Source organism: Paenibacillus sp. GM2FR (assembly GCF_002803325.1).
In the GTDB taxonomy this organism is placed as follows: Bacteria; Bacillota; Bacilli; order Paenibacillales; family Paenibacillaceae; genus Paenibacillus_AQ; species Paenibacillus_AQ lautus.
Window position 1 is genome coordinate 403,701 of the sequence record NZ_MKZM01000009.1, and the last position, 115,343, is coordinate 519,043.

A 115,343-nucleotide genomic window follows, 5' to 3' on the forward strand; every position below is an offset into this window, starting at 1 on the left:
GCCTGACGGAGAATGGATATGACCTTATCATCTGTACGAATAAATCCAGCACCAATTTTATGCGCAGCAAATTTGCAAGCGGTACCATAAGTTTGGATCGGAATATGACGGACGAATATTTAGTCTCGGTAGCCACGCCGCAGTTCCCCGTCGTTCTCATGGACCGGATTATTGATAACGAGTACGCCAACACCAAAAGCGTGATCGTGGACAACTACCCCGTGATGTGTGAAATGGTCCAGGCCTTGGTGGATAAACAGTTTACGAATTTTGGATACATTGGCGGCTTGGAGTTTACCCTGGATCACAAGGAGCGATTCGCCGGATTTATGGATACGCTTGCGAAGAATGGCATCGTGTTTGACCGCCGCAATTACTTTCATGGCGACTACAGCGAGGAAAGCGGATATCAGGCGGCCAAAATACTGATCCTGAGCAACGTTTTGCCTGAAGTGCTGGTCTGTGCAAATGACAATATGGCTCTGGGCGCGATCAAAGCTTTGGAAGAGAACGGAATACGGGTGCCGGAGGATATCTCGATCACCGGATTCGATAATTCGGATGCGGCGGCGATGGCCGGTTTGACCACGATTGCGATCCCGCGTTATGAAAGCGGTTATTTGGCGGCGAAGGAGCTGCTTGAGATGATCAAGGGCACAACGGGCAGGGAGCCCTTTAAGCTGAATGCCACCATTCAGTGGAGAAAAACGGTGAGATAAACTTTACGATTGTGACTAGTAAAATATCAAGAATTTTACTAGTTTTTTTACTTAGTATTTTTATGAAAACGCGTACAATTTTTATTGACATTCTAGGTAAACCGCCCTATGATGGGTTTGTAAACGTTTTACTTTATAGAGTCCTTAAGGGGGAGGCGTGTCACTTGAAAAAAGTAAAAAAGGTATTAAGCATACTAACAGCAACGGCTTTGGTTGCGACACTTGCAGCCTGTGGTGGTACATCTGACAATGATTCTGGAGCAGCATCCGGGGGAGATAAGCTGAAGAAAATTACACTCTTCCAATCGAAAGTTGAAATTACAGAACCTCTTGAAGCTTTGGTTAAAACCTATAAAGAAGAAACCGGCAATGAGGTTGAGGTATGGGGTGCCGCAGGTGATGCTTATTCGCAGCAGCTGGTAGCGAAGCTCAGCAGCAACCAGGGACCGACCATATTCAGCGTGGCTCCAGGGCCCGAGTCCGAGAAGCTGAAATCCTATTTCTCCGATTTGAGCGGTGAAGAGTATGTTAAGAACATTGCGCCTGACATGGAATTGAAGGTCGATGATAAAACCGTCGGCGTTCCATACGGCGTAGAAGGTTTTGGCCTCGTATACAACAAGGATCTGGTAGATCCGGCTAACATGAAAGACCTAGATTCTTTCACCAAGACACTGGAGCAGCTGAAAGCTGACGGCAAGAACGGCTTGAGTTTGTCCCAGGAGGCTTACTTCTTGATCGGACACATCATCAACACGCCGTTTGCGCTTCAATCCGATCCGTTGGCCTTCATCGACCAGCTGAACAAGGGCGAAGTGAAGATGGCCGACACGAAGGAGTTCCAAGAGTGGGCGAAATTCATGGACGTCATCAAGGCCAACACCAAGAATCCGCTGGAAGTGAAATATGATAGCCAGATGGGCGACTTCGCTACGGAAAAAACAGCTATGGTGCATCAAGGCAACTGGAGTTACTCCATGCTTGCGGACTTCGGTGACTTCGGCTCCAAAGTCGGCATGATGCCGTTCCCGCTCGCCGGCAACGACAAAATCGCCGTAGGCGTGGCAAGCTACTGGGTCGTAAACAATCAGGCCGATGCTGAGGAAGTCAAAGCCGCAAACGCTTTCCTGAACTGGCTCTTTACCAGCGACAGCGGCAAGAAAGCCATCGTAGACGATTTCAAATTCATTCCGGCTTTAACGAATATTGAAGCAGGCGATCTGGATCCGTTGTCTCAAGCCGTGCACGAAGCAACAACGAAGGGTGAGACGATCACTTGGGCGTTGAACTACTTCCCATCAGGAATCATCACCAATGACCTGGCTCCGGCTACGCAGGAGTACTTCATGAATCCGGGCATGACAGGCGAGCAGTTCCTGCAGAAGCTGGATGAAGTGTGGGCGAAAGCATCGAAATAATCGAGGCCGAGCGACCGTCATCTGATATAACAATTCCATGAAAACGAAAGCCTAGCCTCAGACGTTCTGATGATGAGCGTTAGGCTTTTGTTTTTTCTAACACGAATTCAAGGTTTGATGCCGCCTTGCGGGAATCATCCGGAACGGAAAGAAGGTATGGATTATGAGCAAAAGAAAGGATAAAGCCTGGTTTGCCCTGTTTACGGTGCCGCTTCTGTTTATTTTCACGACCGTGGTTCTCATCCCGTTCATTATCGGGATTGTGTACTCCTTCGTCAATTGGGACGGCATTCCGGCAAATCCCAAAGTATTCGTAGGATTCGACAATTACGTTCAGCTGTTCCAGGACGACCGATTCCTGTCATCGGCTTGGCATACGGTTCAATTCACGCTGCTCGCACTGGTATGCGTCAATATTCTGGGTCTTGGCTTTGCGCTGCTGGTGACGACAAAGCTCCGCTCGAGAAATGCGGCCCGGACGATGTTTTTCATGCCGAACCTGATCGGCGGCCTGATTCTGGGTTACATCTGGCAGTTTATTTTTACGGATGCCTTCAGCTTCCTGGGCGAAAAGACCGGATTTGACAGCGTGTTCTTTAACTGGCTGCTGCATCCGCAGTTTGCGCTGTACGCCATCGTCGCCGTATTCACCTGGCAGCTGGCGGGTTATACGATGATCATTTACATCGCGGGCATCCAGGGGATTCCGGATGAGCTGATGGAAGCGGCCAAGGTCGATGGCGCCAACCTGTGGCAGCGTCTGAAGAGCATCGTATTCCCGCTGTTAATGCCTTCGTTCACGATCTGCCTGTTCCTGACGCTTTCTGGTGCGTTCAAAATCTACGACGTGAACCTGTCGTTGACCAAGGGCGGTCCGAGCAATGCAACGGAGATGTTTGCGATGAATATTTTCAATGAGATTTTTGCTTACGGTAATTATGGATTAGGTCAGGCGAAAGCGATCATCTTCTTCCTGATTGTGGCCGGACTCACGCTGACGCAAGTCATCATCACGAAGAGAAGAGAGGTGCAGATGTAATGAAGAAATCAGGGAAATGGCTGCTCGATATCCTGCTGTTCCTCGCTGCGCTGGTCTTCTTGTCTCCGGTCTTCATCATGCTGATCAACTCGTTTAAGGATCGTGCCGAGCTGTATGAGAATGCGCTTGCGCTGCCTTCTTCCTTCAGCTTTGAATACTATAAATCCGCGATGGAGAAAATGAATTTCTTCACCGCTCTGGGCAACTCGCTGTATGTCACCGTCATCTCGGTGATTATCGTCATCGTGCTCGCATCCATGACGGCATGGATGTTGGTGCGGACGGATAATAAGCTGAGCAAAGTTATTTTCTTTACCTTCGTGGCGACCATGCTGATTCCGTTCCAAACGCTGATGATGCCGCTGATGCAGGTGATGGACTGGATTCGCACCAATCTGCACATTCCGATGCTCAACACCCATGAGGGTTTGATCTATATGAACGTCGGCTTTACGTCCAGTATGGCGGTCTTCCTGTACCACGGGTTCATCAAATCCGTACCGGTTGCGCTGGAGGAGGCAGCTACGCTGGACGGCTGCTCCAAGCTGGGCGTGTTCTGGCGAATCGTGTTCCCGCTGCTGAAGAACATCAGCGTGACCATCGCGATCCTGAACGTCATCGCGCTGTGGAACGACTACCTGCTTCCATCGCTGACGCTGTCGGATAAAGGGCTGCGAACGATTCCGCTCTCGACCTTCTATTTCTTCGGGGAGTTCACGATTGTGTGGAACCAGGCGATGGCCGGTTTGACGCTGACGATCATTCCGGTTGTCATTTTCTATATTTTCGCGCAGAAATACATCATCAAAGGGATTGCGGCAGGTGCGGTAAAATGAGGCGGATCATTACGAGGGCCGACGATTATGCTTCCAGCCGTTCCGCTAATGCTGCGATTACCCGGGCGGTTGAGGCCGGATTCATTAAAAACGTGTCTATCATGGCGCCCGGTCCTTATCTTGCCGAGGCCGCGCAGCTGTTGGCGCATCGCAAGGACATCTGCTTCGGCTTCCATATGACGCTGAATGCGGAATGGGATAACGTACGCTGGGGACCTGTTGCCGCGAAGGAACAGGTTCCTTCGCTTGTCGATCGGGCGGGATATTTCTATCAGGACCCGATCCTGTTCCAGGATCATCCGCCATCGCTGCAGGAGATCCTTCTAGAGTGCGAAGCGCAGCTTGATAAACTGACCGCAGCAGGCTTCAACATTTCTTATGTCGATTCTCATATGCTGCCGGAGCGCTTCATACCCGGGCTGCAAGAAGAGCTGGACCGCTGGATGGAAGCGAAGGGACTTATCAACCATCGCTATTATTACAACTTCTTCCCGGGCGGCGTTCCGGACGGGATCGAGTCGTTTGAAAGGGTTCTTGGCGGCTTGACGGAAGACCAGTACTTCTTTCTGTCCCATCCGGCACGGTATTCGGAGGAAATGGTGCAGTGCGGCAATGCTCAAGTGGATGGGGAAGCGCTGGCGCGAGGACGCGATCAGGAGGCTTCCTTTCTTGCGCGGGAAGACTTGAATGACATTAGTGAGCGACTGGGTTTTCGTGCTATACGATATGATGAAGCGTTACCATTGCCTGGTGTATAATGGAAGGGTCATGATGAATTTATCTTGTTATACAGGGAGAGGCGGAAAAGGATGAACATGAATACGGTTCAATTATTGCCAAGAAGTACCCCCGAAAACCAAGGAATCTCATCTCAGTCCATTGAACGTTTTATCGGATCGATTCAGGAGAAACAGCTTGAACTCCACAGCTTCATGCTGGTACGGCATGGACATGTCGTAGCGGAAGCCTGGTGGAAGCCGTATCAGGCGGACAAACCGCATATGCTGTTCTCGTTAAGCAAGAGCTTTACTTCTACCGCGATCGGACTGCTGACCCAAGAGGGACAGATTGCGCTGGAGGATCGGGTGATCGGCTTCTTTCCGGAATACGCTCCTGAAGATCCCTCGCCGAATCTGTCCGCGATGACGATTCGTGATTTGCTGATCATGGGAACGGGACACGCCCAGGAGCCTGCCATGCCGTCCGATATTTGGGCGGCCGATTTTCTTAAACAAGCGGTTGAGCATGAACCCGGCACACACTTTGTATATAACAGCGCAGCGACTTACATGCTCTCGGCAATTCTGCAGAAGGTCACCGGCATCACGCTGTTGGATTATTTGCAGCCCCGTCTGTTTGAGCCGCTCGGCATTCATGGAGCCACCTGGGAAAGCTGTCCTCAGGGGATCAACACCGGCGGATGGGGACTTAAGCTGAAGACCGAGGACATTGCCAAGTTCGGTCAGCTTTATCTTCAGAAGGGGGTGTGGGAAGGCCAGCGCCTGATTCCGGAAGCGTGGATTGAAGAGGCAACCTCCAAGCAGATATCCAACGGACCTGCGGATTCCTCTTCGGATTGGACCGAAGGGTACGGCTATCAATTTTGGATGTGCCGCCACGGGGCCTACCGCGGTGATGGCGCATTTGGGCAATATTGCGTCGTGCTGCCAGATCAGGATGCGGTGATTGCGATTACCTCCGGACTAGGAGACATGCAGGCCGTGCTGAATGAAGTGTGGGAGCATCTGCAGCCGGCGATGGGATCTGATGCCCTGCCGGCCGATACCGGAGCGGAGGCTTCTCTTACTGGAACGCTGCAAGCGCTAAAGCTGGATCCGCCAAGCGAAGAGGCGGCATCCCCGGTCGAGAAGGACGTCTCCGGGATCGTATATGACCTCGAAGAGAATGAGGAGAAGCTGCAATCGTTCTCCATTCGTTTTGAAGAGGATGGCGCGGTGATGGAGCTTGCGGGGGAACGTGGCGTCAACTCGATTGCCTTGGGCAGGGGCGAATGGAAGTCGGGAACCACCTCACTGATCATGATGGCGGATAACGAGTATGCTGCCTCCATGACCTGGAAGGACGATCGGACGCTGGAGCTGACCATCCGACTGACAGAGACGCCATTCTACTTAACCACGGAATGCACCTTCGGTGACGAGGAAGGCATTCATCTTGCGTACTGGATGAATCAATCGTTCCAGGGCAAGGTGGTCCGGGAGATTAAGGGCAAGGTTACGGCGTGAAGCCAATAAACCAAGATACATTAAAAACCTCTCCATCGTCATGGAGAGGTTTGTTTGCATGCCGTAATTAGAATCGCTCCGACACCGCCTTTGCCTGCGTAAACAGGAGCAGGTAATCGCGCCCGCCGGCTTTGGAATCGGTCCCGGACATATTGAAGCCGCCGAACGGGTGGGTGCCCACCAAGGCGCCGGTGCATTTCCGGTTCAAATACAGGTTGCCGACGTGGAAATCGCGGCGCGCCTGCTCCAGGTGCTCGCGGTTGTTCGAGATCACCGCGCCAGTCAGCCCGTAGTCAGTATTGTTGGCGAATTGGATCGCTTCGTCGAAGGAGGCGGCCTTCGTGAAGGCCACCACCGGGCCGAAGATCTCCTCTTGGGAAATACGGGCGGTGCTGGCCACGTCCGCGAAGATTGTCGGCTGTATGAAATACCCCTCCGGATCGCCAGGCAAACCGCCGAGTACCAGCGTGCCTTCACCTTTCCCGATTTCGATATAGTCCAGAATTTTACGATAGGCCTTATCGTCGATGACGGGCCCTACCTGAATCTCGGCGTGAGTCGGACAACCGATCACCAGCTTCTTGGAGCGTTCGATGACCTTCTGCAGTACGGCATCATAGACGTCCTTATGCACGATGGCTCTGGAGCAGGCGGAGCATTTCTGGCCGGAGAAGCCGAATGCCGAAGCGGTGATCGCATCCGCCGCGAGATCCAGATCCGCCTCACTGTCTACGATAATGGCGTCTTTTCCGCCCATTTCGGCGATGACGCGCTTGATCCATCGCTGCCCCGGCTGCGTTTTGGCCGCGCGTTCCTGAATCCGCAGTCCGACGTCGCGGGATCCCGTAAAGCTGATGAACCTGGTCAGCGGATGATCCACCAGATAATCGCCCACTTCCTGGCCCGGTCCCGGCAGGAAGTTGACGACGCCCGGAGGCAGGCTGACTTCTTCCAGCAGCTCCACGAATTTGGCGGCGATGACCGGCGTGGTGCTCGCTGGCTTCAGCACAACGGTGTTACCCGAGACGATGGCTGCTGTGGTCATGCCTGCCATAATCGCGAGCGGAAAATTCCACGGCGGAATGACGATGCCGACGCCAAGCGGGATGTAATAGAGATGATTCTCTTCCTCCTCGTGAACCGTCAACGGCTGGGGCGCGCTTAGACGCTGCATTTCGCGTGCATAGAATTCCATGAAATCGATCGCTTCGGCCGTATCCGCGTCCGCCTCGGCACGCGTTTTGCCGGCTTCCAGCGTCATCAGCGCGGAGAACTCGAGCTTGCGCCGCCGCATGATCGCAGCTGCCTTATACAGATATCGTGCCCGTTCGCTCGGCTCGGTGTGCTTCCACGTCTCAAAGGTACGCGCTGCCGTCTGAATAGCTTGTTCGGCAAGCTCGGTATCGGCTTGGGATACAATGCCGATGACCTGACGTTTCCGAGACGGATTGACCGATTGTGCGGTACGCTCCGTATAGATTTTGGTACCGCCGATAACCAAGGGATACGATTGGCCAAGCTCGGCTTCGACTCCGGATAACGCCGCATCGTATAACTTGTTGTTCCACTCGTTGTTGAAATCCATAAATGGTTCGTTCCGAAAAGGTACGCGCATGGGAGGCCCCTCCTTAACATGATATGAATCGAAGCTTAAGGTCTATGGTCCAGCTGCTGAATGCATCATGGTGGGGTGTTTAGGATCTTCTGGTGAGAAGCTCTATGTTAGATATGTATGTCTTCCTGCATGCCGTCATGATTTTTGCATATGAGTTAAGATAGAGTGCATTTTGGTTTACCTTTTGCAAAGGGGGCGCACGCATGGACGGAACCGAGCTTTACCGTAAAGTGATCCTGACGGTGTCCGGTAATAAATTCGTGAAGTGGTTGTCGATCAAGTACGGTCGGAAATTGGCGGGCAGATTCATAGCCGGCGATACCTTGGATGAGGCGCTGGATGAAATTGAGAGGCTGAACGAGAAGGGCATTCTCGTCACGCTCGATCATTTGGGGGAGGGTATCACGACGCTGGATGAAGCGGCCGGGTACCGGGAGGAGTATTTGAAGCTTGTGGAAGGGATTGCCAAGCGGGGAGTGAAATCGAACGTATCGCTGAAACCGACACAGATGGGGATGGCACTGGACCCCGAGATGGCTTACGAGAACATCAAGCTGGTGGCGAAAAAGGCGAAAGAGCACCGGAACTTCGTTCGTCTGGATATGGAGGATTCCCCGTACACCCAGGCCACGATTGACATGACACTGCGGCTCCATCAAGAGGGGCTGACCAATGTGGGGACTGTGATGCAGGCCTACTTGTTCCGTACGGAGGAGGACGTCAAGAATTTAATGCATGCCGGTGTTAATCTGCGGTTGGTGAAGGGGGCGTACAAAGAGCCTGGAACCATTGCCTTTCAGCAGAAGCGGGAGGTTATTGACAACTATAAGAAATTGATCAAAATGCATTTTGATCAGGGCGCCTACGTCGCGATTGCTTCGCACGATGACCACATCATCGACTGGGTGAAGGTGTTTGCCGAGCAGAGCCGCATAGACAAACAGGAATTTGAGTTTCAGATGCTGTACGGGCTGCGGATGAACGATCAGGCTGCGCTTGCGCAGGACGGCTACCGCATCCGGTGTTATATGCCTTACGGAACGATGTGGTACCCGTATTTCACCCGGCGGCTGGCAGAGAAGCCGGCTAACCTGATGATGGTGCTCAAAAATATGTTCAAGTGAGCGGGGGAAAACAACCAATTGCAATGGAAGCGAGGACGGTAGCTCTTTCTAGCTGTCGTCCTAGAAATAATACGCCTCCGAGCAGTTCATTAGGTAGGAACGCTCCAGCGGAAGGCTACCTAACCGCTTACGGGTGATGTGCTGTTGCAGATTGGCCTCCAGATCGGCGAGGGCCGATACGGCGAGTTGCATCCGTACAGATCCCCATTGCTGCTGCTTCTGGGCATAGCGAACGGCCTCCGTCACGGGCATGCCTCTCAGCCTTGTAAAGACGGATGCCCAGCGGACCAGATCCGCGAACTCTCCCGTGCTTGGCAGTGCATATTCGGCATACCCGGCCGCGTTTTCGCAGCTGATTTTAAACAAACCGCAGTTGCAGCCTTGATCGCTCGAGGGGATAAAGCGTTCAGCCGAGCTCTGGTCGAAACGGAACATCTCCATGTTGCGGATGGGCTCTTCACATATTACAGGCGATGCGGTTTCGATGACGGGTGCCAGTGCGGCCTCGATGAGTTTCGTCATGATCTACGCTCCTTTATAGGAATGTTATATGCACGGCAAAAAGGCCTGGTGAGCAGAGATACCCCGCTCTCCAGGCCTATTTATCGTTAGAGGCCCTACTCCAGTGGCCGCTTCCGCTTAAGGCTCGGGTGGTGTTCTCTCTCAAAACGCGCCTACGAGGTTAGCTGACGGATTCGGGCTTGAGAGCACCCTACCGCAGCGCCTGACCATCAGGCCTGCGGATTCACCCCGTTCACCAACAGAAGCCCCATTGGCGATTTTGGTTCCCCCGTCTCCCGATCTGTCGGGAGCTCAGCGTAAATGAATGTTTCGAATAGATGGATGAATCATACGCCGGAGGAATCTAAAAGTAAATGGCCATATGGGACGGATACATTCCGAAAATCGATAAAAACCGCAAAAGAAAACGTGTACATTGGGTCGTGTCATCTATTATCATGGCAAAATCTCGGTATCTCGATAGATTACGATAAATATAAGAAAACAAGAGAAATACATAGTATAGAGCAGTATTCTGGAGATAATGGACCGGAATTGGTCCGTTCCTGTTCGACATAACGCCACATGTGTTTTTGCTCACATTTACTTCCTGCAGGGCCAGACGTATGATACGAACTATGAATTGACGGACATCAGAGACAGGCAAATGGGCAGCCGATCCATGAAGGCCTACAGACAGTGTGAGAGCTCAGTTGGGCTCTTTTATGGATCGAATCTCGGGAGAAGGCACCATAGGCCTTCACTGAAATTGCAGGATGATGCGACTCTCACCGCTCGAACCTGATGCTGTGTTGTTTTGCTGGACCTGGATGTTTAGTCAATGGCTAATAGAATAACATGCTACTCGTTTTCAATTTTCGCTGAGTCCTTGAATGGAAAAGGAACGGGGGAACCAGTCGGGAGATGAATCTATCTCTCAGGGGTGAATCCCATGGACAAGATAACGGTCTATGGGTAGGGCGACTCTCACGCCCGAATCCGTCAGCTAACCTCGTAAGCGTATCGAGAGAGGCAACGATTGTCGTGGACTTGGGCCATGGTGTATTTCACCGTGTCCTATTAAGGAGCCTGCGGGAAGAGTTCTTCTCTTTCCACGGGCTTCTTTGTTGTTGCCTTCTCTTTCTGACCTTAGGAGGAGAAAAGAAGATGGAGAAACCGCAGGAATTCATCCTGGTATCCGCGCCGAACAAGGCCGGGGAGGAATTCGTCCGCCAGTTGATTCAAAAACATGTTTCGTTTGCGGCCATAGCCAACAACCGGGCTGAGCAGGAGAGGTTGCTGGATCTGGGCTGCAAACACATTATTCTGATTGATACAAGAGACGAGCAAACCTGGATCATTCCCGAGTTTTCCGTCAGCAAGGTGTTTCTGTTCGAAAGCAGCTTGAATTTGTGCTGTCGCTATTTACGGATTTGCCGGACTTGGACCGCAGAGTCGATTTATGTGATCACCCATTCCAGCAATCCGCGATTGATATACAAAGGGTTGGGTGCTGATGTGGTGCTTCATACGAACCATCGTCACGTGGCCTTTCTCATAGCGTCTATTGGCAGTTAAGCGTTTGGCTGATTTCACAACGAGTTTCGGGAGGTTGTATTCATGCAGGATTTAGTTATGTTGCTTATTTTGGGAGGAACCTACGGACTGCTCATGCTGTTTATGTCCTGGTGCGGGCGTGTGGTTTCGGAACCGGAGGCTGATCAGCCGTGATGATCATGTTGATATTCACGATTTTTATTTTTCTCTATTTGATTTATGCGCTGATTCACCCTGAAAAATTCTAGGGAAACGGCTGAAGGAGGAAGGCATTCGTCATGGGCATTTTACAAATTGCCATCGTTATACTCGTTCTGGTGCTGCTGGTCAAGCCGCTGGGAACTTATCTATACCAGGTGTTTCGCAATGAAAGCAATGGAACGGACAGATGGTTCTTCTGGGTGGAGAAACCGATTTTTGCTCTGATCGGCTTGAAAGAACGCAAAGGGATGACATGGAAAGGGTATGCCGTCAGCTTTGTGTTAACGAATATCGTGCTGGTTGCGGCGGGGTACTTGATTCTGCGGCTGCAAAAGGTGCTGCCGCTGAATCCGAACGGTATCGGTCATATGGAACCGACCTTGTCGTTCAACACGATCATCAGCTTTATGACCAATACGAATCTTCAGCATTACAGCGGGGAGTCGGGATTGTCTTATATGGCCCAGATGGCCGTCATTACGATGATGATGTTTACATCCGCCGCGACCGGGCTGTGCGTGGCGATTGCTTTTATCCGGGCGGTAACCAGCAAGGGCACGACCGTCGGCAACTTCTTTGAGGACTTCGTTAAGGCCCATACCCGGGTATTCATCCCGGCCGCGTTCATCATTGCGATGGTGCTGGTGGCGCTGCAGGTACCGCAGACGTTGAAGCCTACGCTCAGCGTCACGACGCTGGAAGGAAGCGAGCAGCAAATTGCGGTAGGACCGGTGGCTGCACTCGAATCGATCAAGCATCTGGGCACCAATGGGGGCGGGTTTATGGGAGCCAACTCGGCGCATCCATTCGAGAACCCGTCCCCGCTGACCAATGTGATCGAAATTCTGTGCATGTGGAGTCTTGGGGCGGCGCTCCCGTATACGTTCGGTTTGTTCGCCAAGAGCCGCAAACAGGGCTGGATTATTTTTTCGGTAATGATGACCTTATTTATCGGATTCCTGTCGCTGAACTATGCCGCCGAAACCAACGGCAATCCGGCGTTGAACCGCCTGGGCATCGACGTTTCGCAGGGCAGCATGGAGGGCAAAGAGGTCCGGTTCGGGATCGCCCAATCCTCCCTGTTTACGACGGTGACAACCGCGGCCACGACCGGGTCGGTTAACAACATGCATGATACGCTCACGCCGCTCGGCGGGATTACGCCGCTGTCCCTGATGATGCTGAATTCCGTTTTTGGCGGAAAAGGTGTCGGCCTGATGAACATGCTCATGTACGCGATCCTGGCGGTGTTCCTGGCTGGTCTTATGGTTGGCCGAACCCCCGAGTTTCTCGGCAGAAAAATCGAGGCCCGGGAGATGAAGCTGATTGCGATTGTCATTCTGGTACATCCATTGATCATCCTGGCTCCGACCGCACTTGCACTCATGACGGACGCGGGGCAGGCGGGCATTGCCCATGCGGGCTTTCACGGTATCTCACAGGTGCTTTACGAATACACGTCATCCGCGGCCAATAACGGTTCCGGATTTGAGGGTCTGTCGGATAACACGCCGTTCTGGAACGTTACAACCGGACTGGTCATGCTATTCGGGCGTTACATTTCGATGATTGCCCTGTTGGCAGTGGGCGGCTCGCTGATGCGGAAGCAATGGGTTCCCGAGACGCTCGGGACGTTCCGGACCGATAATAAGCTGTTTGCCGGCATTCTCATCGCGGTGGTTCTGATTATCGGTGCATTGACCTTCCTGCCAGTACTTGTGCTCGGTCCGATTGCTGAGCATCTGACGATCCGTTAATAGAAAAGGTGGCCTATTTCCATGAATAATACGAGAAAAAAAGCGATGTCCAAAGAGATGGTCCGTCAGGCGCTGAGGGACAGCTTCACGAAGCTGAATCCCGTCCTGATGATGAGAAATCCGGTCATGTTTGTCGTGGAAGCCGGGACTCTGGTTGTTCTGTTGATGACGATATTTCCGTCCTATTTCGGTACCGAGGGCAGTATCGGATTTAACCTGACCGTATTCGTCATCCTGTTATTTACGCTGCTGTTCGCTAACTTCGCAGAGGCGCTTGCCGAAGGACGCGGCAAGGCGCAGGCCGATTCCCTTAAGCAGTCGAAGCAGGAAATGACGGCCCATAAAGTGATGGAGAACGGAGGGGTACAATCCGTGCCGTCCACGGATCTTCGCAAAGGAGATATCGTGATCGTCACACAGGGCGAGATGATTCCCGGGGACGGGGAAGTCATTGCGGGCCTTGCGTCCGTTGACGAATCGGCGATTACGGGCGAGTCCGCCCCCGTCATTAAAGAAGCCGGCGGCGATTTCAGCTCGGTCACCGGGGGGACGCGGGTTGTCAGCGATACGATCCGCGTCCGGATTACGAGCGATCCCGGGGAATCGTTTATCGACCGGATGATCTCGCTTGTTGAAGGAGCCTCCCGCCAGAAGACGCCGAATGAAATTGCGCTGAACACGCTGTTGATTGTCTTAACGCTGATCTTCCTGATCGTTGTTGTTACGCTCGCTCCGATCGCGAAGTATCTTGGCATCGAGCTGTCCGTTCCGGTGCTGATCTCGCTGCTGGTATGTCTCATCCCGACCACGATCGGGGGCTTGCTGTCGGCGATCGGGATTGCCGGCATGGACCGGGTGACGCAGTTCAATGTGCTGGCGATGTCGGGCAAGGCGGTGGAGGCCGCCGGTGACATCAATACGATGATCCTGGATAAGACGGGTACCATTACGTTCGGGAACCGGATGGCCAGCCAGTTGATTCCTGTCGGCGGCGCAACGCAAGCATCGCTTTCACAATGGGCAGGCGTGAGCTCGCTGCTGGATGAAACGCCGGAAGGACGTTCCGTGCTGGAGCTGCTGAAGAAGGAAGGCCTCGAAATAGATGAAAGCATGACGGACGGGGCGGAATTCATCGAATTTAAGGCGGAAACCCGGATGAGCGGCATGGACCTAAAGGATGGCCGGAAGGTCCGCAAGGGTGCGGTGGATGCCGTTAAGGCGTGGGTGCAGTCGCAAGGAGGCCCCCTCCCTTCGGATTTGACGCCAAACAGTGACGCCATTGCGACAGAGGGCGGAACCCCGCTCGCTGTCGCCGTGGATAACCGCATCTATGGTCTGATCTACCTGAAGGATACCGTCAAACCGGGCATGAAGGAACGGTTTGACCAGCTGCGCCGGATGGGCATCAAGACGATTATGTGCACGGGCGACAATCCGCTCACCGCGGCGACAATTGCCCGTGAAGCGGGCGTTGATGATTTCATCGCGGAGAGCAAGCCCGAGGATAAGATTGCCGTCATCCGCCGAGAACAAGCCGAAGGCAAGCTGGTAGCGATGACCGGTGACGGTACGAACGACGCCCCTGCGCTGGCGCAGGCCGATGTGGGGCTGGCGATGAACAGCGGTACCACCGCAGCCAAGGAAGCGGCCAATATGGTGGATCTGGATTCGGATCCATCGAAGATAATCGAGGTGGTTGCCATCGGCAAGCAGCTGTTGATGACGCGGGGAGCGCTGACCACGTTCAGCGTCGCCAACGATGTCGCCAAATATTTTGCCATCATTCCGGCGATGTTCGCGGCCGCCATTCCAAGCATGAATGTTCTGAACGTCATGGGACTGGGTTCTCCCATGTCGGCGATTCTTTCGGCGCTGATCTATAATGCCATCATCATTCCGCTGCTGATTCCGCTTGCGATGAAGGGCGTGGCTTATAAGCCGATGAGCTCGTCGAAGCTGCTGCAGCGCAATGTGCTGGTCTACGGATTAGGCGGCGTGATTGTGCCGTTCATCGGGATTAAGCTGATCGATATGATCGTCCATCTTTGGATTTAGATATGATAATCATACCGGGGAGATAGATATAACTTGAAGTTGTTTTACGCGGAAAATATGAAGGAAAGGATCGAGGAACCAATGAATAATCCATTGCAAAAAACATCACCGGCGCCTCATGCCAAGGTGGGTGCTGCCCGTATTCCCTTAGGCATTGCCCTAAGAATGAGTCTTGTATTTATCGTGTTATGCGGAGTTCTCTATCCGCTGGTTACGACGGGGGCGGCGCAGCTGCTCATGCCGAAGCAAGCCGGCGGCAGCTTGATCACGGATGGGGACGGAAACGTGGTTGGCTCGGAATTGATCGGTCAGAATTTTACAGAACCTCAATATTTTCACGGCAGGGTGTCCAGCGTTGAATACAACGGAGCCGGCTCCGGCAGCAATAACTATGCACCTTCCAACCCGGACCTGATGGAACGAACGAAGGCCTCAATTGAAGCGTGGAAGGAGAACAACCCGGACGTTCCGGTGAGCGAGTTGCCGATGGATCTGGTAACCGATTCCGGCTCCGGATTGGATCCTCACATCTCCCCGCAGGCCGCGGATATTCAGGTTCCGCGGATCAGCAAGCTGACCGGAATTGCGGAGGCAGAGCTTGATCAGCTGGTAAAGGATCATACGAAGGGACGGGATTTGGGCGTGTTCGGTGAACCGCGCGTGAATGTGTTGAAGCTGAATCTGGCTCTCCAAGAGCTTCTTAACTGATCATGGATCCCTTTCGGAGGAAATCGCCGGAGGAAATCTTGCAGTCGATTTCAAAGCTACATCAGGGACGGCTCAAGGTATATATCGGGGCTGTGAGCGGATCAGGAAAAACCTATCATATGCTTCGCGAAGGACAGACCCTCAGGCTGCAAGGTATCGATATCGTCATATCCGCCGTATCCACGATGCAGCGTCCCGAAACGGTGGAGCAGGTCCGGCATTTGGAGCGGGTGCCCAGCATTCATTGGGTGGAGGACGGCGTAGAGAAGAAGGATCTTGATCTGGACCTGCTGGTGCAGCGCAACCCGGAGGTGGTGCTTGTCGATGGGCTTGCCCATCGAAACCGGAAGGGAGCGAGGCATGCCACGCGGCTGGATGACATCCGATTCCTGTTAAGCCGGGGAATCAGCGTCATCACGACGGTCAATGTGTATGAGCTGGAGGACGTGCAGGGCATTGCCGCCAAGTTGACGGGCATTAAAGCCAGCCATACGGTACCGGCCGATACGCTGGAGAGCGTCGATGAGGTGGTGCTCATTGACGTAACACCTGAAACGATGCTGGACCGGGCACAAGACGGCCTGCTTGGAGCGGGCAGCATATGGAAGCAGGGCAATCTGGCCGTGCTCCGGGAGTTGACGCTCCGCCTCGTTGCCGAAGGCGTGAGCCACTCGCTGGAGCGGTACCGCAAGGAACAGGGACTCGCCGGCCCATCGGGAGCCCATGAGCGTATACTGGTATCTACCCAATATCATTGGAACGGGTCCATCTATATGCGGCGCGGGCAGCAGATCGCAAAGCGACTAAACGGCGAGCTGTTGGCCGTCACATTTGTAAATCCGAGGTTAGAGCTTACCAAAGAACAGGCCGCCTTCAAGCGATCTTTACTAAAGCTGTCGCAGCGGATCGGCGCCAAGCTCGTAGAGCTGCCTCTTCATTCGCGGAGGAAGCTGGCTGACGTGCTGGTTCAATATGCGCTGGAGCATCATGTTACCCGCATAGTTCTTGGCCATTCGAAGCAGACGCGCTGGCAGGAGCTGTGGCAGGGTTCGATCATTCAGGATCTGCTGAAGAAAACGCGCGGGATGGATATTTTTATAGTTGCGGATCGGGCGGAACATGACGGGGAGCGGATCATCCCTGCACGGCTCCATCCACAGCGGCTCCCTTCGGGATCATTTCATCGCTTGAATGAACAGGAGCTGGATCAGAAGATTGAGCGGGTTAAGCGGGGACGGTTCAAGGTTTATATCGGCGCCGCCCCGGGCGTAGGGAAGACCTATGCGATGCTGCGGGAAGGCAACGATCTGCTGAAGAAGGGCCTTATGGTTCTCATCGGTCTGCTGGAGACGCATGGCCGGAAGGATACACGGGCACAGGTAGCTGATCTGGAGGTTCTTCCGCGAAAAGTGATGGACTACCAGGGAACGCGACTTGAGGAGATGGATACCGATGAGATCATTCGTCGCAGACCGGACGTGGTCCTCGTGGATGAGCTGGCGCATACGAACGTGCCTGGAAGCAAGTACAAGAAACGGTATGAAGATGTGCTTGACATTCTGTCGGCCGGCATTTCCGTCATTACGACCGTGAACGTGCAGCATCTGGAAAGCTTGAATGATGCTGTCGAGCAGATTACAGGCGTCCGCGTCCGCGAGACGATACCGGATCATATTCTGCAATCGGCCGATGAGGTCCAGCTCGTCGACGTGACGCCGGAGTCTCTGCAGCAGCGGATGAAGGACGGGAACATTTATGCGAAGGAGAAGGTGCATCAGGCACTCAGCCATTTTTTCAAGACGGGAAACCTGATTGCCCTAAGAGAGCTTGCCTTAAGGGAAATTGCCGATGATGTGGACGAGAGACTGGAATCCTGGCAGCGCAGCGGCTCGCTTCGGGGGCCGTGGCGGCGCGAGGAGGTTATCTATGTCATGGTTGGCAGGGGCCCGCAAGCGGAGCGGCTCATTCGACGCGGCTTCCGGATCGCTCATCGGCTGAAGGCGAACTGGTATGTGGCGTTTCCTCTGGAGCGTCATCACAGTCTGTCCCATGACGACGAGCAGCGCCTGACGGCGATTCAGACATTAACGGAGCGACTTGGGGGAACCTTCACGATGCTGCCGGTAAAAAGGGGGCCAGCATGCGCCTTTTCTTCTCAATGGGTCGCAGCAGCAGATGAGGCCAAGGCCACCCAGTTGATTATCAGCCAGCCGCAGATGGCCGGATGGAAGCTGTGCGCCCGGCTGAAATGGATCAGGAGCCTGTTAAGAAACGCAAGGCATATGGACGTGCTCGTGGTTGCGGATTACGATCCGCATGTTTGACGGCTGAACTGCCGGGAGCTGAATGCTTTGAAAGGACCGGTGAGTCAGGAAACGATGGAAATGCTGAAAGTCCAGGAAGTGCAGAAAACGCGGATAACGCCACATCCCCGAAAACAAGAAGACCGAGAACGCAGCACACTCGGAAGCGCACGAACGCAAGCAATACGCGCAGGTTAGGCAATACAAGCTCAAGCGACACGGATAACACCAAAAAGCCCGCGGACCTGTAATTACAGATCCGCGGGCTTTTTCCATGCTGCCTACACTGGCAAATGGCCGATTCGCAGGCTTGTCCTATTCCCCCGACAGCGTGCGGTCGCCGGTCAAATATTTCTCGGTCAAGATGGAGAGCAGGCGAATGCCAACTTCATTCTCTCCGCCTTCGGGAATGATCAGGTCGGCGTATTTCTTGGAGGGCTCGATGAACGCCTCATGCATCGGCTTGACGGTTGTCAGGTACTGATTATGGATCGACTGGATGGTCCGGCCGCGGTCCTCAATATCGCGTACGACCCGGCGAAGCAAGCGTACATCAGGATCGGTATCCACAAACACTTTAATGTGAAGAAGCTTGCGCAAATTCTCATCGGACAGCACATGAAGGCCTTCGATGATAACAATGTTGTTCGGCTTCAGCTCGATGGTCTGATCCGTGAAACGGGCATGAGCGGTAAAATCATACACCGGTGCGAATGCGGGTTGTCCGCTTTTTAAAGTGCCGAGATGTTCGACGAGCAGCTCGTTGTCAAAAGCGAACGGATGATCATAGTTAATCGCTTCGCGTTCCTCGAAACTGAGTTCCTTATGATCCTTGTAATAGTTATCCTGAGAAATAAACGTGACTTTATCTGAACCAAGTCGGTCAATGACAGAGCGGGCAACCGTCGTTTTGCCCGATCCGGTGCCGCCGGCGATACCAATTATGAGCATGGCGAATCCATAACCCTCCCTAGAGTTTGCAATTTTATTATTGTAGCACAGCATGCGCTTATTTTCACTATGGGGACATAGAGCAAAAGATGGGATTTCCGTATGTTCTTTATTCTTACCACGGAATAGCGAACCGAATCTGTATGTCTTATCATAGAGGATAGACTACCAATTGAATTTTTCGGAGGGATGATTATGCATTATACGGCAATTTACCCATGCAAGCCCGCCCTATACATCCAGCAGGGAGAGCGGCATCAGGGGAACGTCGATTGGGATCGTTATGAAGCGGTGGCTCTAAGTGATACCGTGACCGGGCTTGCTGCGAAGGAAGCGACCGAGGTTCGCGCCTGCTGGAGCTCCGAATACTTCTATGTACGGTTTGTTTGCCAGGATTCTCATATCGTATCGGAGTATCAGCATCGGGATGATCCGCTGTATGAACAGGATGTCGTGGAACTGTTTATAGACGAAACAGGAACGGGAACGGAATATATCGAGCTTGAGGTTAGTCCGAACAATGTTATATTCGACGCCCTGATCCGTAATGATGGCGGGAAGTCGATCACAAACAGCGATATTCATTGGGATCTTACCGGTCTTCAAACCTCGGTAGAACATGACGGTAAGGGAAATTTGATATATGAAATTCGCATTCCGGCTGCGAACTTCAAGAACGCTCCGCAAGCAGGACGAAGCTGGGACGTGAATTTTTACCGCATTGATGAGGACACCGAAGGAAACCGGGAGTATCAGGCATGGAGCCCGACCGGTGAGGTGAATTACCACATCCCTTCGCGTTTTGGGAAGCTGGAGTTTGTCGATGTCATTTAACATATCATTGTAAATCAGAATGCCGCATCCGTGGATTTTCATATCTGCTGTGCGGCATTCTTGTGCTATTCCTCCGGCAGGAGAGCGGGCTACCCCTATCCCACAATGCCTATCCCTGGTATCGAATGAGCCGATTCCGGGCATGAAATAGCTGCGCTTCAGCGGCCGTAAATACCCGGGGTGTTTTCATAAAAGAACCAAAACGAACATCTCAAGAGGGATTTTGTCCCTTTTTTTGCATGCCGCAGGACATGTTGTTTTCATTGCAGCGTTCTATATACTTTTTAGTAAAGGGAAGCACTCGGCTTTGAGTGAACATGCAATCAACGGAGGTTATTTTATGAATGCTGTCATCGATGGACTGATGCTCGAGCTGGAGCAGCAGTTGGAGGAGAAGGTCGCCGAAGATCTTCGGGATCTGCTGGATGAATATAAACAATTGGAGGGGGCGGCTCCTGAGCAATTGCAGCTTTTTGAAGCGGAGTTCGGGATCAGGTTACCGCAGGACTTTCGTTCGTTTTACAATAAGAAGAACGGCAGCGGGTACGGGTTTCACGTGCTCTATCCCGGGAACGAGGGGGATGGGGAATACACGCCGTTTTACCTGATGAGTCTGGATGAGATGAGGGAGGTCAAATCCTATTTCTGCGAGCGGGACGAACGGCTGGATGCGTATTACAGTTCGGAGGAAATTCAGCAGCTTGATCCGGAAATTAAACCTTACCTGTTTCACAAGGCGTGGTATCCGTTTGCCACAATGGCAGGCGGGTCGTTGTATCTGATGCTGGATTTCGATCCGGCGGAGCCGGGAACGTCCGGTCAGATCATCATGTACGTGCATGATCCTGATTTTGTGTATTATATCGCGCCTTCCTTCACGGAGCTCCTTCGGGCGTCCAATCGCAATCTGCGCACCGAGATTGAAGAGGTAGACTACTGATGGAACACCAGGAAAAAGCGCTCTTGATGCTGACAATGCGCCATGCGTAATGATCTGAGGAAGAACTAGCGGGGGAGGTGACAGCATGAAAGGCAGGAGGGTCCTCTGGGGAGTGATCATACTGGTGGCAGCCACGCTGTTGATACCCGGTTATTTTATTGCGCGCACGTATGGGCTTTTTCAGAATGAGGTGGTCCTGACCAAATACCAGCTGGCCGTTGATGTGGATGGTGAACCAGTGGATGCTTGGCCGCTGCTGGCCGGTTTCGCCGCAACCGATAAGCAAGGGGAACTTCGTCCGTTGTATTACAGGCTGGAAGGGTCGGACCTTAACATGCTGTATCAATTGGCATATGGGCAATTCAAGGTGGAAGCTTCCGAGGACAATCCGTTCCTGGCAGGGAGGGTCCAGTATGACCATCTGGAGAGCGACTATTTTGAGACGCGAAAAGAGTATGTGAACGCAAAGGAATACCGGCAGGACATGATCTTTTATAACGATCGTAAGGAGCCTATATTTACATATAATCCGGAAGCCAAAGCGGATGGGGATATGGTGAAGGAGATTATCACCGCAGGCATGACGCGTTCCAACGGCCGAGGAGGGTCGGGAGTCGTAGAGGACAAGTATCTGAATGTCACCCGATTGTTCGAGGAGAAGCTGGGCATCAGCTTGCGGGTTCAGGTGGATGCGGAACGCAGGCTGGCCACGATCCATTTGGAGCGGCTTAAATAGAATATAGGTATCTAAAAAGCGAGGTGCTTTACTTATGCAGCATGCGAAAATGGCCCAAGAGGTGGATCTTACGATCTCGCATCACCAGATTCAAGTCCGCTCACGGGACTTTGATGAGGAGTTGTGCCAATGGGGAGAAACCAATATCAAGCAGGGCGTTGTCATTCATCCGGGATATCTGACCTTTGATCCCATCCCTGATGATGCTTTCGGCGCTTGGGTGAAGCTGGCCTTGAAAGAAGCATTCATCGAAGATCCGAACGCGCAGCGGCGGATGGTCGTGCCGTTTGACGTTCTGGATCCCGGGAAGCTGGAGCTGTTGTCCGTCATGTCGGACGCCGTTATTGAGCTTCCACTGCAAGCAGGGCGATATGCACTGTATTTTGAGATTTGCGAGGATGAAGAAGTGTATTATCGCTTCACGTTTGTACATGAGGGTGAGAGGGTTCAAGCCCGGTATCTGATGGATGATGAATGGGGCGGCAAGGCAGGAGAAGCGTTGTCGGAGGGGTATTGTTGACGGAATGCTGCACTATAACGAGGGTACTGAAGGCCTCATAAGGTAATCATCCCATCATTGATAGAAGAAGAGGCCGTCTCCGTGTTGGAGAGGGCCTCTTTTTTACCGCCTGCTGCGCTGTCCCTGCTTTGGGAGATGATGTGCAGGAGGCGCAGACTTTGAAGTGAGTGGATCCAGCTATTTTCCAGCTGTCAGCGTAATCTCGCCATGCTTGCCTTGATCTGCTTTCAGGTTCAGAACGTCCGTCAGGAAAGCAAGCGGGACATAGACGTGGCCTTTTTTCATGACAGGAGCCGAGCCCAGCGAACGTGGGGCCATTTTACCCAAAGTATAAGCATCCTTGTTCAGCGTCACCGCACTCCAGACGGCTCCCTTGGAGATTTCTGTGGTTTTGCTCTTGCCGCTCCACTTGACATTGAATTGCAGCTGGCGCAGCACGGATACCTGAACCATGAGCTTGCCGTTGTTATCTTTGTAATAAGCGCCTGGTTTCAATACGGCTGCAGCAGGCTTTTTGTCTGATGCTTTACCCGGCAGCTTTACGGCAAATTCCGGTATGCCTGTGGATCCAGGGGCAATGCTGTATTTTTGGAATACGATATAGGCTTTTCCGTCTGCGACATAGAAGGATTGCTCCGCATCTATGCCTTGAAATCCGTCTTCATTCGCGAAGTAATGGTCTTGATCCGCCGCAATCGCCGTTTTGACCGCCTTATCCACGATGGATTTGTAATCCTTACCGAACAGGTCTTCGAGCGTCACGCGCTGTGCTTCGGCTTCGTTCGTGAAGTTGTACGTATCCACTCGGGGATCGCCATTGTTCATCCCGATGCCTTCGGTGATGACTTTGAGGGAAATCAAGCTGTCGTCCTTGCCATCCGATGTAAGCTCATAGGTGATCGTTAGCTGATAAGGGCGCATGGTATAGCCGTTCTTTTGAGCATTTGCCGCAGCCTCGGTGGCTTCCTGCTCCCATTTGGCGATATCCTTGGAGGCATGGGATTCGATGATATCGTTTAGCTGATCTTGATATTTGGTGTCGGTCAGACCTTGGAATACAGGGATTTTAATGTTTGTTTCGAGCCATTTTTCCTTGGATTGCAGTGTTTTGGATGTTACCCGTTGCGGGGCAACGGTTGGAGCGGTCACCTGGCTCGTACTCGCAGCAGCTTTGGTTTCGGCATGGACATGAGCGGATGGCAGACCCGAAGCCGATATCATCAGGATGCCCGCTAATCCGGCAGCCGCCAGGGTTTTGGTTATTGGGGTTGTGTGCTTCATTGTTTTTTTCATGATATATTACCTCCAGGTTTATGATTTGTTATCTACAATTTGTTATCTACAACGGAGAAGGCAGAAGCGTTCTGGAGAAGCGAAGCGGTCCCTATGTCCCCGGTTTCCACTGATCATAAAAGATTCTAAAGAAAATCTGGGGAAACGGGATCGGAAGGACGATCTGCATTCGTTGAGATATACGGCTGATCTATCGAATGTATTCGCTGCTGACGAGCTGGTCTGCGATCACTTCCGTTGGGATCGTAAATTCCACGACGCCCATATAGCCGGGTGCAACATCGTATTCATTAAAGCTGATGACCAGTTTGCCGTCTTGGTTGATGTAGAAGTTTTGGTCCTTGGCGATCGTTTGGAACAGATCCTCCGGTACATCGGACTCCACGCCGGGCTGCTCCACCCAGTAGATGTTGTCCGGATTATTCTGCATCTGCTGGCGCATCTGCTCTTTGATATTGTCACTGATGACCTGGATATAACGATCATCCTTGAACAGACTTGGCAGTGTGATCACCATCTGGTTCTTCTTGTCGATCGTATCGTATGTTCTGGATTCGGCAGAGCTTCCAGCAGATTCGACAATATAGCGCGAAAGTGTCAGCAGCTGTTCATTGTCGGTGATCACTTCATAACCGCTATCGAGACTCAGATGCGCGCCGCCTTCTTTATTTAGCAGGGCGACTTCGTCTTTGAAGTTCTCATACAGTTTCTTGTTTTCTTCCAGGTATTTGTTGTTCAGGGTTTGCTCAAGCTCCGTATTTCCTAGGTTGGCAATGCCGGGTGTCTCGATATGCACTTCCGTGTTATCGTCTGTCTCGGCATATTCACGGATGGTGATCACTTTGATGATATGGCCCAGAACCGGCACATCGGACATGGCCTGGGCGAAGGCAGGGCTTGTATTCACTCCGGCGAACAGTAGGAAGCATGCAGCCGCGCTACTAGCGAGCCAGGGCAGCGCTCTATTTTTTTTTCGTCTGGTTGCTATGGTCTTGTTGACAATGGAGCTTAGTTCGTCAGGAATAGGAATGCTCTCGTACTGCTCTTTCATCCTATTCAGCTTGTCATGCATTATCGTTGTGCCTCCTCTTGATCTTCCTCGCTTAGGTTCACCCGCAGTCTCTGTAGTCCTTGGTATAATCTCGTTTTCACCGTGCTGACATTTTCGTGGAGCACTTCGGCAATTTCGTCAATCTTCATATCTTCAAAAAACCGGAGTATGATGATGACTCGATACTTGTCGGGTAATTCCTCCAAAGATTGAGCCAGATCCAGATTCGGATAGTGATCATGGCTGCCGGGTAATATAACCTCCAGGTTCTCGTCGTCCATGACGTGGACTTTTTTCTGTTTTCTAATGAAATCCAGGGAGGTTGTTACAATAATTCGGAAAAACCAGCTTTTTAATGAACCCGTCTGCTTCAGCTTTTCCATGGATAAAAATGCTTTGTGGATCGCGTCCTGAACGATATCGAGGGCATCCTCTTTATTTCTAACGTAGCTGTATGCCAGCCGGTAGGCGCTGTTCTGATTTTCGGATATACATTGGATAAGAAGCTTCTCAAGCTTCCGGCCGCCACTCATGTAAATATGACACTCCTTTGGGCCCGCGCGGGTAACCATCAATTGCAATTGACTTACGGAAGCAAGACGTGCGAGTCTTTCAAAAAGTTTGATTCTGCGAAAAAAAATTTAAAATTGTTTTTGTCTCATTATTCAGCCCTTCCTTCCAGAATCGCAACAAGAAAAAGACCCCAGTTTTCACTGGGGTCCGGGGCTCAAGGTTACTCATGCTCATATTTCTGGATAACAATCGCCGAATTATGTCCGCCGAAGCCGAAGGAATTCGACATACCAATCCGGAGCTCGGCGTTTCTCGCCTGGTTGGGTACATAATCCAAATCGCATGCCGGATCGGCATTCTCCAGATTGATCGTCGGTGGAATGATGCCTTCCTGCAGGGATTTTACGAGCGCAATGGCCTCCACGCCGCCGGATGCGCCCAGCATATGTCCGGTCATCGACTTGTTAGCTGTTACCGGAATGCGATACGCCTCTTCGCCAAACACCTGCTTAATGGCCGCTGTCTCCGAACGGTCACCGATGACCGTGCTTGTGGCATGGGCGCTGATCACATCCACGTCGGCCGGGGAGAGGTTCGCCTCGGTCAGGGCCAGCTTCATTGCCCGTGCCGCGCCGTTGCCGTCTTCCGGCGTGGCGACCATATGATAGGCATCCGAGCTGGCGCCGTATCCGATGACCTCGCCCAGAATTTCGGCGCCTCTGCCCAAGGCATGGGAAAGGGACTCCAGAACGAGGATGCCGGCACCTTCCGCCATGACGAATCCATCCCGGTCCGTATCAAACGGCCGGCTGGCCCGGCCCGGTTCATCGTTGCGGGAGGAAAGGGCGGTTGCATTTGCGAAGCTGGCCAGCGAGATATCGGTCAACGCCGCTTCGGAGCCTCCCGCAATAATCACATCGGAGCGGCCCGCCTGGATGTTAAAGAAAGCCTCGCCGATCGCGGTATTGCCGATCGAACATGCGGTAACCGGCGCAAGCGTAGCGCCCAGGGCCTTGTATTTAATGCTGATGAGCGCTGCCGCCATATTGGGAATCATCATGGGAACCAGGGTAGGGCTCACCCGCTCGGGTCCTCGGGAAGACAGCGTGTCGCTCTGATTCATTAAGGTTTGAATACCACCGATGCCAGATCCAACGTATACCCCCATCCGCTCATGATCAATCTGATCAAGATTGAGTCCCGACTGACTTATGGCTTGATCGGCCGCAGCCAAGGCAAACTGGCAGAAGCGGTCCAACCGCCGGGCTTCCTTAACGCCAAACAGCGCGTTTGCGTCAAACTCCTTCACGGCACCTGCTATTTTTACTTTCTGTTTGGATGTATCTAAAGTTTCTATATGTGTAATTCCGGACTCTCCCCGTACCAGCCGGGACCAGAACGTCTCAACATCGTGGCCCAGCGGCGATATGACGCCCATACCGGTGATAACGACTCTTTCCATGGATCAACAGCCTCCTTTAAGACTTTATAACTTGTCAATCTTAAGGTTATAATGTCACGTGTAGTATCCTATTACAAGATACCGTTTATCCTAGTATAAATACTGCTATCCTTAATAACGGAAGGAGGCCCATAAGATGAATTCTCAGGTTAAATTGCAAGCTTTATCGGCTTTCCTGAAAGGACAGCGTGCCAAAATCTCGCCCGAGTCCGTCGGATTGCCGCCCGGGACTAGACGGAGAACGCCGGGCTTGCGCAGGGAAGAGGTCGCCCAGCTGGCGGGTGTCAGCACCACTTGGTACACCTGGCTCGAGCAGGGACGCGACATCCAGGTGTCGTCGTCCGTGCTGGACTGCGTCGCCAATGCGCTTCAGTTGAACGCGGATGAGCGCAGATATCTGTATTCTCTGGCGCTGGAGAGCGGGGCGGAGCCTTATACGGTCAAACAAGAAGCGGTGCAGATCAGCCCGTCCCTGCAAAAAATCATCACCGAGCTGAAATATTGCCCCGTCATGATATCAGATCGGATGTGCAACATCGTGGGGTGGAACCGTGCGGCTGCGTACGTGTTCCTGGATTTTGACCGCATTCCGCCCGAGGAGCGGAACATGATCCGGCTGCTCTTCACCCGCAGAGAGTTTCAACGGCTGGCGGTGAATTGGGAGCAGTTCGCCAGCGGCTTCTTGTCGATGTTCCGGTCCTATTACGGTCAATACGTCGAGGATGAGTGGTATGACCGTTTTCTGGAGGAGATGAAGAACGGGCACCCGGATTTCAACCGGATGTGGGAGCAGAGCCAGGTCAGTTATGCCCCGGAGGTACATCTGGAATTCCGGCATGCCAAGGCCGGGAAAATGGTTTATGAGCTCACGTCGCTGAAAGTGTACGGAAATGATGACCTGCGGTGCAGCATCTATACGCCCGCTCCCGATACGACCACGGAAGCGAAGCTGCGGCAGCTGATGGAGGAGAAGTAAGCGGAGGGAGTGGGGGGCTGGCCGGAAATACCGATCCGGCGTCGGCACTTACTGTTCTTGAAGTAGTCAACTACTCGCTGTTCCTATCGGACTCCAGTTCCGTTATATGATGAGATCACGCCATAATTTAAACCGCAGCGGACACAAGATCCGTTATTGGGCGCATATCCGGCATTTTTATGCTGTATTGGCACAAATAACGGATCCTATGTCCGTTCAGTCGCTAAAAATGATGAATTTGTCTTAAATAGCGTATTCTGAGTCCGTTAATACAAAGAATCACTCTCCTCCTACCTAATTACCAGCAGGTTGCCAAACGTTCTGGTGTCGGCCATCTTGTGCGGATGAATCGGAGTTCTCCTTGTAAGTGAAGCACTTCAAGACTGCCGGATTACCTGCGTTATCGAGAGTACCTTAAGTTGCCGGATTACCTGGGTAAGCGAGAGTACCTTAAGTTGCCGCGAGACTACCTTAAGTTGACCGAATTACCTGCGTTATCGAGATTACCTCAAGTTGAGTGGATTACCTTCGTAAGCGAGAGGACCTCAAGTTGCGTTGATTACCTGCAATCGAGAGTACCTTAAGTTGCCCGGATTACCTGTGTAATCGAGAGTACCTCAAGTTGCACCGGATTACCCAAGACAAAGTACTTCAACTGGTTTGGATTTAGAAACCTTAGCCATATAAGCTTCATGCGCGTAGACAAAACGAAATTACTCTAAGTATTAAACTCCTCCAAATAACAAAAGCCCCGTGTCCGCACACGGGGCTTTCTGCTATTCAACGATATCGTCGTTGTAGAGCGACACCTTGCGGCCCTCCCAGAAGTTTCACAGGATTCCGCTGTGCTCCATCTCTTCGGGGGCGAATGTCCACGATCGACTATTCGTTTACTCCTGATAATGACAATTAAGCCCAATCGCGCCGCAGCGTGAACAGATCCTTCAGCTCATCGGTAGACAGCTCGGTAATCCAGCCTTCGCTGCTTGCGATAACCTGATCGCTTAGCTGCTGCTTGCTCTCCAGCATCTCATCGATCCGCTCCTCGAGCGTCCCCATGGAGATGAACTTGTACACCTGGACATCCTTGGTTTGTCCCATCCGATAAGCGCGGTCGGTAGCCTGATTCTCCACTGCGGGGTTCCACCAGCGGTCGAAGTGGAACACGTGATTCGCGGCGGTCAAATTCAGGCCGACGCCGCCGGCCTTGATCGAGAGGATCATGACGTTCGGCTGCTCTTCGGGCGGCAGCTTCTGGGATTGGAACTGCTCGATCATGCGGTCGCGCGTCCGCTTGGGCGTGCTGCCGTTCAAGTATAGCACCGGCTCCCCAAGTTCTTGATGCAGCACCTGCCGCATCATCTCGCCCATGCCGATATACTGGGTGAAGATCAGGCAGCGTTCGCCTTCGTCCCGCAGTTCCTTCACCATGGACAGCAGCCGTTCCAGCTTGGCCGAACGGCTGACGACGGCTTCGGTGTCAAGCAAGCCGCCGCCTCCCGGCAATTCCGGGAGCGGCTCCTTTGTGAGCAGCGCCGGATGATCGCAGAGCTGCTTGAACTGCGTAAGAGCTGCCAGAATGGCGCCTTTGCGCTCGATGCCCTCAAGCTTTTGCATGCGTTCCAGCAGGCTGTTCACGGTCTGGTCGTAAAGCGCACCCTGCTCGGCTGTGAGATGGATATAGGTCTTCATCTCGTTTTTGTCCGGCAGATCGAGCTGGATCGCGGGATCCTTCTTCTTACGCCGGAGCATGAAGGGTTTGATCAGCCTTTGCAGATCGGCCGTACGCTGCTCGTTTTTATCTTTTTCGATGGCCTGAATGAACCGGAGATTGAACGCGCGCAGGCTGCCGAGATATCCGGGATTGATGAAGTCATAGATGGACCACAGCTCGGACAGCCGGTTCTCAATCGGTGTGCCGGTTAAGGCAACGCGATGCCTTGCCGGAAAACTTCGCACGGCGGCGGATTGCTTGGTGTCGGCATTCTTGATATTCTGGGCCTCGTCGATGCCGATCGTTTCCCACTTCATGTCTCTTAACATTTCCTGATCGAGCGTGGCGGTAGCATAAGATGTCAGGATAATATCGGCTTGGTAAGCCTCTTTATAGAAATCCTCGCTGCTGCTTCGTTTGCCGCCGTAGTGGAGCATGACCTGGAGCGACGGGGCAAACCGTTCAAGCTCCTTCTGCCAATTGCCCAGCACCGAGGTGGGACAGATCAGCAGAGAAGGGAGGCGTCGCTCTTCCCGCTGCATCGTTGTCTCCTTCACGTGCAGCAGGTAGGCGATAAACTGCACGGTTTTGCCAAGACCCATGTCATCGGCGAGGCATGCCCCAAGCCCGTAACGCCGCAAAAAGGCAAGCCAGGCAAAGCCGTCATGCTGATAAGTCCGCAGTTCCGCCTTCAACCCGGCGGGGACAGGGAGGCTCGGCCACTCGCTTTGCCGGCCGAGCTGGCCGATGAGCTTCACGAGGTGCTCGTTCAGCTCCACCTCAAGCTTGATCCGTTCCGGGTCCCGCGCTTCCTCCGCATCCTGCTGAGTCTGCTCGGACTCATCGTTGTTCCCAAGCAGGTGAAGGTGCAGAATATCTTGAAACGATAGACCTTCCTCACGGTCTACGCCCGCCATCATCTGGCGGATTTGGGCGACCAGGGCGGGGTCCAGCGGAATCCATTGGCCCCGGAACCGCACAAGCCGTTCGTTCCGGGCAACAAGCTCCGCGAATTCGGCCTCGGAAAGGGTAGCTTCGCCGATGGCGATACGCCAATCGAAATTCACCAGCGCGTCCAGACCGAATAGGGAACCGCCGCTGCTTCGCTCGGCGTTCTCGCCTTCGCCCGAGCGCACTTTCGCCCGCAGCTTGGGCTTCTTCTTGCTGGCGGCTTCCCACCAAGCGGGCAGCAGGACCAGCCAGCCTGACTGGAGCAGCCGCTGGCTGTCCGCGGTCAGGAACTGCCATGCCGCCTCGTCGGACAGAGGCGTACCGAGCACGTCTTCAGCGGGAGCGTGAAGCATACGTGAGGGCAGTGCTGCTTGCAAACCTTGGAGCCAGCCGGAGGATCGCTCCTTGATATGAGCCGTCCAAGTCTCCGGCCATGATCCGTATGCCTGCCCGTCTTCGGCCAGACGAACGGCTGCAAGCGATGCGGCGTCTTGCTTGTCCTGCAATACGAGCTGAAGACGCCACTCGGTTTCTTCTTCGTCCGGTTCCAGCAATTGCAGGAGGGGCCGGAACGGAGCGGTATCCGGTCGCCATCCGATAGCGATCAGCCAGGACTTGTCGTCCATGCCTTCGGCTGCCGTTCGGTTCGGCGAGAAGAGAAGGGGGTATTCCCTGCGCAGGTCAGCCGCGGCCTCTTCGCTGCCGTAACATTGATCTTCAACGGCGGCAGAGAACGCCGCCCGTAAGCCCTCATTCCATATCTCGTCTGCATCCAGCAGGGAGAGACGGGACAACTCTTCCGCTGTGAACGCCTCCGCATCCCAGATCCATTGCAGCCTTCCCGATTTGAAGGCGCTCAGGCTCGGCGCGTATTGCTTGTCCTGAATGCAAGCTGCCAGCGAAGGTGCAATTTCAATGAAGGGAAGGCAATCCTCGTCCCATATCCACTCAATATGTTCGAGCAGGCGTGCATCCGCAAAGAACGGTATGACCTGCTCGGAAGGCAGGATGACCACTTCCATATCCTGAACGGATTGCACGGTAAGCTCTGTTCCGTAGAAGGAAGCTTCGTGCCAGGCGAATAAGCGGTGCTTCAGGTATTGTCCGGACACGTAACCCCGCATGACGGTAGATCCGTATAGGACGGCATCTCCGTATTCGCTTAGTGCCATGTGAACCGTGATGGTTTCGGTGTGTCTGCTCATGATATCAGCTTTCCTCTCCGCAGCTCTTCCTGGAATGCGCGAAGCCGGCTGTTTCGTACGGACAACGAGATCATGAACAGATCCCAGCGCTCCTGCTGCTTGAGCTTTTTATATAGCTTGGCCAAGCGTTTGAGCAGCTTGACGGCTGCTTTATAGCCGGCTCGGTTCTTATGAAGGATGTACCGCTCGACGGCCTGATGGTAAAAAGGCAGCAGCAGCTCGGGCGCATTCTTCTCAATCGGAGCGAGCTCGCTGACCCGGAGTTCCAGCGGCTCCCTGCCTGTGCTTATTTGGTAGTCGATCCATTCCCGCCATCTGCCGTGTGTGATCAAGGCATTCTGATAGATGTCCTTCGAATAAGGAAGCATGTCGGCAAGACTGCTCCACATCCGTTCAGCCTCCTCGGGCAGGTGCGCTATGACGGCATCCCAGTAGAATTGATAGCTGCTGAGATGCTCGCTGCGGTGACTGCCAAGCAGCGGGCCGATCTCCGGGAGCCAGCGGGCTAAGCGTTCCCATTGTTGCCCCGAATGCAGCATGTCGAAGAAGCCCAGGACGGAAGCCGGGGACAGACTGCTCACCTTGTCTGCTTCTCTGATCAGGCTCCAAGACGTTTCGTCTTGTCCGAGGTAGAAGGACATTAAGCCCTGTGCCATATACCACGAGGCACGCGAGAGGGTGCTGCTGAATTCGGCTTCGGCTGCCTGCAGCTGCTCTAACTCTGCCTCGATTAAGCGGGTGCTTTTTTTCGCAAACGGATAGATCCAGTACATCCAGAGCTGCATATAGACCTGCGCGTAAAATTTACGGTTCCGCGGCTCGCCCAGCATGCTCCGTCGGACAAACGAGATCGTCTCGGTAAGTCGCTGCTTGAATGCCTCTCCATCTTCGCTGTCTTCCAGCCCTTCATGGAAGATGCGCTCGATTCTGGCCAGGATATGATCGGCTGCTACCTGCGTATGATAGCCAATGTAGGAGCCGGAGGAATTCCAGGCACTGGCGGGCTGCTTGACCAGCTTCTCGAGAATAAAGAGATGGGCATGAAGCTCGTATAATGACTCCATATCCGGTGGCATGGGCGGTTTGATGTGATGGAGGGAGGCCAGTGCATTTTTGGCGTAGAACGAATTCTGCGTATTCGCTCCCAGCGAAGCCGTGCAAACTTCGAACAGCTCATGCCATGCGGAGATGGGCAGCTCGGGCAAATGGTCCGCCTTGACTCTCCACTTCGATGCTCCGGCAGATGGCCGTTCCTGCGCTGGACTGAAGTCGGAATCGCTTCGGTCATAGGAAGAGGTGGGAGCATACGTAGTGGAATGCGCATTAACCAGGGCATGAATGGAACGACCCTGAAGCTGGGCATAGTCAAGCAGAACAGCCACCATATGCTTGCAGCCTTCATTAACGGGGCAGCTGCACTCGCTGTCACTCAGGGAGTGAAGATGAAGCTTGACACGGTAGGTTTCCGTTCCATCTACGGCAGCCTCGATCATCCCGGGAGGATCTATCAGCTCGCTTGCGTGAACACGGCCTTGCTTGTAATACTGAAATCCCCGTTTAATGGTCAAATCGCTGAAAAAACTTGCGGTTTGTTGAATTAGTGTCTGCCATTGTATATCATCTAACGTTTGATTTGGGTTCATCATCGGACGGTCTCCTAAGAGAAATAATTCTAAGTATCCATTTAATCTATCACATTCCCATAGATGAAGAAACAAGTCGGGGCAGCTTCACGCTGGAAAAGCCCGGCAACAAGCTGCACGGGCTTTCTTTTAGGGCGGAGCAATAGGTTGGCATCCTAAACCTAATATTGAATCGTAAACCGGCCGATCTGATCGCATTCCTCGGCGAACCAGACCTCGCCCCCGGAATCCACGGTAATACCGTGAGGTTCAGCGGAGGGGGTTGGGATCGGGTACTCGGTCATGTCCCCGGTACAGGTAATTCGTCCGATTCGATTGGCTCCCCATTCGGTAAACCAGAGATCTCCGGAAGTACCCGCCGTGATAGCGTGGGGCCTTGCGTTTTCAAACGGGATCTTATATTCGGTGAAGTTCCCGGACGTTGTGATTCGTCCGATTTGATTGCCGTTGATTTGAACAAACCATAGGGCGCCATCGGCACCTGCCGTGATGCCGACCGGGCCGGATTGCTCCGTTGGAATCCGGTACTCGGTAATCTCCCCGTCCACCGTAATCCGTCCGATGGAGTTGTTCTGGTTTTCCGTGAACCACAACGCGCCGTCCGGACCCGCTGTAATATAGGAAGGGTACGAGCCTTCGCGTGGTAAGGCATATTCCGTGATAACGCCTGCCGGCGTTATATTTCCGATTCGGTTGCCGTTTAGCTCGGTGAACCATATGGCTCCATCCGGACCCTCCGTCAGGCCGTAAGGAGACGAGTTGGCTTCAGGCAGTTCAAATTCCGTAAATGTTCCTTCCATTGTCATTCTTCCGATTTTATTCGCTGTGTACTCCGTAAACCAGAGGTCACCGGTACGGGCAGATAGAATGGACATAACCCCGGCATCCGGAGTCGGCACTTCGAACGTGCGCATATCCCCATTCTTGGTGAGCCGTCCGATCCGGTTTCCTTTATGTTCCGTGAACCATATGGCCCCATCTTGTCCTGTCGTAATACCATAAGGTCCCGACTCCCGATTCACTGTCTTGTACTCCTGTGTTATGATCTGCATGCAAATATGCCTCCTTGTATAGAAAGTTGTTAGGAATGCTTTAAGACGGATTCTTCATGGGTCTGAGCATATCCAAGTCTCCGCGTATAGTGGAAGCTGCTCTTGCGAGATAAGGATGACAGGTCTTTTGAAGTTGATGCTTTCTTACTCTTTAAAAAAAGCCCCCCACTCCGAGATTTCGGAATAGGAGGCTGAATACGGACAAAAGAAGATACCGGCTTCATTTGTAAAGAAGCTTCAAGCATCTACCCGTCACATATAAAAAAAGCCGCAACAATCCTATCCCGAAAAACCTCGTAACGAAGTGTTTTTCCAATGTTTGGGACAGGATTAGTGGATCATTGGCTTTTGGTTCACCCTTTCATTTCTGGTTGCCTAGACTTTACCACAGGAGATTCAGTGGTTTCAACCCTGAATTAACTGAAGTTTACCTTCACAACCGCCGGTTTCTTTTCTCATCGATGTAGAGCTCGACAGCTGTTATGGCGCGAATCAAAAGTTTAATGATCAGATACAATGCATACAAACCAAGCAGCATAAAAAGTCCATTTATGATTAAGATCAACATGGGCCATAAATGAAACATGGAACTGGAACTACCTATACTCATATGGCTCGCCTCCCTTCTACATTTTCCTTGCAGGGTTCTCCCGGAACCGGAATGATAACCTCGAACTATTTATTCCATATTATAACAATCATATCTGATTCTAACATAACAGAAGGAGCGTGGTCATGATTTTTGACATTGAATGGGGTGAATAATTGGAGGCCTGGCAGGAAGGAGACGACAGAGGAAGTATGGATATCATTTATTGATATGAACGAACCAATCCCGGTCACGATGCGTTTTAGTTATATAAGCATTACCGAATATCACAAACCAAGGAGATTTAGAGAACATGATCACCCGGAAATGGACAAAAATGGTCGCAAGCAGCGCTATAGCGGCCGCGATGCTGTTAAGTACGGTGGTACAGGCTCAGGCTGCGCACAAGAAGGACTTGCAATTAAACGTCAATCATTATGTTGTCACGACGGACGTCAAACCTGTCATCGTGAATGATACAGTACTGGTCCCCTTGAACACGGTGAGGGAATATTTGAAGCCTATGCAGCTCCGTTGGAATAACAAGAGCAAGACGGTAACCGTCAATACGGGCACCGATCAAGTCACCCTGAAAATGGGGAGTAAGGAAGCCAAGGGAAAAGGGAAGATCTACATCCTGTCTGTTCCCGCTCAGCTGAAGGATGGGCGCGTCATGATTCCCGCTCGATTGTTAGCGGAGCTGTATGGTGCAAAGGTAAGCTTGGATACGAAGGACGGTATGGTTTACATCTATACGCCGGATGTGGACGTTTCAACGGCAGAGGAGAACCGGGATGTGAAGCTGTATCCGGTAAGCGCAACGAAATATGGCAGATATGAAGGAATGGTGATCGAGGTTGAAGGAAGGAAGCGGGTCTTTGAAGACTGGAACGGCGGAGACGGTACGCGGAAACCCGTCATTCAATATCAGGATGTTACAGGCGATGGCAAGCCTGACGTTGTGGTGTTCTATGTGGACGGGACCGGAACGGGGCTTTACATGGGGGAAATGCATGTAGTCGACGTCGAGACGCTGAGGGAAATTCCTATCGAATCATTGGAGCAGGCGGTACTGAGCCATGTGCAATCCAACATCGAGAAGTATGCGGATCACTTTGTTATCAAGCTTTTGATCGACGGGAAGGAGTATGTCGAAAGGATCGAGGATGATTCCAAGGATAAAAGCTACTTATATGATAAGGTTGGCTTCGGGGCCGTTGTCAGACACAAACTAGAGGAAGGTCGGCTTGTTACGCAAGCTGCGGGAAGCATCAGTCCGGCCGGCTTCGCCGGGGATCTGCAAATAACATACCGATTTGATGAAGAGTTGAATCAGTTTGTGGTGGATAGCATGGAGTATAGTAGTCTGGAAGAATAGGGGAAGTAACGGTTTAGTGATGTAAAACTTTAGATCTACATATAAACGCATATCTGATAAGATGTTATGATCATGGACTAGAAGCATAAAGCTTGATAGAAAGATGTGCTTCGTTAATCAAAAGGGTGCTGCTGCGCCCTTTTTGTGTTTCTTTTAATCCAACACCTCCGATTTATCCCCTCCATGATCTCCGGAAAGGAACCAGTAGGAATGGTACCTATAGAACATATGCAAGAAGATTCCACCCCTTTTCATAGGACTTTATTACCATTTACTTGAGTCTTAAGATTCCTCTAAGATAGTTAATAAACCTGACACATTTTTGCTAGTAAAAGAGAGTGGATTGGAAGTAAACGCATTCAATGTCAAGTAATATAACAAACCCATACCATAGGGACTTTGAACGAGGTGTTTTTATGCAGCAATGGCTTGGGAAATCGCTGAAGCATAAATTGTCGTTACTTATTATTATCGCAACGCTGGTGCCGCTGCTGTTTCTCGGTATTTTCTCTTTTAACATAGCCAAGAGCCTGACGGAGGAGAAGGCCAAGATTACAGGAATGAATACGCTTCGGCAGCTGGAAGCTTACCTGGATACGATGGTCAAAGACGTGGAGAATATCTCGCTTTTTCTCATCGGGCATACCGGTGTTCAAGCCTATCTGAAGACCGAGCAGAGCAACTACGTCCAGCAGACGACGGTTATTAATTTTTTGACGAACTTGGCCTTTTCCAAAGATTATATCGCCAATATCATCGTCGAACCGCTCGGCAGTAAAGATGCCATCTCACACAAATCCTTGGTACGCTCCGAGTTCCGGAATATTACCGAAGTGGTCCCCGACTATTACGAACAACATCCCAAATGGTGGTCCTTTGTTCATCGGCAGTGGACCTTTGAAGGCGTTAGGAAAGTCATTACGCTGGCCAGACCGATCCGGAGCACGGATAAATACAAGCCGATCGGGAATCTGCAGATCAACCTGGACCAGGGTGTCATTGCCAATCAATTCCGGCAGGCCGTCCTGGAGAAGACCGGGTTTGTCCTTCTTCTTGACGAGAATAACCGGATTATTGCTGGTCCGCCGGATATGGAGACCAATCTTACGCTTGCAGACTATTATCCTTCGATTGGAGAGTTTGAGGGGCTCAGCGGAAATATAGACTATGGCGAGGGGAGCAACAAGAAGACCATTCTCTATAAAAAAATGTCCAGCGTGAACTGGAAACTGGTCGGCATTATTCCCTCACAGGAATACCGTTCCCAGAACCAGTACTTCATCAAATTGACGGCGGTTGCCGTCACCGTGGCCATTCTGCTGGCCATTATACTCGTTCTTTTCCTGATCCAGAAAATTACGAATCCGCTGTCCGTGTTAACGAAGTTCCTCAAGAACTCAAGCCCGGAGGAGCCTCTGCCTGCGCTCCCGGTGAAGACGGTCGATGAGGTCGGGCAGCTCATTATCAGTTACAACCGGCTCAGCTCCCGGATTGTGAAGCTTACCGACGAAGTGAAGCTGAACGAGTCGCTGAAGAAGGAGGCGGATATGCATGCGCTGCAGGTGCAGATCAATCCGCATTTCCTCTACAATACGCTGTCATCCATCCATTGGCTGGCGCTGATGAACCAGGATGTGAAAATTGCCGAGATGGTGGGATCGCTCAGCGATTTCTTGAGGTTCAGTCTCAATAACGGGCAGGAATACTGCACGATTCAGCAGGAAATAATGCATGTCCGACATTACGTAAATATTCAAACCATCCGCTATCCGGAAAAGTTCAAGTTTGAGGTTCATGTGGAGGAGGAGCTGTATCCGCACACCATGTTAAAGCTGCTGCTGCAGCCGTTGGTTGAAAACTCCATGCTGCATGGTATTTTGAGCCGTGACGGGATGGGGACGATTACGATTCGCGGACACCGTGAATTTGAAGGAATCCACTTCATGGTGGAGGACGATGGCATTGGGATGACAACGGAGCGCCTGAAGTGGCTTCAGGATCAGCTGGTTGAGAATCCGCTGCAGTACGAGAAGGGGCAGACCCCGCGCGGAAGCTACGGGCTGCGAAATGTCCACAAGCGGCTGCTTCTTCATTACGGTAAGGATGCGGGCTTGCGTGTAGAGAGCACGGAAGGAGCCGGAACACGGGTGATGTTTACGATACCTGATTTACCTGAAATTCAACAATCTGAATGATCCAGCAAAGGGGATGGCGACATTGAAGGTACTGATCGTTGATGATGAAGTGATCATTCGAAATGGTCTGAGTACAGTGATCAATTGGGCCGATAACGGCTTTACGGTGCTGACGCCCGCGGCTTCAGCGGAGGAAGCCCTTCAGCGTATTCCCGTTGAAATGCCCGAGATTATTTTTACCGACATTCGCATGACGGGCTTGAGCGGACTGGATATGGCGCATGAAGTCAAGCAGCAGTATCCCGAGATCGAAATCATTGTCATCTCGGGATACGATGAATTCTCATATGCGCAGCAGGCGATGCGGGAAGGCGTGAGCGATTACCTGCTGAAGACGAGCAGGCCCGGGGAAATTATCGAGGCTGCGGTACAAGCAAGAGAGCGATTGATACAGCGAAGACTTAGCCAAGCGAAGGGAAAGGCGCAGGAATTGGTGGTCAGCCGGGGCTTTCTGCGAAGACTGCTGGCGTCCGGTGCTCCGCCGGATGGGCAAGCCGAGGCGGAATTATGGGAGCGATATCCTCAGCTGCGATTGGAAACGAATGGCTCGGTGCTGCAGATCTGGATGCTATCGGTGCATACGTTACATCAAGAGGAAGAGGAGCGCTTTGCGCTTGGCGAGCTGCATAGCTTAATCGGTACGGCGATGGCCGAAGGGCTGCATGGTGCGTGGCTGGAGTGGAATGGTTCCCTGCTTCTGTTGGTGCGAACCGAACCGAATAGTGGATGGGGACGAGTAGATTCCGCTCTTCGGAAGATGGAATCTGCGCACGACTGCCGTATTACGGCAGCCAGCGGTCGGCCGGTTTCCAGTGTCCGGGAACTCCCTGTTGCGCTGAGCACCGCTGTGGAAGCCAGCTCGTACGAGTGGCTGCTGCATTCGGAACGGCATATCCGTTATGAAGATATCGAAGAACGTAAAGGCATCCGAACGGTATGTTCGGTGGAAGAAGAAACCGAGCTGTCCTCCCTGCTGCGTGCTGGACAATCCGCCGACTTGCGGGCATGGGTGACGGATTTGCTGGGACGCATCCAAAGCCAGGGCCAGGCGACGCCCGGTTCGGTTCAGGCTTACCTGCATTCCCTGATCATCTCGGCACAGCGCTGGCTCATACGGGCTGCTACGTCTATCGGCTATGCCAGTCCGGTGAAAGTGGAAGAGACTTACGATATACGCGAGTTGACAAAGACGCCGGAGAAGGTGCTGGTCGATTCCCTTGAGCTCATCATGAAGCAGTATCGTGATATGGTCTCAACAACCAGTCCTGTCCAACGAGCGATATCCTTCATTCATGAGCATCTGGGGCAGAGCCTGTCGCTTCAACAAGTGGCGAAGCATGTCCATATGAACCCCAACTATTTCAGCGAGATGTTCAAGAAGGAAACCGGGCAGAATTATATCGAATTCGTGACCCAGGCGAAACTGCGAAAAGCGATGCACCTGCTGCGGGAAACGCCAGCCAAAATCAGTGAAATCGCGAATGAAATCGGTTATGAGGATATTAAGTATTTTAACCGCCTGTTCAAGAAATGGACGGGACAAACCCCGTCGGAGTATCGGGCAAATCCTGAATTTTGTCCCTCTATGGACTGAATTATATCCCCTATGTAAGCGTTATATCCTTTTATATACTTGGACTAATCATCTTAAGACGCTTCATCATTTTCGTATATTAAAAAGGGGGATTGACCATGAGACCAAAACGTAAAATAGGTCTTGTACTGCTGATGATGTCACTGGTCCTTGCAGCTTGCGGAGGCGGGCAAAGCAAGGAGCAGGCGGGGGGAAATGAGGGGAATCAAGAGAAGGTCAAGCTGACCATTTGGCATAACTTTGCCGGTGATGACCTGCGTGCCAAATCAGTCCGAAGTTTTATCGATCAGTTTGCTCAGGATCATCCTGAAGTTACGCTCGATGCACAAGCGATTCCGCCGGACGGTTACCGTCAACGTCTGAGCACCGTTGCGGCTGCGAATGAAATGCCGGATGTATTCTTTGTATATGCAGGAAGCCAGTCAGCCGAGCTTCATCAGGCGAAACTGCTTCAGCCGATTACAGAGGTGCTCGATGCTCATTCGGATTGGAAAGATAAATTCCTGCCGGGAGCGTTTGATCCATACGAGTTCGAGGACGGCCAGATCTACTCCGCTCCACTAGGCATGTCCGCAACTTCGATTCTCTACTACAACAAAGCAATGTTTGACAAACATAACGTAAAAGTTCCGACGACTTGGGAAGAAATGATGGCGGCGGTTAAAACGTTCAACGATAACGGCATTACGCCGATCGCGCTTGGAAACAAAGCACCATGGGTTGCGCAATCCACCATTATCGGATCGATTGCCGACCGTGTGACAGGCACCGAATGGTTCAAGAAAGCGGCAGCACAGGATGGCGCGAAATTCACCGATCCTGAGTTTATCGAAGCGCTTGGTTATTTCAAAGAACTCGTCGACAACAAAGCATTCCAAGAAGGTGCCAACAGCATCGACAACACGCAAGCCGAGCAGTATTTCATCCAAGGCAATGCAGCGATGATGATCAGCGGTGCATGGACACTCACGAACCTGGCGGCTTCTTCCTCGGAGGAGCAAATGAAGGATATTGAAGTCACTACGCTGCCTTCGATTCCTGGTGGTAAAGGTGAGGCTAACACCATCTCCGGCGGCGCTGGCGGCGGTCTGGCCCTTAGCAGCAGAACCGAAGGGAAAGCAAAAGAATTGGCGCTTGAACTGATTTATGCCGTGAGCGGACCGGAAGCGCAAAAAGCGATTGCCGAGAGCAACTCCATGGTCATGTACGATACCGAAATTGATGAGTCCAAAGTTACCTCCTTGTACTACAAAGCCTTTAACCTGGTGAAATCCACAGGCATTACGCCGGTATACGATGCTTATCTGTCTGCAGAAGCGGCTGAAGTCATCAACAACGGTCTGCAGGAAATTATGATGGGCGGTCCCGTCGAAGGTGTGGCCCAGAAGCTACAGGATGCGCAAGCCCGATCCGCTACTCCATAAGAAAAGGTTCACCACTGCATAAGGATTAGGAGGGAGGAGGCTGCCATGCCTACAGCAATGAGAAGCAAAGGATTTATAGCCATAGCTCTTCTTCCTGCGCTTCTGTTGTTTCTGATATTTGTCATTATTCCGGTCTTCTGGTCAGCATACTACGGATTTTTCAGTTGGAAAGGGTTCGGAGACGCCACCTTTATCGGCCTTGATAATTATAAAGAGATGTTCAAGGATCCGATCTTCTGGCGGGCGCTTCGAAACAACCTGATTCTGGTCGTATCATCCATTATCGGCCAGGTTCCAATCGCGTTGATTCTGGCTATTGTATTGTTCAAGAATTCGTTCTTCTCCAGGTTCATCCGGTCTGCCGTCTTCATGCCGATGGTTCTCTCCACGGTTGTCGTTGGTCTTATCTGGGGTTACATTTACCATCCTCAGTTCGGGATCGCCAACTATGTACTGGAGATGCTCGGTCTGGAGTCTTGGACCCGTGCCTGGCTGTCCGATCCAAAAGTCAATATGCTGGCGATATCGATCCCGATTAACTGGGCGAACATCGGCCCTTATCTGGTCATCTTTATCGCAGCACTGCAAAATATTTCACCGGAGATCCATGATGCGGCCAAAATCGATGGGTCCACCGGCTGGAACAAGCTGATGCAAATCACGCTGCCGATGATCTGGAGCACGGTTGTCGTAACCATTGTGCTCTGTATCTCGGGAAGCCTGAAAGCTTTTGACCATGTCATCGTCATGACGGGCGGCGGACCTGCGCAATCGACGGAACTGCTTGCTACTTATATGTACAACAGCACGTTCAGCGTGTACCGTTACGGTTACGGCTCCGCCGTCTCCACGATGATTATGATCGTCAGCGCCATTCTTATCGCGCTTAACTATTTCGCAACGCGCAGAAAGTCAAGTTAACATGAAGGAGGGAGCGATGTGAATTTACAGACGACCGGGACCGGAAGTGCCTCAGGGAAACGCGTCATCACGAAGGGGTTAACCGGGTTCGTAAAATTGCTGCTGATTGTGTATGCGATTCTTACGCTCTATCCCTTGTACTGGCTTTTTACGAGCGCGTTTAAATCGAATCAGGATTTTTTCACCAACCCTTACGGCTTGCCGAAGGAGTGGATGACCGAGAATTTATTCCGGGCTTGGGAGCTTGGAAATATGGGCAGAGCGATGCTGAATTCAACGGTTGTGACGATTACAGCCGTCGTTCTGACCATCCTGCTCAGTGTACTCGCGGCGTATGTACTGTCCAGATTCGAGTTTCGGTTCAAAAAGCTGGTGGTTGTGTTGTTTACGACCGGGCTGCTGATTCCGATTCACAGTACGCTGGTGCCCCTGTTTATTATGATGAAAAATATCGGCCTGCTCGACACGTACGGTGCGCTCATTCTGCCTTATACGGCATTTGAGCTGCCGATCGCAATATTCTTGGCGATGGCCTACATGTCATCCATTCCAAGAGAGATTGAAGAAGCAGCCATGATTGACGGCAGCGGCTGGTGGGGAATCTTCGGCAGAATGATTCTTCCGCTCTGTACGCCAATCGTGGCAACGATATCGATTCTGGCATTTCTCCGATTCTGGAATGACTTCTCCTTCGCACTCGTATTTATCAATACGCAGGCGCTGAAGACGCTGCCGCTCAGCTTGTCCTTATTCTCGGACGGCTTCGGCACGGATTACAGCTTGACGATGGGAGCGATGGCGATCGCGGTCATTCCAACGATCGTGGCCTATCTGATCCTGCAGGAGCAGATCATGAAGGGTATGGTGGCAGGATCCATCAAAGGTTAAATCGCCAGCACGTCCGATTTAAACGTAAAGTGGAGTTTGTCCTAAGGATAATCCACTTCATATTTGCCATGAAAAGCCTCTTCCGATGCATTCGGAAGAGGCTTTTTTAAGATATATCAGAAAGTATAAACTTCGAAGCTTGTGGCTTCCTGATATCGCAAGAAAAACTTCTTCTAACTGCGGTCTGTCATCTGTGCGGGTACGTCGATAGACGTTTTTCTTATTCGCTCGTGATCGTGGTAAGTCTGCGTTGCCAACCGAAAAAAATTCATGCACGATTTTCGGCTACGTCATGCAGGCAAAAGAAATATAATAGGAACACAAAGGTAAGGCACCTGATTTGTAATAGGAGAAGCACAGCACACATCATTATCGCCATATAGAGTGAACAAAAGATACAGGGAGGAACCAAACATGATATCAGCCGCGAACCAACAGGAATATTACCAGGCGCTGCTGGATAAGAAAACCGAGTACGAAGGTGTCTTTTACGTGGGTGTGAAGACAACCGGTGTATTCTGCCGCCCGACATGTCCAGCGAGGAAACCCAAAATCGAGAACTGCGAATTTTATGAGACGGCTGAAGAAGCGCTGCTTGCTTCCTTCCGTCCCTGTAAACGATGCCGTCCGCTTTCGCATCCCAATCAGGTATCGGAACTTGTCCGGCTGCTTGTAGACGCGGTAGAGGAGAATCCGGAGAAAAGATGGACCAACCAGGACTTTCAGAAGTTGTCCGTGGATGCCTCAACGGCAAGACGCCAATTCAAAAAGCGGTTTGGGATGACGTTTGTCGAATATGCACGGGCACGGCGGATGGGACTTGCCCTGAAGCAAATCCGGGAGGGGCATACCGTCATGGATGCGCAGCTGTCAACCGGTTATGAGTCCAGCAGCGGATTCCGGGACGCCTTTTCGCGGATTATGGGCGCAGCGCCTACCCGGCCCGGGCATCACCATGTTTTAAAAGCATCATGGCTCGACACGCGTCTAGGACCGATGATGGCCATCGCAGATGAAGAAGCGCTGTATTTGCTTGAATTCGTAGATCGCCGGGGCTTGGAGCGTGAGGTTGAACGTCTAAGGGTGAGAACCAAGTCGGCAATCATTCCGGGTTACACAGCCCCGATCCGCTCGATTGAGCTTGAACTCGGCGCGTATTTTAATGGGGAATTAACGGAATTCAAAACACCCTTGTTCCTGTTGGGATCGCCATTTCAAAAAGAAGTATGGGACCAGCTGCTGCAGATTCCGCCTGGGCAAACATCTTCGTACGGCGAGATCGCAGCAACGATGGGAAGACCCACCGCCTATCGTGCCGTTGCCCAAGCGAATGGCGCCAACCAGCTCGCAATCGTCATCCCATGCCACCGCGTGATCAATACGAGCGGCGAATTGGGCGGATACGGCGGAGGACTATCCCGTAAACAATGGCTCTTAAATCACGAGAAATCCATGAGTGCCGCAAGAATACATGAATGTTAGACTTTAGTCGTAAAAGACGGTCTTACCTATAGGTAAGACCATTTTTGTATAGATCAAACCGTCGTTCGTACGAGGTATTCAGATGCGAAATCTTTAAAATAGAGAATATATCAACATCTGATAAGGGAGCGTGAACCTCGTGACGGAGCAAGAGCGATTACCTGAATGGGCCACCGATTATTTGCAATATATTCAAGTTCCGGTAAAGGAACCTTCATTGGAATATTTGACTGAAATTTGCACCGCGCATCATCAGCGGATTCCTTTCGAGAACATGACCACGTTGCTGCAGTATCAAGAGTATCATCAAAAAGGCAGGCTGGAGCAGAATGAGCGGAGGTTTGTAAATCAGCTTTGGCAGCTGAATGCGGGAGGTACTTGTTATATGATCAACAGCAGTCTTCATCAGCTGTTGAACCAGCTTGGTTTCCAAACCCGTTATACGTTGCTGGGCGGAGGGCATGTTGGATTGCTTGTTCGTCTGCCCAACGAAAGCGAAGAAGTGTACGTGGATTGTGGAAACTCCGCACCTTTTTTCGAACCCGTTCGTTTGGAGACCGATCCCGATCATGTTTCCCGATATGCCGGGATTGAAGTCAGATTGCGCCAAGGGGATGAACCCGGAACGTATACGTACTATCGGTATGTGGATGGTCGGCTGCTGACAGAATTGGTTTGGTCGTTCGATACGAGGAAAACGTATCAATTCGATGATTTCCAACCGGCCATTGCTGCCTATTTTAAACCGAATGATCTCTTCACCTCTACATTACGCTGTCAGCTGTGGCAATTGGATCAGCAGCGCTCGCTGTCTCTGGTCGACAATGTGCTGAGTATCCGGCATGCAAACGGGAAGGTGGAAAAGCGTATTTTATCCGATCTCAGCGAGTTGCGAGAGGTCATCGATCAGGAGTTTCATCTTCCCAAGCTGCCTGTTGAAGATGCTGTGAAGGTTCTGCAGGAACTCGGATATGATATTTTTAAGGGAAACGTTATAACGAATTCCTTGGAGTAGATCGTTAGAAACATACACATCATTCTGTCGATAAGTCGCCCCCTGGTTTGATCGTGGAACGATTGGAATGAGTACGACTCTATCTGTTACAGATATGCTACAATCTAACTAGTTATAGCGCTCGTGACTTCATTCAGCGGTGACTCCAATATACAATTAACCCGAAAAATACGGCGCTCAGATGGAGGTTAGAGATGAATCTCACCAACAATAAGAGTTACGTATTTTTCTGGTTAGCCTCCACCATTTCATATTTTGGCACGTATATAACCACACTTGCTCTCCAAGTGCTGGTGGTGGTTAACCTGGAAGGCAGTACCGTTGATGTGGGCTGGATCAATTCCTCGAGGTGGCTACCCTATGTGCTGCTGGGATTGGTGGCGGGAGTGATTATTGATCGCGTCAGTCGTCGGAACATCCTGGTACTGACCGATTTGGGACGGGGGATCTTGCTCGTAGCGATTTGCCTACTGGCATTGTTCGATGGAATCCATGTGGGCATTCTGATGATCATCATGATACTCTTCGGGACGATGTCGTTATTCAATGATGCTGCATCTCAATCTATTGTGCCCCAACTCGTGCCGAGAAGGTTGTTATTGCCCGCTTATGCACGGTTGGAGCAAAGCGCAGCCGTTGCGGAAACCAGCGGCCCCGCAGCTGCCGGTTTATTAGTCTCCGTCATTACCGCTCCGTTTGCCATCTTGGTTAACGCAGCTTCGTATCTGTTTTCAGGGCTGGTTATGGCTTTCATTAAACATCAGCCCATGCAGGAAAAGGCCTCGAATGAACGCATAGTTGAATTGGTAAAGGAAGGATTGCGCTGGGTTTACCGGCATCCGTTTCTTAGCACGCTGGCACTCAATACCCATGTGTGGTTTCTATTTAACAGTATGCTGGGTACGGTGCTGGTAACTTACGCTCTCACCGAATTAGGGTTTAGCGCGTCAACCCTGGGACTGGTCATGACATCAGCCGGGATTGGCGCTGTTATAGGCACGACGTTATCAACCCGGGTCAGCAAGCGATTTGGAATAGGTCGCAGCATCACGTATGCCAGACTTTTGTATGCACCTGCGGTCCTGTTCATGGTTCTGGCACCATCCACTGACGACGGTAATCTGTCGATTCAGACCTTCCTCTTGATCGGATTTGGGCAACTGTTTTATGGATTTGCATTAGGCATTGAGGGTCCGATTGAGATGGGTTACCGGCAGACGATCACACCTGCACACTTGCATGGGCGTATGAATGCCACCATGAGGTCTATCAACCGCAGTATGATCGTTATTGGAGCGCCTCTGGGTGGCTTAATCGCTGATGTATATGGATTTCGCACTGCATTAGGCGTTGTTATCACCGGACTGGCTGTAGTCGGAGTTTGGTTCGTGTTCTCACCGATGCGGGCTGCCCGGATGGATGATACGACGGATGTGAGTAATTAGATCGATACGATCTGCACAGTCATTGTGCGTTACCTATGGAAATTTAGTGCTCCTTCGCACGATTTCAATTTCAAGCACACGCAGTACGGTTCAGCAGGTACGAAAGAGAGGGAAAGACGAGATGATGGTTTCGATTCTAGCCTTGGCAGCTGCCGTTTCCGGAGGCATTGTCGCTTCAGGAGCAGGTGTGGCTATTTTGGTCGGATTTGTATTCTTTTTGATCGGCTTTTCCGGAAAAAAAGGGAGACGGCCGAATTTCCTGGCTCCGGACGGGCTCAAGGTTATCGGCACGCTTTTGATTGTGGCCGTGTTCATGGTGTTGGCTTATTCCTGTACCTTGACCAGCGGCTCGCTGATCCGTTTTAACGGGATGGACCCTGTCTTGCAATACGAGCAAGGAAAGAAACTGCTGCTTATCGGAATAGTCTCCGCTGCATGGTTTGTCGCCAGCTTCCTCTGGCTGCTCCCGTACGCGGTCGAGATCAAGCCGCGGGAGTGGAATCGCAATCATCTGGTATGGGTCTGCGTTTATTTCATGCTGGTCTTCGCTGCCGCCGGGGCCGCGATGCTATGAATGGATGTGGCCGGAAAAAGCAGTTGGAGCATATTTCGAGTTACTAAAGTGCAAAGCAGCCTAGTTCCTGCCTTCAAGGATGAGCATGGGCTGCTTCTTTATATTATAGAAGAAAAAAATCATCGGGGGCTTTTCTCCTGGCCCGGCCTTGCCGGCACCGTTGCCGTTTCCCTGAATTTGACCGGGGACATGCCATAGTTGGCTCGGAATACTCGGTGAAAATAGGAGTAGCTTGCGAAGCCGCAGGTTTCCGCGATTTCCTCCAGCGTCATCGTGCTGTATTTGATACGCTCGACGGCTGCGTTCAGCCTGATCTCCAAGGCATACTGAATCATGGTTTTTCCGTAATACTCCTTGAACAGTTTAACCGCCCGGGATAAGCTGAGCCCGACATGGGAAGCAGCCTCCTCCAGTTTGAAGGTTAGGGTGGCGTGCTCCTCCACGAATCGCTTCAGCCGCAGGGCGGTGAAGGCAAGGCGATCGGTCGGCTTGATCTCGGAAATGGCGCGGTCCAGGCAGAGGCAGAGACTGCGCAGCAGGTAGTCGGTCAGCTCCCCGATTTCCCCTTCAAGTCCGCGCCGCTTCTCCAGCAGCATCTGTCTCCACAGACCCAGCAAATAATCGTCGAGCCCGACGTGACTGACGACAGGGCGGGAAATCCGATTCCACCAATCATCAATCCAGGAGCCATCGCAGAATATAAAATAATCCCCGCTGGACACGCGGCCATCTTCGCCGTCTTCCTTCACACGCAGCTCGTATTCATCGCCGGGCTTCAGCAGCAGCAGGTCGCCTGCCTGCACGTGGTGCTCGATGCCGTTGCAGTAGATTTCGCAGGAGCCTTCGGTTTGGAGGCGGAACAGATAAGTTGTCAATCCGCCCCGATGGCTGTTGCTGAATTGCTGAAAGTGATAGGAATAGTCGCAAATGAGCAGCCTTGCTTCCATAATGGTAACAACCCCCAGTAAAAATATAAGCAGATAGTTCATGTTGCAGCAATATTGTTTATGTTCATTTTAGCCTATTTGCATGTATGATAGTAGCAGATAGAGCAGTAACTCATTTTTGGAATCGAGGTGCGCTATAATGAGAAGAATGAACATTGGTTTGCAAATGTATACGCTGCGCGATGAAACGGCACAGGATTTCCGCGGTACGCTCCGCAAAGTGGCTGAATTGGGTTATGAAGGCGTGGAATTCGCAGGGTATGGAGACATTCCAGCCGAGGAAATGAAAACGCTTCTTCAAGAGCTTGGCCTGAAAGCGATCGGCAGTCACGTAGGCCTGCATCTGCTTCGTGCAGATCTGCAGAAGGAAATTGATTACCTGAAAACCATTGGCGCTAAATATATGATGTGTCCATATGTAGCCGAAGAAGATCGTAAAGATGCCGAGGATTGGAAGAACCTCTTCTCCTTCCTGGAGGAAGTAGGGGCTGAAGCTCGCAAGCAGGGATTGATCTTTGGATATCATAACCATGCATTTGAATTCGAAGCCGAGGTCGATGGCCAGTTCGTCTTTGATGCGATGTATTCCGCAACGACGCCGGAAGCCGTGCAAGTGGAGATGGACGTATGCTGGGTACAATTCGCCGGACAAGATCCGCTTGCCTACATTCCGAAATACGCTGGACGTCTTCCGCTGCTTCACCTGAAAGACTTCAGCAAGGATGCGGAAGGCAACATGAAGACGCTGGAGCTGAGCCAAGGCTCGGTTAACCTGCCAGGTGTCATTCAGGCTGCATCCGACGCAGGCACGGAGTGGCTGATCGTCGAGCAGGACGTATGTCAGAATCCGCCGCTGGTAAGCGTGGAGAACAGCATGAACTGGCTGAAGCAGAACTACCTGAACCAATTTTAATCTATTAGCACAAAGGAGACTTTCAATGAGTAAAATTAAAGTGGCTGTGTTTGGCTGTGGCGCAATCGCCCAGCGCAGACATATTCCTGAATATGCGAACAATGCTAACGTGGAGCTGGTTGCTTTTGCCGATCCGGTAAAGGAACGCGCTGAAGAGATGGCAGCCCAGTATGGCGGTAAAGCCTATACAGACTATCAAGAACTGCTGAAGAACGAGAAGCTCGACGCCGTTAGTGTATGTACGCCGAACTATCTGCATGCTCCAATGAGCATCGCGGCTGCGAATGCCGGCCTTCATGTGCTGGTGGAGAAGCCGATGGCAACAACGGCTGAAGAGGGAGAGCAAATGATCGAGGCAGCCCGCAAGAACGGGGTGTACCTGATGGTCGGCCACAATCAGCGTCTCATGCCTCCGCACGTAAAAGCGAAGGAAATTCTGGATTCCGGCAAACTCGGAAAGGTGCTTACCTTCCGTACTTCCTTCGGCCACGGCGGTCCGGAGAGCTGGAGTCTGGACGGACGAGACAGCTGGTTCTTCCGCAAAGAAGAAGCGATTATGGGCGCGATGGGCGATCTCGGCGTGCATAAATCCGACTTTATCCGTTATTTGCTGAACGATGAAATCGTGGAAGTGGCCGGTTTTATCGGTACGGTCCATAAAGAAGGAACTGATGTGGACGACAACGCGACTTGCATCGTTCGCATGAAGAGCGGGGCCGTGGGCACGCTGATGGCAAGCTGGACGCATTACAGATCCGGCGATAACGGAACGGTATTGTGGTGCGAGAAAGGTGCCATGAAGATCGGTACCGTTAACGGTGACGAGGTGGTTGTGGAGCTGACCGACGGTACGGTGGAAACTTACAAGGTCGGCGCCATGGCAACTAATGAGAAGCAGGTTCCGAGCGGCGTCATCGACGCTTTTGTCGAATCCATTCTCACCAACACGCCTCCTAGCATTTCCGGTGAGGAAGGACTGCGTTCCTTGAACGTGATCCTGGGTGCATTCGAGTCCCAAGAGACCGGTAAAATCGTGAAGCTGTAATAAATGAGTGTAGAGGGAGGCCGTACGCGTACGGCTTCCCTTTGGTGTATACAGGATAGTAAAGCATGATTTCGGGAAACAAAAACCTATAAAAAAGGGCCGCTCTGCCATCTTCATGGAGAGCGGCTTTTTCGTATAAAGATTTTACTCGGCCCTTCGTGTTTCCCGATACATCCCATCCAATTTGATGCTGTCTCCATCCTCCACGACGGGGATAAAGATCGGCCGTTCATCCGGCGTCCGGTTCGGGGTATGCACGGTCAGCATCAGCTCCCCCTCCCAAGTACGGAACACCATGCCGTGCCCGCCGTCGCTGGAATATAAGGGTTCGGGCTCTTGAAGCCAAGGCTCGCATAGCTTGCCGGTTGGCGACTTGGCAACGCCGAGCGCGTATCGGCCATCCACAAAGCTGGCCCATACCATGAGCAGACTTCCCGACGTTGTCCGGAACAGAAACGGGCCGTCCGTCACATAGTTGCCCGATCCGGGAAAGCGGGGCGAGTGGAACGGCGTGGCCCAATCGGCCTCGGAGGCGCAAAACAGGGTCACGGGCTCCGAGGCGGCCTCTGTGAGATCGGGACTCAGGCGCATGGCGCAGATCTCACCGTCGCCGACCTGCTGCCACTCGTGGCAGAACACCATCCACGGCTGATCCGCTTCGTCCATATACAGCGTGCCGTCCAGGGAACTCCAGTCGGCGGGGGTCACCGGCCCCTCGCTATGGAGGGAGAAAGGGCCTGTCGGCTCATCTGCCGACAGGACCGCGGTGCCCAGCCGATCGTTATCTTTTCGGCGGAAGGTGGCAAACATGATGTATCGCCCATGGTACGGGTAGACTTCCGGCGCCCAGAAGTTCACGTCAGCGAAGAAATCGTCCGGTTTGCGAAAGACCGTATAAGGGCCTTCCCAATCGCTTAGATCCCGGCTTATATAGACATCGAAGCCGGTTCCTTCTCTCCATATATTTTTGTCGGTGCTGCCGTACATATAGTATATTCGTTGTTCCGGATCAGGCAGTACGTAGGGGTCCCGCAGCTGAATGTCTCCAGTTTTCATGCGTAAGCGTTCACCTCCTTCAATTTAACGATAGGAAGGATAGATGATGCCGATATCCCTCTCCGTCTTCAAATCTCCGTCTGAATACAGCTGCATTTCATTGCCTTTGATCCGGATCGGTATGGACGTGCCTTGATAGCGAAGCTCGCCTTCAATGGTGCGCACGCTCATGCCGATCACGCCCTCCAATTGTCCGCTGCGGTCCGTGACCAGCCGAATCCCGGCGGGGCCTTGAATATGAACGCGGCCTTCCCGGAATACGGTAACGTTGTCCGGGGTATTCACCAGTTCGTAGTGCAGCCCGTTCACGGTTCGGCCATATGCCGTGTTTCCGGCAACTTCTTCGCCATGGTCCATGTCGACCGGGAGCAGTCCCGTAAACCACAGCCGATTCGATCCGATCGGCATGATGCCGCAGAGTCGTTCCACGTAATCCAGCAGACACAGAATGGAAGGGGAATACGTCTCGGTAAAGCCCTCTTCACCGGTCCAGGGGCTCAAGGTTTGCGAGAAGCGTTTCGCCTTGGACAAGGCGGAAAGAATCGGCTGCAGTACCCAGGTCAGCTCGACATAGCGATGGTGATGTTCAAAGGCGTGCGGCGCCCGGATCAAGCTCAAGAAATTGGACGGACCGCCCCAGCTGTTATAAGAGGAGGATGGATCGAACCGCGGATCGTCCATCGCCAGGGACGTAAACGGATATTTGGCGAAGAATTTGCTCGTATTCAGCAAATACCGGCGCAGCATGTCGTCAAACAGCCCGCGGTCGCCCACTTCGCAGGCCATCACGCGCAGCAGCACGTCGGATTGAACCCTGACCAGCTCGTCGTTCCGATCCCGGTCGTAGAAGAATTGATCCTCCTCGTCATAACAGTAGCGGAGGAGGTTATCCAGGCTGGCTTCGGCTTTGGCCCTCCAATCGGCTCCGGATTCGCCGAGCTCTTCAGCCATGCGGGCCAAATACAGGCGCTGGCAGTAGATGTTGGCGGTCAAATCCGGTGCCAGGAAGGGCAGCACCGGGGAGTCCGGGTGGAAGGCAGCGGCATCATTCCTATAGGGCGTATCCGGAACATGCCAGAACCTGGGCGACAGATCATGCCCGGTATCAAAGGTGCTGAAAGCCTCCACGCAGCCGGTCCCCCGGCTGTTGCGGTAACGCGCGATCCAGTCGTCGTAACGCGACATGGCTTGGTACATGGTCTTCAGGAAGGGGAGATCCCTTCCATGAAGCTCGTAGTGGTTCCAGACGCAGCGTGCCAGCGGCGTGACGAGCTGGATCTGGCGGAACGACGGTCCGTTCTCCGTCAGTTTATAAGGGAGCAGCCCATCCTCTCTTTGCTGATCCGCAAACGCCAGGTAGGTTGTTTTCGATACCGAGGGGATCAGTCGCGATAGCAGTTCCGCGTTGATGGTGCCGGTGCTCTCCAGCCAGCAGCCGAGGTAGATTCCTCCTTCTTGCAGAATCGGATCGCTGCCGTTCATCGGCACGATGCAGGCCAGCAGCTTCTCCAGTGCGGTATAATAAGCTGCTTCCAGCTGTCCGCCCGCTGCCGCGAATCGGACGCCTGTGGCCTGCCATTCCTGCAGCAGCTTCCAGTCTTCCGGTTTGCCCGTCTGCACCTGATCCCGTATCGAAATCCGGCGCAGCCGGTCCAGCATAGCTTCTGTCATGTCCGCCTCCTTGAAAGCTTGTTATTGATTCGATTCAAATATGCGCACGGTGCCGTTGTAGAAGTCCGCAACGGCCTGCTCGACGTTTTTCCGGCCGAAACCGATCTCCTGGGTCGTCGTCTGGGCCAGCTTGGAGAACTCGGCGAATCCCGGCGGATTATAACTCACGTCAAAAGGCTCGGTCTTCGTGGCTTCCGATACGAGGCTCGTATAATTGTACACAATCTCCTCCACAGGACCCGCTTCCTCCTGGAGCAGGTTGCGATTGGCTTCCGTTACCGGCACGCCGCGGTCGTTGCCGAGGATTTTGGCCGCTTCGGGATCGTTGATCCAGAAGTCCATAAGCGTAGCGACTTCCTTCGGATGCTTGGTGTTGGCATATCCGGATAGTCCTTGGCTGGACTCGAATACCACGCCCGTACCCTTCGGACCTCTTGGTACCGGATGGAGAATGAGCGGATCTTCCGTCAGGCTCTGGAACGCAGCCAGCTGATTGGAAGGGAGGAGGCTCATGGCGGCTTTGCCCGTAATCAACAATGATTTGCTGGTATCATCGTGCGGATTGGACACCTGAAGTTCAGGCGTAACGACACCGCCGGCCTTCGAGGCCTGCTCCCAATACTCGAACCATTCCTGAATGTCTTCCTTCGCGAAGCCGAGCTTTCCGTTCTCCATATCATACAGCTGTTTTCCGCGCTGCTTCAGGAAGATATCCATTCCGTCGACGGTGAAATTATAGGTGCCGTATACGCCGTCGCCGAGCTTGTCGGACAGTTCTTTGCTGATGGCGGCAAATTCCTCCCAATCCCAATCCTGCTCCGGCAGAGGAATGCCTGCCTTTTCAAACAGCGCCTTGTTGATGACGATTCCCCGGGCGTTTGCGCCGGCCGAAATATGCTGCAGCTTCCCGTCCAGCCGGCCGTATTCCACCATGGTGGCATCCATGCCGTCCAGTTTCAGTTCGCTGCCGACATACGGATCCAGGTTCAGCAGCACATCTTTTTTGGCATAGTCCACCACGTTTCCGCCCAGGAAGAAGATATCCGGGGCGGTGCCGGAAGCGAGCTGGGTGTTCAGCTTATCGAAATATCCGGAGGAAGGCGAGAATTCGCCGACGATTTTGATGTTCGGGTGTTTGTTCTGGAACACCTTCAGGGCTTCGTTCGTAATATCGGCCCGTTTCTGGTCGCCCCACCACATCAAACGCAGCTCGACCTGGCCGGTCGGCTCAGCCCCTGCGTTCGTACTCCCGGCTTCTCCCGTGTGATCCGTTCCGGAACAGGCGGTGACGAATAACAGGAGTGAAGCCAACATTCCAACGAAACATTTTTTCAACATGGATAATCCCCCAGTCTAATCATAATTGGTTCATTTGCAGCATGACTTCGCACGACAGAGCTTCTGAGACTATTTCAGGCCGGTCGTGGCAATGCCTTCGAGAAAATACCGTTGAAACACCAGAAAGATGATTGTCACAGGCAGCAGCGACAGCGTGGACATGGCGAGCAGCGCCCCCCAATCCGATTGCCCCGAAGGATCGAACAGGGATCGGATCCCCAGCTGTACGGTGAATAAATCAATCTTGCTTAAATAGATCATCTGGCTGAAGAAGTCGTCCCAGCTCCAGATGAAGGTGAAGATGGCCGTCGTAATCAGTGCAGGAACGAGAAGCGGCACCACGATGCGGAAGAAGATCTGCGATTGTCCGCAGCCGTCAATGGTCGCGCTCTCGTCCAGCTCCCGTGGAATGCCGCGGATGAACTGAACCATCAGCAGAATGAAGAAGGAGTCATGCGCCAGCCATTTGGGCAGAATGAGCGGAAAATACGTATTGATCCAATGAAGTTCGTTATACAGAATGTATTGGGGCACGAGCGTCACGTGGTAAGGCAGCATAATCGTCACCAGCATGATGCTGAACCACAGGCCTTTGAACTTAAACTTCAATCTGGAGAAGGCATAGGCTGCAAGGGAACAAGAGACGATGTTCCCGATGACACTCATGACCGAGATCAGCACGGAGTTGCCGAAGAATCGGCCGAAGGAAATGCCCTGAAGTCCGCTCCAGCCGTTCACGTAATGATCCAGCGTGAAGGCAGTCGGAATGAGGCTGCTGTTGGTAAAGATGAGATGATTCGGTTTAAATGAGCTGAAGACGAGCCACAGCACCGGATACAGCATGAGCAGGCCGAGGAGGATAATGGCGGCATGCCTCCCGGCTTGAACCAGTTGTCGCTTAAGCGGCATATCCATTACCTCCCTTCCTGGTTATCCCCGTAGAAGACCCAAAATTTTGATGTAAGAAAAACAATTCCGGTGAACACCCCGATGATGACCAGCATGATCCATGCCAGGGCCGAGGCATAACCCATATCGAAGAACGAGAAGCCTTTCAGATACAGATACAAGGTGTAGAACATCGTGGCGTCGAGTGGTCCTCCCCGCCCGTCCCCGATGACGTAGGCGGGCGTGAAGGCTTGGAACGAATTAATCATGCTCATGATCAGGTTGAAAAAGATAACGGGTGACAGCATCGGCAGCGTAATGCCGAAGAACTGGCGGATCTTTCCGGCACCGTCTACGCCGGATGCTTCATATAAATCCGTCGGAATCTGTTTCAGACCGGCAAGGAAGATAACCATGGCCGATCCGAACTGCCAGACGGACAGCGTGATAATCGTATACACCACATAGTCGGGGTGGGCGATCCACGAGGGGCCCGTGATGCCGAACCAGCCGAGGAACTGATTGACCAGTCCGCTGCCGTCAAAGATTTGGCGCCAGACGATGGCAATGGCAACGCTACCTCCCAATAGGGAGGGAATGTAATATACGGTCCGGTAGATGCCGAGTCCGCGTATGCCCTTGTTCAAGGCCATGGCGATCAGCAGCGCGAACGCAAGTCTCACCGGCACGGATAAGAACACGTAGTAGAATGTCAGCCACAAGGATCTTTGAAACGTATCGTCTTCGGTAAAAATCTGAACATAATTGCTGAGTCCGGTCCAAGTCGGCGATGACAGCAGGTTGAATTTGGTCATGGATAAGTACAGCGATGCAATCATCGGCCCCAGCGTCAGACAGAAGAAACCGATGAGCCAAGGCAGAAGAAACAAGTAGGCTGTCTTATTCTGCTGGCCGTATAAGGGCTTGGACAGCTTTCTCATAATGTGCCTCCCTTCAGGATGGATGAGAATGGGCGGTTACCTTGTGGATTGAAGCCGCTTACAATAGTGTGGCAGTGCGCCTAATAAACTCATCATACCGGGGAAGGAGAGAGGCCGGAATCTCATTTCTTCGGATCATCGTGTTCGATTTTTTCGGATTGCGATAGTCGGAACTCGGAAGGGCTTTGATTGAACATTTTTTTGAATTTGGAGCTGAAATAGCCGGGTGAAGAGAAGCCCGTCAGCTCAGCTATGTCCCATACCGTCAATCGGGTCTCCTGCAGCAGGCGTACGGCGTGTTTCATCCGAACTTCCGTAACGTACTGAATAAACGAGACCCCAGCCCCTTCCTTGAACATTTCCGAGAAGTAGGTAGGGTGGTAGTTATACTGCTCGGCCAGCGAGGTCAACGACAATTCCTGCATGTAATTCTCCTCGATATACCGCTTGGCGGATTCAATCAGGGTAGCGCCTCTGTCTCCGGATTCCTGGTGCTGTTCCACAAAATCCTGTGCCCATTGCATCAGCAGACGTTCCGCCTGCTCCGGGGTTTCCAGCCATAAAACCCATTCAGGTGAAATCCATAGAGGCTCCCCACCCTGTGAATGCCGTATGTAGTCCACAGCGGCGGATTCCATAATCAGCGTGATTTGAAAAAGGCTTCGTACCAAGCGGGAAGGCGATAGCCGGAATGCCTCGCGCAGCTCCCTCCGAATCATGCTGCGGAAAGATTCCAGCTCGCCCCGGATTAGGCAGCGATGAAGTGCTCGGCTTGTTTCTTCCGACAGCAACGGACTTTGGTCGGTTACGGGTGCCCGATCGGGTCCGTTCTGGCGTCCTGCCAGATTCCAGGCCAGGAGGGAATGGATATAACCCTCTTTCCAGCGCTCAATTCCCAGGACGGGCAGTCCCAATCCCACCTGCACCTCTATAGTTAAATACGATGACGCCTGCGCGGCGAGTTTGTCCGCGAATTCGTGCTGAATGCCGTCAAGCGCAATGAAATGCATGATGCCGGGATGAGCTGCATCATGAAACACTTGAACGCCGCCCGGATAAGACTCGGCGATTTCATGGCAGACCAATTCGAACGGAAGGCGGAGCTGCTCGGGCGCGCGGCCTTGAGGCGCTTTCTGCATGCCGGATTCCCTCATGCCTGCGGTGATGAAGCATACGCGGCCGTCCTGCCAATCCTCGAGGTGGAACAGTCGAATCCGTTCCGGCAGGGAAGAGGGGGGCAGGCGGCTGCCGTGCACGAGATCCAGCAGGAAGCGTTCCTTCATTTCTTTGTAATACTGGGATAGCCGCCATTGCATCATTTCCGAATCGTCCCGTACCTTGCGGTTCTTATCCAATTCCTGTTTGATTTTGTTTACGGCGGATTTCAGATCGTCCCGGGCGACGGGCTTCAGCAAGTAATCCATGGCCTGGCTGCGGACACCCGCTCTGGCGTATTGGAAATCCTCGTATCCGGTAATGATGATGATCTGGATGGACGGATTGTAGCTCCGGCAAATGTCCAGCAGCTGGACGCCGTCCATGACGGGCATGTTCATGTCGGTAATGAGCAGGTCATACGAATGGGATTTCAAGAGCTCTTCGGCTTCCAGGCCATTCGCGGCCTCCCCCGAAATGGCAAAGCCCATGCCTTCCCAGTCGACTTTCAGCTTCAGCCCTTCACGAACTTCGATCTCGTCATCTGCGATCAATACGTTGTACATGATATTCCTCCTGTACCGGTAGAATCAGTTCGATGCATGTGCCCGCTTCGTTCCCGTTCCGGATATCAACGGCAAATAAGTCGCCGTAATGCAAGCGGCAGCGTGCAATCACGTTGCCGAGTCCAATGTGCCAGCTCTCGCTTCGGAGGATCGGCTCCAATTGGGAGGCCGCCGCGGGATCCTGGAGCTTGCGGATGATCTCGGGGGGCATGCCGGGACCGTTATCCGCGACGTGGAGATGCAGGCGGGTGCCCTGCCTGCTGATCCTGATGTTCACCTGTGCCGTGGTCTGATGCTGAAAGCTGTATTTGACCGCATTCTCGATCAGCGGCTGGAGAATGAACTTGATTATCACCAGCGAATCCAGCCGGCCTTCCTCGTGGACGGTGATGTCGAGTTTATGCCCGAAGCGGGTTTGCAGAATGGAGATATAGCGGCGGACATAAGCCAGCTCTTCGGCTAGGGGGACCCGGTCGTCGCTGGTATTCATGGAGAAGCGCATCATTTTGCCCAGGTCCTCGATCACTTGCACGGTATCGTCCGTCCGGCGCTGGATGGCAAGACTGCTCACCAGCTCCAGGGTGTTAAACATGAAGTGGGGATTGATCTGCATGAGCAGCGCTTTATATTCCGCTTGCTGGCGGAGCAGCTTCAGCTCGAATTCGTTCTGGATATGCTGCCGCAGGCGGCTGACCATATAGCGGAAGGTGGAGATGACGTAACTGACCTCGCTTTTTACGTTTTTGTCAGGGGGCAGAAGGGACTCCGCCTGGTCGAATGCTCCGCGCTGCACCTGCCTCATCGCCAGAACCAGGCGCGTTAAAGGCTTGGTGACGCCATAGGAAAGCCATGCGGCGGCAAACAGGGAGACCAGGATCAGAACGACCGTGACCACCATAATCGTGCTCTGAAGCTTGTGAAGGGAAGAGTACAGCTCCTTTTCCGGCGCCAGGCCGGCCAGCATCCAGCCGGTGCGCCCCAGCTTTTTGTATACCAGAATGTCTCGCTGTCCCTCATCGTTGGTTAGATAGACGACGCCCGATTTCAGCGGGCCGCTTCGAATGCGATCGATCTCCGATAGGGCTCCGGCGCCAAGTTCATGTGCCTGCTGGGATAAAATCGGGTTTCCTTGCTCGTTCAACAGAAAAATCGTGCTGTACTTGGCCAGATGGATCCGGTTGAGCGGCTCCAGAAAATAAGACTCGCTGACGTTAACCTTCATCACGTTCTGGGCCGTGGCATGATGGAAGGTTCCGATGGGCATCAGCAGGCTGACGACGGGATTACCGTGATCCCGGACGCGTTCATGTTGATCCATATGCGCTGGCAGCCATCGGTCCCCGGACGCGAAGAAATTTGTGTACCACGATTCCCGCAAAAAGGCAGGGTCACTTTCGACTTGGTTTTCGCCGCCGATCCGAAGCCCGCTGCGCCGGTAGATGGATACATCGGAGATACTGGTGTAGCTGTTGGTCGCCTGGGTCAGGAAGCGGCTCATGGCAAGGTTGGCGAGCATTTTCTCGCCTTCGGGCAGCTGCGGATCGCGGATGGCGTTATCCCAGTTCTTGGCCGTGTCACTGTTGAAGACCAGGGAAGCGACATCATAAATTTGCATCTGGACCATATCCACATAGGAACCGTATTCCTCCATCTTTTCAAGAGCCGAGGATTCGATGTAGGAGCGGATCACGGTGCGTGATTCCGTAAATAGCAGGAAGGAGAGCGTGCCGAAAGAGAGGACGAAGAGTGCGACGATAAAGGCGATCAGACGGCTTTTTAATGAGAAGAACATCGATTTCCTCCTTTACGAAAAGCGAATTTCAAGGCGGTCTGCGACATGTGAAAAAAGGCTGCGCGAAAATGCGCAGCCTTTGATTGGAAAAGTTGCTTGAAGCCGCCTTGTACGGCTTAGAAACGAACCAGATTGTTGATTCGTACAGGCATACCGGTTGCGATGGCGCGGTTGGCTGCAATTCCTGTTAGTATGGATCTCGCTCCATCGATATGGTTGGCCGCACGGGCGTACGGATCTTCCACGGGTTCCCCGAACAGATCATTCAGGAGAACGGGGTCGCCTCCGCCATGCCCGCCTTTTTGCTCTTCGACGTGAACCTCGTACGGGGCATCGAACATCGGAAGCACCCGCAGCGTTTTGCCGATTAACGCGCCTTCTTGGTTCTTGTCGCCCAGCGAATTCACGTAGGATTGTTCAACGATGTTCATCTCAATCCGGCCTTTGGTGCCGTTGATAGCGATGCGATATCCTTCCCACGGCTGGTAGGCGACTAGCGAATAGGTCAAAATGGCTTTGTTCTGATATCGCACGAGGACACCCATCGTATCCTCAATGTTGATGCCGTCCCCGAAGACGCTCTGATCCCGCTGATAGCCGTCCTCCGGCTCGGCATCCAGATACATGGCCTTGAGATGAGCATCGGAATCCAGATGGAGCGCGAAAGGGTCCTCCTTGGCAACTGGGTTGCCGGTAGCACGATTGTAAAACTGCGTAACGCCCCGCGCTTCGGCGTTCTCTCTACCATAATACATGAGATCTCCGAAGGCGAAAACGGTTTCAGGATGGGAACCGATCCAGAAGTTGACTAAATCGAAGTGATGGGTGGACTTATGAACGAGCAACCCGCCGCTGTTCCGTTTGTCCCGGTGCCAGCGCCGGAAGTAATCCGCGCCGTGGCGGGTATTCAGCAGCCATTCGAAGTGAACCGAAGTCACTTGGCCGATGGTATCGTTCATGATCAATTCCCGTACCTTGGTATGGTGGGGAGCGTAACGGTAGTTAAAGGTGACCCTGATATTTTGTCCGGTCCGCTTGGCGGCATCCAGGATGGCTTGGCATTTCTCCTCATCGATGGTCATCGGCTTCTCGGTCACGACATCGCACCCAAGCTCCATCGCGCGGATAATGTACTTGTGATGGGTCCGGTCGATGCTGGTTACGATGACGAAGTCGGGCTTCTCGTTCTTGATCATCTGATCGAATTGGTCCGCGGGATAGGTAGGCACCTCGGTGTACTTATATTTTTCCCGCAGTAGCTGATTCGCGTAATTCATGCGGGTTTGGTTCATATCGCAAAAGGCAGCAAGCTCGGATTTGTCGCGGAAATTCCGGGCCAAGGCGCCATAAAAAAATTCGGCCCGGCCGCCGGTTCCGACCAATACATAGCGTTTCTTGTCACTCATCTCTATCGCCTCCTTGAATATAGCTCTAGCCTATAACAAGGGAGCACTGCTTTCGCCGCATTTTATGCGTAATCGCTTTCAAATGCCGCATATTTTGCTATAATCCAAGAAAAGGGGGCAGCGACATGACGAAGCCGTTTCGAGCGGATTACAATGATCCCACCGGATATTTGGACATTGAATATGACCGCCGCATTGGATATTTCTCGATGACGGTTGACCATCTTCACGGTCATTATGAGCTGTATTACCTGTTATCGGGTGAGCGGATCTACTTCATTAAGGACCGTTCTTACCGGGTCCGGGCCGGTGATCTTGTTTTCGTGGACCGGAATGCCGTTCATAAGACGCTGGACAGCGGCCGGCCCGATCATGATCGGCTTGTCCTTTATATAAGCCCGGAGTTGTTCGCGGAACTGGCCGTGCCGCCTGATCTGGCCGAAGGGCTGAAGGAGCCGTTCGGCTGGGATGTTCCGATTCTAAGGCTTCCTACGCCCGCAGGTGAAGTCGTGGAGCGAATGGTCGGCGAAATGGTGAATGAGATGATCCATCCCCAAGCGGGAAGCAGCTGGCTGCTTCGGCACCGAACGGTTGAATTGCTGCTCTTCGCCTACCGCAGCCGGCATCTGGGCACGGTTCGTTCCGCCGATACCGAGCCCATTCTTCATCCGAAGACCCAGGCGGTTGTCCGGTATCTTAACGACAACTACCAGAAGTCCTTAACGCTGCCCGAGGTAGCGGAGGCGTTCCGAATCAGCCCGCACTATCTCAGCCGGCTGTTCAAGCAGACGACGGGTTTTACCTTTAGCGATTATCTCAACCTCCTTCGGGTTAAGGAAGCGCAGCGCCTCCTGCGGGAGAGCGATGATTCCATCACGGATATCGCGTGGCGATCGGGCTTCAGCAACTTCTCCCATTTTGGGAAGATGTTCAAGCGGACGGTTCAGCTGTCGCCGAGAGCCTACAGGCAGCAGTATCGAATGCGAAGTTAGAGGGATATGGCACTGTCTTCTTTCTTTCTGGTTCACTAGAAAAAGCTGTATTGAAATGATAGTTTCTATTTTATTTCAGCGAGGAGCTAGCCCAGACTTTGTGTATGGCTCAGATTTCTATCGCTAGGCTGTAGCTCTAGTCCCTAATAGAGGCACCACGTTCATCGAGTTGGATCAGCCCGTGACTGTGGTGCTTTTTGATGTGTATATGGTATCTTGGAATTGAACGAAAAACGCCATGTTTGATAGATTCGTTGAGAGGATCGACAGTCAAAATGAAAACAAAAATACAAGAGCTGCCGCTGTCACCGGGCGTATATCTTATGAGAGATTCGCGGGGAACGGTCATTTACGTTGGCAAATCCAAAAGTCTCAAGAAGAGAGTACAATCGTATTTTTACAACAATAAATCGCACTCCCCAAAAGTGAAGAGGCTGGTTCAGCATGTCAAAGACCTGGAGCATATCGTCACCGACACGGAGTTTGAGGCGTTCATGCTGGAATGCAGGCTTATTCAGGATATAAAGCCGATGTATAACCGCAAGATGAAAAATCCGCTAGGTTATAGTTATATCGTATTGCGGCAAAAGCGAAATTGGCGATGGCTGGAAATTACCGATACGCTGGATGAAGGCAGTCACGAACCGCTTCGTTGTTTCGGCCCCTATACAGCCAGCAGACATAGTCTTGAACATGCAGTGCAAAAGGTTAAGGAGTGCTGTAAAATCGCCTGCAATCATACACCTGCCGCCTTTTCGGCAAATACTCCTTGTTTGAATTACTCGATTGGCCTCTGTCTCGGCAAGTGTCTTGGCGGCGGAACCGCGCGGCAATTTGATGAAATCATGGATCGATTCATTGCTCTGCTTCAAGGGGAAGACCGACGTTTATATGATGAAATGGAGCGAAACATGCTGGGCGCCGCAGAGCGATTCGATTTTGAGCAGGCTGCAAAATACAGGGACGGCATGGAGGCGGTGAACTTGCTCTTAAGTAAGCGGCATGTGATCGAGTTCGCCGAAGAGAATCACAGCATTGTTGTCTACGAGTATTTAAACGAAGATACGATCAAGTTATTTCTGATTAAGGGGAACGTTGTGCTGCACAGCGAGAGATACTCTGTGGCTGCAACAGCGAACATTGAATCGTTGAGGCGGAGGGTCAAAGCCTTGATTCTCAGCTATTTCACGAGGGATATGGAATGCGATGCTGCCGAGGTTACCCGGGAAGATATCGATGCTGCACAAATCATCTACAGCTATTTGCAGAGCAGCGCCTGCCGCTATCTTGTTCTTCAGGATTCATGGATGGAAGACGAGGGGGAGGCTGATATGGAGGCTGCGCTGCGGGATTTTTTGAATCATCATGTTGCGTCATCTTAATTGGATCATGAACCGGGCTGCTGCAGCCCGGTTTTTTATCGCCCATAAATCTCCAATCTTATTTTGAGGAGACGTTATCCCGGAAAAATCGCCCCATCGGCATCTCCCTCGTAAACGTGATCCCCCCATACTTATATTTCACTTCAATTTGGGTGATGGGCTCATCGTTATAAAGACGGATGCCGTAATTAAGCGGAATCCGCGAACCTTGATCGAGCGCGGCTCTCTTCTCGTCTTGCATGAGCTCGGGCTTTAACGGCACCTCCCGAATATCGACGAATTCGATATCGGGATCTTCATCAAGGCCCTCGCCGCCGACCAGATGAAGGGAATAACTGACGCCCAGCTCGGCCTTGGCTGGCTTCATGCCATCATTCACCCGCACGTCCAACAGCTCCACATCGGCGAATCCTTCATTGATCACCTCGAAGATCATGGCATTTTCATCCGTAAAGGATGTAAATCCCCCCACCTTGATGGGCGTGGGGCGAAGGAACAGCAGGAATAGAAGGATGGCCGAGAGGAGCAGCCCCAGGCCCATATATAAGAGCCTGCGGAGATGTTTGGATTTTGGTTTCATGATAAAGCAATCTTCCTTCTTTTATTAAATAGACAGCTTTACAACGGATTTGCCAGCCTCAATATCCGCTTTCATCGCTAACAGATAATTCCGGGTGCGCTCGTTCATCTCGTTCCAATTTACGAATTTGGCGAAGTATACATAGGAGTAGATATTGCGGAAGTCGACGAACAACGGGATCCGCTGGATCCATTCCTCGCTCAGCGTATTCTCTTTAAGATAGCCGGATAAGAACGAGTCGAGAAATCGGGCCACAAATTCGGCTTTCCGGTTTTCCGGAACCGTCTGGACCGCATGATAGATGGCGATGGCAATATCATAGGCGAACCAATGGTACGAGACATCCCCGAAATCGAAAAAGATAATCTCCCCGTTATGTACGTGAAAGTTGTGATGATGGAGGTCATTGTGGACGATGCCGTAGCCTTCCTGATCCTGCTGGAGGGACTCCAATTCGTTAATATACTGCTTCCACTGCGTATGGACTCTTTCACCTGCAGCCTCCGGGAACGCATCGGTAAAGACTACATGATCATTCCACTTGGGAAAGGCCATTCGGTGAACGAGCGAAGCTGCGGTGGCGTCCTTTTTGCCGAGTTTATGCATACGGCCCATCCCGCTCCCCCACTGCTTGATCATCGCAAAATCCGATGTTACATCCGTTAACGGGCTGCCGGGAGCCTTCGTAAAAGCGATGACATGATATTGTTTGGAATCGTGGGTTACCTCTTCAATAAGAAGATCCTGAGCGGATCGAATGGACTCCGCTATGTTCAGACCCTGTTCGGCGAGATAGGCCATCCACGTCAGCTCGCGAATGATGGAGGCTTTGCAGTATTTGGACGCGTCCAAAAATTTCATAATGAAGCGGCGTCCGTCTTCACCGTTGTATTCAAATACATTCTGATCGAATCCCCCAAGTAACTTCAGCGAATAAGTACCTCGTCCGAATCGTTCGGCCCCTTGATCCAAGACAGCCTGTTCCATGGAAAGTCCCCTTTATCGTATTCTCGATATGATGCTCATGCGTACATATCGGATAAGTTTTTATTTACCAACAACTACAGTCTAACGAAGATAATGAGTGGTTGCAAAAAATGGGAGGGCACACGAAAAAGGGCGCTCCCTTAGGAGCACCCTTACATTTTCTTTATCAACCTTCGAATTTCTGCGCCAGCTCGCGGAAGTCCAGCTCCGCCGTGCTGGACAACACGATATCCGCATGCGGGAAATGGGCTGCGTTGCCGATCGCGACGGCGAACATGCCGGCGCCCTTGATGGCGTCAACACCGGATGCGGCATCCTCCACCCCGATGCAGTCGGCAGGCTCTACGCCAAGCTCTGCGGCAGCGGTGAGGAAGATCTCCGGGTCCGGCTTGTTGTTCTTCAGCTTGGTCACGTCGACGATCACGTCGAACTGGCCCATGACGCCAAGCCGGGTAAGCACGGCAATGGCGTTCTTGCTGGCCGACGCGATGCCGGTCTTCAGGCCGGCCGACCGGATGTCTGCCACAAACTCCGTAATGCCCGGCAGTAGATCGGCTGGCGTAATCGTTTCGATCAGCTCGACGTACAGCTTATTTTTGCGGTCAGCCAGCTGTACCAGCTCTTCATCGGAATAGTTTACAGGCGTCTTTGCCTGGCTTAAGAGGAGTTTCAGGGAATCCATGCGGGATACCCCTTTGAGATTCTCGTTGAACTCTCTCGTGAAGGGAATGCCAAGCTCGGTTGCCGTGGCTTTCCATGCCTGATAATGATACTCTGCGGTATCGGTAATGACGCCGTCCAAGTCAAAGATGACAGCCTTCAGCTTGCGTGTTTCGTTCATATCGTATGGCTCCTTTTTGAGATATCGGAAAGCATAAGCCGAAACAGGGACCTTCCGGATATCGCAAGAAAAATGACAGCTTATCGCAGTCTGTCTTCATGGAATATATGTTGATAGATCGTTTTCTTCGTAAACCGGGAGTGATGCCCTACGGATAGAGAGGGCAATCACCTCAAGACATAAACATCATGAATTGCTCTGAAGCGCATGTTTCAGGGGCTTCCCGGCTTCAAGCGTTACGGCCTCGTCGTACAGCTTAATCTCAATGGAATCGCCTTCCACGATCTCCAAGGTCACGCCGTCCTTCTCGATGGATACGCCGATGAGGCGGCCGCGGAAGTTCAGGCGGAATGCATACTTCTCCCAGTCCTTCGGAATGGCCGGGGAGAGGGAAAGTCCGCTTTCCTTCAGACGCATGCCGGCAAAGCCGTAGACGATCGACATCCAGGTACCGCCCATGTTGGCCATGTGCAGGCCGTCCTTCGTGTTGCCGTGCGTATTGTCCAGGTCAAGGCGTGCCGTCTCGATGAAATACTCATACGCTTTGTCCATATTGCCGATCTTCGAAGCCATGATGCTGAAGATGCAGGAGGACAGGGACGAATCATGCGTTGTGATGCCTTCATAGTAGTCATAGGAACGCTGTATCGTTTCCAAGCTTTGCTCGTCTTCGAGCAGGAAGTGAGCGAGCACCGTATCCGCCTGTTTACACACCTGGTAACGGTAAATGGTCAGCGGATGGTAGTTCAGCAGCAGCGGATATTTGTCCTCCGGCGTGTTGTCGAAATCCCATACCGCTTTGCGGAGGAATGTATCATCCTGCGGGTTAATGCCGAGTGCTTCATCATACGGAAGCAGCATAGCATCTGCCGCTTTGGCCCAAGCTGAAATTTCATCCTCGGTTACGCCAAGTCGGTCACACAGGGACTTGAAGCCTTGCGTATCGTAGGATTCCAGAATGGCGCAGCTCTTGGCAGCCCATTTCAGATTATGCTTTGCCATGACGTTGGTGTAATAGTTGTTATTCACGCAGCAGGTATATTCATCCGGCCCCGTCACCTCATCAATATGGAAAGCGCCGTTATAATAGTGGCCGATGTCGGCCCACAAGCGGGCGGTTTCGATCAGCACCTCGGCCCCGTAAGACAAGAGGAAATCCCGGTCCTGCTCGGCGAGATAATACTGAATATAGCTGTATGCGATGTCTGCGCTGATATGATATTGCGCTGTTCCCGATGGGAAGAAGGAGGAGCATTCGGTTCCCGATATCGTGCGCCACGGGAACAGAGCGCCTTGCCGGTGGCCCATTTCCCGGGCTCTGTCTCTCGCCTGCTCCAGCGTGGAATAGCGATACAGCAGCAGCTGGCGCGCGATGTCCGGCTGCGTCATCAGGAATACAGGGAACATGTAAATTTCCGTGTCCCAGAAATAATGGCCTTCATAACCTTCGCCGCTTAATCCTTTGGCGGAAATATTGCTGTGCTTGTCCCGACCGGCGGATTGCAGCAGCTGGAATAGATTGAAGCGGATGCCTTCCTGGAGCTGGCCATCGTTCTGAATCACCACATCGGCGGATTTCCAGTAGGCGTTCAGATACTGGGTCTGCCCGGCAAGCAAGTCCTCGAACGAAGTATCCTTCAACTCCTCCTGCAGCTGAATGCCACGCTCGATCATCTCCTGCCCGTGACGAAGACTGTCGGTATACAGATTGTATTTCGTAAAGTGGATCGGTCCGGTCAATGGAAGGGTAGCCGTGAACGTAACCTCTCCGGTTCCAGCCTCGAGCTGAATGTCGGCATCGGCATCCAAGCGGTGACGGGTCACGCAGGCAGCGCGCAGCTTGGACGCCATCGTCTCGTCAACAACATAGGCATCGCTGCCCTTGACGCCGGCATCGATGACGGCCATCCGTTCCGCATGTCCTGCTCCGACCCGGGGATCATTGGCATTAGTGTAGTTCCTCACGTTGCCGTTCACGGTGGAGACGATACGGACCTGCCCGTTGAAATTAACCGGTTCGATCCTTACATGGATCGCAAACAATTCCCGATGTGTGAAGGACACCAGGCGGCGGAAGGTCAGCTTGATCTCTTTGCCTTCAGGTGATTTCCACTGCACGATTCGCTCCGAGTACCCCTTGTCCATATGCAAGCGTCGGTCATGCGAAGTGATCATGCCGTGATCGAGGCGGAAAGGTTCTTTTTCGTCGCCTAAATAGATCAGGACCGTTTGGGCATCAATATTGTTAACGAGTTTTTGCTGTGTATCGGGAAAGGCGAAGAGCTTCTCGCCGTAAGGGATTTCAATCACGTCGTGGAAAGCGTTCAGATACGTACCGCGAATGGTGGACAAACTCTCTCCGTAGCCTTCCTCGAAATTGCCGCGTACACCCAAGTAACCGTTTCCGAGTGCAAAAATACTTTCCATATTCAGCAAGGCTTGCTGTGACAAATCAGGATTTGATATATTCCAGGTCATGGTCTACACTTCCTTCCTAGCATGGTTATGCTTGAATTTTAGAGCCAATCGGGGTTATGTTATACTAAAATATCAAGGTTTTTATCAATATTTTTAGGTGGTGTGGAAATAATGAAAGAGCCTTCACGCTCGGGAAACCGTCCGTTTTACTTGTCTTCTCGCATGCATTATTTGCGTGAGAATTTTATCCATCCCCCGTTTGACTATGAGCACGAACTGCTGGAAGCGATCCGCTTCGGCGATGAGAATAGAGCCATGGACATGCTGCGCAAGATTAACGAGCTGGAAGCGGCTGTGCTGGCGACGTATCCGCTTCGGTCGAAGAAGAATGCCCTGATTGCGTCCTGCACCTTATTTACCCGGGCGATTATCAAAGGCGGCGTGGATCCTGAAATTGCATTTCATTTAAGTGACACGCTGATCCTGGAGATCGAGCGAATGAGCGATGTGGAGCGGCTGGTTCATTTTGAATATGAGATGCTGGTGCAGTTTGTGTCGATGATTCGCTCCGAGAAGGAGGACGTGTCTTTCTCTCACATTGTGAACCTGGCGATCTATTACATTAGGGAGCATATTTTTGAGGAGCTGACCCTGCAGAGGGTTGCTGAATATTTGAAAGTCCACCCGAGCTATCTGTCCGATCGTTTTAAGCGGGAGACGGGCGTATCCATAACCACCTTTATTAATCGGCGGAAGATTGAGGAGTCCAAGCATTTGCTGGCCAATACGAATCAGTCGATATCCGAAATTGCTTTTACGTTCAAGTTCTGCAGCCAGAGTTATTATACGCAATTATTCAAGAATTTTACGGGGATGACGCCAAGAAAATTCCGAATAAGCGGGACGGCGCGTTAAAGACGATCCTATCGAGCAACGAGAAGAGAGAGACACTCATGAAGAAACTAAAGCAGAACATGCTTCACTTAAGTCTGGAGAAAAAACTGATTGCGGCGTTCTCCGCCTTTATCATCGTTCCCCTCCTTCTGATCGGGGGCATCGTATCCTGGGTCTACGTGGAGAACAACCGAAGTACGATGATTGATGCCGCCGTTGAGAACAACAAACAAATTATTAAAAATATCGACACCTCTTTACAGCCGCTGCTGCGACTGTCCATGTTCCCGATTCAGGATTCCACGGTGTACGCCATTATGCGCAAGGATTACGGCAAGGTGACGTATCCATTGCTTGAACGGGGGCAGGATTTCGATAAAGTGAACGGCTTGATCCAGAGCGGGATCATGCTGTATTCCGATTTGATTGACTCGGTGGTTATCTATCACGAGAACAGCCGGTCCATCATCGGCCGAAGCAACCGGGAATATATGAACTTCGGTTATTTCAAGGATCAGTTTACCCGCGAGCCTTTTGTCCAAAAAATCCGGGAAGCCTACGGCGGCTTTGTTCCTGTAGGAATTCATAAGGAGCGGCTGCTGTCGACGAAAGGAATGCCGGTCGTGTCAGTGGGCAGGGCCATCATGGACCCGTACACGAAGGAGGATCTCGGCTTTATCCTCTTTAATATTTCGGTGGATAAACTCAAGACGCTGTGGAGCCAGTCGGCATTTTCCGAGAATACGAAATTTTACTTGATCGACGAAACCGATCATATCGTGCACAGCGTTCACCCTGAGGAAATCGGGCGGGCGGCGTCCGAGGTATTAGGGAGCGACTTTCAATATAACGCGGACGGCCAAGTCAACACGCAGATCAATCGGGATACCTACATGATTTCTTCTTCCTCTTCCATGGCAAATTGGAAGGCGGTTACGGTCATACCGAAGAAGGATTTGTTCTCGATTGTTTATCTTATGGTCGCCATCTTGATCGGCGCGTTGATCCTGCTGCTCGTGCTGTCCATCCTGATCTCGGCCCGGATCGCCACCACGATCATGAAGCCGTTGGCGGTGCTGAACAGCAAAATGAAGCTTGTCTCCCAAGGTCAGCTTGACGTAAGCTTTGATACGAGGCAGCACGGCGAAATCGGCGTGATCAGCCATACCGTGGACCAGATGCTGCACGAAATTCGTGATTTAATCGAGCGGATCTATGTGGAGGAAGAGGAGAAGCGGAATCTGGAGATGAATGCGCTGCAGTCGCAGATCCGTCCGCATTTTATATATAATACGCTGAACGTGATCAAGTGGATGGCCAAGATCCAGGGGGCAACCGGCATTGAAGAAGCGCTGCAGGCCTTCTCTTCGGTCATCAAGTTCACGGTGAAGAAGGAAGGCGACTACGTGACCATTGCCGAGGAAGTCGAATTCATGGAGAACTATACGAAAATTCTCGATTTCCGCTATTTTAATAAATTTGATGTCATATACGAGGTGGATCCGGCCGTAATGAATCATAGGACCCTGAAGTTTCTGCTCCAGCCCCTTGTGGAGAACGCGGTGTTCCACGGCTTTGAAGGCATCGATTACAAGGGCAGCCTGATCATATCGATTTATGAGGAATCGGATGTGCTGATTATGAAAGTAAGTGATAACGGGCGCGGTTTTCCGGAGGGCGGACAAGCGAAGGTGGAGCAGGGCGGTCCGCAGGATACCTTCAACTCGATTGGATTGAACAATATACGGAACCGGATATCCCTTCATTTTGGGCCGGAATACGGCCTGTGGATCAAGAGGGGAGAGCATGGCGGAACGGTCGCATGGCTGCGGGTTCCGATCATCACAGAAGAAACAGGGTGATAAGCAAGTGCGAATACTTATAGTAGATGACGAGCCGCTCGTTCGGATCGGGATCAAATCGGCGATTGACTGGGAAGCCCAGGGCGTGGAGATTGTCGGTGAAGCGGGGGACGGCGAAGAAGCGCTGCGTCTGATAACGGAAACGGCGCCGGACGTGGTACTGCTGGATATCAAAATGCCGAAAATGGACGGGATCGAGGTGCTCCGGTCGATCAAGGACCGGCAGCTCCCGGTTCAAACGGTCGTATTGAGCAGCTTTGATGATATTGCGTACGTGAAGGAAGCGTTGAAGCTGGGTGCTTTTGATTATTTCCACAAACCTGACATGAATGAACGCGAGCTGACCGCGATGCTGAAGAGCGTGCGGGAGCAGTATGGGAGCCGGGGGATTCCTGCTCAAATAGGGCCGAATGCAGCGGGCAACCGGAAGGAGCAGATTTTATATGACGCTCTCCATGGCCATGTTCATGATCTGCAGGAAACGGGGCTCAAAGAGGGCAATATGTATGTCGTCCTTTTCAGAATCAAAAATTATCACTCGGTCATCAAAAGGTATGCCAAGGAAACCGAGTCGATCCTGCCGAATACGGTGCAGAACGTCGTCAGCGAGATTCTGTCCACGGAGAAGGAAGTCGAGTACCTTCAGCTGGATGAACAGTGCAGTGCCGTATTCATCAGCAACAGTGAGTTGAAGAGCCTGCTGGCCTCGTTGACGCGCGTTAATAAAATGGTGCAAATGATCAGCTCGGCGCTCAAACGGTTTGTCAATATTGACATCGTGCTGGGCATCAGCGACTGGTTTGCCGATTTCGACGGCATTCGGACGGGGTACGAGCAAGCGGACAAGGCACTATCCCATCAATTTTATCACCCGGATACGTCGATCTTTTATTATCAGCATCTGAAGCAGAAGGGTGAACATGTCTATAAACAGGCCGATGCCTATTTAGGCCAGATGAAGTCTGCGCTCCGGGAAGAAGCCAACGACCGGTTTATGGAGCTGCTGTCCAAGTGGGAGAAGTTTCTGGCGCAAGAAGAATGCATGGAAGAGAAGGATGTCCGCAAGGTATACGAAGGTCTGCTGTTTATGATCGGGGAGGGCACGGGCGTATCGGACGGGGGAGACGTTCAAGAAGAAACATCGGCCTTTGAAGAGATCCATGAGTTTGGGCAGCTGTCGGCCGCATACCGGGCCTTGTTCGAGGAGCGGTTCAAGCAACGCTATCAGCTGGAGCATAAGGGTTACAGCCAGCTAACGCGCAATATTATGGAGTATACGGAAGAGCACTACCCCGAGAGTCTCTCCTTGAAATTGTTCGGGGAGCTGTTCCATGTCAGCCCGAATTATGTCAGCCGGTTGTTTAAGCAAGAGGTCGGTCAAGGACTATTCGATTATATTAATGAGCTCCGGATCGAGAAGGCGAAGGTGCTGCTCAAGGACTACCGCTACAAAATCTATGACGTTGCCGAGATGGTAGGATTTAATAACCAGGCCCATTTTGCCATTGTATTCCAAAAATACACGGGCTTTTCTCCTAAACAGTATAGGAAAGAAGAAGTGTGATATTCGAAAAGAAAGTGTGATTTTTCATAAAAACGCCTTTGCAGTGCAATCTATTTATAAAAAAATAGTCAATTTTAAAAAATTAATCATCATTTGATTAATTTTTTTTATTGTCTCGGGTCTATATGATGAAGGTGCAAGGTAAAACGAAAAGAAACGTGGGGGGTAGCATCATGGGTAAATGGAACAAGAAGTTTTCAGCCATGCTGGTGTTGTGCCTGGCTCTTGTTGTTGGTTTAACCGCTTGCGGCGGCAATAAAAGCGCTGACAATACAGATAACGGAGCCGGAGACGCTGCTGAAAAAGTAACGGTGAATTTCGGATTCTGGGGTACGGCGCAGGATTTGGAGATTTATCAGAAAGCCGCGGACACCATCTCCGAGCAGTATCCGGAGATCGAACTGAAAATCAAACAATATCCAAGCAGCGAGCAGTTCTGGAACACGCTTCCGGGTGAAATCGCTGCCGGCGTCGCGCCGGACTTCATTAAAATGTCCAACGAAGGTGCTTACGAGTACATCAACAAAGGATTGTTCTCGCCAATCGATGACCTGGTTCAAGCCACGGGCGTCGACATGAACCGTTTCCCGGATACATCGAAGAACATCTGGAACGTGGATGGAAAACAATACGGTGTGCCTAACAGTGATATGCCTGCGATGTTCTTCATCAACGAGCAAATGTGGAAAGATGCTGGCCTCGGCGAGTACCCAGCCACTTGGGATGAAGTGATCGAAGCAGCGAAAGTACTGAACAAAGGGGATGTGAAGGGCATCATCGTCAATCTGGATGCCTTCCATATTACGAACTACGTGAAGAGTTTCGGCGGCGGCTGGGGTAACGGTGAGACCATCAACTCCCCAGAGAACGTAAAAGCGCTGGAAATGATCATCGATATGTATGATCAGGGACTTGCTGTAACTCCTAAATCCCTTGGCTTTGGCTGGGACGGCGAAGTATTCAGCAACGAGCAGGGCGCTATGAGTACAGGTGGTTACTGGTACAAAGGTTACCTGAAGGATGCCAATCCGGACCTCAAAATGGTAGCTATTCCGGTGCCAAAAGGAACAACCAACGGCAGCACCATGAGCTCTGACGCTTACATGGTACTGAAAGACGCGAAGAACAAAGAAGCTGCGCTCAAAGCTGCTTATTACATGACCAATGACGATACGCAAACCGCATTCATGGAGCTTGGCTTCAATCCGGCGGTAGCCTCATTGTCCGAGCAGTACTTCGAGAAAAACCCTGAATTCAAGGCGCTGCAGCCTGCGCTGGAGTACAGCACAGACTATGGTTATCCGACAGATACCAAGCGTTTCACGGATGAGCTCGTTAAAGAATTGGAAGGCTTGATTCTTGGCGGCTCCGGTAAAACGGCTCAGCAAATTCTCGACGATATTCAAGGCCAATTCAAATAAAAAAGGCAACACCCGCTCCCGCTCCTTGTTCTCAGGGGAGCGGGAGCCTTTGTTCACATACTAGAATTTATAAATTTTTTGGGGTCCCCGCAAAGTATTTGGAATAAGCAACGTAGCATAGGCTCCACTTTGTGGGGGTATTTTCGTGATCCATCCAAATTGAGTATGGGAGTGGGGGATAACTTTTGTCCGATTACAGCAGCAAGCACGCTGATTTGAAAGGAAACAAGATCAGGCAATCCTGGTTCCGTTCGTTGGCAGACTCCGACAAGACGCTGGGCTGGTTGTTTTCACTGCCCTTTTTGATATTGTGGGCGTGGTGGTTTCTCTATCCATTTATCCAGTCTTTCGTAAGAAGTTTTCAGGATGCGAATTTCGCTGCCTTGGACCAGGCGAAATTCATCGGCCTAGAAAACTATGTCACGATACTTCAAGATAAAGAATTCTTCCGGGCGCTGCTTCATTCCCTGGAAATTGTGATCATCTCGATTCCGATTCAGACTGTTCTCGGTCTGCTCTTGGCCATCCTGGTCAATCAGAAGCTGAAGGGCAAGGGGATATTTCGGACGGTATTCTTCATTCCGTATATCACCTCGCAAATCGCGATCACAACCGTATTCATGATGCTGTTTAAGCAGGGAACCTTTCTAACGGAATTTTTCGGAGCGTTGGGCTTCGGGAATGTGACATGGTTTGCGGATACCAACTATGCGCTCTTATTCGTATGTATTCTGTTTATCTTCCAGCAAGCGGGCTTCACCATGATTGTATATTTGTCGGGTCTGCAGGAAATTCCGAAGGATCTGTATGAAGCGGGCGAGATTGACGGAGCGTCCAAGTGGAACAAATTCCGCTACATTACGGTGCCGTTCCTGAAGCCGATCACGTTCTTCATCGTGTCGGTATCGACGATTGCCGGCTTCCAGATCTACGACCAGATTGCGGCGATTTCCCGGTATGGCGCACTCGGTTCGCCTGCGGGCGCTACCAGTACGGTGGTCACGTATTTCTACCAGCACGGGATCCGTTACATGAACATTGGTTACGGAAGCGCGGCGGTGGTGCTGTTCTTCATGATCATCATGCTGATTACGTACCTGCAAAAAAAATTCTTGGATGAGAAGGAGTGAGAGTAATGTTGACCCGTACGAACAACGGTCGGCTGTTTCTGTATATCGGCACGATCATTCTGGGGCTCTTATTCGCCCTTCCTTTTCTCTATACCATCTATACGTCCATCATCCCGATGCGCCACGTCAATACGCTGACGTCGCCGGCAAACTGGACGTTCGAGAACTTTAAAATCTTCTTCACGAACGATGCGTACAACGTGCCGAGATGGTTTTTGAACACCGTGATCATGACCGGCGTCGTTGTCATTGGGAACCTCATCATTAACCCGATGGCCGGCTTTGCGCTAGCCAAGCTGAATTTCAAGGGGAAAGGCCTGATTTACTGGATCGTCGTGGCTACCATGATGGTGCCTTACCATATGATCCTGATCCCGGTGTACGTAAATGTGGCGCAGCTTGGATGGCTGAACACGTTCTGGGGGTTAACGGTACCTTTCCTGTATCAGGGCTTGTACATCTTCATGCTTCGTCAGTTCTTTATCTCGGTTCCGAATGAGTTTTTGGAGGCTGCGCGGATGGATGGCCTGACAAAGATGGGGGCTTTCTGGCGGATCGTGTATCCGCTGGCCCGTTCATCGCTGATTACGATGTCGATTCTTGCTTTTGCCGGAACCTGGAACAGTTACCTCGTTCCGAGCACGCTGGCGAATACGCCGGAAATGTATGTGCTGGTTGTGGGTCTGAACAGCGTGAAGGATATGTTCTTTGAGAATACGCCGATGATTATGGCCGGGGTCGTGCTGTCCACGCTGCCAATCATCCTGTTCTTCTTCCTGTTCCAGCGTCAATATATCGAGGGGATTTCGAACGCCGGGGTCAAAGGCTGATAAAGAAGCATCGGGAGGGATTAGACATGGATAACGTGGAACAGCGCGCAAAGGACATTCTCGCGCAGATGACCTTGACCGAGAAGATCGGTCAAACGGTGCAGTACGGCCGATGCGAGGAGCAGGAGCTGAAGCTGGTTGCCGAAGGCAAGATCGGATCGCTGCTGAATGTGCATGGTCCGAAAAAGATCAACGAGCTCCAGCGGCTGGCCGTGGAGGAAACGCGGCTGGGGATTCCCCTTCTCATCGGGGACGATGTCATTCACGGTTTTCGTACCATCTTTCCGATACCGCTCGGGGAAGCCGCCAGCTGGGATCTCGAAGGGATGGAGAAAAACGCCCGCATGGCGGCAATAGAGGCCGCGGCGGAAGGCATCCGCTGGACCTTTGCCCCGATGGTGGACATCACGCGTGATCCCCGTTGGGGCCGCATCGCGGAGAGTACGGGGGAGGATGCCTATCTGTCCTCCCTGGCCGCTGCCGCGAAGGTTAGAGGATTTCAAAGTCCGAATAAGGATGGCTACCCGACGGTAGCGGCATGCGTGAAGCATTTTGCCGGTTATGGCTGGGTTGAAGGCGGCCGGGACTACGATACGACGGACATGTCGGAGCGGACGCTGCGGGAAACCGTGCTGCCGCCGTTTGAGCACGGGATTCGGGCAGGGGCTCTGTCCGTGATGAGCGCCTTCAGCGAACTGAACGGGGTTCCTGCTTCAGGAAGCCGTTATCTGCTGCGGGATATCTTGAAGCGGGAGTGGGGCTTTGACGGCATGGTGGTCAGCGACTGGGAATCGATCGAAGAGCTGATCTACCACGGCTATGCGGAAGACCGGAAGGATTCCGCGCGGAAGGGATTGAACGCCGGGGTCGACATGGACATGCATTCCGGCGTCTATCTCGATCATCTGGAGGCGCTGGTCCAGGATAACCCTGAGCTGCTCAAGCTGTTGGATGACGCGGTGCTTCGCATATTGCGGGTGAAAATCCGCCTCGGATTGTTCGAGAACCCGTATGTAAGCGAAGACGCAGAAGAAGCCGGAGATCCGCTGAAAGGGCAAGCCATTCCTGCGGCACATCTGGCTCAGGCCAGGGACAGCGCCCGGAGATCGATCGTGCTGCTGCAGAATAACAGCGGGATTTTGCCGCTGGATACCGCTAAGCACAAAAAGCTGGCCTTGATCGGGCCGCTGGCCGATGACCGCCACAACTCGATGGGCTGCTGGGCTTGGAAAGGCCGGGATGAGGACGTTGTCACGGTATGGGACGCTTTTCAATCGGAAATCGCACCGAAGGCCGAGGTGTTCTACGAGGAGGGCAGCGGGATTCTGGAGGAAATGGATGGGGGAGTGGAACGGGCTGTGGAGCTCGCTAGACAGAGTGATGTCGCCGTAGTCGTTGTGGGTGAATCCGAAGCAATGACGGGCGAACACTACAATGTGACCTCGATTACGCTTCCCTCCTGTCAGGAGCGATTGATTCAGGAGCTGAAACGGCAGACCGGCACGCCGATCGTCGTCGTGCTGATGAACGGCCGTCCGCTTGCCACTCCATGGCTGCATGAACATGCAGACGCCGTAGTGGAAGCTTGGCATTTGGGAACCGCCACAGGCCTTGCGCTTGTGGATGTGCTGACCGGCGCTCACAATCCGAGCGGTCGCCTGCCGGTTACCGTTCCGCGCGCAACGGGCCAAATTCCGATGTATTACAACCGGAAGAATACCGGACGTCCTCATTTGTACGAAGATTATATCGATTGCGACGATGCTCCGCTGTATCCGTTCGGGTACGGCCTCAGTTATACAACATTCGAATATACGGATTTGCAGCTGGATCGGCATCAAATTGGCCGGGACGGGACCGTGCATGTATCCGTGAGCATAACGAATACCGGATCCAGAGCCGGCGAGGAGACCGCGCAGCTGTATATCCGCGACTTGGTGGCAAGCTCTACCCGGCCGGTCAAAGAGTTGAAGGGATTCCGCAAGGTACAGCTGCAGCCGGGTGAAAGCAGGGAGGTACATTTTACGCTGGGACGTGAAGAGCTGGGGCTGTTGGATGAAAGGCTTGATTTTACGGTAGAGCCCGGAAAGTTCCATGTCTGGGTCGGACCGCATTCGGAAGAAGGACTGCAGGCTGAGCTTGCGGTTGTTGAATAAACCGGAATCAAAGGGGGATTTAAACATGGACTACCGTGTAATTAAAGAAGGAGATTTATTCTTTCTGACTGGACTTAACGGAGATATCGTCCAAGGGGACGATCAGGGCCATGGCTTGTATACGAAGGATACCCGTTTCCTGAGCCGCATGGAGCTGTTCATCGATGGCCAGAAGCCTTCGCTCCTGTCCTCCACGGGGGATAAAAGCTATGTGGCCTCCTTCCGCCTGATGAAGGATGCCAAGGATGAAGGGGCGATTGAAGTACTTCGGGAGCGTTTCATCTATGATGGCGTCCTGTATGAGCGCTGCACGCTGACCAATTACTTTGTGACCGATTCGAATATCGAGTTTGCCGCGTCCTTTGATGCCGATTTTCAGGATATGTTCCTGGTGCGCAAATACCGTACAGGGGAAGTCGGCAAGATGGAGGGTATACAGACAGGCGATCAAGAGATGACACTGGCTTATGTCGGCGCTGACAACCTGAGAAGACAGACGCGCATTGCTTGGGATGCGGACGGCGGCCAAATGGATCAAGCCGGGAATGTTTCGTTCCCTTTGTCCCTGAAAGCCAAAGAGCAGAAGGTGATTACGTTCTTTGTCACGCCGATGACGGAGCAGCATTCCGCAGGGACGCCGCTGACCTACGAAGAGGGGCTGAAGAAACTCGAAGCCTCCTATGAAGCTTGGTACGCGAACAGCTCGCGGGTCCAATCGGATTCCGCGCTGTTCAGCGGCTTGTACCAAAGAGGACTGCAGGATCTGCGCATGCTGACGACCGATGTGGGCTTCGGTGATACAACGGTCGCGGGACTGCCGTGGTTCGCGGTTCCATTCGGCAGAGACAGCTTGATCACGGCGATGTTCATGCTTCCGGTGAACCCGCAGCTTGCCAAAGGAACCTTGAGAACGCTGGCGGCTTATCAAGGCGAGAAGACGGACCCTTGGCGGGATGAGCAGCCGGGCAAAATCATGCATGAGATTCGCTACGGAGAGCTGGTCACGACGAATCAGTCCCCGTTCTCGCCGTACTACGGCACCATCGATTCCACGCCGCTGTTCCTGGCGCTGATCGGCGAGTATTACCGCTGGACGGGCGATCTCTCCCTGGCGGAGGAGCTCAAGCCGAACATGCTGCGGGCACTGGATTATATCGATGCCGCGCTGGAAGCGGGCTCCGGCTTCATGGCCTACAAGCAGAAAGCCGAGAAAGGCTTCCCGAACCAAGGCTGGAAGGATTCCGCCAACTCGATCATCCATGAGAACGGCGAGTATGCGGAATCCCCGATCGCACTGTCGGAGGTCCAGGGTTACGTGTATCAAGCGAAGCAGTCGCTGGTACCCGTCTTCGCGGAGCTGGGCGAGCTGGAACTGGCCCGCAGGCTGGAGTCGGAAGCCGAGGAGCTTCGCGTCCGTTTCGAAGCGACCTTCTGGATGGAGGATGAGCAGTGTTACGCCATCGCGCTGGATAAGGATCTGCGCCAGGTACGCAGCGTGTCCTCGAATCCCGGGCATTTGCTTATGAGCGGTTTGCCGGAAGAGAGCCGCTCGAAGGCGCAAGCCGAGCGGATGCTTAGAAACGACATGTTTAACGGTTACGGCATCCGCACGATGAGCACGGACTCCACCGGATATTACCCGATGAGTTATCACAACGGCAGCGTATGGCCGCATGACAATGCAATGATTCTGCTGGGACTCGGCAAGCAGGGGTTCAAGGAGGAGGCAGGGAAGGTGATCTCCGGCCTGCTGCAGGCATCGGCTCATTTTGAGTACCAGCGTCTGCCGGAGCTGTTCTGCGGGCATGATGCGAAGCTGGGCCATCCGGTTCCGTATCCGACAACCTGTTCGCCGCAGGCTTGGGCGGCCGGAACCTCGATCGTCTTCCTGCAGGCGATGCTCGGATTGTATCCGAACGGGGCGAAGAAGGAAATCGCGTTGTCGCCGTTCCTTCCGGAAGGGATAAACGAACTGAAGGCCGAGAAGATTGCGATCGGAAACGGGCACCTTTCGGTTAGCGTCGTGCGCGAGGCTGACGGCAGCAGCGCGTTCCACGTGGAAGTGCTTGAGAACACAACAGGATTTCATCTCGTTGGCTGATCGGTCATAAGACGTATGGCGGAACAACCTGTCTCTTAGTGTTTAAGGGGCAGGTTGTTTTTTTGTTGAAATATGAGGAACGTATGTTCTATAATGATGGAGCGAGTTCGAACATATTAGTGTATACATATTGGATTGGAGAGAACATATGAATTCCTATTGTACATATGCCTTACATCAGATTGAGGTGGCTGTCGTCTCGATTGTCGCGATCATCGATAGGCTGGATGAAGCGGATCTGCTCGTCAAGCCGACGGAGGGCAAGCATTCCGTTGGAGAGCTGCTCAAGCATATCGCCGTAATCTGCCGGGCCGATTTTCACATATCCGGAGGAGCCACGCAAGAGGAGATGAGCGCCTATTATGCAGGTGTATCGTTAAATAACCTGAAGGATTTACAGGCTGAATTATTAAGCAACTATTCTTATCTGGAGCAGGCTTATCGAGAGATGACGGAAGAAGGGCTCCATCAGGAGATGACGTCCTACTGGGGTGCCACCTATTCGAGGTACGAATGGCTGCTCGAAATCGTGGCGCATATGTATCACCACAGAGGACAGCTGCATGCGATGCTGGTTCATTGTAACGGGAAGGATCCGAAGGTACCGTTATTCGAATAGTTTTTGCCCGGCAGAGGAGCTAAAGGAGGGACCACGCAACGAATCCTATGGGATTCGTATGTAATTCAAGGTATGCAAAAGGCACCCCAAATCCGGAAATGACCGGAAATGGGGTGCCTTTTAACCCTTTTTATTAGCCTTTCTAGCTGTTTACATCGGATCTGGCAATATGGGCATTTGCCCAATCCGCATGGTCGTAGCCAGTGCCGTCTCCGCCATCAGTGACGACCAGTTTCAGTACGTTTGCGCCGGAGATATCCGCATGAACTTTTTTGGCGGAATCAGATCCGGTAACAAGCCCGCTGTCATAGACCTTCTCGCCGTCTGCCCAAATTTGAAAGACGACCGATCCTCTATTACCCACTTCATCATCGATTCCGATATCTGCAGTAAATGTAGAGAAGCTGCCGCCTATATAATAAGCAATCTCAGCATTCGCATGCACACCTAAGCCTTTCGTATATTCTACGCCGCCAATCGTTATGGTTTTTCCGTCGTCTTTTGCTTTTTCACCGTTGCTTTGATCCCGTTCCACGGGCCCCCAATGATTTGCGGAATGAATCCATTCCACATCACTTACATAAGAATCGGCAGCTGGGAGCCGTTCTGGTATCCAGACTATAGAGTCGGCACTCCATTCTGTTTGCTTATTATTTTCCCCATATTCAAATAAGACGGCTGCATCTAATTTTGCGAATCCAGGCTCAGCAGTATCAGGGGGCGTCACACGCCAATCTGTTTCAATCGAACTTCCAGGCGAAAGATGGGTGACCAGAGGATCCGTCACTGCCTCTACACTCCAACCATCAGGGGCCGTTAAGTCCAATTGGATGGCCTCGATTGTGTTTTGTCCATAATTTGTAAATTTCGTGGTTAATAGGGCGGTTTCACCCGGAATAACGTAGTGATTACGATAAGAAAATGTGGTTGCCGATTGGACATCAATCGTGTAATGCGTTTCGGGAATCCATTGCTTACGGTAAAAGTCGCGTCCTTGGACTACGACCCTGTCATCGTAAATTTGCACATACAATCCTTGGCTTTCGTCCCAGTTTACTGTCGGTGCGAAGGTTGTATAATAGACAGAAGCTGTATTGATGCTCGTAAATTCATTCTGGGTTAGGTTAATATTTGGCAGTCGCATATCCCGATGGGTATGGCCAGAGAATAAAATAACTTGCGGATACTTCGAGAAGAGATCGGTTAGACGCTTTTCTGCTGCTTCATATACGGCGGAAAGGGGCTGATGAAGAAAAACAAACATAGGCTTTTCGCTCTTGCTGCGTTTCTCCAAAGTATCTTCCAGCCAATTCAACTGCTCGTCGCTCAGATAGGCATCGTCTTTGGCGGGAGAATCGACAGGCCCCCAGCTTTCAGAGCCAAGGAATATAAAAGGATAGCCATTCACCATTTTCTCGTAATACACCTGCTCCTCTTCGATAAAGTCTGCGAACCGACGGGTGTTCACTTCATTTCCAGCTCCATTAAAAAACTCATGATTCCCAATGGTCATATACAGATTCATCGGTTTAGGCGATTGATCAAGAAGCTCGCGAGCCTTTGCATATTCTTCGGGAAAACCGTTATTCGTTATATCTCCGTTGATGACCAAAGCATCCGCCAGCGGGTCAATGGAATGCAGGTCGTGAAGCGCTTTCGAAAGCTTGTTATGAGAGAACGATGTATCCCTAATATGCAGGTCACTGATCACTTGAAAGGTTGCTTTTGGTTTTTTTTCATTTGCATGGATGTCCTCTTGGGCTGATTGCGCGTGCACCGGAGCACCCAAGGGGAAAAGCATACAAGCGGCTAAACCGAGACAAGCCATTACTTTTTTCATTATTATACCCTCCTCAAACGTTCATATAGTTTTCACTTCGCTTTTCTCGGCAGCTACTGCGGACCATTAGTTTTGTCGGCAAATAGCTGATCAATGGCAAAGGTATCCCCCCTTCCATGCGCTGAAGCAGCAATTTGACTGCGATTCTCCCCATCTCCTGCTTGTGGACCTGTACCGTTGTTAACGGAGGGTTAATGAATTCTGACATTTCGACATTATCAAAAGAAACAACAGATATATCATTTGGAATCGATAGCCCATATTCACCAATTGCCTTATACGCCCCAAATGCCATTTTGTCGCTAGCTGTAAATACGGCCGAGGGCGGACTCTGCGTGTTTAAAATTTGTTTCATGGCTTCATAACTCCTGGTCAGATCAAAGCAGCCGTCTTGAACCCACTCCGGAACAATGTCAAGTTGGTTCAACTCCATCGCTTCTTTAAAACCATAGAAACGTTCTTCTTGATCAATCGGCATTCCAACTTGAGAGCTTCCGCCAATATAAGCAATATTGCGATGACCAAGATCCACCAAATATTGAACTGCTTGCATTGCCGCATTGCGAAAATCCACCGTAACATAATCAATGTCCAGCTTAGGGATTCCGCCCACCGATATGACAAATGGAACCCGCTTATTAAGCTCATTTATGAAATCATGCTTAAGCGGTCCGATACAAATAACTCCTAAGTCAATCTCGTTCATATCCCCAAATAAATTGAAATTGAAAATATCTTGCACCTCAAATGTAAAGTCCAATATACATTCTTGATCAAGCAATTCACTTTCGATCCCGTAAATGATCTCTGAAAAATACGGATCTTGGTATTTATCTTTTACATCATATAAAGCGAGTCCTATTCTCTTTGGAACTTTTTTATTCACTGAAAAATTTTCATTTTTTTGCAGTGAATTGTTAAACTTATGGTAACCCAGGTCCTTGGCAGCTTGAATAATGCGCAGACGCGTTTGGTCGTTTACAAGTGCTGTTGAGTTTGCGTTGTTTAAAGCCCTCGATACAGAAGAAATAGATACATTTGCATGGTCGGCAATGTCTTTTAAAGTTATTTTCATTTCGGCATAACACCTGTCTATTGAAATTTTGGAAAGCGCTTACCGTTCCCTTTGTCGCCATCTTATTCTACATTGGAAAATTATTCAACATTTTTTTTGCGCAATTTTTCATTTTTTTGCTGCAAATGTCCCCGATAACCTTGGCAGATCCCGCCGGTCCGGGAATGTATCGAAGTGAGATGGTGTTAGCGTGGTCTTTAAGGTGATGCGATATCATGAATTCGCCGTTCGCGCCATGATATTTGTTACATTGAGTTGATATTCTTTTAAATTCGACAAAATAATACAAATTTCGCTATAGACTATGGCTAAATCATTCCTCTATGATAGATATTAAATAGATTGGCAAGCTATTCTGAAAGCGCTATCCTAATCTTCGCTGAACCGAATGATCCTAAGACTAGGGGGAATCCACCAAACCAGGGATATAGTAGAATCTGTTGTTAACGGAATGGTAAGCGTATACATGATACATCGAAGTCCTAATGAGCGTCGTTAACACAGGTTTTACAAATCGTTAATACTGTCATGATCTTATCGCCTTATCATAAAGTGTGTTCGGTAAAAGGGGGACACGCACTTATGGCAGATCAAAGGACACGGCGTCTTCCCGTAATCGCTTCGATTACCAAGCTGGAACAGATCGATGCGGCTGTGAACAGCACGGTGGAACGGGTGAACCTGATGACAGGCGATATCTTAAAACTCAGAGATATCGTTAATCGACTTCACTCCTCAGGCAAAAAAGTGTTTGTTCATCTGGAGATGGTAAGCGGCATTGGCAGGGATCATTCGGCTGTACAGTATTTGGCGGATTCGTACAAGATCGACGGAATCATTACGACGAAGACGAATACGGTGTTGGCTTCGCGCCAAGCGGGCATTAGCTCGATACAGCGAGTGTTTGCCATTGATACGACTGCTTTAAGAACCGCAGTGAAAATGATCGGACAAGCCCGTCCGGATGAGGTGGAATTAATGCCGGGACTCATGCCCCGTGTAATCCGCGACCTGAAAAAGGAAATTCACTGTCCGCTTATTGTGGGGGGTTTTTTACGAAGCGAGGAAGAAATCGATGAGGCGCTGGCCAACGGTGCAGACCTCGTATCTACAGGCGATACCCGTTTTTGGACGTAAGGTTCCCTGTTCGGTTGATGGATTAACTATAATTACATATTTGCTAGGGGTGGAGACGATGAGATAACCCGAGTAGCAGCTACTTTAGCTTTTATAGGAGGTGGTGGCTCTTAGGTTGCGCTCTTTTGACGTCTCTATTTTTGTGCGCTTTTTAAGGGGTAGACGGGTTGAATGGATGGGAGAATTCCCTCATTCCTTTAGGATCCGCGTGCCGTTGAACCGGCTATTGGATGAAGTGGATAGACAGCAGTGATGAAGGATGAATGATGAATAGATTCGAGAGGGGACAACAGATCATCTATGAAAAAGAAATCATGGTTGTTAATGTTACTGACCATATTTATGGTGATTACCACGGCTTGCGGAGGCGGGGGTGGTAGTGAAAGTGCCGGAGGCGAGGTTTCGCTCGATGATGTGGAAGCCGCTTCGATGGATATGAAGAATGATACAACGCCTGTTAAAATTCAGTACTGGCATGCCCACGCGGATGCCCAGCTGGAAGGCTTGAACTACATGATCGCAGAGTTTCAGAAGAAGTATCCGCATATTACGGTAGAGCCGGTCTTCCAAGGCGGTTATCCTGATCTTCACAAAAAATTGTCGGCTGCCGTGGCTGCGAATGACGTGCCGGCTGTAACAAATGTTGAGGTTGCGTCCTTGCCAAACTTTGCGGACAGCGGCGTGTTCTCTGATTTGGGCCCATGGATTAAGCGCGATGAAGTGAAGATGGACGATTTCGCCAAAGGGATGCTGAATGCATATGCATTCAATGGCAAGCAATATGGATTCCCTCTGATCGTCAGTACCAGCGTATTTGTATACAACAAAACGATGCTGGACGAGCTGGGTGTAGAGCCGCCGCAGAAGTGGGATGAGATCGATGACTTTAATGCAAAGGTAACGAAAAAAGAAGGCGACAAAACGACGCGTTATGCCTTCTCCGTTCCAGGCTGGGATACGTGGTACTACGATCCGTGGAACATTAACGGCGGCGGACAAATTCTGACCGAGGACCTGAGTGCTTCGGCCGTTGAGACCGAGGATTCTCTCCGGTACCTCCAGAACTTCTACAAGTGGCAAAATGAAGGCAGTATGCATATGGGCTTCGGCAAAGGAGCTTCCGACAATATGCGCCAGATGTTCCTGAACGGAGAAATCGCCATGGTGCAGCATTCATCGGCTCTGCTCAAGATGTACCGCGAGAATGCGGACTTTGAGGTTGGCGTATCCTTTATCCCTGGCGATAAAGTGCGGACCTCCAATATTGGCGGGGCGGGGATCGTCATGATGGACGGTGCCGAGGATCTGGAGAAAGAAGCGGCTTGGAAATTCATCGAGTTCATGACTTCGGCGGAGCAAAACATTAAGTGGGCTGAATCCGTTGGATACCTGCCGACAAGAAAATCCGCAATCGAGTCTGAGGAGGGCAATCAATATTTCGAAAGATGGCCGCAATACAGAGCGGTATACGAGCATTTCGACGAAGTAACGCCGCGCCTGCAGCACCCGGCTTACCCTGAATTCAGCGAAGTTTACAAAGAAGTCATAGGGGAAATGGTGCTGAACAAAAAAGATCCGATACCACTTATGCAGGATGCAGCCAAGAAGATCAACGATATTCTGGCTGACTATGAGTGATGCCTATGGAGACCAATAAACAAGTGACAAAGGCGGCGTCCAATCGGGCGACCGCTTCGGTCTCTAAACGGATGTCCCATACGTTGATCGAGAAGTGGAAGGACTTTTCGTTCGCGGTCCCGGCGTTGTTATTCATGGGCGTGTTTTTGTATTATCCCCTGGGCTATTCCGTGTACATCAGCTTTACGAACTGGAACATGACGCGACCCGTGAAGAAGTTCGTGGGTGTCGATAACTATACGCGCTTGCTATCGAACCCGGATTTCTATCACTCCTTGAAGGTCACGTTCTTGTATACCGTCATGGACGTTGTATTCACGCTTGTCATCGGGCTGCTGCTGGCCCTGCTGCTCAATGTGTCGTCGTCACGGTTGTTCGGTTTCATGCGCGGCGTCATTTTTATGCCCTATTACATCTCAATGGTTGTCGCGGCCATGGTATTTACATGGATTTACAATGGACAATACGGGCTATTGAATTCCATTGTTTCCTGGTTCGGCATGGAGCCGGTCGAGTGGCTGACCAACCCTTCGACGGCATTGCCGGCACTGGTTGCCGTTTCGGTCTGGAAGGGCGTCGGCTTTGCCATGATCCTCTTTATTGCAGGCATGCGCGGGATTCCGGCCGAGTATTATGAGGCAGCTTCGATTGATGGAGCCAGCAAGTTCCGACAGTTCCGCAACATTACGCTGCCGCTCTTGTCGCCTATGACCCTGTTTCTTGTCATCACCAGCTTTATCTCCTCCATGCAGGTGTTCCAGTCGATCGACGTCATGACAGGCGGCGGTCCGCTCAAGGCAACGAATGCGATTGTGTACTGGATCTATACGATGGCCTTTGATGAATTCAAAACAGGAAGAGCATCGGCGCTTGTCATGATTCTGTTTGTAATCATATTGCTGTTAACATTGGTACAATGGGTGGTCAGCAGGAAGAAGGTGCACTATGAAGGATAATTATATGGCCGGATCCGCCAAGAACCGAAAGACCTTGATGACGCTCCGCATGATCGGAGCCGTGATCGTGACGCTCTTTATGTTCTTTCCGGTGTATTGGCTGCTGATCAGCGCGCTTAAGACGCAGTCTGAGATGCGGATGGCCATACCTACATTCTGGCCGGAAACCTTTGCTTGGCAGAACTTTGCCGAAGCCTTCCGGGTTATCCCTTATGCAAGATTTTTCGGCAATACGCTGCTCATGGCGGTTGGAACCATTATTTTGCAGCTGAATGTGGCGCTTATGGCGGCGTTTGCATTTGCAAAGGGGAAGTTCTGGGGACGGGACGCGCTGTTCTTGCTCGTTCTCGCCGCATTGATCGTGCCGGAGCAGGTTATTTTCGTTCCGGTATACGTCATGATGTCCAAGCTGGATTGGCTGAATACGTTCTGGGCGCTCATTGTGCCTCACGGGGCTTCCGCCTACGCGATATTCCTGCTCAGGCAGGCGTTCAAAACGATTAACAACGACGTGCTGGAAGCGGCGCGCGTGGATGGAGCCGGTCGTTTCTCCATTCTGTACAAGCTGTTGTTCCCGATGGCGATGCCAACGATCGTTACCATGGGCGTGTTAATCTTCATCTCGTCCTGGAACTCGTATTTCTGGCCGCTGATCATGACCAACAACAACGACATGCGCGTGCTTACCGTAGGCATTGCGATGCTGAGGGATTCTATCGCCGGAAATGAAGCCATGTTCTTCAATGTCATTATGGCGTCCAGCGTCATGGCGATTATCCCGATCGTGCTGGTCTTTACAGTCATGCAGAAGCATATCGTGGCCGCGATGGCGAATTCGACGTTTAAATAATTCGTATAACCGTGATTAAGCAGGTATCCCAGACGGTGTGGAAATGGTGGGTAAGGATACACCGCCATACCGTCTCTTCGTTTTCTCCCGAAGGTTATGATCTGCTGCAGACAGCAGGGATCGGAAAGTTCATGGCGAACAGTCCTATAGAGCTTCAAACGGCGATTCGATCACGTAAGTCCGCCCTTTTGTGGCGACAGTGTGATCGAGGCCATCAATCGACTTATATATGGAGGGAATGGCACATGGAAGTACGTGGATTGGCCCATAGAGGGTATCCGCTGAAATACCCGGAGAACACGATGCTGGGCTTTCGGAAAGCGTTGGAGCTTGGCTTCTCGCACCTGGAGCTGGATGTCCAGCTGACGAAGGACGGCGTGCCCGTAGTGATCCATGATCCGACGGTAAACCGGACGACCAACGGAACAGGAGCAATCAGTGACTTCACGCTGGAGGAAATACGCAAGCTGGATGCAGGCCAGGGAGAAGTCATTCCCACGCTGGAGGAAGCACTGCGTTTTGCCAAGGATCGGATGATCGTTGACATTGAACTGAAGCAGATGGGGGATACCTACCCCGGCCTGGAACAGAAGGTCATTGACGTGATAAAGGAAACGGGCATGGAGAAGCAGGTATTCCTCACCTCCTTCGATCATTATTCCATTGCACGGGCTCGCACGCTTGATCCTGACATCGAGCTGGGGCTGGTGATATATGGGGCCACGCCATCGGTCTTTCCTTACCTGGAGGAGATCGGCGCTCGCTATGTTTCCGTCAAATATGTGTACGTGACCCCTTCGTTTATGGAGGAGGCGCGCAAGCGGGGGATCCAGCTCATTGTCTGGACGCCGGATGATGAGGCCGTGCTGGCTTCCCTTGCCCAGTACCCTGACCTGTTGATTGTAACGAACAATCTGGAGGGCTGGGCCAGAGTTTACAAGGAGAAGAATGCGCTGAACGCGTAACGTAACGGTTCCAGGGCTGACTTGCTTACCTGAGTGACGTATAACGTATACAGGACACTTGCATTTGATACGTCAGGGATCTTTAGAAGTAAACCTTACAGTCGGCATGTGTATAGAATAAGGATCTGCCCTTAGTCGCGATTAGGGGCAGATCTTTTTTTATTAATAGCTTGAATATCCGATATCCTGCGTGTTTCTGCTGCTGAACCCAGCCGGATAACGCTGCAGGATTCATCTTTGCTGCCAATTTTGAAAATTAAATGAAAATTTTCAGTTGACCTGCGGACAATTGTCCGTTAAAATGAAAAACGCATTACCGGACAATTGTCCGTATACAGAGATAAGGGAGGATAAGGTCTTGGATATGGGAGTGGGGCCAAGTTCGGCCAAGATTGATTTAAGCAAAATAAAGAGAGGGCCGATTGTTGCCGCACTGATTATTGGCGCGTTCGTTTCCATCTTGAATGAGACACTGCTGAACATCGCTTTCCCAAGTTTGATGGAGCAGTTTGGTATTGGGGAGTCGACGGTGCAGTGGCTTTCAACCTCCTACATGCTGGTTGTCGGTATTCTGGTGCCGGTCACGGCGCTGCTGCAGCTGTGGTTCACGACAAGACAGATGTTTATAGGCGCCATGTCGCTATTTCTTATAGGTACGATTGTCTGCGGATTTTCACCGGTGTTTGGTGTGCTGCTGGTAGGACGTATCCTGCAAGCGATCGGAACGGGGCTTATGCTGCCGGTTCTGATGAACACGATACTTAGTATTTATCCGCCTCAGAATCGCGGAGCCGCCATGGGGATGATCGGTCTTGTCATCATGACTGCCCCGGCGATCGGACCGACGCTGTCCGGTTTGATCGTGGACGCCCTGAACTGGCGCTGGTTGTTCTATCTGGTCATTCCGCTTGCTGCGTTCTCCATTGCATTCGCAGCGGCTTTCCTTAAGAACGTATCGATACTGACCAAGCCGAAGGTCGATTATATTTCGATTATTCTGTCTACTATCGGTTTTGGGGGTATCGTATACGGATTCAGCAGTGCCGGAGAAGGCACTTGGTCTGATCCGAAGGTAGTATGGTGCATTACGGCAGGGGCTATCAGCTTGCTGCTCTTCGTATGGCGCCAACTGAAGATGAAGGAACCGATGCTGGATCTGCGTACCTTCAAATTTCCGATGTTCTCGCTCGTAACCGTGCTGATGCTGGTGCTGATGATGAGCATGTTCTCCACCATGATCATGCTGCCATTGTTCCTGCAGAACGCACTGGGCTTAACGGCGCTTGCAGCAGGCTTGGTCATGATGCCTGGCGGTATCATCAACGGATTGATGGCGCCGATCACAGGAAAGCTGTTCGATAAATTCGGACCTAGGGTTCTGATTATCCCTGGTCTTGCTCTTTTGAGCGTCGCCATCTTCCTGTTCTCGGGCATCGACTCTTCATGGACTGGTGGTTATGTCATCTTCCTTCATGTTATGATGATGATAGGGATTTCGATGGTTATGATGCCGGCCCAGACTACAGCCTTGAATCAGCTGCCGCGCTTGCTGTATCCGCATGGAACAGCCATCATGAATACACTGCAGCAGGTAGCCGGGGCCGTAGGTATGGCGCTATTTATCAGCATCATGACAGCAGGTGCTAAAAATTACGTTGAAACAACCGGGGATCTCAATCCGGTAGAGAGCATGGTTGCCGGTCTTCATAATGCTTTCGTAATCGGACTCGTTCTTGCAATCATCGCCTTAGTACTGGGCTTATTTGTTAAACGTACAACTTCACCCGTTGAAGAAGAACAGTCTGCTGCATAAGGTTCCCGTGTGTTCAAATTAGAAAGGGATGCGTGCATTGCCGAAAGAGAATGACGAGTTGGGTCAAAAGATTTTGGATACGGCTCAGGCTTTATTTAATAAATACGGAGTCGAGGACGTCTCCATGCATCAAGTGGCGAAAACGGCCGGGATCGGGCAAGGCACCTTGTACCGCCGTTACCCCAGCAAGAGCAAGATTTGCTTCACACTGATGGAAGCCAAGATCGATCGGTTTATGGAAGGGCTGGACGTTTACCTTCAGAGCAGCGATGGTGAACCGGTGGCTCATCGGCTGCGTACGGTGATTACAAAGGTCATTCTGCATTTCAATGAAGATTTGGAGTGGCTAAGGGTGATGCTGACCTCTGACCGTCTGGAGGACACCAAGAACATTATGTGCGAGAACCCGCCCTTCACGTTTTTGCGATTACAGATCAAGCGCCTGCTGGAGCTTGCGGCGGAGCAGGGAGTACTGATGCCGCTTGACCCTCAGTTTACCTCTGTGATGCTCGCATCTCTGCCGCGCGCGGATATCATTCTGTACATGCGTGATATGGGATACAGCGCGGAGCAGATTGCGGAGGAATATTGCAGAAGCTTTGTTGACCCGCTGTTTATCCATCGCTAAGCCAGATAAAGAGGCCGTTTTGGGAGACTTGATAAGTCTATCCCGGAGCGGCCTTTTTCGCGTCTATCGGTACGTTTACTTATCATTTCATTGCAACATTTGGCAAATACAGCCCGTCAGTATAGTAGTACACGATCATTTAAGGCACCTAGAAAGGATGATGAACATGAACAAACAATGGAAGAAGCAAGCGGCGACGCTGATGGTTGCGGCCATGGCAGTTTCCGGTGGCGCAGCGGCTTATGCAGCACCCCAGGCTGGAGGCAGCCAGGAACAAAAACCAGTCGTGATCTCGGCTGTCATTGATTATGGAGTTCTGGTTAACGGTAAGGAAGTGGCGGGCGCCGGTTATATGAACGCCGATGCGAAGCAGGTCATGATCCCGCTGCGCAGCGTATCCGAGGCGCTCGGATTCGAACTGGAGTGGAATCAACAGGACCGCTCTGCGGAGATGACAAAACCGGGATCCCCGATCTGGACCCTTGTGCAAACAGGTAAAGACCAGTATACGGTTAACAAAATGTACAAGTCCCTCGGTGCTGCGCCGGTAAACGTGAAGGGCACGCTCTATGTTCCGGCTAATTTCTTCAGCGAAGTGCTCCAAGCTAACGTATCGGTTGATGGCACGAAGGTGAGCATCTCGTCCGAAGAAGAGATCAAGAAGGAAACCGTAAGTGGTACAATCAGTGAAATTATGAATAATGAAGATCGCAAAGCCGTTCACATTAACGGCACGGGAACCGAGGGAATCGTGCTGAATGTGGATGAGAGCACGATCATCCGCGATGCGGAAGGCAAGAAGATCGAGTTAAAGGATCTAGCGAAAGGGATGGAGATTGAAGCCGTTCACAGCATGGCGATGACCATGAGCCTGCCTCCTCAGACCTATGCTTATGAAATCAGCGTGAAACCGGACAAGGAAGAGACGGAGCAGCTCGCTACAGCTGGTGCCATTACGGATATCAACGCCGATGGCGGTAACCTGCGCGTAACGATTAAGGGCAAGGGATTAACGGAACAATCGCCGAGCGAAGTGATCCTGAATCTGACGCCGGAGACTGTGATCGTAAATAAAGAAGGTAAAACTATGAAGTCCAGTGAACTGACTGGAGAGGCGGAGATTATCGGATACTACAGCCCGGTACTGACCAAGAGTCTGCCGCCAATTGGCAATGCTATCAAAATCGTTCTTCAATAAGGAATGTAAATAAGAAGCCTGGCGGATGACGCCAGGCTTCTTTAGTCGTTTGACGACCTCCTTACCTTCCTGATGAGCAGGTATATTCTTGCCATGCGCAGAATACTGTACAACAAAATCGTCCATGACGGATGGAGGGAAACGGATGAAGCGCAGTTGGGTGAATTCGCCGTATTCATTTTCGCTTGGCATGTTTGCCATGATGGTCCCGAGCCAGGCGTTCAGCTCCTTTTACATCTTTTTCTACGTGGATACCTTGGGGCTTGGCATAGGGTTGGCTTCCTTGGCACGCACGGTATTTCTCATCTGGGATGCGGTTAACAATCCGCTGATGGGGTATTGGTCCGATCGCACCAAGACCCGGCTGGGGCGGCGCAGGCCGTGGGTGTTCGGCGCCATTCCGCTGTTCATGCTGACCTTCGTGCTGGTGTTCTCGCCGCCGGAAGGATTATCGCAGAACGGACTGTTCATGTGGTTCCTGGTTGCCCTTATCCTGTATGAAGCGGTAGCGACCGTATTATGGGTCAACTATGGAGCACTGTTCCCCGAACTGTTCCGCGGAGACCGCATCCGGGCGAAAGCCTCGGCCATCCAGCAGGGCTACCAGGTTGTGGCGCTATTGATCGGTACCGCGCTGACCCCGATTATTTATGACGCGATGGGATTTTCAAATATGGCGATTCTGTACGCGCTGCTGTTCGGGGTGTTCATGTTCCTCTGCATGATGAGCGTGCGGGAGCAAGAGGTGTACAGTGCAAGCGAACCGCTCAAGCTTGTCCAGGCATTCCGCGAAACCTTGCGCAATAAGAAGTTCTGGGTGTTTAATATCTCCAATTCATTTGCCCAGACGGTAAACGGACTGATAAGCTCGACGATCCCTTTTTATGCAAAATACGTGCTCAGGATCCCTGACAATCAAGTATCCATTCTGCTGGCAGCCGTGTTTGTATCGGTCATTCCGCTGGTATTCGTCTGGTATTGGATGATCCGAAGAATGGATGGTGTGAGAGCATGGCGGTTGTCGCTTGGCGTGTATGGTCTTTCGGTCATTCCGCTCTGGTTTGGTTACGATCTGATCAGCGGGATTCTGGCAGGCATCGGCGTTGGGTTCGGTCTGGCAGGATTTCTGGTAACGCCGGCCATGGTTAGCGGCAACATCATCGATGAGGATGCGGAGCGGACGGGGCTGCGCCGAGAGGGGATCTATACGGCTGTCAGCGGATTTATTACGCGTTCCAGCGGATTGATCTCAGCCCTGGCATTTTTTGTTGTCGGCATGATATTCGGGTATGAAAGCGGTGACAATCCGGGAAGCGATCCGGAATCGACCTTCAGGTATTTGATCAGTGTCGTTCCATTGTGCTTGCTGGCCATTTCCTTCCTGCTATCGTTTGCAACCAAAATCGAATTCTCTAAAACCATAGGAGGCGGGCATGAACATGGAACGAAGACTGATCATCAACTGTGACGATTTCGGACAAAGCAAGGCCATGAATGAGGCGATTCGGCATCTGCTGGAGGAGAACAAAGTCTCCTCGGCAACCATCATGACCGTGGCTCCCGGCTTTGAAGAGGCAGCCTCCTGGGCCGCACGCCGGCGCCAACCCAATGTGGGGCTGCATCTGACCTTGACGAGCGAATTTGAGGCTCTGCGATGGCGCAGCTTGACGGGGCATCCCTCCCTTCAAGACGCCAGCGGTCATCAATACCGGACCGTTCAGGAGTTTGAACGAGGGGCGGAGACAGGGGCTGTGCTAAAAGAGCTGGAGGCGCAGTACCGGCTGGCGAGCAAGGCCGGCGTCCGCATCAGCCATGTGGATAATCATATGGGCAGCCTGTACGGGATGGAAACGGGACGGAGCCTCATTCCGCAGATGTTGTGGAAGACTTCGCGTTGGCGCCTCCCCGCACGACTATTCCGCTATATCCACCCGGAGGACCCGCTGCTCAGCTCGCTGCCGAATATCGAGCGCCCGGTCGCGCTCGCCTCAGGCCTTGCTGATACGTTTGGCGTGCCGATCCCGGATTATCTGCTCTCGCATCCGTTTCCTGTTGTCGAGGGGGAGAGCTATCAGAGCTTCAAGCAATCGCTGATTGATAAGCTGTACAGACTCCCAGAAGGGGTCAGCGAAACCTATGTCCATCCCGGAGCGGAGGATGAATGGATGCTGGCGAATATTCCGAATTGGGAGAAGCGGGTATGGGAGTACCGGCTGCTGTTCGATGACGATTTTGCTTACGGACTGCGGGATGCCAAAGTGATCCTGACGGATTACCGCTATGTGGAGGAGAACTTGAAGCGGCCCCGCGTGCGCTCGGCCGTTAAGCTGATAAAGGTTATGGCGAAGAAAACCCGATAAGTCCCCTAGTAAGCACAAAGCAACCCCTGCCGCGGCACCGGCAGGGGTTGCTTTGTGTTTTAAGTACGATTGGCTTTCGCCGGCACATGCAACTCCGTATAAGTTTACTTCGCTTCAGCTTCCAGCTTGGCGATCTGCTCCTTGTATTGGTTCAGCAGCTTCGCCAGTGCTTCTTTAATGGCATCCGAGTCCTTGGAACCCACGGCTTTAAAGAGGTCGATTCTGGCATGGATGAACACCAGATCTTCATCGCTGATCTTCACTGCATCAAAACTTGCTGCATTGCTGATCTTCACGGCCTCCAAAATTGCTGCCTCGCCATGGATCACGTCGTGTTTCACTACGCCGGCATCGGTTTTAACGACTTCGGCCACTTCTATTGCCGTACCTTCCAGTGGAGAAAACTCCTTGATCTGGGTTGCTTTGAATTGCTTAATATCCCCGCTGTCCACGGACCCCTGGATATCTGCAGCCGGAGTAGCCCTCACGGCAATTGCAATTCCGAATTCACCATCTGCCGTAACCGGCTTTGCATCACCGTTATCTGCAGCGACAGCCGTAGCCTCCGAGAAAAAGAATGTTCCCTCGGCTCCGGCAAGCTTTCCGTATTTCTCCAGCGTTTCCTTCCAGTCCTGAACCGTTTCCGGCGCGTATTTCTCAGCCAATTCCAGCGGATTCGGCATAACGGAAATGGTGGCAGTGGTTGCAACGGGTGCGCTTTTGCCTGGTCGTTTCGGCACATCACTTGTGTCAGTGCCTGAAGCATGTACGGGGAGAGCTGCTGTACCGAGCAGGGCGGCGGAAAGGGCGAGCTTGCCAAACAGTTTGTATTTCATCGAATATAACACTCCTTATCGGGTTGGTTTGTCTTACAGTACCCAGTGTACGAGTCAGCATTGGCAGAACATTGGTGTATTTGTGGAAAAATAATGGCAATCCCCATTCGATTCCCGCAGCTTGGTATACTGAGGGAAGATGAAACCCGGAGGTCTATATATATGAACCAAAATTATCTCATCGCCGTGGTTGACGATGATCAGCATATACGAAATTTGGTGGAAGCTTATTTGCGGAAGGAAGGCTATCGGACGGTGGGCCTTGCAACGGCAGAGGAAGGCTGGGAGATGTGGAGAACGACCCCGCCGGATATGTGGGTGCTGGATATTATGCTGCCTGGCATGGACGGCTTCGAATTGTGCCGGCGGATACGCGCAGAGGCCGAGGTCCCGATCATCATGATCTCTGCGAAGGATAGCGAAGTGGATAAAATACTGGGGCTTGAGCTGGGAAGCGATGACTACATGGTCAAGCCGTTCAGTCCCCGCGAGCTGGTTGCCCGAATCAAACGGCAGCTAAACCGATGGTACAAATTCCATCAGGAGGAGCGTGTTCCGCGGCTTGCTGCGGCTTCCCCGGAGCTTAGCAACGGAAGGCTTCAGTTAATGCTGGAGGAGCGGCGCGTGTTCTGGGATGGGGAAGAAGTGGATATGACTAACAAGGAATTTGAGATGCTGAAAGTGTTCGCTGAGCATCCGAACCGTGCGTTTACAAGGGATGAGCTGCTAACCTCCGTATGGGGCGACGACTACTTTGGTAGCGACCGGGCGGTCGACCATCTCATTAAAAGGCTTCGCAAGAAGGTGGAGCAGCTTCCGATCGAGGCCATCTGGGGGCATGGATATCGAATGAGAATGGATGGGGAGGAATCATCGATATGAAGCTGGTGCATCAGATCAATCTTGCGTTTGCCTTATCGCTAATACTCGTGCTCTCTGTGACGGCGGTCGTGATTCATTATGTGCTGATGGACCATTTTATCGGTACGCAGAGAAAGGACATGCAGACCATAGGGGCTGAGCTGACGGCAAAACTCGAAACCGCGGCCGCCCAGAGCATTCCTATAGAGAGTGCTCCATTGGCTGTTAGCGGGTTGACCGCGGCACAGGTTGCGGAGGTAGGCGTAATCATCCAGGATAGCGAAGGGAATGTAGTCAGCTCGACTCCGGTAACTCCCTCCGCCCAGTTCATGGTAAGTCAGGCGATCCGTCCGGACTATGTGGCTTCGTACTCATCTGCAGCGAGGAGCGGACAATTCCTCACCGAGGTGACGGCGGTTCCCCAAGGGACGATGACGCTGATTACGCCAATCAGCAAGATCAAGGCCATTGAGCAGGCGCTGATGGGGCGTTTGATGCTCGTATTTGCTGTGGGGGGCGTAATCATGGTTATCTTAAGCTTGTTCATCACCAAGAGATTGATTAAGCCGCTCATGCTGCTGCGGGAGGAATTGAAGAAGGTGAAAGAGCGTCAGTTCTCCGAGGTTCAGCGGGTGTCGGCAAGCGGAGAGATCGGCGTAGTTGCAGAGTCCGTGTACGAAATGGCGGGTGAGCTGGAGCGGTACAATCATGTGCAGAAGCAATTCTTCCAGAACGCATCCCACGAGCTGAAGTCGCCGCTCATGTCCATCTCCGGGTATGCGGAGGGAATTCGGGACGGGGTATTCGAAGGGGAGGAGATTCGCAAAGGCCTGGATATCATTATGAGTGAGAGCAGCCGCATGAAAAATATCGTGACCGAGATGACGCTGCTCGCGAAGCTGGACAGCGAGGACGATATCTTTAAGGCAACGGCGGTCAATTTGAAGGAGCTCGTGGAGGAAACGATCGAAAGAGTCAATCCGGTCTTGGTGAAAAAAGGATTGTTCGTGCATCCTTCCTATGGCGATAACGAATCGTTAATGGTGTATGCTGACCGGGATAAGCTGCTGCAAGCGCTGCTGAACATCGTCTCGAATGGAGCAAGGCACGCGAGCAAGCATATATACATTCAAGCCGGTATCCAAAATGGCAGGGTATTCCTCACCGTTTCCGATGATGGCGAAGGCATATCCGAGGAACTGCTTCCGTATTTGTTCCACCGGTTTGTGAAGGGCAAGAATGGGGAGTCCGGTCTGGGTCTGGCCATTGCTCGCGCCATTGTGGAGCGCTGCGGAGGTCTGATCACGGCAGGGAATCGAACAGAGGGAGGGGCCGTCATCTCGGTAGGTTTCCCTCCGCTTAGGAAGACCGCCGTCTTCTAGTTCAGGTGTGTCCCCATCATGGTCTACAGACAGAATCATCACGTTGGGGTAAGAGGGGTCTTTTCTGGGTAATTATACTTAGATAAGGTCTCTTTTTTTGCTCATTCGCACATATCATTCAATATTCTCTAACAAAACGCGTAAGCTATAGAGGATTTCAAGTGGGAAGGCAGAATTCTGTATATATCCGGGCAAGCTGGATGATAACAGGTGACAAGCATGATACAAAATAATCAAAAGGCGATGGTGATGTTGTCCATGGATATGCAGTATCGAATTGAAAAAGATTTTCTGGGGGAAAAACAGCTTCCTGTGGAAGCCTATTACGGGATTAATACGGTTAGGGCGGTAGAGAATTTTCCGATCAGCGGAGTACCCATCCATGCAGAATTGATATCTGCACTGGGCGAAGTTAAGAAAGCCGCAGCCCTGGCGAACATGGAGCTTGGCCTGCTGCCGAAAAAGATAGGCAGTGCCATTATAGAGGCAGCAGACGAGATCATCGCGGGCAATCTTCGTTCCGAATTTATTGTCGATTCCATCCAGGGCGGAGCAGGGACTTCGATCAATATGAATATGAATGAGGTGTTGGCAAACCGAGCGCTGGAGATTTTGGGAAAACAGAAGGCCGAGTATTTCTACTGCAATCCTAATAATCATGTTAATATGTCGCAGTCCACGAACGATGCCATCCCGACGGCGATCCGCATCGCGTCTTACCGTCTGACGCAGGATCTGCTTGAGGTGTTCCGGACCCTGGTTGCCGGCATTCAGGAGAAGGCCAAGGAATTTGACGATGTCATCAAGATGGGGCGCACGCATCTGCAGGATGCGGTACCGATTCGACTCGGACAAGAGTTCGGGGCTTATGCCAATGTTCTGACGCGTGACATTAACCGGATCGAGCGTGCCGCGCAAGGCTTGTTAGTCGTTAATATTGGCGCGACCGCGGTAGGCACGGGGCTTAATGCAACACCGGACTATATGCACAGCGTCGTCCAGCATTTGATTGAGCAGACAGGCTTCTCCTTGAAGCAAGCCGAAGATTTGGTCGATGCCACCCAGAACACCGATGCGTATATGGAATTGTCGGCTGCGCTCAAAGTGTGTGCCGTGAACTTCTCGAAAATGTGCAACGATATCCGCTTGATGGCTTCCGGTCCGAGAGCGGGCTTGAACGAATTGAACGTACCGGCAAGACAACCGGGTTCGTCGATTATGCCGGGCAAGGTCAATCCGGTGATGGCCGAGGTCATGAACCAGGTGTCGTTTCAAGTTATCGGCAATGATCATACGATCAGTTTGGCATGCGAAGCCGGGCAATTTGAGCTTAACGTCATGGTTCCGGTCGCAGCGAACAACTTGATGCATTCCCTCAAAATCCTGAAGAACGGCATGGATGTGTTCTACAAGAATCTGATGGTCGATCTTACAGCGAATAAGGAACGCTGCAAGTACTTCGTCGATAACAGCTACGGCATTATAACGGCGTTGAACCCGCATCTGGGTTATGACGTAGCCTCCAGACTGGTGAAGGAAGCGCAGAAGACAGGCCAGAGCATCAAGGAGATTATTCTGGAGCAGGGTCTTTTGACAGAGGAACAGATCCAGGTCATTCTGGACCCTTACCATATGACATCCCCGGGCATTGCCGGAGAAGAGTTCCTGCTAAATCAATAACGTGTACCATTGTTTTATCGATACAAAGAGCCGACCAAGATGTAGATCTTGGATCGGCTCTTTTTTGGTGCTGGCGGTTAACTCTTGACGGATAACATAGAGAAAGGCTTATGAAACGCTTTGAATCCGGTCGCAAGATGCTACCGGCAGGGTAAGGGTGGTGTGTTGGGATTATGGATGGTTGATTGCGGATATCAGGGAGGCAATGACGTTCTTCTCGGGATCATCCAGCTCCTTATTCGTTTGCCATTGCTCAAGCTCTTGTTTCACCTGTGAAACATCCTGGTAACCAAGATGGTAAGCAATGCTGGAAATGACCCTTTGCCTATTGTCGCCGTCACTCAAATCAGCAAGTGCTTGAACCACGCCTTCCGTGTCTTTGGTGAACAATTCTCCTGCGATGGCGGCATATTGCTCGGCAGAGGCACCGTCGAGATTAGTTGTTGCCAGGAATAGACTCCTGTAATGCTCGGGTTTGATAAGGGACCGGTGGGTATACAGCAGTTCCAGAGTCTCCAATGTTTTGCCATTACTCAGGCGGTTGTACTCTGTCCAGTCCATGCCTTCCAATCGAGGAAGCATGTTCGTGACTTTATCCTCGGTACTTATGTCCTCCTCTTTATACAATGAAAATACGTGCTCCGCCGCACTTTTGTAGTCCGTCACTGCAGTTGTCGCAGGTTGGGTTGATGAAGCCGGTGCTTCCGTTTGGTTGCTCGAACAGGCTGTTACAAGAAATAGAACGGCCATGAGGAACAAGTAAACAAGATTGGGTTTGAACATGGATTCTCATCTCCTTTACATCCTAAACGGATATTTCCAGCAAAGAGTTACATAAACAGGAGAAGAAGATAGGAACATAATTCCAATCGCCTGCTTATCCCGTATATCTTCATAAATGGTAAGATGAAGGCTGCCATATTCACATTCGATTAAGTTTACTGGCAGGCTCCATCTGCCGATAAAAGTGATAGAATAAACGTTAGGTTACATTAAGTGGCAGTATGATAAAAAGGGGTATGTGATTTTGGATAATCGATGTGGTGAAATAACCGATCAGGAGATCATTCAGCGAACTAAGCAGCAGTGTATAGACAAGGGGATGAACCCGGAGCTTCTTCCAACACATACGAATCGATTGAATGATGAGGTATTGGCCGCAAGGCGTGCAAAATATAAAGAATACATCGAAGTGATTCAAGTTTTCGTGAATAAGTTCCTTTCCTCCGGATCAGGAAATCCTGTCGTGATTACGATTACGGATAACGAAGGGTTCATTCTTGATATGGAAGGGGACCCGACCATCATCGAAACAGCCCGGTATTTGGGGATCACCGAGGGCAAAGGCTATTCCAAAGAAGACGGTCCAAGCTCAATTGATCTCTGTCTCCGGTACGAACGGCCGTTTACGTTGATAGGAGAGGACCATTTTCATCACATTCTTCACCGCATGGCATGTTATTCGGCCCCCTTTCACGGTGAAGATGGGAAGGTGATCGTAGGAACGATCTCTCTAATGACGAACAGGGAGTTTGTTCACCCGCATTTGCATGCTTTGTTGTGCACGATGGCCGATTCCCTGGAACGGGAGATGGTTACCCGCAAACAGAACACGCAGCTGCAAACCTTGAATCAGGTGCTCCTCGGAACTAATCATTATGGCGTGATCATTACCGATGCAAAGGGCCAGATTCTGGAGATGAACGAAACGAGCTTAAGCCTGCTGTGCCCGGACGACAGCACCCGGAACCGCACTCGATATGTGGGCCGCACGGTGTTCGGTATTAAGCCGATTGGCGAGTATTATGAGCGGGTGATACACCGGCAGCAAATCTGCATCGGAGAAGAGCTTTCGCTTGAGATATCGGGAACCATGAATCACTATATACTTGATGTTCAGCCTGCATATGGCCGTGAGGGACAGCTCATGCGGGTGGTCGGTTTTCTTCGTGATATTACAGAGATGAAGCGTACGGAGGAAGTGCTGCGGAATACGGAAAAGCTGGTGTTTGCCGGACAGGTTGCCGTAAGCATAGCCCATGAAGTGCGCAATCCCCTCACCACGGTGAAGGGATTACTCCAGCTAGCGAATAAGGACGCCTGTCTTCGGTACTATGACCTGATCATGTCCGAGCTGGAGCGGGCCAATCTGATGGTAGGGGAATTTATGATTCTGGGCAAGCCCCAGGCTGCGGTCTGTAAGCTTGAGGATTGCGGTGAAATTCTGGAAGAGGTGCTTCACTTGTTTGCTATTCAGGCGGAGCTTGGCGGGATCGAGATGACCCAAAACATCGGGCAGAATGCAACGATTCTATGTGACCGGAACCAGATTAAGCAGGTTTTTCTTAATATTCTGAAGAATGCGATGGAAGCCTTGCCGCATGGCGGGAACATCCACATTCATCTGGATGTGCAGGAAGGATATCAACGCGTGATCTTTACGGATAACGGCTCCGGCATGACGGACGATGTGCTTCAGCGGATTGGGGAGCCTTTTCATACGACTAAGCCGGACGGCAATGGCCTTGGCATGATGATTGTCCATCGGATCATGGAGAGCCACAATGGCCGGATCGTCATCCGGAGCGAGGAAGAGCGGGGGACATCGGTTGAGATAAGTCTGCCGATCTCGTAATATGTCGATACTTAGATAGGTATATCTTGTTCACATATTGTACTAAATTATTTAAAGGGTTTTTATAGACACATTATGAGATGACATCTAAAGGAGGACTTATCTCTTGGATTGGCAGGACATCCTATTTAAGTTTGTAGGCGGCTTGGGCATTTTTCTGTTCGGCATCAAGTATATGTCGGACGGTCTGCAGAAGTCAGCAGGGGACAAAATGCGCGGGTTGCTGGAGAAATACACATCCAACCCGGTACTGGGCGTGTTGGTTGGGGTCGGAGTCACGATACTGATTCAATCCTCATCGGGAACGACCGTGATGGCGATTGGACTGGTAAACGCGGGGCTGATGACACTAAGACAAGCCATAGGCGTCATTATGGGGGCCAATATTGGCACGACAATGACTGCATTTATCGTGGGGATTAAAATCGAAGAATATGCACTGCCCATTATTGCGGTAGGGGCGTTCTTTTTATTTTTCTTTAACAAGAAAAGATTCCAATATATCGGCCAGGTGGTCTTTGGCTTTGGTACCCTTTTTCTGGGGTTATCCACCATGGGCAGCGGCGTGAAGCCGCTAAGTGAGCTTCCAGCCTTTACTGACTTCATGATCCAGTTGAAGGATCAGCCTCTCCTGGCGCTTGTTGTAGGTACTGTATTTACGATGGTTGTACAGAGCTCGAGCGCGACCATCGGCATATTGCAGACGATTGCAGACGAAGGAATGATTAACCTGAGAGGTTCGTTACCGATCCTGTTTGGCGATAACATCGGGACAACCATTACCGCGGTACTCGCCTCGATCGGCGCAACGGTGGCCGCCAAGCGCACGGCCCTGGTTCACGTCATCTTTAACGTCATCGGTGCCATTATCTTTATGATTCTGTTGATTCCGGTGCATTCCCTTGTGTTATGGCTGGGAGAAGGCGTCAATATCCGTATGCAGATTGCGTACGCTCACGGCATCTTCAACACAACCAATGCCCTGATCTTCCTGCCATTAATTCCGGCTTTGGCATGGATCGTAACCAAGGTTATTCCTGGCAAGATGCAGGAGTTTGAATTTAAGGCGATTTATCTGGATGAACGCTTGCTGGCCACGCCGGCGGTTGCCTTTGGACAAGCACAGCATGAAATTTTGCGTATGGGGCAGTATGCCCGGGAGACGCTCAACGATGCGTCTACTTTCTTTTTCAGCAGGGAAACCCGGGTGGGGGAACTCGCCCTGCAGAAGGAAGAGCTTATCAACGAATTGAATCGAAAAATCACGGATTATATGGTGAAAATCCAGCAGCAGAACGGATTGCCAGAAGGCGAGTCCGAAAAAGCCTCCGGTTGGTTCCAACTGGTAAACGATATTGAACGGATCGGCGATCACGCGGAAAATATCGTGGAGCTGTCCGAATTCAGCATCAATAAAAAGGTGGAGTTCTCAGAGGAAGCCGGACGCGAGTTGAAGGAGATGCTGTCCCTAGCCGACAAGGCGGTGGAAAGGGCTCTGACTGCGTTAGAGCATAATGACGTGGCCGCGGCTCAAGAGGTGCTGGACTATGAGCGGGAATTGGACGAGATGGAAGTCAAGTTCCGCAAGAGTCATATCCAGCGATTGAACCAGAATCTGTGCACAGGAAACTCCGGAGCGGTCTATCTGGATATTCTAAGCAACTTGGAACGTGTCGGAGATCACAGTAAGAATATCGCTCAATTCGTCATGCACGAGGAGTAAACTCAACAGAGATGGATTTCATAGAAACAGCGCTGACCAAGCCAGTCCCTTGAACCTCAAGGACAGGCGCGGCAGCGCTGTTGTTTTTGTAGGATGAAGTACTTAATCATTATTCCCAGTAACGGGACATGATGTCTGTAGCCCATTCGGGCTGCTTGGTCTTCGTCTTCGGCAAAAATTCTTCCATGACAGGTTTGATATCAACGACGGGAGTCCCGTCTATGGCATCCAGCCCTTTAACGAAAACGGACCTGCCCTCTCTGCTTACCAACTCCACTATGGTAGCTCCTAGCTTGTTGGGGCGGTTCTTGCCGCGCTGGGCGAAGATACCGACCTTGGGAAAGCTCGGATTATTTCGCGGATGTCTCGCCGCGTATTGGATGCTGTCGTCCTGGACGAGATGGAATACATAGATGATTTCAAGGTGGCTGAACGTTTCAATCCCATCCAGGGAGCTTTCATCCCATTCTTCGCCCAGCTTGATCTCCGAGATGACGTCCCCCCAGTAATCATCCTGAATCGCCTTTCTTTCGTTATGGATCGTTCCGATCGCCTGTATCGTATACATGCGGTTACCTCCTTCAGATTTATCGTTCCTTCATATAAACTTCCGGCGTTTTACCGATCACCGCTTTAAAATCCCGGATAAAATGCGACTGGTCATAATACCCCATATCCATGGCCAACTCCAGCACATCCTGATGATCAAGGCCTTCGAGGATTTCAGCGGCGTTTTGCAGCCGGTACAGGCGAATCACCCATTTAGGGCTTACTCCAACGTATTGCTTGAACAGGCGCTGGAGTGATCTCGGGCTCATCTGGAACCATTCGCTAACCTGCTCGACCCGAATGATGTCCCGGTTGTGATGAATTTGATCGATCATGGTATGAATCCGTTCGATCTGTTCATCCTCTTCGGGAAGAATGCGGCGAATAAGCTCCTCCATGTACCTAACCTTTTGCTCCGGCTCCTCTGCGGTCAATAGCTGCTGCTCCAGCGTATGGGGCTCGACTTGGAGAATCTCCATGGTTCCTATGGAGGAATCCGTCAGACGGTCCATGGACGTGTTCACGAACGGATAGAATCCGCCGGGTCTGAACTTGATTCCGAATACTTGCCCTCTGCCCTCCAGATGGTGGGAGTGCCTGGTGCTGGATACGCCATAGAAAGCGGTTCGATAAGGCTGAACAACCAAGTTGGCGCAAGGATTAGGAACAACATCCTGCAGATGAGGCTCTTGATCGGTTAAATCCCAATGAATGATCCAGTAATGCTTGATGAAATAGGAAAGGTCCCTGGATGGGGGAACTCGCAGGAGCTGGAACTTCTCTTCGGCTCTTTTCATGTTCAAGATGCCGAGACTGGGCTGATGAGGATGCTGAATCATGGACATAAACACCTCCAATATCTCCGTAGCAGATCTAAATCGATGGACCGCTAGCCCGCGTATGTGACTTGAGCTTGAAGTGATTCCACAGGTTGCAGATTGTCGCATTTTTACAATACTTGGATCACAGCTGCTTGATAACATCATCATATCACAGGAGGACAAGCCGGTCTTCCTGCACATTTTATGGATATTAGGAGGAGAAAGCCGCATGGAGCCGTTACAATATGAGTTTTATATCGGAGCTTCGCCGGAGAAGGTATGGGATGTCTTAACTTCGCCGGAGGGAACGCGGGCCACCTTTTTCGGGAGTGAGCTGAGGTCTTCTTTTCAAGTAGGGGAGCCTTACGCTTATGTGGGACCGGGGAATGACGGGGAGGAGACGGTTCATGTCTATGGGAATGTTCTGGCTTATGAGCCGCAGAAGACACTGAGTCTCTCCGAGCATCCGGGTCCGTCGTATTACGCGAATCATGAGGAGCTGGAGTCCCGCATTACGTTCACCCTCGAGCCGGTTGGGAATTGTACCAAGCTGACGCTCGTCAATGATCAATACACGCCGGATCATCCGTCCCGCGCCAAGGCAGCGGACAGCTGGTGGATGGTCATGAGCATTTTGAAGACCTATGCGGAGACGGGACAGACTCTGGATCTGGGCTGGTAGCCTCATGTGTGAATAATCGGCATATGGTCAATAGCATCCAAGCATACCCGGACCGTGCACCTGCCATGATTCATGAATTCGATATATATCCAGGATAGTAAGCCTATTAAAGAGCCGTAATGGCTCTTTTTTGTTGCTTTTGGGTATGTGTTTGTTCTGGCTCGCGGTGTCATGATGGTTATCGCATGAGACAACAAGTCAACGCTCGGGCAGTACGCAGGGTGCATTCGTTTATGCGGGGAGGACCGCGTTTCACTTGCCAAATTTTCGATAGCGGGTATGATTTAGGTATCCATGCCGGCTTGCCGATAAGCGGCCTGTCGGAAATGGGAAAGATGGGAGTGAAGGAAACGTGACGGAGCGGAGGCAACTTCCTGTCCAGCAAATTCGTATCGGTATTATCGGAACCCAGACGATCGTTGATAAAATCTTGAAGGTTATTGAATCCTTTCCCTCCTTTGACCCCGTGCCGCTTGTTTTTCAGGATGATGGCGAAGCGCCGGCATTGGCTGAGCGGATCGGAGGCGAGGTTGAGGTGTTGTTCCTCTCGGATCCGCTGTCTCAGCGCAAGGTGAAGGAGCTTGGGCAGGTCTCGATCCCTGTGCATTATGTCCCCGTCACGGACGCGGGTTTATATAAAGCGCTGTTTCATGCCGGGCAGCGGGGAAGACTGGGTGGCGGCATATCGGTGGATACTTTAACGGAGACGATGGTGGTCCGGACGATAAGGGATCTGGGTATCCCAGCTGTACAAGCTGTTATTTACGATGGACCGGCTTATGCCCCGAAGGGGAAGCTGATTGATTTTCACCGTCTTCAATATGAATCCGGCGGGTGCTCCGTTGCATTCACGGGTGTGGAATCGGTGGCCCATGAGCTGACGAGGCTCGGGGTCCCTAATGAGTGGCTGCTGCCTTCCGATCAGGATATCGTGGTATCGCTGGAGCGGGCTTTGCTGTCCACGGCATCCCGCCGGAGCAGGGAAGGTCAGATCGTGGTCGGGATGATCAATATAGATGATTTTGGAACCCAGGCGTTAAGACGGAATAATGAGCACGAGGTGCAGAAGCTGAAGCTGGATATTCACCGGATGGTGCTCGATTATGTGGAATCGCTGGATGGTTATTTGACCCATCTGGGTGGGGACGAGTATCTGTTCTTCACGACGCGCGGCATCTTTGAACGGGAAACCGGCGGCTACAAAACGATTCCCTTGGCCAAAGACGTGAACAAAACCTATGGTATTTCGCTCAGTATCGGCATGGGTTTCGGCCAATCGGCGAGCATGGCGGGAACCAATGCACGCATTGCGATGCGGAAATCAAAGGAGGTTGGCGGCAACGCCTGCTTTATTGTCCGAGAGGATGGAACGCTGATAGGACCGCTGGAGATGGCAGATCCTGTACAGGAAGTACTGTCTTTTACGGATGCAGAGCTGATCAAGCGGGCAGAGGATGCCGGAATGACGAGTGCCTATTTAAGCAAGCTGCTGAACCAGCGTGCCCGTTCGGGTAAATATGAATACAAGGTCCATGAGCTCGCTCACCTGCTGGACATTACCGTCCGCAGTGCACATCGGCTGCTCCAGCTGTGGACCGACAATGATTTGGTCGAGGTTGCCGGAATCGAGAAGGTGCCTAGAGGAAGGCCAAGGCAAATCTTCAGATTTACGTTTTTGGAGTAGCGCTGCGAAATTGCTTTGGGAACGGGCGCCTCTTCCGTTATGCGACGGAGGAGGCGCTTTTCCTGCACCGTTTTTCTAACGAAAAAGGCGCGGTGGTGCCATATCGACATGTCAAATACGGTCCAGGTCGGCCAATATGGTGTCCGTTAATTCGTCGCGATAAACTCTAGTTTCATGATTTTCCTCCTCTATCGCTTGATGCCGATTGTTCGGAAACAAAGTCGCGAAATGACAGGCTATCTGCCAGGAGAGTTCCGGAAAAGCTGCAGGCCAGTTTGAACATGCCGGTGTGCATTGACAATGACCTTCGTACTTACCGTATACGGCGAAGCGATACATGGAGCGGGCAAGGGTTTCTCGAAGTAATGGCCCCGCTTTAATAATTTTTTTAGCGTGCTCGCAACCTTCCAGATGATGGAACCGTTAGTAGATAAAATGGAAAATATTTATCTACAGGGGGTTGAAGTATGGGAAAGCGGGGTTCATGGATTGCTGCTTTGATGCTTATCGTATTGCTGGTCAGCGGCTGCTCTTCGGGTTCTCAAGACAAAAGCGCCGGAGGTGCCGCGGTCGTCGAACCGCAAGCAACATCGGCCGATCAAGCCTCAAACAAAACAGATGGAGGTGAGGCGGAAGCCAAAAGCGAAACGGCGGTTACGAGCAAGACCAGCGTCGAGGAGCCGGCATCGGCGGATGCCCAGCTTCCGAATATGCCATCGTCTGCCCAGGTTTCCGGCACTGGCTTTAACTCGCAGGATTTGTCAAGCGGACTCAACCAAAAGCTGATGTACAAAGCAAATATCGTGATGGAGATTCAGGACTATGGAAAAGCGCAGTCGGAAGTCCGGAACTCGGTGACGCTCTCCGGCGGTTATATCGTTAATTTCAGCGAAACCCAGTCCAGCAGCGAAAAAGGTGGCACGTTTATTGTGAAAGTTCCTGCAAACGGTTTCTCCTCCTTTTTAAACCGTTTGGAGAACATTGCGCATGAAAACCTGCAGCGAAGCATCGAAGGGCAGGACGTGACCGAGGAATACGTCGATTTGGAATCCAGGCTCAAGGCAAAGCAAATCATGGAGGAGCAGTTCGTCGCCTTCATGAAAAAAGCGACCAAAACGACTGACCTTGTCGCTTTTGCCAACGAGCTGGAGCGTATTCAATCGGAAATCGAGCAGATGAAAGGCCGGATGCGTTACATTGACCAAAACGTGTCTTACTCCACGGTGGAAATCCGGCTTTACGAGACGCCTCAAAAAAAGGATGATCCCAAACCGTCCGCCATTCAGGCGCCGCTCGGGCAGCGGGTTTCCGAAGCTTTTCAGGGCAGCATCGACGTGATCACCATCATCGTCCAATGGATTATCGTCATCCTTTCAGGCTCGCTTCCCGTATTGGTCATCGCGGCCTTCGTTCTGATCATCCTATGGCTGGCGCGAAAATCGGGTCAGCGGAAAAGGGAAGAGGCAGCCCGAATACGAAAGTTGCTCAATAACGGGCCGACATCTGAGCAAGGGCGTGTGGAAGGCCATGAGAACGAGGAAAAACGATTGGAAGACGAATAACGCAGGAGCAGATTCGAATACGACTTGAGCTTCATTGTGGCAATCACCTCTAGTTTGCGAAATTAGAAACAGCCGAAAATCCAGGGGAAGGCGGCCAAGGCAAATATTCAGATTCAACTTTCTGGAATAGGATATCAGATATGTACTATAATGGAAGGTGAGGTGATCGTGATGAATAAAATAAAGGTCAAATTTACTCGGTTTGAGAAAATGGTCATCTTCACGATGCTGGGATTGGCAGCCTCCTTTATCATTGCCTTCTTCGTGCTTCGATACATCGTGCTGAACGTTTCGTTTGCTCCCTGACATCAGGGGGCTTTTTTTTATGTATTGTCATGATGAGTCATGAGTCTGTAGCAGCGGTCCCGGTAAAATCCCCATTTCTCGCTGGTAAGCCGCCGAAACGGATTAGTGCATCTCTATCTATTTAAAGACGATTTAAAGATTTGTCTTTATATCAAGCGGGGCCGTATGATGAAGATGAATCATTAATCGGAGGAGGAGATTGTTCATGTTAACCGTTGCAGAATTAGAAGCGAAGCTGGCTGAGCCTTCAGCACAGCTTGTTGCCGATCTGGCGTCTTTGGAGGGGGATATCCTTGTCCTGGGTGTCGGGGGAAAAATGGGTCCAAGTCTTGCAAGGCTGGCTGCCAACGCCGTACGCGAAGGCGGTGGCGGCAAACGGATCATCGGCGTATCCCGGTTCTCGAACCAGGAGGCCAGGCGCGAGCTGGAGGAGGCTGGTGTACAGACGATTTCGTGCGACCTGCTGAACGACGTGGAGCTGCAGCAGCTGCCCGAGGCTCCGAACGTGATCTATATGGCCGGGAACAAATTCGGCACGACCGGCCGCGAATATTTTACTTGGGCGATGAACTCGTATTTGCCGGGCCGGGTGGCCGAGAAATTCAAGCAATCCCGCATGGTGGTGTTCTCATCGGGGAATGTGTATCCGTTCTCGCCGGTGGGCAGCGGCGGAGTCAACGAATCCGTTGCGCCGGAGCCGGTCGGGGAATATGCGCAATCCTGTCTCGGCAGAGAGCGCGTCTTTGAATATTTCTCCCACCAGAACGGTACGCCGATGGCCATTTACCGTCTGAATTACGCCATCGATATGCGGTACGGCGTTTTGCATGAGCTCGCCAGATCGATCCACGAGGACCGCCCGATTCACCTGGCGATGGGGCATGCGAATATTATATGGCAAGGGGATGCCAACGAGATGGCGCTCCGTTCGCTCCTGCATTGCAGCTCGCCTCCCGAAATCATCAACATCACCGGACCGGAGACGATGTCGATTCGCTGGGCGGCACAGGAATTGGCGGCACGGATGGGCAAGGAAGTGACCTTTACGGGTACGGAATCCGAGACCGCACTTCTGAACAATGCTGCGAAATCCCACCAGCTGTTCGGTTATCCGAAGGTGTCTCTGCTGCAGATGCTGGACTGGACCGCAGCATGGGTGCAATCCGGCGGTGAGAGCTGGAATAAGCCGACTCACTTCCAAGAGAGAAAGGGGAAATTCTAATGAGCGGACAGGTTCCTGTAACTCAACGTTTGGCCCCCGAGAAGCTTAAAGCCCTTCACGAAGGGCTCGTCATTCCGGCGCACCCGCTGGCTTTGGACGAGAACCGGAAGCTGGATGAACGCCGGCAGCGGGCATTAACCCGCTATTATGCGGCATCCGGTGCGGGCGGTGTGGCGGTCGGCGTTCATTCGACCCAATTCGAGATCCGCGACAAAGGCATTGACTTGTATGAACCCGTGCTGCGGCTCGCGGCGGAAGAGGTCCGCAAGGCAGAGCTTGACCGGCCCTTCATGTTGGTGGCCGGCGTATGCGGCGAAACGGATCAGGCCGTGGAGGAAACGGAGATCGCCCGCAAGCTCGGCTATGATGCCGTCCTCCTCAGCATGGGCGGGTTAAGCGGCTGGAGCGAAGAGGATATTCTGGAGCGCACGGAGGAGATTGCGAAGAGGATGCCGGTGATCGGTTTCTATCTTCAGCCATCGGTTGGCGGCAAGATTTTCTCCTTTGACTTCTGGCGGTCCTTCGCCGAAATTCCGAATATCGTTGCGATCAAGATGGCTCCCTTCAACCGCTACCAGACGATTGACGTCGTTCGTGCCGTCTGTTATTCGAGCCGCAGAGATGACATTGCGCTCTATACGGGGAACGATGATAACATCGTCAATGATTTGCTTACGACGTATCAATTCCAGGTGGACGGAACGTTGGTCGCCAAGCCTATCGTCGGCGGTCTGCTCGGTCACTGGGCGGTCTGGACCAAGAAGGCGGTGGAGCTGCTGGAAGAGATCAAGGAGGCCCGCACACAGGATCGATTCGCAAAGGAATGGCTGACACGCAATGTGGAGATTACCGACGCCAATGCCGCCTTTTTCGATCCCGCGCATCAGTTTGCAGGCTGTATTCCGGGCATCCATGAGGTGCTCCGCAGGCAGGGGCTGCTGCAAGGCACATGGTGCCTGAATCCGCATGAAACGTTGTCTCCCGGCCAATCAGAAGAGATTGACAGAGTCTACAGAGACTATCCGCATCTGAACGATGACGATTTTATTCGGGAGCACTTGGAAAGTTGGCTGGCGGACTGATACAATGAGGGCAGAATAGTCGAAAGTGGGGAATCGCGCATGCGGTTTAAAGATGTGTTTTCTATTATTGGGCCCAGCATGGTGGGGCCGTCCAGCTCTCATACCGCTGGGGCCGTGCGGATCGGAAGAGCTGCGCGGCGCATATTTGGAGCATTCCCCGATCAGGCGGAAATTGTATTCTATGGATCCTTTGCCGAAACCTACCGCGGCCATGGCACCGATCTGGCTGTGGTGGGCGGACTGCTCGATTTTGCCACGGACGATATGCGCATCCGGAATTCGATCGAGCTTGCCGAAGCGGCAGGCATTGAACTTACATTCAAGACGGCACAGAATGTGGCTTTTCACCCGAATACCGTGGAGCTGAGGCTGACGGACGGTGATCATACCGATGTCATTGCAGGCGCTTCCATTGGCGGAGGCAGCGTGGAAATGCTGCGCGTGAACGGCTTTGACGTCAAGTTTACGATGAATTATCCGGTGCTGCTGGTCTTTCATGATGATACGCCGGGCATGGTCGCGCATATCACCCGGCTCCTGGAGGCCGGCGGCGTCAACATTGCCTATATGGACGTGGACCGCAAGGGAAGGGGCGGCGATGCCATGACGGTGGTGGAGTCGGACGAAGCGGTTCCGGCCGAGCTGATGAAGCATATCGAAGGACTGCCGAGCGTGCACCGCGTCGTCGTTGCGGATTTGACAGTAGAGGAGGCGCAGTCATGAAGTTTTCTACGCTGGAGCAGATCATCGCATGCTGCCAGGAGGATCAGGTTACGATCGGCCAGCTGATGCTGAATGAACAGATCAAGGAAACGGGAAAAAGCCGGGACGAGACGTTCAAGCAAATGGCCGATTACTACGGCATCATGAAGGAAGCGGTGCACCGGGGGATCCATGAACCCGTCCCTTCCAAAAGCGGCCTGACCGGCGGCGATGCCGTGCGTGTCCATCAATATATGAGCAGCGGGGTACCCGCGCTCGGTACCGACGCTTGCACGGCGCTGGCCTACGCCCTGTCCGTGTCCGAGGTAAATGCCTCCATGGGGCGCATCGTGGCGACGCCGACAGCGGGCTCATGCGGCATTATTCCCGGGGTGTTCGTCAGCACCCAGGAACGCTTCGGCTGGGAAGACGAGCATTTGGTGATGGGGCTGTTCAGCGCAGGCGCGATCGGCTACGTCATAGCCAACAACTCGTTTATTTCCGGCGCGGAGGGCGGCTGTCAGGCAGAGGTTGGATCGGCTATCGGCATGGCGGCAGGCGCATTGACAGAGCTGCGGGGCGGTACGCCGGAGCAGGCCGTTCATGCCGTGGGGCTCGCGCTCAAGAATTCCTTGGGACTCATCTGTGATCCGGTTGGCGGGCTGGTCGAGATTCCTTGCATCGTGCGCAACGGCTTCGGCGCCGTGACGGCGCTGGCGGCATCGGATATGGCGCTGGCCGGCGTGCGCAGCGTCATTCCATCCGACGAAGTGATCGACGTGATGCTGGAAGTCGGCACGGCCATGCCGTCTAAGCACAGGGAAACGGCGAAAGGCGGACTTGCGCAGACGCCGACCGGCAAGAAGATCCTGAAGGATCTGTACGGCAAGGAAGGCAAGAAATTAAGGGAAAAGGGTGCCAAAGCCAAGAAAGATGAAACTGGTGATTGATTTCACACCCATTTTCCTATAACGCCTAAGACGTTCTGCTTCTTTAAGGTACGATGAGGAAGAGAAGAAATTTAACATGCTCCGTGAGGGATTTCGTTATGAAATCCCTCTATTTTTTTATCTATTTCTACCGCTTTAGCAATTTCCACACGCTCAAAAAGCCTGATACTATGCGGGTTTTCGGCATTTTATCCGCTTGGATGAGAAAAAACAGCATCTCGCCGAAATACGCTTCTTTACGAATCGTGGAAGCGTTTTTATGATGTGGATGGGTAGAAAATTCCGTGCCGGACGATCGGTATCGGATACCCGATCATTTTAGAATATTCCCTGCGCTTTAGCTTGGGATCTTCGTCAACAAGGAGGAATGATAGGGAGCATCTTAATTTGTAACGAGGACCGTATAAGTAAGCAAAGACACACAGATGAGAAGAAATGACGGGGGTAGAGTAGCGATCGCACAGATTCAGTCAGCCACAATCAAATGATGGATTTAGAGGAGGAACGCACATGACAAAGAAGTGGTTTCGTATGGCACTCGTGTTCACATTAATCATTTCGATCTTGGCCGCATGCAGCGGAGGAAATAAAGAGGCAGCTCCCGAAACGGACGGAGAAACAGCACCTCCAACGGCACCGGCAGATCCAGATCAATATGGGGATACTGGCGGTCTCGCGCTTCCGCTGGTCGATAAACCGACAACGATCAATTGGATGGTCGTCAGCGAGAAAACCAACCTGAATGATTCCTTGTTTGCCAAGGAGATCGAGAAGCGAACCGGAATCAAAGTGAATTTCCAAGCTTATTCTTCGGCTACGTTTCAAGACAAGCTGAAAGTAACCGTTGCATCCGGCAAGCTCCCGGACATCATCCACGGATTGACGCCTCCGGAGCTGAAGAAGATCGGCAAACAGAAAGCTGTCGTTGCTATTAACGAATATCTCGACATGCTGCCGAACTTCAAAAAAATGTATGTGGACGAGAATCCTTGGGTCATTCCGTCCTACGGAGACGAATCCGGCAACATCTATACCTGGCCGGTTGCAAACATCAACCGTGACGTGAACCACGGCTTCCTGTACCGCAAAGACATCTTCGATGAGCTGGGCATCAAGGAATGGACGAATACCGATGAGTTTTACCAGGCTCTCAAAAAATTGAAAGAAGCTTATCCCGACTCCTATCCTTATGCTTCCAAAACGAAAGAGCACATTTTCCGCGATTGGGCCTTCGGCTGGGGAATCGGCGGAGCCAACTATCCGACGTATTACGACGAGACGGCCAA

95 protein-coding genes and 2 riboswitches (2 of these 97 cut by a window edge) are annotated in these 115,343 nt (G+C 51.9%); of the genes, 65 read left to right on the top strand and 30 right to left on the bottom strand.

What is annotated here, in order from left to right:
- From PAEVO_RS22860 to PAEVO_RS22885, 6 genes are all read left to right on the top strand, one after another.
- A protein-coding gene (locus tag PAEVO_RS22860; RefSeq protein WP_100539828.1) for a LacI family DNA-binding transcriptional regulator crosses the window boundary here: on the top strand, positions 1–719 show its 3' portion. Its footprint begins 241 nt before the window's first position; only the last 719 of its 960 coding nucleotides appear in the window; its start codon lies off the left edge, out of view; its stop codon occupies positions 717–719.
- 164 nt (positions 720–883) lie between these two features.
- Positions 884–2,137 carry an ABC transporter substrate-binding protein gene (locus PAEVO_RS22865; protein WP_100539829.1) on the top strand — a complete coding sequence of 418 codons (1,254 nt, stop codon included), beginning with the start codon at positions 884–886 and terminating at the stop codon, positions 2,135–2,137.
- A gap of 163 nt (positions 2,138–2,300) precedes the next feature.
- Positions 2,301–3,176, top strand: a complete 876-nt coding sequence (locus tag PAEVO_RS22870) for a carbohydrate ABC transporter permease (protein WP_100539830.1) — start codon at positions 2,301–2,303, stop codon at positions 3,174–3,176.
- Complete coding sequence (locus PAEVO_RS22875; protein WP_100539831.1) at positions 3,176–4,012, top strand: carbohydrate ABC transporter permease; 837 nt, start codon at positions 3,176–3,178, stop codon at positions 4,010–4,012. Before PAEVO_RS22870 ends, PAEVO_RS22875 begins: the two co-directional genes overlap by 1 nt.
- Entirely contained in the window at positions 4,009–4,770 is a 762-nt protein-coding gene (locus PAEVO_RS22880; protein ID WP_100539832.1) for a polysaccharide deacetylase family protein, read from the top strand. The genes PAEVO_RS22875 and PAEVO_RS22880 overlap by 4 nt, the downstream gene beginning before the upstream one ends.
- Before the next feature lie 75 nt (positions 4,771–4,845).
- A complete protein-coding gene (locus PAEVO_RS22885) occupies positions 4,846–6,258 on the top strand; it encodes a serine hydrolase domain-containing protein (protein ID WP_243390904.1) in 1,413 nt (470 codons plus the stop codon).
- Positions 6,259–6,325: 67 nt separating this feature from the next.
- On the opposite strand, the gene pruA is transcribed toward PAEVO_RS22885, so the two are convergent.
- On the bottom strand, positions 6,326–7,873 hold the full coding sequence (gene pruA / locus PAEVO_RS22890) for an L-glutamate gamma-semialdehyde dehydrogenase (RefSeq protein ID WP_100539834.1): 1,548 nt from the start codon (positions 7,871–7,873) through the stop codon (positions 6,326–6,328).
- 203 nt (positions 7,874–8,076) lie between these two features.
- On the opposite strand from pruA, the gene PAEVO_RS22895 reads away from it, so the two are divergent.
- Entirely contained in the window at positions 8,077–8,997 is a 921-nt protein-coding gene (locus tag PAEVO_RS22895) for a proline dehydrogenase family protein (RefSeq protein WP_100539835.1), read from the top strand.
- A gap of 60 nt (positions 8,998–9,057) precedes the next feature.
- Here PAEVO_RS22895 and PAEVO_RS22900 read toward each other — a convergent pair whose 3' ends face one another.
- Positions 9,058–9,519 carry a hypothetical protein gene (locus PAEVO_RS22900; RefSeq protein ID WP_100539836.1) on the bottom strand — a complete coding sequence of 154 codons (462 nt, stop codon included), beginning with the start codon at positions 9,517–9,519 and terminating at the stop codon, positions 9,058–9,060.
- A 133-nt stretch (positions 9,520–9,652) separates the two neighbouring features.
- Positions 9,653–9,826, bottom strand: a riboswitch (cyclic di-AMP (ydaO/yuaA leader).
- A gap of 541 nt (positions 9,827–10,367) precedes the next feature.
- A riboswitch (cyclic di-AMP (ydaO/yuaA leader) is annotated at positions 10,368–10,535 on the top strand.
- A 130-nt stretch (positions 10,536–10,665) separates the two neighbouring features.
- Between PAEVO_RS22900 and PAEVO_RS22905 the strand changes: the two genes are divergently transcribed.
- From PAEVO_RS22905 to PAEVO_RS22930, 6 genes are all read left to right on the top strand, one after another.
- Positions 10,666–11,076, top strand: coding sequence for a hypothetical protein (locus tag PAEVO_RS22905; protein ID WP_100539837.1), 411 nt, complete (start codon positions 10,666–10,668; stop codon positions 11,074–11,076).
- Between the two features lie 158 nt (positions 11,077–11,234).
- Positions 11,235–11,303, top strand: a complete 69-nt coding sequence (locus PAEVO_RS34930; RefSeq protein ID WP_353057785.1) for a potassium-transporting ATPase subunit F — start codon at positions 11,235–11,237, stop codon at positions 11,301–11,303.
- Between the two features lie 30 nt (positions 11,304–11,333).
- The gene (gene kdpA / locus PAEVO_RS22915) at positions 11,334–13,013 is read left to right on the top strand and encodes a potassium-transporting ATPase subunit KdpA (RefSeq protein WP_100539838.1); all 1,680 of its coding nucleotides are present in this window, start codon (positions 11,334–11,336) and stop codon (positions 13,011–13,013) included.
- Between the two features lie 21 nt (positions 13,014–13,034).
- Positions 13,035–15,068: a potassium-transporting ATPase subunit KdpB gene (kdpB, locus tag PAEVO_RS22920; RefSeq protein WP_100539839.1), complete on the top strand. Its 2,034-nt coding sequence runs from the start codon at positions 13,035–13,037 to the stop codon at positions 15,066–15,068.
- 81 nt (positions 15,069–15,149) lie between these two features.
- Positions 15,150–15,776, top strand: coding sequence for a potassium-transporting ATPase subunit KdpC (kdpC, locus tag PAEVO_RS22925; RefSeq protein WP_100540243.1), 627 nt, complete (start codon positions 15,150–15,152; stop codon positions 15,774–15,776).
- 2 nt (positions 15,777–15,778) lie between these two features.
- On the top strand, positions 15,779–18,100 hold the full coding sequence (locus PAEVO_RS22930; RefSeq protein WP_100539840.1) for a histidine kinase: 2,322 nt from the start codon (positions 15,779–15,781) through the stop codon (positions 18,098–18,100).
- Positions 18,101–18,394: 294 nt separating this feature from the next.
- Here PAEVO_RS22930 and udk read toward each other — a convergent pair whose 3' ends face one another.
- A complete protein-coding gene (udk, locus tag PAEVO_RS22935) occupies positions 18,395–19,030 on the bottom strand; it encodes a uridine kinase (RefSeq protein WP_100539841.1) in 636 nt (211 codons plus the stop codon).
- Between the two features lie 195 nt (positions 19,031–19,225).
- Between udk and PAEVO_RS22940 the strand changes: the two genes are divergently transcribed.
- The 4 genes from PAEVO_RS22940 to comJ all read left to right on the top strand — a co-directional run bounded on the left by PAEVO_RS22940 (position 19,226) and on the right by comJ (position 22,060).
- The gene (locus PAEVO_RS22940) at positions 19,226–19,864 is read left to right on the top strand and encodes a carbohydrate-binding family 9-like protein (protein WP_100539842.1); all 639 of its coding nucleotides are present in this window, start codon (positions 19,226–19,228) and stop codon (positions 19,862–19,864) included.
- A 340-nt stretch (positions 19,865–20,204) separates the two neighbouring features.
- Positions 20,205–20,804 (top strand): SMI1/KNR4 family protein, encoded by a 600-nt coding sequence (locus PAEVO_RS22945; protein ID WP_100539843.1) that lies wholly within the window; start codon positions 20,205–20,207, stop codon positions 20,802–20,804.
- An 85-nt stretch (positions 20,805–20,889) separates the two neighbouring features.
- Complete coding sequence (locus PAEVO_RS22950; protein WP_100539844.1) at positions 20,890–21,540, top strand: hypothetical protein; 651 nt, start codon at positions 20,890–20,892, stop codon at positions 21,538–21,540.
- A 34-nt stretch (positions 21,541–21,574) separates the two neighbouring features.
- Positions 21,575–22,060 (top strand): competence protein ComJ, encoded by a 486-nt coding sequence (comJ, locus tag PAEVO_RS22955; RefSeq protein WP_100539845.1) that lies wholly within the window; start codon positions 21,575–21,577, stop codon positions 22,058–22,060.
- Positions 22,061–22,237: 177 nt separating this feature from the next.
- On the opposite strand, the gene PAEVO_RS22960 is transcribed toward comJ, so the two are convergent.
- The 4 genes from PAEVO_RS22960 to fabF all read right to left on the bottom strand — a co-directional run bounded on the left by PAEVO_RS22960 (position 22,238) and on the right by fabF (position 26,379).
- Positions 22,238–23,353 carry a stalk domain-containing protein gene (locus PAEVO_RS22960; RefSeq protein WP_100539846.1) on the bottom strand — a complete coding sequence of 372 codons (1,116 nt, stop codon included), beginning with the start codon at positions 23,351–23,353 and terminating at the stop codon, positions 22,238–22,240.
- A gap of 190 nt (positions 23,354–23,543) precedes the next feature.
- Positions 23,544–24,425: an anti-sigma-V factor RsiV gene (gene rsiV / locus PAEVO_RS22965; protein WP_100539847.1), complete on the bottom strand. Its 882-nt coding sequence runs from the start codon at positions 24,423–24,425 to the stop codon at positions 23,544–23,546.
- On the bottom strand, positions 24,425–24,937 hold the full coding sequence (locus PAEVO_RS22970; RefSeq protein ID WP_100539848.1) for an RNA polymerase sigma factor: 513 nt from the start codon (positions 24,935–24,937) through the stop codon (positions 24,425–24,427). The genes rsiV and PAEVO_RS22970 overlap by 1 nt, the downstream gene beginning before the upstream one ends.
- A gap of 200 nt (positions 24,938–25,137) precedes the next feature.
- The gene (fabF, locus tag PAEVO_RS22975; RefSeq protein WP_100539849.1) at positions 25,138–26,379 is read right to left on the bottom strand and encodes a beta-ketoacyl-ACP synthase II; all 1,242 of its coding nucleotides are present in this window, start codon (positions 26,377–26,379) and stop codon (positions 25,138–25,140) included.
- Positions 26,380–26,515: 136 nt separating this feature from the next.
- Between fabF and PAEVO_RS22980 the strand changes: the two genes are divergently transcribed.
- Complete coding sequence (locus tag PAEVO_RS22980) at positions 26,516–27,355, top strand: helix-turn-helix transcriptional regulator (RefSeq protein ID WP_100539850.1); 840 nt, start codon at positions 26,516–26,518, stop codon at positions 27,353–27,355.
- A gap of 909 nt (positions 27,356–28,264) precedes the next feature.
- Here the strand turns inward: PAEVO_RS22980 and PAEVO_RS22985 are convergent.
- The 4 genes from PAEVO_RS22985 to PAEVO_RS33940 form a co-directional block, all read right to left on the bottom strand.
- Positions 28,265–31,225 carry a DEAD/DEAH box helicase gene (locus PAEVO_RS22985; protein WP_100539851.1) on the bottom strand — a complete coding sequence of 987 codons (2,961 nt, stop codon included), beginning with the start codon at positions 31,223–31,225 and terminating at the stop codon, positions 28,265–28,267.
- Positions 31,222–32,871, bottom strand: a complete 1,650-nt coding sequence (locus tag PAEVO_RS22990) for an SWIM zinc finger family protein (protein WP_100539852.1) — start codon at positions 32,869–32,871, stop codon at positions 31,222–31,224. The genes PAEVO_RS22985 and PAEVO_RS22990 overlap by 4 nt, the downstream gene beginning before the upstream one ends.
- Positions 32,872–33,029: 158 nt before the next feature.
- A complete protein-coding gene (gene vgb(C) / locus PAEVO_RS22995; RefSeq protein ID WP_100539853.1) occupies positions 33,030–33,920 on the bottom strand; it encodes a streptogramin B lyase Vgb(C) in 891 nt (296 codons plus the stop codon).
- A 433-nt stretch (positions 33,921–34,353) separates the two neighbouring features.
- Positions 34,354–34,506, bottom strand: a complete 153-nt coding sequence (locus tag PAEVO_RS33940) for a hypothetical protein (RefSeq protein ID WP_165789737.1) — start codon at positions 34,504–34,506, stop codon at positions 34,354–34,356.
- A 316-nt stretch (positions 34,507–34,822) separates the two neighbouring features.
- Here PAEVO_RS33940 and PAEVO_RS23000 point away from each other — a divergent pair, with 316 nt between their 5' ends.
- The 10 genes from PAEVO_RS23000 (at position 34,823) to PAEVO_RS23045 (ending at position 47,425) form a co-directional block, all read left to right on the top strand.
- A complete protein-coding gene (locus PAEVO_RS23000; RefSeq protein WP_100539854.1) occupies positions 34,823–35,887 on the top strand; it encodes a copper amine oxidase N-terminal domain-containing protein in 1,065 nt (354 codons plus the stop codon).
- Positions 35,888–36,303: 416 nt separating this feature from the next.
- The gene (locus tag PAEVO_RS23005; protein WP_100539855.1) at positions 36,304–38,082 is read left to right on the top strand and encodes a cache domain-containing sensor histidine kinase; all 1,779 of its coding nucleotides are present in this window, start codon (positions 36,304–36,306) and stop codon (positions 38,080–38,082) included.
- Between the two features lie 22 nt (positions 38,083–38,104).
- Positions 38,105–39,676 carry a response regulator transcription factor gene (locus tag PAEVO_RS23010; protein ID WP_100539856.1) on the top strand — a complete coding sequence of 524 codons (1,572 nt, stop codon included), beginning with the start codon at positions 38,105–38,107 and terminating at the stop codon, positions 39,674–39,676.
- 98 nt (positions 39,677–39,774) lie between these two features.
- Complete coding sequence (locus tag PAEVO_RS23015; RefSeq protein ID WP_100539857.1) at positions 39,775–41,100, top strand: extracellular solute-binding protein; 1,326 nt, start codon at positions 39,775–39,777, stop codon at positions 41,098–41,100.
- Positions 41,101–41,145: 45 nt separating this feature from the next.
- Positions 41,146–42,021 carry a carbohydrate ABC transporter permease gene (locus PAEVO_RS23020; RefSeq protein WP_076322415.1) on the top strand — a complete coding sequence of 292 codons (876 nt, stop codon included), beginning with the start codon at positions 41,146–41,148 and terminating at the stop codon, positions 42,019–42,021.
- 18 nt (positions 42,022–42,039) lie between these two features.
- Complete coding sequence (locus tag PAEVO_RS23025; protein WP_071219105.1) at positions 42,040–42,909, top strand: carbohydrate ABC transporter permease; 870 nt, start codon at positions 42,040–42,042, stop codon at positions 42,907–42,909.
- A 414-nt stretch (positions 42,910–43,323) separates the two neighbouring features.
- Positions 43,324–44,391 carry a bifunctional transcriptional activator/DNA repair enzyme AdaA gene (locus tag PAEVO_RS23030; protein ID WP_100539858.1) on the top strand — a complete coding sequence of 356 codons (1,068 nt, stop codon included), beginning with the start codon at positions 43,324–43,326 and terminating at the stop codon, positions 44,389–44,391.
- 139 nt (positions 44,392–44,530) lie between these two features.
- Positions 44,531–45,406 (top strand): arylamine N-acetyltransferase, encoded by an 876-nt coding sequence (locus tag PAEVO_RS23035; RefSeq protein ID WP_165789738.1) that lies wholly within the window; start codon positions 44,531–44,533, stop codon positions 45,404–45,406.
- A 194-nt stretch (positions 45,407–45,600) separates the two neighbouring features.
- On the top strand, positions 45,601–46,851 hold the full coding sequence (locus PAEVO_RS23040) for an MFS transporter (protein ID WP_100539860.1): 1,251 nt from the start codon (positions 45,601–45,603) through the stop codon (positions 46,849–46,851).
- A 121-nt stretch (positions 46,852–46,972) separates the two neighbouring features.
- A complete protein-coding gene (locus tag PAEVO_RS23045) occupies positions 46,973–47,425 on the top strand; it encodes a hypothetical protein (RefSeq protein ID WP_243390907.1) in 453 nt (150 codons plus the stop codon).
- A gap of 119 nt (positions 47,426–47,544) precedes the next feature.
- Here PAEVO_RS23045 and PAEVO_RS23050 read toward each other — a convergent pair whose 3' ends face one another.
- Positions 47,545–48,372 (bottom strand): helix-turn-helix domain-containing protein, encoded by an 828-nt coding sequence (locus tag PAEVO_RS23050; RefSeq protein ID WP_100539862.1) that lies wholly within the window; start codon positions 48,370–48,372, stop codon positions 47,545–47,547.
- Between the two features lie 139 nt (positions 48,373–48,511).
- Between PAEVO_RS23050 and PAEVO_RS23055 the strand changes: the two genes are divergently transcribed.
- Both PAEVO_RS23055 and PAEVO_RS23060 read left to right on the top strand, forming a co-directional pair.
- Positions 48,512–49,285: a sugar phosphate isomerase/epimerase family protein gene (locus PAEVO_RS23055; protein ID WP_100539863.1), complete on the top strand. Its 774-nt coding sequence runs from the start codon at positions 48,512–48,514 to the stop codon at positions 49,283–49,285.
- A 25-nt stretch (positions 49,286–49,310) separates the two neighbouring features.
- Positions 49,311–50,330 carry a Gfo/Idh/MocA family protein gene (locus PAEVO_RS23060; RefSeq protein ID WP_071222294.1) on the top strand — a complete coding sequence of 340 codons (1,020 nt, stop codon included), beginning with the start codon at positions 49,311–49,313 and terminating at the stop codon, positions 50,328–50,330.
- 144 nt (positions 50,331–50,474) lie between these two features.
- Here PAEVO_RS23060 and PAEVO_RS23065 read toward each other — a convergent pair whose 3' ends face one another.
- The 8 genes from PAEVO_RS23065 to PAEVO_RS23100 form a co-directional block, all read right to left on the bottom strand.
- Positions 50,475–51,386, bottom strand: a complete 912-nt coding sequence (locus PAEVO_RS23065; protein WP_100539864.1) for a glycoside hydrolase family 43 protein — start codon at positions 51,384–51,386, stop codon at positions 50,475–50,477.
- A gap of 24 nt (positions 51,387–51,410) precedes the next feature.
- Positions 51,411–53,057: an MGH1-like glycoside hydrolase domain-containing protein gene (locus PAEVO_RS23070; RefSeq protein ID WP_100539865.1), complete on the bottom strand. Its 1,647-nt coding sequence runs from the start codon at positions 53,055–53,057 to the stop codon at positions 51,411–51,413.
- A 21-nt stretch (positions 53,058–53,078) separates the two neighbouring features.
- Positions 53,079–54,395 carry an ABC transporter substrate-binding protein gene (locus PAEVO_RS23075; protein ID WP_100539866.1) on the bottom strand — a complete coding sequence of 439 codons (1,317 nt, stop codon included), beginning with the start codon at positions 54,393–54,395 and terminating at the stop codon, positions 53,079–53,081.
- Positions 54,396–54,464: 69 nt separating this feature from the next.
- On the bottom strand, positions 54,465–55,304 hold the full coding sequence (locus PAEVO_RS23080) for a carbohydrate ABC transporter permease (RefSeq protein WP_012818681.1): 840 nt from the start codon (positions 55,302–55,304) through the stop codon (positions 54,465–54,467).
- Positions 55,305–55,309: 5 nt separating this feature from the next.
- Complete coding sequence (locus PAEVO_RS23085) at positions 55,310–56,224, bottom strand: carbohydrate ABC transporter permease (RefSeq protein ID WP_100539867.1); 915 nt, start codon at positions 56,222–56,224, stop codon at positions 55,310–55,312.
- Between the two features lie 122 nt (positions 56,225–56,346).
- Positions 56,347–57,945: a response regulator gene (locus PAEVO_RS23090; RefSeq protein ID WP_100539868.1), complete on the bottom strand. Its 1,599-nt coding sequence runs from the start codon at positions 57,943–57,945 to the stop codon at positions 56,347–56,349.
- Complete coding sequence (locus tag PAEVO_RS23095) at positions 57,920–59,737, bottom strand: cache domain-containing sensor histidine kinase (protein WP_100539869.1); 1,818 nt, start codon at positions 59,735–59,737, stop codon at positions 57,920–57,922. The genes PAEVO_RS23090 and PAEVO_RS23095 overlap by 26 nt, the downstream gene beginning before the upstream one ends.
- A gap of 116 nt (positions 59,738–59,853) precedes the next feature.
- Positions 59,854–61,143 carry a Gfo/Idh/MocA family oxidoreductase gene (locus tag PAEVO_RS23100; protein WP_100539870.1) on the bottom strand — a complete coding sequence of 430 codons (1,290 nt, stop codon included), beginning with the start codon at positions 61,141–61,143 and terminating at the stop codon, positions 59,854–59,856.
- Between the two features lie 125 nt (positions 61,144–61,268).
- Between PAEVO_RS23100 and PAEVO_RS23105 the strand changes: the two genes are divergently transcribed.
- Entirely contained in the window at positions 61,269–62,135 is an 867-nt protein-coding gene (locus tag PAEVO_RS23105) for an AraC family transcriptional regulator (RefSeq protein WP_100539871.1), read from the top strand.
- A gap of 275 nt (positions 62,136–62,410) precedes the next feature.
- The gene (locus PAEVO_RS23110; RefSeq protein WP_100539872.1) at positions 62,411–63,517 is read left to right on the top strand and encodes a GIY-YIG nuclease family protein; all 1,107 of its coding nucleotides are present in this window, start codon (positions 62,411–62,413) and stop codon (positions 63,515–63,517) included.
- Positions 63,518–63,575: 58 nt separating this feature from the next.
- On the opposite strand, the gene PAEVO_RS23115 is transcribed toward PAEVO_RS23110, so the two are convergent.
- The 4 genes from PAEVO_RS23115 to PAEVO_RS23130 form a co-directional block, all read right to left on the bottom strand.
- A complete protein-coding gene (locus PAEVO_RS23115) occupies positions 63,576–64,097 on the bottom strand; it encodes a hypothetical protein (RefSeq protein ID WP_100539873.1) in 522 nt (173 codons plus the stop codon).
- A gap of 24 nt (positions 64,098–64,121) precedes the next feature.
- Positions 64,122–65,084, bottom strand: a complete 963-nt coding sequence (locus tag PAEVO_RS23120) for a phosphotransferase enzyme family protein (RefSeq protein ID WP_100539874.1) — start codon at positions 65,082–65,084, stop codon at positions 64,122–64,124.
- Positions 65,085–65,250: 166 nt separating this feature from the next.
- Complete coding sequence (gene pgmB / locus PAEVO_RS23125; protein ID WP_100539875.1) at positions 65,251–65,925, bottom strand: beta-phosphoglucomutase; 675 nt, start codon at positions 65,923–65,925, stop codon at positions 65,251–65,253.
- Positions 65,926–66,111: 186 nt separating this feature from the next.
- Entirely contained in the window at positions 66,112–68,403 is a 2,292-nt protein-coding gene (locus PAEVO_RS23130) for a glycoside hydrolase family 65 protein (protein WP_100539876.1), read from the bottom strand.
- A gap of 111 nt (positions 68,404–68,514) precedes the next feature.
- Between PAEVO_RS23130 and PAEVO_RS23135 the strand changes: the two genes are divergently transcribed.
- The 9 genes from PAEVO_RS23135 (at position 68,515) to PAEVO_RS23175 (ending at position 80,920) form a co-directional block, all read left to right on the top strand.
- Positions 68,515–69,258 (top strand): helix-turn-helix domain-containing protein, encoded by a 744-nt coding sequence (locus PAEVO_RS23135; protein WP_100539877.1) that lies wholly within the window; start codon positions 68,515–68,517, stop codon positions 69,256–69,258.
- Between the two features lie 38 nt (positions 69,259–69,296).
- Positions 69,297–71,099, top strand: a complete 1,803-nt coding sequence (locus tag PAEVO_RS23140; RefSeq protein WP_100539878.1) for a sensor histidine kinase — start codon at positions 69,297–69,299, stop codon at positions 71,097–71,099.
- A gap of 7 nt (positions 71,100–71,106) precedes the next feature.
- On the top strand, positions 71,107–72,663 hold the full coding sequence (locus PAEVO_RS23145) for a response regulator transcription factor (protein ID WP_100540244.1): 1,557 nt from the start codon (positions 71,107–71,109) through the stop codon (positions 72,661–72,663).
- A 173-nt stretch (positions 72,664–72,836) separates the two neighbouring features.
- Complete coding sequence (locus PAEVO_RS23150) at positions 72,837–74,084, top strand: ABC transporter substrate-binding protein (RefSeq protein WP_100539879.1); 1,248 nt, start codon at positions 72,837–72,839, stop codon at positions 74,082–74,084.
- Positions 74,085–74,269: 185 nt separating this feature from the next.
- Positions 74,270–75,214, top strand: a complete 945-nt coding sequence (locus PAEVO_RS23155) for a carbohydrate ABC transporter permease (protein WP_100539880.1) — start codon at positions 74,270–74,272, stop codon at positions 75,212–75,214.
- 5 nt (positions 75,215–75,219) lie between these two features.
- Positions 75,220–76,044 carry a carbohydrate ABC transporter permease gene (locus PAEVO_RS23160; protein WP_100539881.1) on the top strand — a complete coding sequence of 275 codons (825 nt, stop codon included), beginning with the start codon at positions 75,220–75,222 and terminating at the stop codon, positions 76,042–76,044.
- 26 nt (positions 76,045–76,070) lie between these two features.
- Positions 76,071–78,200 (top strand): glycoside hydrolase family 3 N-terminal domain-containing protein, encoded by a 2,130-nt coding sequence (locus PAEVO_RS23165; RefSeq protein WP_100539882.1) that lies wholly within the window; start codon positions 76,071–76,073, stop codon positions 78,198–78,200.
- Positions 78,201–78,225: 25 nt separating this feature from the next.
- The gene (locus PAEVO_RS23170) at positions 78,226–80,301 is read left to right on the top strand and encodes an amylo-alpha-1,6-glucosidase (protein WP_100539883.1); all 2,076 of its coding nucleotides are present in this window, start codon (positions 78,226–78,228) and stop codon (positions 80,299–80,301) included.
- A gap of 148 nt (positions 80,302–80,449) precedes the next feature.
- Positions 80,450–80,920, top strand: a complete 471-nt coding sequence (locus PAEVO_RS23175; RefSeq protein WP_100539884.1) for a DinB family protein — start codon at positions 80,450–80,452, stop codon at positions 80,918–80,920.
- Positions 80,921–81,062: 142 nt separating this feature from the next.
- On the opposite strand, the gene PAEVO_RS23180 is transcribed toward PAEVO_RS23175, so the two are convergent.
- A complete protein-coding gene (locus tag PAEVO_RS23180; protein WP_100539885.1) occupies positions 81,063–82,760 on the bottom strand; it encodes an NPCBM/NEW2 domain-containing protein in 1,698 nt (565 codons plus the stop codon).
- 13 nt (positions 82,761–82,773) lie between these two features.
- Complete coding sequence (locus tag PAEVO_RS23185) at positions 82,774–83,835, bottom strand: LacI family DNA-binding transcriptional regulator (protein WP_100539886.1); 1,062 nt, start codon at positions 83,833–83,835, stop codon at positions 82,774–82,776.
- Between the two features lie 582 nt (positions 83,836–84,417).
- On the opposite strand from PAEVO_RS23185, the gene PAEVO_RS23190 reads away from it, so the two are divergent.
- The 10 genes from PAEVO_RS23190 (at position 84,418) to PAEVO_RS23235 (ending at position 95,380) form a co-directional block, all read left to right on the top strand.
- A complete protein-coding gene (locus PAEVO_RS23190) occupies positions 84,418–84,972 on the top strand; it encodes a glycerol-3-phosphate responsive antiterminator (RefSeq protein WP_100539887.1) in 555 nt (184 codons plus the stop codon).
- 300 nt (positions 84,973–85,272) lie between these two features.
- Positions 85,273–86,610, top strand: coding sequence for an ABC transporter substrate-binding protein (locus PAEVO_RS23195; RefSeq protein ID WP_100539888.1), 1,338 nt, complete (start codon positions 85,273–85,275; stop codon positions 86,608–86,610).
- Positions 86,610–87,566, top strand: coding sequence for a carbohydrate ABC transporter permease (locus PAEVO_RS23200; protein ID WP_394057926.1), 957 nt, complete (start codon positions 86,610–86,612; stop codon positions 87,564–87,566). The genes PAEVO_RS23195 and PAEVO_RS23200 overlap by 1 nt, the downstream gene beginning before the upstream one ends.
- On the top strand, positions 87,556–88,416 hold the full coding sequence (locus PAEVO_RS23205) for a carbohydrate ABC transporter permease (protein WP_100539890.1): 861 nt from the start codon (positions 87,556–87,558) through the stop codon (positions 88,414–88,416). Before PAEVO_RS23200 ends, PAEVO_RS23205 begins: the two co-directional genes overlap by 11 nt.
- Positions 88,417–88,427: 11 nt before the next feature.
- Positions 88,428–89,381 (top strand): glycerophosphodiester phosphodiesterase, encoded by a 954-nt coding sequence (locus PAEVO_RS23210; protein ID WP_243390908.1) that lies wholly within the window; start codon positions 88,428–88,430, stop codon positions 89,379–89,381.
- 364 nt (positions 89,382–89,745) lie between these two features.
- Positions 89,746–91,194, top strand: coding sequence for an MDR family MFS transporter (locus tag PAEVO_RS23215; RefSeq protein WP_411829534.1), 1,449 nt, complete (start codon positions 89,746–89,748; stop codon positions 91,192–91,194).
- Positions 91,195–91,222: 28 nt separating this feature from the next.
- The gene (locus PAEVO_RS23220) at positions 91,223–91,822 is read left to right on the top strand and encodes a TetR/AcrR family transcriptional regulator (protein WP_243390909.1); all 600 of its coding nucleotides are present in this window, start codon (positions 91,223–91,225) and stop codon (positions 91,820–91,822) included.
- A 166-nt stretch (positions 91,823–91,988) separates the two neighbouring features.
- A complete protein-coding gene (locus PAEVO_RS23225; RefSeq protein ID WP_100539894.1) occupies positions 91,989–93,020 on the top strand; it encodes a copper amine oxidase N-terminal domain-containing protein in 1,032 nt (343 codons plus the stop codon).
- Positions 93,021–93,165: 145 nt separating this feature from the next.
- Positions 93,166–94,488 carry an MFS transporter gene (locus tag PAEVO_RS23230; protein ID WP_100539895.1) on the top strand — a complete coding sequence of 441 codons (1,323 nt, stop codon included), beginning with the start codon at positions 93,166–93,168 and terminating at the stop codon, positions 94,486–94,488.
- Positions 94,454–95,380, top strand: a complete 927-nt coding sequence (locus PAEVO_RS23235; RefSeq protein ID WP_481856500.1) for a polysaccharide deacetylase family protein — start codon at positions 94,454–94,456, stop codon at positions 95,378–95,380. Before PAEVO_RS23230 ends, PAEVO_RS23235 begins: the two co-directional genes overlap by 35 nt.
- Positions 95,381–95,484: 104 nt before the next feature.
- Here the strand turns inward: PAEVO_RS23235 and PAEVO_RS23240 are convergent, their stop codons facing one another.
- Entirely contained in the window at positions 95,485–96,216 is a 732-nt protein-coding gene (locus tag PAEVO_RS23240) for a hypothetical protein (RefSeq protein WP_100539897.1), read from the bottom strand.
- A 162-nt stretch (positions 96,217–96,378) separates the two neighbouring features.
- On the opposite strand from PAEVO_RS23240, the gene PAEVO_RS23245 reads away from it, so the two are divergent.
- The 3 genes from PAEVO_RS23245 to PAEVO_RS23255 all read left to right on the top strand — a co-directional run bounded on the left by PAEVO_RS23245 (position 96,379) and on the right by PAEVO_RS23255 (position 100,139).
- Entirely contained in the window at positions 96,379–97,098 is a 720-nt protein-coding gene (locus tag PAEVO_RS23245) for a response regulator transcription factor (protein ID WP_100539898.1), read from the top strand.
- Positions 97,095–98,459 (top strand): sensor histidine kinase, encoded by a 1,365-nt coding sequence (locus tag PAEVO_RS23250; protein WP_100539899.1) that lies wholly within the window; start codon positions 97,095–97,097, stop codon positions 98,457–98,459. Before PAEVO_RS23245 ends, PAEVO_RS23250 begins: the two co-directional genes overlap by 4 nt.
- Positions 98,460–98,678: 219 nt before the next feature.
- A complete protein-coding gene (locus PAEVO_RS23255; RefSeq protein ID WP_243390910.1) occupies positions 98,679–100,139 on the top strand; it encodes an aspartate ammonia-lyase in 1,461 nt (486 codons plus the stop codon).
- A 171-nt stretch (positions 100,140–100,310) separates the two neighbouring features.
- Here PAEVO_RS23255 and PAEVO_RS23260 read toward each other — a convergent pair whose 3' ends face one another.
- Positions 100,311–100,922 (bottom strand): hypothetical protein, encoded by a 612-nt coding sequence (locus tag PAEVO_RS23260; RefSeq protein WP_100539900.1) that lies wholly within the window; start codon positions 100,920–100,922, stop codon positions 100,311–100,313.
- Between the two features lie 238 nt (positions 100,923–101,160).
- Here PAEVO_RS23260 and PAEVO_RS23265 point away from each other — a divergent pair, with 238 nt between their 5' ends.
- Positions 101,161–102,774 (top strand): ATP-binding protein, encoded by a 1,614-nt coding sequence (locus PAEVO_RS23265; RefSeq protein ID WP_100539901.1) that lies wholly within the window; start codon positions 101,161–101,163, stop codon positions 102,772–102,774.
- 106 nt (positions 102,775–102,880) lie between these two features.
- On the top strand, positions 102,881–104,497 hold the full coding sequence (locus tag PAEVO_RS23270) for a Na/Pi cotransporter family protein (protein WP_100539902.1): 1,617 nt from the start codon (positions 102,881–102,883) through the stop codon (positions 104,495–104,497).
- 109 nt (positions 104,498–104,606) lie between these two features.
- Here PAEVO_RS23270 and PAEVO_RS23275 read toward each other — a convergent pair whose 3' ends face one another.
- Both PAEVO_RS23275 and PAEVO_RS23280 read right to left on the bottom strand, forming a co-directional pair.
- Positions 104,607–105,065, bottom strand: a complete 459-nt coding sequence (locus PAEVO_RS23275) for an SAM-dependent methyltransferase (RefSeq protein WP_100539903.1) — start codon at positions 105,063–105,065, stop codon at positions 104,607–104,609.
- A 19-nt stretch (positions 105,066–105,084) separates the two neighbouring features.
- Positions 105,085–105,885, bottom strand: a complete 801-nt coding sequence (locus PAEVO_RS23280) for a helix-turn-helix domain-containing protein (protein ID WP_100540246.1) — start codon at positions 105,883–105,885, stop codon at positions 105,085–105,087.
- 211 nt (positions 105,886–106,096) lie between these two features.
- On the opposite strand from PAEVO_RS23280, the gene PAEVO_RS23285 reads away from it, so the two are divergent.
- From PAEVO_RS23285 to PAEVO_RS23320, 9 genes are all read left to right on the top strand, one after another.
- Positions 106,097–106,549, top strand: a complete 453-nt coding sequence (locus PAEVO_RS23285) for an SRPBCC family protein (RefSeq protein WP_100539904.1) — start codon at positions 106,097–106,099, stop codon at positions 106,547–106,549.
- A 352-nt stretch (positions 106,550–106,901) separates the two neighbouring features.
- The gene (locus PAEVO_RS23290; protein WP_100539905.1) at positions 106,902–108,233 is read left to right on the top strand and encodes a hypothetical protein; all 1,332 of its coding nucleotides are present in this window, start codon (positions 106,902–106,904) and stop codon (positions 108,231–108,233) included.
- 467 nt (positions 108,234–108,700) lie between these two features.
- A complete protein-coding gene (locus PAEVO_RS23295) occupies positions 108,701–109,795 on the top strand; it encodes a DUF4349 domain-containing protein (protein WP_100539906.1) in 1,095 nt (364 codons plus the stop codon).
- A gap of 171 nt (positions 109,796–109,966) precedes the next feature.
- Positions 109,967–110,101, top strand: coding sequence for a hypothetical protein (locus PAEVO_RS34700; RefSeq protein ID WP_279300474.1), 135 nt, complete (start codon positions 109,967–109,969; stop codon positions 110,099–110,101).
- Positions 110,102–110,306: 205 nt separating this feature from the next.
- Positions 110,307–111,323: an NAD-dependent epimerase/dehydratase family protein gene (locus PAEVO_RS23300; RefSeq protein WP_100539907.1), complete on the top strand. Its 1,017-nt coding sequence runs from the start codon at positions 110,307–110,309 to the stop codon at positions 111,321–111,323.
- On the top strand, positions 111,323–112,405 hold the full coding sequence (locus PAEVO_RS23305) for a dihydrodipicolinate synthase family protein (protein ID WP_100539908.1): 1,083 nt from the start codon (positions 111,323–111,325) through the stop codon (positions 112,403–112,405). Before PAEVO_RS23300 ends, PAEVO_RS23305 begins: the two co-directional genes overlap by 1 nt.
- Positions 112,406–112,444: 39 nt before the next feature.
- Positions 112,445–113,128 carry an L-serine ammonia-lyase, iron-sulfur-dependent subunit beta gene (gene sdaAB / locus PAEVO_RS23310; protein ID WP_100539909.1) on the top strand — a complete coding sequence of 228 codons (684 nt, stop codon included), beginning with the start codon at positions 112,445–112,447 and terminating at the stop codon, positions 113,126–113,128.
- A complete protein-coding gene (sdaAA, locus tag PAEVO_RS23315) occupies positions 113,125–114,057 on the top strand; it encodes an L-serine ammonia-lyase, iron-sulfur-dependent, subunit alpha (protein WP_100539910.1) in 933 nt (310 codons plus the stop codon). The genes sdaAB and sdaAA overlap by 4 nt, the downstream gene beginning before the upstream one ends.
- Before the next feature lie 510 nt (positions 114,058–114,567).
- Positions 114,568–115,343, top strand: partial view of an extracellular solute-binding protein gene (locus PAEVO_RS23320; protein ID WP_009595683.1) — the beginning only. 832 nt of this gene lie beyond the right edge of the window; 776 of the gene's 1,608 nt are visible here — the first part of the coding sequence; its start codon is at positions 114,568–114,570; its stop codon lies beyond the right edge, outside the window.

Bases quoted from the DNA above. Each gene is read 5' to 3' on its own strand.
- PAEVO_RS22870 (WP_100539830.1), top strand. From the start codon at position 2,301: ATGAGCAAAAGAAAGGATAAAGCCTGGTTTGCCCTGTTTACGGTGCCG.
- PAEVO_RS22875 (WP_100539831.1), top strand. From the start codon at position 3,176: ATGAAGAAATCAGGGAAATGGCTGCTCGATATCCTGCTGTTCCTCGCT.
- PAEVO_RS22880 (WP_100539832.1), top strand. From the start codon at position 4,009: ATGAGGCGGATCATTACGAGGGCCGACGATTATGCTTCCAGCCGTTCC.
- pruA (WP_100539834.1), bottom strand. From the start codon at position 7,873: ATGCGCGTACCTTTTCGGAACGAACCATTTATGGATTTCAACAACGAG.
- PAEVO_RS22895 (WP_100539835.1), top strand. From the start codon at position 8,077: ATGGACGGAACCGAGCTTTACCGTAAAGTGATCCTGACGGTGTCCGGT.
- PAEVO_RS22900 (WP_100539836.1), bottom strand. From the start codon at position 9,519: ATGACGAAACTCATCGAGGCCGCACTGGCACCCGTCATCGAAACCGCA.
- PAEVO_RS22905 (WP_100539837.1), top strand. From the start codon at position 10,666: ATGGAGAAACCGCAGGAATTCATCCTGGTATCCGCGCCGAACAAGGCC.
- kdpA (WP_100539838.1), top strand. From the start codon at position 11,334: ATGGGCATTTTACAAATTGCCATCGTTATACTCGTTCTGGTGCTGCTG.
- kdpB (WP_100539839.1), top strand. From the start codon at position 13,035: ATGAATAATACGAGAAAAAAAGCGATGTCCAAAGAGATGGTCCGTCAG.
- kdpC (WP_100540243.1), top strand. From the start codon at position 15,150: ATGAATAATCCATTGCAAAAAACATCACCGGCGCCTCATGCCAAGGTG.
- PAEVO_RS22930 (WP_100539840.1), top strand. From the start codon at position 15,779: ATGGATCCCTTTCGGAGGAAATCGCCGGAGGAAATCTTGCAGTCGATT.
- udk (WP_100539841.1), bottom strand. From the start codon at position 19,030: ATGCTCATAATTGGTATCGCCGGCGGCACCGGATCGGGCAAAACGACG.
- PAEVO_RS22940 (WP_100539842.1), top strand. From the start codon at position 19,226: ATGCATTATACGGCAATTTACCCATGCAAGCCCGCCCTATACATCCAG.
- PAEVO_RS22945 (WP_100539843.1), top strand. From the start codon at position 20,205: ATGAATGCTGTCATCGATGGACTGATGCTCGAGCTGGAGCAGCAGTTG.
- PAEVO_RS22950 (WP_100539844.1), top strand. From the start codon at position 20,890: ATGAAAGGCAGGAGGGTCCTCTGGGGAGTGATCATACTGGTGGCAGCC.
- comJ (WP_100539845.1), top strand. From the start codon at position 21,575: ATGCAGCATGCGAAAATGGCCCAAGAGGTGGATCTTACGATCTCGCAT.
- PAEVO_RS22960 (WP_100539846.1), bottom strand. From the start codon at position 23,353: ATGAAAAAAACAATGAAGCACACAACCCCAATAACCAAAACCCTGGCG.
- rsiV (WP_100539847.1), bottom strand. From the start codon at position 24,425: ATGCATGACAAGCTGAATAGGATGAAAGAGCAGTACGAGAGCATTCCT.
- PAEVO_RS22970 (WP_100539848.1), bottom strand. From the start codon at position 24,937: ATGAGTGGCGGCCGGAAGCTTGAGAAGCTTCTTATCCAATGTATATCC.
- fabF (WP_100539849.1), bottom strand. From the start codon at position 26,379: ATGGAAAGAGTCGTTATCACCGGTATGGGCGTCATATCGCCGCTGGGC.
- PAEVO_RS22980 (WP_100539850.1), top strand. From the start codon at position 26,516: ATGAATTCTCAGGTTAAATTGCAAGCTTTATCGGCTTTCCTGAAAGGA.
- PAEVO_RS22985 (WP_100539851.1), bottom strand. From the start codon at position 31,225: ATGAGCAGACACACCGAAACCATCACGGTTCACATGGCACTAAGCGAA.
- PAEVO_RS22990 (WP_100539852.1), bottom strand. From the start codon at position 32,871: ATGATGAACCCAAATCAAACGTTAGATGATATACAATGGCAGACACTA.
- PAEVO_RS33940 (WP_165789737.1), bottom strand. From the start codon at position 34,506: ATGTTTCATTTATGGCCCATGTTGATCTTAATCATAAATGGACTTTTT.
- PAEVO_RS23000 (WP_100539854.1), top strand. From the start codon at position 34,823: ATGATCACCCGGAAATGGACAAAAATGGTCGCAAGCAGCGCTATAGCG.
- PAEVO_RS23005 (WP_100539855.1), top strand. From the start codon at position 36,304: ATGCAGCAATGGCTTGGGAAATCGCTGAAGCATAAATTGTCGTTACTT.
- PAEVO_RS23015 (WP_100539857.1), top strand. From the start codon at position 39,775: ATGAGACCAAAACGTAAAATAGGTCTTGTACTGCTGATGATGTCACTG.
- PAEVO_RS23020 (WP_076322415.1), top strand. From the start codon at position 41,146: ATGCCTACAGCAATGAGAAGCAAAGGATTTATAGCCATAGCTCTTCTT.
- PAEVO_RS23030 (WP_100539858.1), top strand. From the start codon at position 43,324: ATGATATCAGCCGCGAACCAACAGGAATATTACCAGGCGCTGCTGGAT.
- PAEVO_RS23040 (WP_100539860.1), top strand. From the start codon at position 45,601: ATGAATCTCACCAACAATAAGAGTTACGTATTTTTCTGGTTAGCCTCC.
- PAEVO_RS23045 (WP_243390907.1), top strand. From the start codon at position 46,973: ATGATGGTTTCGATTCTAGCCTTGGCAGCTGCCGTTTCCGGAGGCATT.
- PAEVO_RS23050 (WP_100539862.1), bottom strand. From the start codon at position 48,372: ATGGAAGCAAGGCTGCTCATTTGCGACTATTCCTATCACTTTCAGCAA.
- PAEVO_RS23055 (WP_100539863.1), top strand. From the start codon at position 48,512: ATGAGAAGAATGAACATTGGTTTGCAAATGTATACGCTGCGCGATGAA.
- PAEVO_RS23060 (WP_071222294.1), top strand. From the start codon at position 49,311: ATGAGTAAAATTAAAGTGGCTGTGTTTGGCTGTGGCGCAATCGCCCAG.
- PAEVO_RS23065 (WP_100539864.1), bottom strand. From the start codon at position 51,386: ATGAAAACTGGAGACATTCAGCTGCGGGACCCCTACGTACTGCCTGAT.
- PAEVO_RS23070 (WP_100539865.1), bottom strand. From the start codon at position 53,057: ATGACAGAAGCTATGCTGGACCGGCTGCGCCGGATTTCGATACGGGAT.
- PAEVO_RS23075 (WP_100539866.1), bottom strand. From the start codon at position 54,395: ATGTTGAAAAAATGTTTCGTTGGAATGTTGGCTTCACTCCTGTTATTC.
- PAEVO_RS23080 (WP_012818681.1), bottom strand. From the start codon at position 55,304: ATGCCGCTTAAGCGACAACTGGTTCAAGCCGGGAGGCATGCCGCCATT.
- PAEVO_RS23085 (WP_100539867.1), bottom strand. From the start codon at position 56,224: ATGAGAAAGCTGTCCAAGCCCTTATACGGCCAGCAGAATAAGACAGCC.
- PAEVO_RS23090 (WP_100539868.1), bottom strand. From the start codon at position 57,945: ATGTACAACGTATTGATCGCAGATGACGAGATCGAAGTTCGTGAAGGG.
- PAEVO_RS23095 (WP_100539869.1), bottom strand. From the start codon at position 59,737: ATGTTCTTCTCATTAAAAAGCCGTCTGATCGCCTTTATCGTCGCACTC.
- PAEVO_RS23100 (WP_100539870.1), bottom strand. From the start codon at position 61,143: ATGAGTGACAAGAAACGCTATGTATTGGTCGGAACCGGCGGCCGGGCC.
- PAEVO_RS23105 (WP_100539871.1), top strand. From the start codon at position 61,269: ATGACGAAGCCGTTTCGAGCGGATTACAATGATCCCACCGGATATTTG.
- PAEVO_RS23110 (WP_100539872.1), top strand. From the start codon at position 62,411: ATGAAAACAAAAATACAAGAGCTGCCGCTGTCACCGGGCGTATATCTT.
- PAEVO_RS23115 (WP_100539873.1), bottom strand. From the start codon at position 64,097: ATGAAACCAAAATCCAAACATCTCCGCAGGCTCTTATATATGGGCCTG.
- PAEVO_RS23120 (WP_100539874.1), bottom strand. From the start codon at position 65,084: ATGGAACAGGCTGTCTTGGATCAAGGGGCCGAACGATTCGGACGAGGT.
- pgmB (WP_100539875.1), bottom strand. From the start codon at position 65,925: ATGAACGAAACACGCAAGCTGAAGGCTGTCATCTTTGACTTGGACGGC.
- PAEVO_RS23130 (WP_100539876.1), bottom strand. From the start codon at position 68,403: ATGACCTGGAATATATCAAATCCTGATTTGTCACAGCAAGCCTTGCTG.
- PAEVO_RS23135 (WP_100539877.1), top strand. From the start codon at position 68,515: ATGAAAGAGCCTTCACGCTCGGGAAACCGTCCGTTTTACTTGTCTTCT.
- PAEVO_RS23140 (WP_100539878.1), top strand. From the start codon at position 69,297: ATGAAGAAACTAAAGCAGAACATGCTTCACTTAAGTCTGGAGAAAAAA.
- PAEVO_RS23150 (WP_100539879.1), top strand. From the start codon at position 72,837: ATGGGTAAATGGAACAAGAAGTTTTCAGCCATGCTGGTGTTGTGCCTG.
- PAEVO_RS23160 (WP_100539881.1), top strand. From the start codon at position 75,220: ATGTTGACCCGTACGAACAACGGTCGGCTGTTTCTGTATATCGGCACG.
- PAEVO_RS23165 (WP_100539882.1), top strand. From the start codon at position 76,071: ATGGATAACGTGGAACAGCGCGCAAAGGACATTCTCGCGCAGATGACC.
- PAEVO_RS23170 (WP_100539883.1), top strand. From the start codon at position 78,226: ATGGACTACCGTGTAATTAAAGAAGGAGATTTATTCTTTCTGACTGGA.
- PAEVO_RS23175 (WP_100539884.1), top strand. From the start codon at position 80,450: ATGAATTCCTATTGTACATATGCCTTACATCAGATTGAGGTGGCTGTC.
- PAEVO_RS23180 (WP_100539885.1), bottom strand. From the start codon at position 82,760: ATGAAAAAAGTAATGGCTTGTCTCGGTTTAGCCGCTTGTATGCTTTTC.
- PAEVO_RS23185 (WP_100539886.1), bottom strand. From the start codon at position 83,835: ATGAAAATAACTTTAAAAGACATTGCCGACCATGCAAATGTATCTATT.
- PAEVO_RS23190 (WP_100539887.1), top strand. From the start codon at position 84,418: ATGGCAGATCAAAGGACACGGCGTCTTCCCGTAATCGCTTCGATTACC.
- PAEVO_RS23195 (WP_100539888.1), top strand. From the start codon at position 85,273: ATGAAAAAGAAATCATGGTTGTTAATGTTACTGACCATATTTATGGTG.
- PAEVO_RS23200 (WP_394057926.1), top strand. From the start codon at position 86,610: ATGCCTATGGAGACCAATAAACAAGTGACAAAGGCGGCGTCCAATCGG.
- PAEVO_RS23205 (WP_100539890.1), top strand. From the start codon at position 87,556: ATGAAGGATAATTATATGGCCGGATCCGCCAAGAACCGAAAGACCTTG.
- PAEVO_RS23215 (WP_411829534.1), top strand. From the start codon at position 89,746: ATGGGAGTGGGGCCAAGTTCGGCCAAGATTGATTTAAGCAAAATAAAG.
- PAEVO_RS23220 (WP_243390909.1), top strand. From the start codon at position 91,223: ATGCGTGCATTGCCGAAAGAGAATGACGAGTTGGGTCAAAAGATTTTG.
- PAEVO_RS23225 (WP_100539894.1), top strand. From the start codon at position 91,989: ATGAACAAACAATGGAAGAAGCAAGCGGCGACGCTGATGGTTGCGGCC.
- PAEVO_RS23230 (WP_100539895.1), top strand. From the start codon at position 93,166: ATGAAGCGCAGTTGGGTGAATTCGCCGTATTCATTTTCGCTTGGCATG.
- PAEVO_RS23235 (WP_481856500.1), top strand. From the start codon at position 94,454: ATGAACATGGAACGAAGACTGATCATCAACTGTGACGATTTCGGACAA.
- PAEVO_RS23240 (WP_100539897.1), bottom strand. From the start codon at position 96,216: ATGAAATACAAACTGTTTGGCAAGCTCGCCCTTTCCGCCGCCCTGCTC.
- PAEVO_RS23245 (WP_100539898.1), top strand. From the start codon at position 96,379: ATGAACCAAAATTATCTCATCGCCGTGGTTGACGATGATCAGCATATA.
- PAEVO_RS23250 (WP_100539899.1), top strand. From the start codon at position 97,095: ATGAAGCTGGTGCATCAGATCAATCTTGCGTTTGCCTTATCGCTAATA.
- PAEVO_RS23255 (WP_243390910.1), top strand. From the start codon at position 98,679: ATGATACAAAATAATCAAAAGGCGATGGTGATGTTGTCCATGGATATG.
- PAEVO_RS23260 (WP_100539900.1), bottom strand. From the start codon at position 100,922: ATGTTCAAACCCAATCTTGTTTACTTGTTCCTCATGGCCGTTCTATTT.
- PAEVO_RS23275 (WP_100539903.1), bottom strand. From the start codon at position 105,065: ATGTATACGATACAGGCGATCGGAACGATCCATAACGAAAGAAAGGCG.
- PAEVO_RS23280 (WP_100540246.1), bottom strand. From the start codon at position 105,885: ATGATTCAGCATCCTCATCAGCCCAGTCTCGGCATCTTGAACATGAAA.
- PAEVO_RS23285 (WP_100539904.1), top strand. From the start codon at position 106,097: ATGGAGCCGTTACAATATGAGTTTTATATCGGAGCTTCGCCGGAGAAG.
- PAEVO_RS23295 (WP_100539906.1), top strand. From the start codon at position 108,701: ATGGGAAAGCGGGGTTCATGGATTGCTGCTTTGATGCTTATCGTATTG.
- PAEVO_RS34700 (WP_279300474.1), top strand. From the start codon at position 109,967: ATGAATAAAATAAAGGTCAAATTTACTCGGTTTGAGAAAATGGTCATC.
- PAEVO_RS23300 (WP_100539907.1), top strand. From the start codon at position 110,307: ATGTTAACCGTTGCAGAATTAGAAGCGAAGCTGGCTGAGCCTTCAGCA.
- PAEVO_RS23305 (WP_100539908.1), top strand. From the start codon at position 111,323: ATGAGCGGACAGGTTCCTGTAACTCAACGTTTGGCCCCCGAGAAGCTT.
- sdaAB (WP_100539909.1), top strand. From the start codon at position 112,445: ATGCGGTTTAAAGATGTGTTTTCTATTATTGGGCCCAGCATGGTGGGG.
- sdaAA (WP_100539910.1), top strand. From the start codon at position 113,125: ATGAAGTTTTCTACGCTGGAGCAGATCATCGCATGCTGCCAGGAGGAT.